This window comes from Bacillus sp. 5w2 (assembly GCF_054353775.1).
The window spans coordinates 57,672-173,014 of the sequence record NZ_JBTIWT010000006.1; the positions used below are offsets into that span (position 1 = coordinate 57,672).

At 35.4% G+C, this 115,343-nt stretch carries 100 protein-coding genes and 1 pseudogene (2 of these 101 cut by a window edge); 32 read left to right on the plus strand and 69 right to left on the minus strand.

From position 1 onward, the window contains the following. The 8 genes from rbsB to ACXY7N_RS13395 all read right to left on the minus strand — a co-directional run. Positions 1 to 88, minus strand: the 5' portion of a protein-coding gene (gene rbsB, locus ACXY7N_RS13360; RefSeq protein WP_016089289.1) for a ribose ABC transporter substrate-binding protein RbsB. 839 nt of this gene lie to the left of the window's left edge; the window shows 88 of its 927 coding nt (coding positions 1-88); it begins with the start codon at positions 86 to 88; its stop codon lies off the left edge, out of view. A 14-nt stretch (positions 89 to 102) separates the two neighbouring features. After that, positions 103 to 1,038 carry an ABC transporter permease subunit gene (locus ACXY7N_RS13365; RefSeq protein WP_001074641.1) on the minus strand — a complete coding sequence of 312 codons (936 nt, stop codon included), beginning with the start codon at positions 1,036 to 1,038 and terminating at the stop codon, positions 103 to 105. Positions 1,039 to 1,040: 2 nt separating this feature from the next. Continuing rightward, positions 1,041 to 2,525, minus strand: coding sequence for a ribose ABC transporter ATP-binding protein RbsA (gene rbsA / locus ACXY7N_RS13370; RefSeq protein ID WP_488592431.1), 1,485 nt, complete (start codon positions 2,523 to 2,525; stop codon positions 1,041 to 1,043). An 18-nt stretch (positions 2,526 to 2,543) separates the two neighbouring features. After that, positions 2,544 to 2,939, minus strand: coding sequence for a D-ribose pyranase (gene rbsD, locus ACXY7N_RS13375; RefSeq protein WP_016089292.1), 396 nt, complete (start codon positions 2,937 to 2,939; stop codon positions 2,544 to 2,546). Then, positions 2,936 to 3,832 (minus strand): ribokinase, encoded by an 897-nt coding sequence (gene rbsK, locus ACXY7N_RS13380; RefSeq protein WP_016133622.1) that lies wholly within the window; start codon positions 3,830 to 3,832, stop codon positions 2,936 to 2,938. Before rbsK ends, rbsD begins: the two co-directional genes overlap by 4 nt. Before the next feature lie 13 nt (positions 3,833 to 3,845). Continuing rightward, positions 3,846 to 4,817 carry a ribose operon transcriptional repressor RbsR gene (rbsR, locus tag ACXY7N_RS13385; protein ID WP_016133621.1) on the minus strand — a complete coding sequence of 324 codons (972 nt, stop codon included), beginning with the start codon at positions 4,815 to 4,817 and terminating at the stop codon, positions 3,846 to 3,848. 139 nt (positions 4,818 to 4,956) lie between these two features. After that, the gene (locus ACXY7N_RS13390) at positions 4,957 to 6,570 is read right to left on the minus strand and encodes an MDR family MFS transporter (RefSeq protein ID WP_016089295.1); all 1,614 of its coding nucleotides are present in this window, start codon (positions 6,568 to 6,570) and stop codon (positions 4,957 to 4,959) included. Between the two features lie 19 nt (positions 6,571 to 6,589). After that, positions 6,590 to 7,048: a MarR family winged helix-turn-helix transcriptional regulator gene (locus ACXY7N_RS13395; protein ID WP_016089296.1), complete on the minus strand. Its 459-nt coding sequence runs from the start codon at positions 7,046 to 7,048 to the stop codon at positions 6,590 to 6,592. 271 nt (positions 7,049 to 7,319) lie between these two features. Here ACXY7N_RS13395 and glpT point away from each other — a divergent pair, with 271 nt between their 5' ends. The 6 genes from glpT to opp4A all read left to right on the plus strand — a co-directional run bounded on the left by glpT (position 7,320) and on the right by opp4A (position 14,580). After that, the gene (glpT, locus tag ACXY7N_RS13400) at positions 7,320 to 8,669 is read left to right on the plus strand and encodes a glycerol-3-phosphate transporter (RefSeq protein ID WP_016089297.1); all 1,350 of its coding nucleotides are present in this window, start codon (positions 7,320 to 7,322) and stop codon (positions 8,667 to 8,669) included. A gap of 283 nt (positions 8,670 to 8,952) precedes the next feature. Further along, positions 8,953 to 9,972 (plus strand): ABC transporter ATP-binding protein, encoded by a 1,020-nt coding sequence (locus ACXY7N_RS13405; RefSeq protein ID WP_016089298.1) that lies wholly within the window; start codon positions 8,953 to 8,955, stop codon positions 9,970 to 9,972. Further along, positions 9,959 to 10,885 carry an ABC transporter ATP-binding protein gene (locus ACXY7N_RS13410; RefSeq protein WP_098986089.1) on the plus strand — a complete coding sequence of 309 codons (927 nt, stop codon included), beginning with the start codon at positions 9,959 to 9,961 and terminating at the stop codon, positions 10,883 to 10,885. Before ACXY7N_RS13405 ends, ACXY7N_RS13410 begins: the two co-directional genes overlap by 14 nt. Positions 10,886 to 10,899: 14 nt before the next feature. Further along, positions 10,900 to 11,868, plus strand: a complete 969-nt coding sequence (opp4B, locus tag ACXY7N_RS13415) for an oligopeptide ABC transporter permease (protein WP_098264666.1) — start codon at positions 10,900 to 10,902, stop codon at positions 11,866 to 11,868. A gap of 18 nt (positions 11,869 to 11,886) precedes the next feature. Next, positions 11,887 to 12,792: an ABC transporter permease gene (locus ACXY7N_RS13420; protein ID WP_367888300.1), complete on the plus strand. Its 906-nt coding sequence runs from the start codon at positions 11,887 to 11,889 to the stop codon at positions 12,790 to 12,792. Positions 12,793 to 12,804: 12 nt separating this feature from the next. Then, positions 12,805 to 14,580 carry an oligopeptide ABC transporter substrate-binding protein gene (gene opp4A / locus ACXY7N_RS13425; protein WP_367888301.1) on the plus strand — a complete coding sequence of 592 codons (1,776 nt, stop codon included), beginning with the start codon at positions 12,805 to 12,807 and terminating at the stop codon, positions 14,578 to 14,580. A gap of 100 nt (positions 14,581 to 14,680) precedes the next feature. On the opposite strand, the gene ACXY7N_RS13430 is transcribed toward opp4A, so the two are convergent. From ACXY7N_RS13430 to ACXY7N_RS13445, 4 genes are all read right to left on the minus strand, one after another. Continuing rightward, positions 14,681 to 14,806: a DUF4027 family protein gene (locus ACXY7N_RS13430; protein ID WP_082181333.1), complete on the minus strand. Its 126-nt coding sequence runs from the start codon at positions 14,804 to 14,806 to the stop codon at positions 14,681 to 14,683. Between the two features lie 199 nt (positions 14,807 to 15,005). Beyond that, positions 15,006 to 15,428: a universal stress protein gene (locus tag ACXY7N_RS13435; RefSeq protein WP_000277996.1), complete on the minus strand. Its 423-nt coding sequence runs from the start codon at positions 15,426 to 15,428 to the stop codon at positions 15,006 to 15,008. Between the two features lie 65 nt (positions 15,429 to 15,493). Then, positions 15,494 to 16,945, minus strand: a complete 1,452-nt coding sequence (locus ACXY7N_RS13440) for a SulP family inorganic anion transporter (RefSeq protein ID WP_098485835.1) — start codon at positions 16,943 to 16,945, stop codon at positions 15,494 to 15,496. Positions 16,946 to 17,253: 308 nt separating this feature from the next. Then, a complete protein-coding gene (locus tag ACXY7N_RS13445; RefSeq protein WP_367888302.1) occupies positions 17,254 to 18,507 on the minus strand; it encodes a cell wall-binding repeat-containing protein in 1,254 nt (417 codons plus the stop codon). A 174-nt stretch (positions 18,508 to 18,681) separates the two neighbouring features. Between ACXY7N_RS13445 and ACXY7N_RS13450 the strand changes: the two genes are divergently transcribed. Continuing rightward, on the plus strand, positions 18,682 to 19,359 hold the full coding sequence (locus ACXY7N_RS13450) for a response regulator transcription factor (protein WP_016133616.1): 678 nt from the start codon (positions 18,682 to 18,684) through the stop codon (positions 19,357 to 19,359). A gap of 11 nt (positions 19,360 to 19,370) precedes the next feature. Further along, positions 19,371 to 20,741 (plus strand): sensor histidine kinase, encoded by a 1,371-nt coding sequence (locus ACXY7N_RS13455; RefSeq protein WP_488592432.1) that lies wholly within the window; start codon positions 19,371 to 19,373, stop codon positions 20,739 to 20,741. A gap of 222 nt (positions 20,742 to 20,963) precedes the next feature. On the opposite strand, the gene ACXY7N_RS13460 is transcribed toward ACXY7N_RS13455, so the two are convergent. Further along, positions 20,964 to 21,386 (minus strand): bacteriocin immunity protein, encoded by a 423-nt coding sequence (locus ACXY7N_RS13460; RefSeq protein ID WP_001032608.1) that lies wholly within the window; start codon positions 21,384 to 21,386, stop codon positions 20,964 to 20,966. A gap of 213 nt (positions 21,387 to 21,599) precedes the next feature. Next, a complete protein-coding gene (locus tag ACXY7N_RS13465) occupies positions 21,600 to 22,121 on the minus strand; it encodes a dihydrofolate reductase family protein (protein WP_016133614.1) in 522 nt (173 codons plus the stop codon). A gap of 105 nt (positions 22,122 to 22,226) precedes the next feature. Between ACXY7N_RS13465 and ACXY7N_RS13470 the strand changes: the two genes are divergently transcribed. After that, positions 22,227 to 23,180, plus strand: coding sequence for a helix-turn-helix transcriptional regulator (locus tag ACXY7N_RS13470; protein ID WP_488592433.1), 954 nt, complete (start codon positions 22,227 to 22,229; stop codon positions 23,178 to 23,180). A gap of 28 nt (positions 23,181 to 23,208) precedes the next feature. Here the strand turns inward: ACXY7N_RS13470 and ACXY7N_RS13475 are convergent, their stop codons facing one another. The 16 genes from ACXY7N_RS13475 to ACXY7N_RS13550 form a co-directional block, all read right to left on the minus strand. Then, a complete protein-coding gene (locus tag ACXY7N_RS13475) occupies positions 23,209 to 24,645 on the minus strand; it encodes an anti-sigma factor (RefSeq protein WP_488592434.1) in 1,437 nt (478 codons plus the stop codon). Continuing rightward, on the minus strand, positions 24,611 to 25,168 hold the full coding sequence (locus ACXY7N_RS13480) for an RNA polymerase sigma factor (protein WP_488592435.1): 558 nt from the start codon (positions 25,166 to 25,168) through the stop codon (positions 24,611 to 24,613). The genes ACXY7N_RS13475 and ACXY7N_RS13480 overlap by 35 nt, the downstream gene beginning before the upstream one ends. Before the next feature lie 179 nt (positions 25,169 to 25,347). Next, complete coding sequence (locus ACXY7N_RS13485) at positions 25,348 to 25,782, minus strand: HIT family protein (protein ID WP_488592436.1); 435 nt, start codon at positions 25,780 to 25,782, stop codon at positions 25,348 to 25,350. A 62-nt stretch (positions 25,783 to 25,844) separates the two neighbouring features. Then, positions 25,845 to 26,222, minus strand: coding sequence for an OsmC family protein (locus ACXY7N_RS13490; protein ID WP_016133609.1), 378 nt, complete (start codon positions 26,220 to 26,222; stop codon positions 25,845 to 25,847). Further along, the gene (locus ACXY7N_RS13495; protein WP_001187117.1) at positions 26,197 to 27,624 is read right to left on the minus strand and encodes an amino acid permease; all 1,428 of its coding nucleotides are present in this window, start codon (positions 27,622 to 27,624) and stop codon (positions 26,197 to 26,199) included. Before ACXY7N_RS13495 ends, ACXY7N_RS13490 begins: the two co-directional genes overlap by 26 nt. 204 nt (positions 27,625 to 27,828) lie before the next feature. Further along, positions 27,829 to 28,473 carry an amino acid ABC transporter permease gene (locus ACXY7N_RS13500; protein ID WP_000345969.1) on the minus strand — a complete coding sequence of 215 codons (645 nt, stop codon included), beginning with the start codon at positions 28,471 to 28,473 and terminating at the stop codon, positions 27,829 to 27,831. After that, the gene (locus ACXY7N_RS13505) at positions 28,474 to 29,130 is read right to left on the minus strand and encodes an amino acid ABC transporter permease (RefSeq protein ID WP_016133608.1); all 657 of its coding nucleotides are present in this window, start codon (positions 29,128 to 29,130) and stop codon (positions 28,474 to 28,476) included. 100 nt (positions 29,131 to 29,230) lie between these two features. Further along, positions 29,231 to 30,061: a glutamine ABC transporter substrate-binding protein GlnH gene (gene glnH / locus ACXY7N_RS13510; RefSeq protein ID WP_098646234.1), complete on the minus strand. Its 831-nt coding sequence runs from the start codon at positions 30,059 to 30,061 to the stop codon at positions 29,231 to 29,233. Between the two features lie 12 nt (positions 30,062 to 30,073). Further along, the gene (locus ACXY7N_RS13515; RefSeq protein ID WP_148667147.1) at positions 30,074 to 30,802 is read right to left on the minus strand and encodes an amino acid ABC transporter ATP-binding protein; all 729 of its coding nucleotides are present in this window, start codon (positions 30,800 to 30,802) and stop codon (positions 30,074 to 30,076) included. Positions 30,803 to 30,939: 137 nt separating this feature from the next. Continuing rightward, a complete protein-coding gene (locus ACXY7N_RS13520) occupies positions 30,940 to 32,400 on the minus strand; it encodes an alanine/glycine:cation symporter family protein (RefSeq protein ID WP_088083224.1) in 1,461 nt (486 codons plus the stop codon). Between the two features lie 159 nt (positions 32,401 to 32,559). After that, the gene (locus ACXY7N_RS13525) at positions 32,560 to 33,531 is read right to left on the minus strand and encodes a phosphotransferase enzyme family protein (RefSeq protein ID WP_098800034.1); all 972 of its coding nucleotides are present in this window, start codon (positions 33,529 to 33,531) and stop codon (positions 32,560 to 32,562) included. Between the two features lie 23 nt (positions 33,532 to 33,554). Further along, positions 33,555 to 34,241 (minus strand): CPBP family intramembrane glutamic endopeptidase, encoded by a 687-nt coding sequence (locus ACXY7N_RS13530; RefSeq protein ID WP_098986094.1) that lies wholly within the window; start codon positions 34,239 to 34,241, stop codon positions 33,555 to 33,557. 197 nt (positions 34,242 to 34,438) lie between these two features. Further along, positions 34,439 to 35,038: a TasA family protein gene (locus ACXY7N_RS13535; protein ID WP_098986095.1), complete on the minus strand. Its 600-nt coding sequence runs from the start codon at positions 35,036 to 35,038 to the stop codon at positions 34,439 to 34,441. A gap of 258 nt (positions 35,039 to 35,296) precedes the next feature. Then, positions 35,297 to 39,538 (minus strand): S8 family serine peptidase, encoded by a 4,242-nt coding sequence (locus ACXY7N_RS13540; protein WP_488592437.1) that lies wholly within the window; start codon positions 39,536 to 39,538, stop codon positions 35,297 to 35,299. A gap of 403 nt (positions 39,539 to 39,941) precedes the next feature. After that, positions 39,942 to 40,583 (minus strand): response regulator, encoded by a 642-nt coding sequence (locus ACXY7N_RS13545; protein ID WP_016089324.1) that lies wholly within the window; start codon positions 40,581 to 40,583, stop codon positions 39,942 to 39,944. Position 40,584: 1 nt separating this feature from the next. Continuing rightward, on the minus strand, positions 40,585 to 42,417 hold the full coding sequence (locus tag ACXY7N_RS13550) for a GAF domain-containing sensor histidine kinase (protein ID WP_098485845.1): 1,833 nt from the start codon (positions 42,415 to 42,417) through the stop codon (positions 40,585 to 40,587). Positions 42,418 to 42,769: 352 nt separating this feature from the next. On the opposite strand from ACXY7N_RS13550, the gene gerKA reads away from it, so the two are divergent. The 3 genes from gerKA to ACXY7N_RS13565 are packed head-to-tail and all read left to right on the plus strand — an operon-like array spanning position 42,770 to position 46,464. After that, positions 42,770 to 44,272, plus strand: coding sequence for a spore germination protein GerKA (gene gerKA / locus ACXY7N_RS13555; protein ID WP_098485846.1), 1,503 nt, complete (start codon positions 42,770 to 42,772; stop codon positions 44,270 to 44,272). Then, positions 44,253 to 45,359 carry a GerAB/ArcD/ProY family transporter gene (locus ACXY7N_RS13560; RefSeq protein WP_016089327.1) on the plus strand — a complete coding sequence of 369 codons (1,107 nt, stop codon included), beginning with the start codon at positions 44,253 to 44,255 and terminating at the stop codon, positions 45,357 to 45,359. The genes gerKA and ACXY7N_RS13560 overlap by 20 nt, the downstream gene beginning before the upstream one ends. Further along, complete coding sequence (locus ACXY7N_RS13565) at positions 45,340 to 46,464, plus strand: Ger(x)C family spore germination protein (protein ID WP_016089328.1); 1,125 nt, start codon at positions 45,340 to 45,342, stop codon at positions 46,462 to 46,464. Before ACXY7N_RS13560 ends, ACXY7N_RS13565 begins: the two co-directional genes overlap by 20 nt. 32 nt (positions 46,465 to 46,496) lie before the next feature. Here ACXY7N_RS13565 and treC read toward each other — a convergent pair whose 3' ends face one another. The 3 genes from treC to treR form a co-directional block, all read right to left on the minus strand. Next, a complete protein-coding gene (gene treC, locus ACXY7N_RS13570) occupies positions 46,497 to 48,158 on the minus strand; it encodes an alpha,alpha-phosphotrehalase (protein WP_016089329.1) in 1,662 nt (553 codons plus the stop codon). Positions 48,159 to 48,171: 13 nt separating this feature from the next. Then, complete coding sequence (treP, locus tag ACXY7N_RS13575) at positions 48,172 to 49,599, minus strand: PTS system trehalose-specific EIIBC component (RefSeq protein ID WP_016089330.1); 1,428 nt, start codon at positions 49,597 to 49,599, stop codon at positions 48,172 to 48,174. Positions 49,600 to 49,739: 140 nt separating this feature from the next. Next, the gene (treR, locus tag ACXY7N_RS13580) at positions 49,740 to 50,450 is read right to left on the minus strand and encodes a trehalose operon repressor (protein WP_000987247.1); all 711 of its coding nucleotides are present in this window, start codon (positions 50,448 to 50,450) and stop codon (positions 49,740 to 49,742) included. Positions 50,451 to 50,896: 446 nt separating this feature from the next. On the opposite strand from treR, the gene ACXY7N_RS13585 reads away from it, so the two are divergent. Then, the gene (locus ACXY7N_RS13585) at positions 50,897 to 52,294 is read left to right on the plus strand and encodes an amino acid permease (RefSeq protein WP_016089331.1); all 1,398 of its coding nucleotides are present in this window, start codon (positions 50,897 to 50,899) and stop codon (positions 52,292 to 52,294) included. A 31-nt stretch (positions 52,295 to 52,325) separates the two neighbouring features. Here ACXY7N_RS13585 and ACXY7N_RS13590 read toward each other — a convergent pair whose 3' ends face one another. From ACXY7N_RS13590 to ACXY7N_RS13600, 3 genes are all read right to left on the minus strand, one after another. Continuing rightward, on the minus strand, positions 52,326 to 54,029 hold the full coding sequence (locus ACXY7N_RS13590) for a putative bifunctional diguanylate cyclase/phosphodiesterase (protein ID WP_000893355.1): 1,704 nt from the start codon (positions 54,027 to 54,029) through the stop codon (positions 52,326 to 52,328). A gap of 495 nt (positions 54,030 to 54,524) precedes the next feature. Continuing rightward, positions 54,525 to 54,875 carry a cobalt transporter gene (locus ACXY7N_RS13595; RefSeq protein WP_189644933.1) on the minus strand — a complete coding sequence of 117 codons (351 nt, stop codon included), beginning with the start codon at positions 54,873 to 54,875 and terminating at the stop codon, positions 54,525 to 54,527. A gap of 9 nt (positions 54,876 to 54,884) precedes the next feature. Next, complete coding sequence (locus ACXY7N_RS13600; protein ID WP_016089334.1) at positions 54,885 to 55,103, minus strand: hypothetical protein; 219 nt, start codon at positions 55,101 to 55,103, stop codon at positions 54,885 to 54,887. 183 nt (positions 55,104 to 55,286) lie between these two features. On the opposite strand from ACXY7N_RS13600, the gene ACXY7N_RS13605 reads away from it, so the two are divergent. From ACXY7N_RS13605 to ACXY7N_RS13615, 3 genes are all read left to right on the plus strand, one after another. Further along, positions 55,287 to 56,816, plus strand: a complete 1,530-nt coding sequence (locus tag ACXY7N_RS13605) for a cardiolipin synthase (RefSeq protein WP_488592438.1) — start codon at positions 55,287 to 55,289, stop codon at positions 56,814 to 56,816. Positions 56,817 to 56,943: 127 nt separating this feature from the next. Next, positions 56,944 to 57,837 carry an ATP-binding protein gene (locus ACXY7N_RS13610; RefSeq protein ID WP_016089336.1) on the plus strand — a complete coding sequence of 298 codons (894 nt, stop codon included), beginning with the start codon at positions 56,944 to 56,946 and terminating at the stop codon, positions 57,835 to 57,837. A 3-nt stretch (positions 57,838 to 57,840) separates the two neighbouring features. After that, complete coding sequence (locus ACXY7N_RS13615) at positions 57,841 to 59,724, plus strand: vWA domain-containing protein (RefSeq protein WP_098800039.1); 1,884 nt, start codon at positions 57,841 to 57,843, stop codon at positions 59,722 to 59,724. A 38-nt stretch (positions 59,725 to 59,762) separates the two neighbouring features. On the opposite strand, the gene ACXY7N_RS13620 is transcribed toward ACXY7N_RS13615, so the two are convergent. The 4 genes from ACXY7N_RS13620 to ACXY7N_RS13635 form a co-directional block, all read right to left on the minus strand. Then, positions 59,763 to 60,185, minus strand: a complete 423-nt coding sequence (locus tag ACXY7N_RS13620) for an NUDIX hydrolase (RefSeq protein WP_016089338.1) — start codon at positions 60,183 to 60,185, stop codon at positions 59,763 to 59,765. Beyond that, complete coding sequence (pyrE, locus tag ACXY7N_RS13625; protein WP_488592439.1) at positions 60,172 to 60,714, minus strand: orotate phosphoribosyltransferase; 543 nt, start codon at positions 60,712 to 60,714, stop codon at positions 60,172 to 60,174. The genes ACXY7N_RS13620 and pyrE overlap by 14 nt, the downstream gene beginning before the upstream one ends. A 111-nt stretch (positions 60,715 to 60,825) precedes the next feature. Further along, a complete protein-coding gene (locus ACXY7N_RS13630) occupies positions 60,826 to 61,791 on the minus strand; it encodes an L-threonine 3-dehydrogenase (RefSeq protein WP_016089340.1) in 966 nt (321 codons plus the stop codon). 44 nt (positions 61,792 to 61,835) lie between these two features. Beyond that, entirely contained in the window at positions 61,836 to 63,026 is a 1,191-nt protein-coding gene (locus ACXY7N_RS13635; RefSeq protein WP_000095914.1) for a glycine C-acetyltransferase, read from the minus strand. Between the two features lie 213 nt (positions 63,027 to 63,239). Between ACXY7N_RS13635 and ACXY7N_RS13640 the strand changes: the two genes are divergently transcribed. Next, positions 63,240 to 63,971, plus strand: a complete 732-nt coding sequence (locus tag ACXY7N_RS13640; RefSeq protein WP_098986101.1) for a class I SAM-dependent methyltransferase — start codon at positions 63,240 to 63,242, stop codon at positions 63,969 to 63,971. Between the two features lie 31 nt (positions 63,972 to 64,002). Here the strand turns inward: ACXY7N_RS13640 and ACXY7N_RS13645 are convergent, their stop codons facing one another. From ACXY7N_RS13645 to ACXY7N_RS13655, 3 genes are read right to left on the minus strand one after another with little or no spacing between them, the layout of a single operon-like run. Beyond that, positions 64,003 to 64,824, minus strand: coding sequence for an ABC transporter ATP-binding protein (locus tag ACXY7N_RS13645; protein ID WP_488592440.1), 822 nt, complete (start codon positions 64,822 to 64,824; stop codon positions 64,003 to 64,005). A gap of 12 nt (positions 64,825 to 64,836) precedes the next feature. Beyond that, positions 64,837 to 65,895, minus strand: coding sequence for a FecCD family ABC transporter permease (locus tag ACXY7N_RS13650; protein WP_098986102.1), 1,059 nt, complete (start codon positions 65,893 to 65,895; stop codon positions 64,837 to 64,839). After that, positions 65,892 to 66,896 (minus strand): FecCD family ABC transporter permease, encoded by a 1,005-nt coding sequence (locus ACXY7N_RS13655; RefSeq protein ID WP_016089343.1) that lies wholly within the window; start codon positions 66,894 to 66,896, stop codon positions 65,892 to 65,894. Before ACXY7N_RS13655 ends, ACXY7N_RS13650 begins: the two co-directional genes overlap by 4 nt. A 162-nt stretch (positions 66,897 to 67,058) precedes the next feature. Here ACXY7N_RS13655 and ACXY7N_RS13660 point away from each other — a divergent pair, with 162 nt between their 5' ends. After that, positions 67,059 to 68,024, plus strand: a complete 966-nt coding sequence (locus ACXY7N_RS13660) for an ABC transporter substrate-binding protein (protein ID WP_016133589.1) — start codon at positions 67,059 to 67,061, stop codon at positions 68,022 to 68,024. A gap of 381 nt (positions 68,025 to 68,405) precedes the next feature. Further along, positions 68,406 to 69,755, plus strand: a complete 1,350-nt coding sequence (locus tag ACXY7N_RS13665) for a peptide MFS transporter (RefSeq protein WP_000338305.1) — start codon at positions 68,406 to 68,408, stop codon at positions 69,753 to 69,755. Positions 69,756 to 69,793: 38 nt separating this feature from the next. Here the strand turns inward: ACXY7N_RS13665 and ACXY7N_RS13670 are convergent, their stop codons facing one another. Together ACXY7N_RS13670 and ACXY7N_RS13675 are read right to left on the minus strand one after the other, a co-directional pair. Beyond that, positions 69,794 to 69,973, minus strand: coding sequence for an acid-soluble spore protein H (locus tag ACXY7N_RS13670; protein ID WP_016089345.1), 180 nt, complete (start codon positions 69,971 to 69,973; stop codon positions 69,794 to 69,796). Positions 69,974 to 70,164: 191 nt separating this feature from the next. Then, entirely contained in the window at positions 70,165 to 70,452 is a 288-nt protein-coding gene (locus tag ACXY7N_RS13675; protein ID WP_016089346.1) for an ArsR/SmtB family transcription factor, read from the minus strand. Between the two features lie 796 nt (positions 70,453 to 71,248). On the opposite strand from ACXY7N_RS13675, the gene ACXY7N_RS13680 reads away from it, so the two are divergent. Beyond that, positions 71,249 to 72,868, plus strand: coding sequence for an L-lactate permease (locus ACXY7N_RS13680; protein ID WP_016089347.1), 1,620 nt, complete (start codon positions 71,249 to 71,251; stop codon positions 72,866 to 72,868). A 40-nt stretch (positions 72,869 to 72,908) separates the two neighbouring features. Here the strand turns inward: ACXY7N_RS13680 and aspA are convergent, their stop codons facing one another. From aspA to gloA2, 3 genes are all read right to left on the minus strand, one after another. After that, positions 72,909 to 74,342 carry an aspartate ammonia-lyase gene (aspA, locus tag ACXY7N_RS13685; RefSeq protein WP_016137016.1) on the minus strand — a complete coding sequence of 478 codons (1,434 nt, stop codon included), beginning with the start codon at positions 74,340 to 74,342 and terminating at the stop codon, positions 72,909 to 72,911. Between the two features lie 172 nt (positions 74,343 to 74,514). Beyond that, positions 74,515 to 75,813, minus strand: coding sequence for a hemolysin family protein (locus tag ACXY7N_RS13690; protein ID WP_016089349.1), 1,299 nt, complete (start codon positions 75,811 to 75,813; stop codon positions 74,515 to 74,517). 107 nt (positions 75,814 to 75,920) lie between these two features. Next, positions 75,921 to 76,307: an SMU1112c/YaeR family gloxylase I-like metalloprotein gene (gene gloA2 / locus ACXY7N_RS13695; protein WP_016089350.1), complete on the minus strand. Its 387-nt coding sequence runs from the start codon at positions 76,305 to 76,307 to the stop codon at positions 75,921 to 75,923. A gap of 91 nt (positions 76,308 to 76,398) precedes the next feature. Between gloA2 and ACXY7N_RS13700 the strand changes: the two genes are divergently transcribed. The 3 genes from ACXY7N_RS13700 to ACXY7N_RS13710 all read left to right on the plus strand — a co-directional run bounded on the left by ACXY7N_RS13700 (position 76,399) and on the right by ACXY7N_RS13710 (position 80,423). Further along, complete coding sequence (locus ACXY7N_RS13700) at positions 76,399 to 77,577, plus strand: NupC/NupG family nucleoside CNT transporter (protein WP_016089351.1); 1,179 nt, start codon at positions 76,399 to 76,401, stop codon at positions 77,575 to 77,577. Between the two features lie 332 nt (positions 77,578 to 77,909). Then, positions 77,910 to 78,926, plus strand: coding sequence for an LCP family protein (locus ACXY7N_RS13705; protein ID WP_016089352.1), 1,017 nt, complete (start codon positions 77,910 to 77,912; stop codon positions 78,924 to 78,926). A 234-nt stretch (positions 78,927 to 79,160) separates the two neighbouring features. Next, complete coding sequence (locus ACXY7N_RS13710; RefSeq protein WP_016133586.1) at positions 79,161 to 80,423, plus strand: VanW family protein; 1,263 nt, start codon at positions 79,161 to 79,163, stop codon at positions 80,421 to 80,423. Positions 80,424 to 80,459: 36 nt separating this feature from the next. Here the strand turns inward: ACXY7N_RS13710 and ACXY7N_RS13715 are convergent, their stop codons facing one another. After that, positions 80,460 to 80,732 carry a hypothetical protein gene (locus ACXY7N_RS13715; RefSeq protein WP_016089354.1) on the minus strand — a complete coding sequence of 91 codons (273 nt, stop codon included), beginning with the start codon at positions 80,730 to 80,732 and terminating at the stop codon, positions 80,460 to 80,462. Between the two features lie 15 nt (positions 80,733 to 80,747). Further along, positions 80,748 to 81,266, minus strand: coding sequence for an RNase A-like domain-containing lipoprotein (locus ACXY7N_RS13720; RefSeq protein ID WP_488592441.1), 519 nt, complete (start codon positions 81,264 to 81,266; stop codon positions 80,748 to 80,750). 399 nt (positions 81,267 to 81,665) lie between these two features. On the opposite strand from ACXY7N_RS13720, the gene ACXY7N_RS13725 reads away from it, so the two are divergent. Next, positions 81,666 to 82,214, plus strand: coding sequence for a TVP38/TMEM64 family protein (locus ACXY7N_RS13725; RefSeq protein ID WP_016089356.1), 549 nt, complete (start codon positions 81,666 to 81,668; stop codon positions 82,212 to 82,214). A gap of 63 nt (positions 82,215 to 82,277) precedes the next feature. Here ACXY7N_RS13725 and ACXY7N_RS13730 read toward each other — a convergent pair whose 3' ends face one another. The 3 genes from ACXY7N_RS13730 to ACXY7N_RS13740 all read right to left on the minus strand — a co-directional run bounded on the left by ACXY7N_RS13730 (position 82,278) and on the right by ACXY7N_RS13740 (position 85,547). After that, on the minus strand, positions 82,278 to 83,978 hold the full coding sequence (locus ACXY7N_RS13730) for a M4 family metallopeptidase (RefSeq protein WP_016089357.1): 1,701 nt from the start codon (positions 83,976 to 83,978) through the stop codon (positions 82,278 to 82,280). Between the two features lie 167 nt (positions 83,979 to 84,145). Then, positions 84,146 to 84,274 carry an NprX family peptide pheromone gene (locus ACXY7N_RS13735; protein WP_016089358.1) on the minus strand — a complete coding sequence of 43 codons (129 nt, stop codon included), beginning with the start codon at positions 84,272 to 84,274 and terminating at the stop codon, positions 84,146 to 84,148. 1 nt (position 84,275) lies between these two features. After that, positions 84,276 to 85,547, minus strand: coding sequence for a tetratricopeptide repeat protein (locus ACXY7N_RS13740; RefSeq protein WP_016089359.1), 1,272 nt, complete (start codon positions 85,545 to 85,547; stop codon positions 84,276 to 84,278). 199 nt (positions 85,548 to 85,746) lie between these two features. Here ACXY7N_RS13740 and ACXY7N_RS13745 point away from each other — a divergent pair, with 199 nt between their 5' ends. After that, positions 85,747 to 87,210 (plus strand): nicotinate phosphoribosyltransferase, encoded by a 1,464-nt coding sequence (locus ACXY7N_RS13745; RefSeq protein ID WP_488592442.1) that lies wholly within the window; start codon positions 85,747 to 85,749, stop codon positions 87,208 to 87,210. A gap of 351 nt (positions 87,211 to 87,561) precedes the next feature. Here the strand turns inward: ACXY7N_RS13745 and ACXY7N_RS13750 are convergent, their stop codons facing one another. The 7 genes from ACXY7N_RS13750 to fdhF all read right to left on the minus strand — a co-directional run bounded on the left by ACXY7N_RS13750 (position 87,562) and on the right by fdhF (position 99,067). After that, positions 87,562 to 89,928, minus strand: a complete 2,367-nt coding sequence (locus tag ACXY7N_RS13750) for a heavy metal translocating P-type ATPase (RefSeq protein ID WP_016089361.1) — start codon at positions 89,926 to 89,928, stop codon at positions 87,562 to 87,564. Between the two features lie 23 nt (positions 89,929 to 89,951). Then, entirely contained in the window at positions 89,952 to 90,329 is a 378-nt protein-coding gene (locus ACXY7N_RS13755) for an ArsR/SmtB family transcription factor (RefSeq protein WP_000290207.1), read from the minus strand. Between the two features lie 256 nt (positions 90,330 to 90,585). After that, complete coding sequence (locus ACXY7N_RS13760; RefSeq protein WP_001284886.1) at positions 90,586 to 92,001, minus strand: amino acid permease; 1,416 nt, start codon at positions 91,999 to 92,001, stop codon at positions 90,586 to 90,588. Between the two features lie 103 nt (positions 92,002 to 92,104). Then, positions 92,105 to 93,238 (minus strand): alanine dehydrogenase, encoded by a 1,134-nt coding sequence (gene ald / locus ACXY7N_RS13765; RefSeq protein ID WP_001219749.1) that lies wholly within the window; start codon positions 93,236 to 93,238, stop codon positions 92,105 to 92,107. Positions 93,239 to 93,607: 369 nt separating this feature from the next. Beyond that, complete coding sequence (locus ACXY7N_RS13770; protein ID WP_016133583.1) at positions 93,608 to 95,479, minus strand: glycerophosphodiester phosphodiesterase; 1,872 nt, start codon at positions 95,477 to 95,479, stop codon at positions 93,608 to 93,610. A gap of 156 nt (positions 95,480 to 95,635) precedes the next feature. Further along, positions 95,636 to 96,118 carry a helical membrane plugin domain-containing protein gene (locus tag ACXY7N_RS13775; protein WP_001040528.1) on the minus strand — a complete coding sequence of 161 codons (483 nt, stop codon included), beginning with the start codon at positions 96,116 to 96,118 and terminating at the stop codon, positions 95,636 to 95,638. Positions 96,119 to 96,130: 12 nt separating this feature from the next. Further along, complete coding sequence (gene fdhF, locus ACXY7N_RS13780) at positions 96,131 to 99,067, minus strand: formate dehydrogenase subunit alpha (RefSeq protein ID WP_088083209.1); 2,937 nt, start codon at positions 99,065 to 99,067, stop codon at positions 96,131 to 96,133. Between the two features lie 301 nt (positions 99,068 to 99,368). On the opposite strand from fdhF, the gene fdhD reads away from it, so the two are divergent. Together fdhD and ACXY7N_RS13790 are read left to right on the plus strand one after the other, a co-directional pair. Further along, positions 99,369 to 100,175 (plus strand): formate dehydrogenase accessory sulfurtransferase FdhD, encoded by an 807-nt coding sequence (gene fdhD, locus ACXY7N_RS13785; protein ID WP_016133580.1) that lies wholly within the window; start codon positions 99,369 to 99,371, stop codon positions 100,173 to 100,175. A gap of 226 nt (positions 100,176 to 100,401) precedes the next feature. Next, positions 100,402 to 100,908: a GNAT family N-acetyltransferase gene (locus ACXY7N_RS13790; protein ID WP_016089365.1), complete on the plus strand. Its 507-nt coding sequence runs from the start codon at positions 100,402 to 100,404 to the stop codon at positions 100,906 to 100,908. Positions 100,909 to 101,305: 397 nt separating this feature from the next. Here ACXY7N_RS13790 and ACXY7N_RS13795 read toward each other — a convergent pair whose 3' ends face one another. Beyond that, complete coding sequence (locus tag ACXY7N_RS13795; RefSeq protein WP_001068388.1) at positions 101,306 to 101,428, minus strand: hypothetical protein; 123 nt, start codon at positions 101,426 to 101,428, stop codon at positions 101,306 to 101,308. 330 nt (positions 101,429 to 101,758) lie between these two features. Between ACXY7N_RS13795 and ACXY7N_RS13800 the strand changes: the two genes are divergently transcribed. From ACXY7N_RS13800 to ACXY7N_RS13810, 3 genes are all read left to right on the plus strand, one after another. Continuing rightward, entirely contained in the window at positions 101,759 to 102,430 is a 672-nt protein-coding gene (locus tag ACXY7N_RS13800; RefSeq protein WP_016133579.1) for a response regulator transcription factor, read from the plus strand. A 65-nt stretch (positions 102,431 to 102,495) separates the two neighbouring features. Beyond that, positions 102,496 to 103,959: a sensor histidine kinase gene (locus ACXY7N_RS13805; RefSeq protein WP_016089367.1), complete on the plus strand. Its 1,464-nt coding sequence runs from the start codon at positions 102,496 to 102,498 to the stop codon at positions 103,957 to 103,959. Positions 103,960 to 104,104: 145 nt separating this feature from the next. Continuing rightward, positions 104,105 to 104,617, plus strand: coding sequence for a GNAT family N-acetyltransferase (locus tag ACXY7N_RS13810; protein ID WP_000351216.1), 513 nt, complete (start codon positions 104,105 to 104,107; stop codon positions 104,615 to 104,617). Positions 104,618 to 104,650: 33 nt separating this feature from the next. Here ACXY7N_RS13810 and pdxR read toward each other — a convergent pair whose 3' ends face one another. Then, complete coding sequence (pdxR, locus tag ACXY7N_RS13815) at positions 104,651 to 106,051, minus strand: MocR-like pyridoxine biosynthesis transcription factor PdxR (RefSeq protein WP_016089368.1); 1,401 nt, start codon at positions 106,049 to 106,051, stop codon at positions 104,651 to 104,653. 120 nt (positions 106,052 to 106,171) lie between these two features. On the opposite strand from pdxR, the gene ACXY7N_RS13820 reads away from it, so the two are divergent. Together ACXY7N_RS13820 and ACXY7N_RS13825 are read left to right on the plus strand one after the other, a co-directional pair. Beyond that, positions 106,172 to 107,098, plus strand: coding sequence for a DMT family transporter (locus tag ACXY7N_RS13820; RefSeq protein WP_098485856.1), 927 nt, complete (start codon positions 106,172 to 106,174; stop codon positions 107,096 to 107,098). Between the two features lie 115 nt (positions 107,099 to 107,213). Beyond that, on the plus strand, positions 107,214 to 107,738 hold the full coding sequence (locus ACXY7N_RS13825; RefSeq protein ID WP_098485857.1) for a DUF4871 domain-containing protein: 525 nt from the start codon (positions 107,214 to 107,216) through the stop codon (positions 107,736 to 107,738). 170 nt (positions 107,739 to 107,908) lie between these two features. On the opposite strand, the gene ACXY7N_RS13830 is transcribed toward ACXY7N_RS13825, so the two are convergent. The 7 genes and pseudogenes from ACXY7N_RS13830 to ACXY7N_RS13860 all read right to left on the minus strand — a co-directional run. Further along, positions 107,909 to 109,108, minus strand: a complete 1,200-nt coding sequence (locus tag ACXY7N_RS13830; protein ID WP_016089371.1) for an NAD(P)-dependent malic enzyme — start codon at positions 109,106 to 109,108, stop codon at positions 107,909 to 107,911. A 59-nt stretch (positions 109,109 to 109,167) separates the two neighbouring features. Next, positions 109,168 to 110,514: a 2-hydroxycarboxylate transporter family protein gene (locus ACXY7N_RS13835; RefSeq protein WP_000512725.1), complete on the minus strand. Its 1,347-nt coding sequence runs from the start codon at positions 110,512 to 110,514 to the stop codon at positions 109,168 to 109,170. 122 nt (positions 110,515 to 110,636) lie between these two features. Continuing rightward, positions 110,637 to 111,344: a response regulator gene (locus tag ACXY7N_RS13840; protein ID WP_048567119.1), complete on the minus strand. Its 708-nt coding sequence runs from the start codon at positions 111,342 to 111,344 to the stop codon at positions 110,637 to 110,639. Next, on the minus strand, positions 111,341 to 112,945 hold the full coding sequence (locus ACXY7N_RS13845) for a sensor histidine kinase (RefSeq protein ID WP_016089373.1): 1,605 nt from the start codon (positions 112,943 to 112,945) through the stop codon (positions 111,341 to 111,343). Before ACXY7N_RS13845 ends, ACXY7N_RS13840 begins: the two co-directional genes overlap by 4 nt. A 78-nt stretch (positions 112,946 to 113,023) precedes the next feature. Continuing rightward, a complete protein-coding gene (locus tag ACXY7N_RS13850; protein ID WP_437435021.1) occupies positions 113,024 to 113,971 on the minus strand; it encodes a methyl-accepting chemotaxis protein in 948 nt (315 codons plus the stop codon). Further along, positions 113,963 to 115,006: pseudogene (locus ACXY7N_RS13855) on the minus strand (HAMP domain-containing protein); the annotation flags it as partial. The pseudogene ACXY7N_RS13855 and the gene ACXY7N_RS13850, both read right to left, overlap by 9 nt. Positions 115,007 to 115,245: 239 nt before the next feature. Continuing rightward, positions 115,246 to 115,343, minus strand: partial view of a C39 family peptidase gene (locus tag ACXY7N_RS13860; protein WP_016089375.1) — the end only. 652 nt of this gene lie beyond the right edge of the window; 98 of the gene's 750 nt are visible here — the last part of the coding sequence; its start codon lies off the right edge, out of view; its stop codon occupies positions 115,246 to 115,248.

Sequence of the window (115,343 nt, forward strand, 5' to 3'; positions counted from 1 at the left end):
AATCCTTTGCCCATTCTGGTGGTTCCATTGAACAACCAGCAGTAATGACCATAATACATGCAACGAGTATAAGTAACCATTTCTTCATGCATTGTCCCTCCATTATGCTTCTTTTCGACGATCAATTAATACAGCTAGTAAGATTACAAGTCCTTTTACAACTTGTTGGAAGAAAGAAGATACGCCTAATAAATTTAAACCATTATTTAGTACACCGATAATAAGTACACCGATGAATGTACCAACAATCCATCCTCTTCCCCCAGAAAGACTTGTTCCGCCTAATACAACTGCTGCAATTGCATCTAATTCGTAAGAAGTACCTGCAGTCGGCTGTGCAGAATCTAGTCGTGATGTTAAGACAATACCTGCAAGCGCTGCCAAAATTCCGGAAAGACCGTAAATCATTACTTTAATTCTCGTAACATTAATACCTGATAGTGCTGCTGCTTCTTCATTTCCACCAATTGCAAATGTACGGCGACCAAATGTCGTTTTCTTCAAAATAAAGTACAGTACTGCGAAAGCGATCATCATTGTAACAGCTGGTACCGGAATACCGAGAAAATAACCGCGACCAAACATTTGGAACATTAAATGATCCCCAAGACCAGTGATCGGACGTCCGTCCATATAAACAAGCGTCAACCCACGAAAAATAGTCATTGTTGCTAAAGTTGCAATAAATGGAGCTACTTTTCCCTTCGCTATGATGATACCGTTTACAATTCCCATTACAAGACCAGCTAATAATCCAACTGCCATCGCAAGGAACGGGTCCATGCCACTTGCCATCATTCCAGCAACAAGTGCACTTGATAATGCTAAAATAGAACCTACCGATAAGTCAATACCCCCTGTTAAAATTACAAAGGTCATTCCGAATGCAATAAGCGCATTAATCGATACTTGACGCAGTATATTAAATAAATTTGGAATTTCAATAAATGCTGGATTTAAAGCTGTAATTACTACAATAATTAATACTAGTCCAATTAAAGACCCAAGTTGTTGTAATACATTCCCCTTCTTAGCCATCCTTACTCTCCCCCTGTAGCTAGTGCCATAATAGACTCTTGTGATGCCTCATCTTTCTCTAAAATGCCGCCGACTTTTCCTTCATGAATAACAAGAACGCGATCACTCATCCCTAAAACTTCTGGAAGCTCAGATGATACCATAATAACGGCATCTCCTTGCTCAGTAAGCTTATTCATAATAGAGTAAATTTCTTTTTTCGCTCCAACATCAACACCCCTTGTTGGCTCATCTAAAATGAGTAGCTGCGGGTGGATACCTAACCATTTTGCAATAACTATCTTTTGCTGATTTCCACCAGAAAGAGATTTCACCGCTTGCTCTCCACTAGCTGCTTTCACATTAAGAAGTTTCATCATGTCCGCTGTAAACTGTTGTTCTAGTTCGTTACTTAAGACACTTCCCTTTGAAAGATTTTCTAAATTCGGTAAGGCTAAATTTTCTCGAATTGAGAAATCTAACACTAACCCTTCAGATTTTCTATCCTCTGTAATGAATGCTATTCTTTGTCTAATCGCATCTATCGGACTATCAATCTTTACTTCTTGTCCATTTATAAGAATTTGGCCAGAATCTAAAGGTTCGTATCCAAATATTGCTTTCATAATATCTGTACGGCCAGCTCCCATCAAACCAGCAACACCAAGGATTTCACCTTTTCTAACTTGAAACGAAACATTTTCAAACTTCCCTTTTTTCGTTCCGTTACGCATTTCAAAAATAACATCGCCAATTTGACTATTTCGTTCTGGGTAACGTTCACCAATGCTGCGCCCCACCATCATACTCACTACTTCATCAAACGATGTTTCTGGAATTAACCTCTTTCCTACGTATTCCCCATCACGTAAAATCGTAATAGCATCACATATTGAAAAAATTTCTTCCATTCGGTGTGAAATATAAACGAACGAAACGCCTTCTTTACGTAATTTATTAATAACAGTAAACAACGTTTCAATTTCACGATCTGTTAATGCAGCTGTAGGTTCATCCATAATAATAACGCTCGCGTTTGTCATTAGCGCTTTCGCAATTTCGATAATTTGCTGTTGTCCAACCGATAACTCTCCTGCCAACATCGCGCCTTTTACATGTAAACCTAACTCCGCTAGTTGCTGCTGCGCAATCGCGTTCATTTGACGCGTACGTAAAATACCTGTCTTCCCATACATTAACTCTTTACCGAGAAACATATTTTCAGCTACTGTTAAGTTCGATAATATGTTCAATTCTTGATGTATAAATGCAATACCGTACTCTTCAGCTTCTTTCGCATTTTTAAAAGTTCGTTCTTGTCCATCAATCTTGATTGTTCCACCATCTTTTTTGTATACACCTGTTAAAATCTTCATGAGCGTTGATTTACCCGCTCCATTTTCCCCCATCAATGCATGGACTTCCCCTGTTTCAATCATAAACTGTGCATTCTTCAAAACAGGATTGCCATTGAACGCCTTTGAAATATTTTTCATTTCAATACGCATTCCCATCACTTCCCTTTATTAAAAAATCACGCCTGCATGTAAAATTACATTGGCATAAGGCGTAGCCTCTCCTGTACGAATAATCGCCTTCGCTTTCTTCGTGTGCTCTTTAAATTGTTCATGCGATACATATTCAAATGCTGGTTCTATTAATTTCAGCTCGATCTCTTGATTTACTTCCGCATTATTATTAATGACTTCTTCTGCTAACGTTACTTTTTCAATTGCCATATCATCAGCTACCACTTGCAATACGTCTAAAAAGCTAGGTTTTCCAATCTCAACAGCTAAATCAATTCGTTTTACTCCGTCAGGAATTGGTAACCCGCAGTCTGCGATTACAATCGTATCTGTATGTCCAAGTGAAGCAAGGACTGATGCAATCTCACTGTTTAATACACCGTGCTTTTTCATCCGACAATCACCTGCACTTCACGTACTCTATCTCTCGTTGGCATACCGCCCTGTGCTCCAAGTTTCGTTACAGAAAGACCACCAGCAACATTCGCAAAACGAATTGCTTTTTGAAGTGTTTCTCCTTCAGAAAGCGCAACTGCTAATGCACCATTGAATGTATCACCAGCTCCAGTCGTATCTACTACATCAACAGCGATGCTAGGAACATGTACAATCTCCGTACCATTATGGAAACGAACACCTTTAGAACCTTCTGTCATCAATAGTTTATTTGGATATTTAGCCAATAAATCTTCAATTGGTGATATGAAATCATCTAATACGATGCGGCACTCATGTTCATTTGGTGTAATATAAGTTGCCTTTTCTAAAATATCTTCTGATAACACTTGTGCTGGCGCTGGATTTAACATAACTGGAATATTATGCTCCTCACAAATAGCCAATACATATTTTACTGTTTCAAGTGGAATCTCTAGTTGAAGAACAACCATATCTGCTTTTATAAGAAGATCTTTTGAACGATCTACAACCGACTCATTTACAAGAGCATTCGCCCCTTGCACGACAACAATACTGTTATCCTCTTCTGCTAAAACGATATGAGCAATTCCTGTCGCCGTATCTGTAACCGGTACCACATAGTCGATAAAAACGCGTTCGTTCTCTAAATTGTTCCTAACTACAGTTCCATAATTATCGTTTCCAACTGCTCCAACCATCGCTACATTTGCACCTAATCTAGCTGCCGCAACCGCTTGGTTGGCTCCTTTCCCTCCTGGAATTGTATGAAATGCTTCACCAATTACTGTTTCTCCTGCTTTCGGACGTTTTTTTGAAACAGCCACTAAGTCCATTGAAATGCTACCTACTACTGCAATATTTGGCATCTGTTTCATCTCCTTACTTCGTTGTATTTCGTTCTATAATTTCAATCGGTAAACGATAGTGTTTCTCTTCTAATGCGTTCCCTTCCATCTGCTCTAATAACAGCTCTGTTGCAATTTTCCCCATTTCATAAATTGGCTGTGCAACAGTTGTAATAGATGGATACATCATTTCTGTTAAAGAAATTCCATCGAATCCGATAATTTGTAAATCATCTGGAATAGAAATCCCCTTTTGAAGTGCAGCCTTTACAATACCTATTGCAATTAAATCATTCCCTGCAACAATTCCATCAATATGTGGGTATTCTTCTAATAATTCCACCGCTACACGCTCACTATTAGCTGGATCAAATGTACTCTCTGCAATCATATAAGAAAGATTATTTTTCGTAATAACGTCTACAAAACCTTCAAAACGTTCATTCGCTGTACTCACATCACGTGGTCCACGAATATGTGCAATATGTTTGCAACCTTTGTCTAATAATAACTTTGTAGCAGCCTGACTTCCCGCATAGTTATCTGCATATACAGTAGGAATACGCTCATTAAACATACGGTCAATCGCAACGACTGGTACTGACAAATTCATGTAATTAACACTATTTTGTGGATTTGTGGCTACAATAAATCCATCCACATTATTTTGCCTAAGTACATCAATATATTGCTTTTCTTTCTCTAAACTCTCATCAGAGTTACAAAGTACAACTGTGTATCCTTGCTTATGCGCAACATCTTCTACGGCACGTGCAACTTCTGGAAAGAATGGATTCACGATATTTGGAACAACTAAGCCAATTAAACGAGATTTTTTATTATACAGTGAACGCGCTACTGTACTAGGTTTATAATCTAGCATCTCAATCGCTCGTTCTACTTTCTTTAATGTATCTTCATGAACATATCCATTTTTATTTAACACTCTGGAAACGGTCGCAACAGATACTCCCGCTAATTTTGCAACGTCTTTAATCGTACTCATTCTCTTCCCTCTCCATTCCATGTAACCGTTTACAGAAAATAATATAACGTATTTCTAGAAATACGTCAATCATTTCTCACAAAAAAGCTTTTAAGGTTATACTCAAAAAAAAGCACCGCCATAAGGCGATGCTTTTTCATTACGAATATGATACCGTTTGTTCTTTTTCCTGTGCAGCAGGCTCTTCAGCGCCTTTTTTACGATCTGATAGTTTAATCTTCTGTAAGAAAATCGTAAAGATGGCACCCACTACTATGAATACTAATCCTGTTAAGAATACAGTATGAAGCGAGTCTACTAAAGAGTTTTTCAAAATTGGTACAATGCTGTTAGCGAATGCTTCTGGCATTTGTTTTAATGCCTCTGGACTAAATAACATCGAATATAAACCTTGTGGATCTGTATGAATCATATCTTTAAATTTTGTTACCATTTGTCCCGCTTCTTTCGGGAATGTATCTAATACAGGTACTAAATTCTTTGTTAATGTTGTACCTGAAGTATTATTCATGATTGATCCTAAAATTGTAATACCAAATGTTCCACCGATTTGACGGAAGAACTGACTTGATGATGTTACGACACCAAGATCTTTTTTCGGGAAGCTTTCTTGTAACGCTAATGTTAATGTTGGCATTACAAGACCCATTCCTAAACCGATAACCATCATATAAGAAGTAGCAGTTAGTTTAGTTGTGTGCATATCCATCGTTGTTAATAACCAGAATCCTCCAGCCATAATAAGCATTCCTGTAATAATTTGTGGTTTTACACCAACTTTTAATACAAGTTGCCCGCCGATAATACTCATCACAATCATTGTAATCATCATTGGCGTCATAATTGTACCTGATTCAGCAGCACTTACTCCTACAATTCCTTGCATGAAGAATGGTACGAACATAATAGCACCGAACATTCCAATACTCATAAAGAATCCAATCGCATTTAGTAATGTAAATGTGCGATTTTTAAAGAAATGCATCGGTAAAATTGGTTCTTCTGCTTTCGTCTCAACGATAATAAAGCTAACGATACCAATTACAGCTAATGCAAATAACCCGATAATTTGCCAAGAATCCCATGGGTAATCTTTTCCACCAAACGTTAATGCAAGTAATAAACTTACAACACCGAGAATCATCGTAAAGATTCCAGCGATATCAATTTTAATTGGTCCCGTTTGTTTATGTGATTTTAATCCCATTGCGATAAAGATTGTTGCTAAAATACCAACTGGTAAGTTAATGTAAAATACCCATCTCCAGTTCACTGCGTCTACAATCCAACCACCAACTTGTGGTCCAATTACAGAAGCAAGACCGTATAACGCACCAAAAATACCTTGCCATTTCGCACGTTCTTTTCCCGTGAACATGTCTCCAATAATAATCATAGCCATTGGCATCATAATACCGCCACCAAGACCTTGAATACCACGGAAAATGATTAATTCTGTCATACCATTTGCCATACCACATAACGCCGAACCAACCATAAAGATAACTAGCCCTGTTATATATACGTTACGACGACCAAGTAAATCCGCTAATTTACCTGCAATTGGTACAACTGTCGTTGATGTTAACATATAAGCTGTTGTTAACCACGTCATTAAGCTTAATCCGCCTAGTTCACCGACGATACGCGGCATTGCTGTACCAACAATTGTTCCATCTAATGCAGCAAATAGCATCGCGATTATTAAACCGATTAACAGCAACTTTCTATTTATATTTTCTTGTTGCTCCATGTAATCTCCTCAATTCCTCTTAGTTATTCTCTTTTTTCTCTTGTGTCCCGCAAATAATTGTTTCTAACTTCTCAAAAAGACGTAATAAATCTTCTCTTTCTTGTAACTCTAAGTGTGAAAAATATTTTGCAATATGCTCATTACGAGCAGTCATTGCCTCTTCTACTCTAGCTTTCCCCTTTTTTGTTAACTCAATGACGACAACACGACGGTCATCTTTGTCGTGATAGCGTTCTACAAGCTCTTGATCAATTAGACGATCGATCATCACTGTAATTGCACTAGGCTTTACATACATCTTTTTTGCTAATTTTGTCGCTCTTGAAGCTCCATAATGATCTAAAATCTTTAAAATATAAAACTGTGGTGGTGTAAGTCCTGTTGCTTGCATTTGTTCTAATAACTCTGTCTGCATTTTCTTTCCAATCGAAAAGGCAAGAGCTTGAATTTTATCGATATGCGTCATATCATTTGGCATGTTATCCACCTCTTATTTAAACAATAAAATATTTAACGTATTTAAATATTAATCCCGCGAACAAAATCCGTCAACACTTTTTATTTATAAAAACGTTTACATTTTTGTCACAAAGTTGTATAATTTTCGTCGAAGTTAATATTGACAGTCACGGAGAATCGGAGTACAAGGCTATGAATCATAAAAAAGGGAACTTTTTTATATTTCATGGCCTTTTTATATTCTTCTGAACCACAACACTTCGAATTAATTAGGGGAGGATTTTCATTTTATGTTTTTCACACAATTATTTAAACCTGCGCCCCACGCGGAACGCTTACCAGCTGATCGCGTTGATAGCGAATACCGTAAACTACGTTTACAAGTATTCTTAGGTATCTTCATCGGGTATGCAGGTTACTACTTTGTTCGAAAAAACTTTTCACTAGCAATGCCATACTTAATCGAACAAGGCTTTAGTAAAGGAGAACTTGGGGTTATCCTTTCAGCAGTATCTATCGCTTACGGATTAAGTAAATTTCTTATGGGTATCGTATCCGACCGTTGTAATCCTCGCTACTTTTTAGCAGCTGGGCTATTTTTATCAGGTATCATTAATATTATTTTCGGCTCATTTTCTTTCATTACAACGAGCATCATACTTATGTTTGTCCTTCAGTTTTTAAATGGATGGGTACAAGGTATGGGCTGGCCTCCTTGTGGCCGTACGATGGTTCACTGGTTCTCTATTAGTGAACGTGGTACAAAAATGTCTATTTGGAACGTCGCTCATAACGTCGGCGGCGCACTTATGCCTTCACTCGTTACATTAGGCCTATATTTCTTTGCAAATGACTGGAAGAGTATTTTTTACTTCCCAGGTATTCTTTCAATTTTAGTTGGTATTTATGTGTTAATTACGATGAGAGATACACCTCAATCTTGCGGATTACCTTCTATAGAGGAACATACTGGGGAATATCCATCAGATGAAAAAGTAAAAGATCGAGAACGTGAACTTTCAGTAAAAGAAATTTTATTTACATACGTACTAAACAATAAATTTTTATGGTACATCGCTATTGCGAACGTTTTCGTTTATTTCGTACGTTACGGCGTTGTAGACTGGGCTCCTACTTATTTAGTAGAGGAAAAAAGTTTTACTCATAGTAGCTCTCGCACAGCTTACGCTTTATATGAATGGGCTGGTATTCCAGGTACACTTCTTTGCGGATGGATGAGTGATAAACTGTTTAAAGGGCGCCGCGCACCTGCTGGTATTTTATTTATGGTCGGTGTATTCATTGCCGTTCTCGTTTATTGGCTAAATCCTGCCGGTCACCCAATTATTGATAGTATCGCACTTGTTTCCATTGGATTTTTAATTTATGGGCCCGTTATGTTAATCGGCCTACACGCACTAGACTTAGCACCGAAAAAAGCTGCTGGAACTGCAGCTGGTTTAACTGGGTTCTTTGGTTACCTAGGTGGCGCTACTTTTGCTAGCGCAGCTATGGGCTTTATTGTAGATGCATTTGGATGGGATGGCGGATTCATTTTACTCCTTGCTTCTTGTGTGCTCGCAATGTTCTTCCTTGCCCTTACTTTAAACACAGGATCTGCAAAACAAAAACAAGCTTAAGTACTAATATTATTCTTATCAAAAAAAGAGAGACTGTTCTTTCCAGAACACCTCTCTTTTTTCTACATATAAATCTTTTTTCTTACAAAAGATTTATTCTCCTCTTTTTATATGTTAGCGTTTTCAACTAACTTCAATCCCCTATATAACAGCATTCAATCTCTGTATAAAAAGATTTTTGAATATTTTCTCAACTTATGCTTGTCAAACATTGTCAATTTATATTAAAATAACAACAACATACAAAATATTTAGTCTTTTCAGAAAAGATGGAGGGATAGCCATGAAGAATCCACTTCTTCGCATTGAAAACTTACAGACTTCCTTTCGCATACAAGATCACTATCATGCAGCAGTTGATAATGTTTCGTTAACTGTCCATGAAAATGAAATTGTCGCGATAGTTGGTGAATCGGGTTGCGGAAAAAGTGCACTTGCCCTTTCTATTATGCGACTGCATAATGAAGCAAATACAAAATTACAAGGGCAGCTTAACTATAGAGATAAGGATTTACTAACTATGTCGACCGCAGAAATGAATAAAGTACGCGGATCAAACATCGGTATGATTTTCCAAGAACCTCTTACAGCACTCGATCCTCTTATGACAGTTGGAAAACAAATCGAAGAAAACTTAGACTACCACACAAGCCTTTCAAAAGCAGAAAAGAAAGAACGCACCTTAGAACTACTCCATCAAGTTGGTATTCCAAAACCAGAACTTACATATAAACAATACCCACATGAATTATCTGGCGGAATGAGACAAAGAATTGTTATCGCAATTGCAATTGCTTGTAACCCAGCACTCATTATTGCGGATGAGCCAACAACGGCACTTGACGTAACCATCCAAGCACAAATTTTAGACTTACTAAAGTCTATTCAAGAACAAACAAAAATGGGCATCATTTTAATTACACATGATTTAAGTGTTGTTGCAGAAACAGCTGATCGTATCGTCGTTATGTACGCTGGACAAGTTGTAGAGACAGGAAAAGTTGAAGAGATTTTTAACAACCCTCTTCATCCATATACTCGTTCTCTATTAAACTCAATTCCATCTGCATATGCTGAAAAAGAAAAATTACATGTAATTCAAGGCGTGGTTCCTTCATTAGCGAAGCTTCCTCGTACAGGCTGCCGCTTCCAAGCTAGAATTCCATGGATTAGACCTGATCAACACGAGGAAAATCCAATTTTACATGAAGTAAAACCAGACCATTGGGTACGTTGCACTTGCTACAAGCATTTCAACTTCCAAGATAAGAAAGGAGATGACGTAACTCATGGCACTGCTTAAAGTAGAAGATTTAAAAGTACATTTCCCAATTAAAGGTGGTTTCTTCGGCCGCACATTAGATTACGTGCGTGCTGTCGATGGTGTAAGTTTTGAATTACAACCGGGTGAAACATACGGGATCGTTGGTGAGTCAGGAAGTGGCAAATCAACAACGGGTAAAGCAATTATGCATTTAACGAAAGCAACAGAGGGTAGCATTCATTTTAATAATAGAGATTTAACAAAGTTAAGTCGCTCTGAGCTACGTGAACAAAGAAAAGATATTCAAATGATTTTCCAAGATCCGTATTCATCATTAAATCCGAAGAAACGTGTTCTCGACATTATTGCTGAGCCACTTCGAAATTTTGAGAAACTCTCACCTGATGAAGAACGTAGAGCAGTTCAAGAATATCTTGATAAAGTTGGTCTAAATCCAGAGTCAATTTATAAATATCCACATGAATTTTCCGGTGGGCAAAGGCAGCGGATTGGTATTGCACGCGCTCTTACATTAAAACCGAAGCTTATTATTGCTGATGAGCCAGTATCTGCGCTTGACGTCTCTGTACAGGCACAAGTATTAAACTTCTTGCAAGATTTACAAGCTGAGCTCGGACTAACATACTTATTCATTAGTCATGATTTAGGTGTCATTCGTCATATGTGTGACCGCATCGGTGTTATGTACCGCGGACGAATTGTCGAAGAAGCAACTAGTACAGAAATTTATAATAATCCGCAACATATTTATACGAAACGCCTAATATCAGCCATTCCTGATATTCGTCCTGAAAACAGAGAACAACAACGTAAGCTCCGTCAACAAGTAAGCTCTGAGTATGAGAAATCATACGAAAATTATTTCAATGAAAACGGTCGGGCTTATGACTTAAAAGCAATCTCGCCAACGCACCGGGTGGCATTACCATAAGGGAGTGATAAAACATGTGGAAGTTTATATTACGGAGATTTTTAGTAATGATCCCGCAATTATTCGTGTTAAGTGTACTTGTCTTTCTACTAGCTAAAGCAATGCCAGGCGATGCCTTAACTGGCAGAGCAGTAAATAATCCGAAAGCAGATCCAAAGGTCATTGAAGAGCAACGCGAAAAATTAGGTTTAAATGATCCCGTTACAACACAATATGTTCGCTGGGTTAAAAATGCTGTGCAAGGTGACTTCGGTATTTCCTATGCACATAAAATGAAAGTAACTGATTTAATCGGTGAACGCCTTGGAAATACAATTTGGTTAGCAATTCTTGTCCTTGTTCTTACTTACGTGATTGCAATTCCACTCGGTGTCATAAGTGGACGTTGGACTGATACATGGGCAGATCGGCTCATTACACTCTATAACTATTTAGGACTTGCTACACCACTATTTATATTTGCATTAATCATGCTCTTCCTATTTGGATTTAAACTTGCAATATTCCCAACCGGTGGTAGCGTAGATCCTCAAGTTGCAACAGGTACATTCGCTTACTATTTAAGTAAATTGAATCACATGATATTACCAGCCTTATCTGGCGCATTAATTGCAACAGTGGGTACAATCCAATATTTACGAAGTGAAATTATCGATACGAAACATAAAGATTTTGTACGCACAGTAAAAGCAAAAGGTGTTCCAGAATCAAAGGTTTATTCTAGACATATTTTACGTAATTCATTCTTACCAATCGCAGCGTTCTTAGGATACGAAATTACAAGCGTGGTTGCAGGATCAATTTTTCTAGAAAGCATCTTTAGTTATCCTGGTATTGGTCAATTATTTATGCAATCTATTTCTCAACGTGATTTTAGTGTCGTAACTGCACTCGTTTTATTTACTGGATTCGCAACGCTACTCGGGACTCTTCTTTCCGATATTATTCTAAGCATCGTTGATCCACGTATTCGTATTGATTAATGGAGGTGAGGAAACGTTATGTTAGCAAATCCCGAAAAACAAACTGAAGTCGTTCATTACGAAAAAAGTCCTTCTGGCTTTTCTGTCATGTGGCGTGAATTTCGTAAAGATAAATTAGCAATGTTTTCACTTTTCTTGTTGGCAATCATACTGATAGCCGTTTATACAACATCTTTCATTATGAAGCAGGAGGATATTGTAAAAGTTGATTTATTTTCTATCTACTCCCCACCATCTGGTGAACATTGGTTAGGAACAGATTACGGTGGTAGAGATATTTTTGGACAACTTATTATTGGAACAAGAAATTCATTTACGATTGGACTTGTAATCACTATCCTCTCATGTTTGATTGGTCTTTCTATCGGACTAATCGCTGGTTACTTTGGTGGAGCTGTTGATAACATCATTATGCGTATTATTGATTTCAAACTTATTTTACCTTTCCTAATGCTTGTTATCGTACTTATCACAATTGTTCCGGTCTTTAATGTTACTGTATTTATTTTGATCATGAGTATCTTCTTATGGACAGGAAAGGCCAGGTTAATTCGTTCCAAAGTATTAACCGAAAAGGAATTGGACTATGTATCTGCATCAAAAACATTAGGTACACCAAACTGGAAGATTATGATGTTTCAAGTGCTACCTAACTTAAGCTCTATTATTATCGTAAGCGTTACATTAAACCTTGCTGGAAACATCGGTATTGAATCTGGTCTAACTTTCTTAGGATTTGGTCTACCTGAGAGTACACCGAGCCTTGGAACACTTGTTAGTTATGCAACAAATCCTGATGTTCTACAAGAAAAATGGTGGATCTGGTTACCTGCATCACTCATGATTTTAGTGTTGATGCTGTGTATAAATTTTATCGGTCAAGCGCTACGTCGCTCAGCTGATGCGAGACAAAGAAAAGGTTAAGGGGTGGAGACAATGACAAACAAACCAAAGTTTTTTAAAGTATTAAGTACACTTGCAGTTTCAACATTACTACTTTCAGCGTGTGGGGGCAGTGGAGGTAGTGAAAAAACGAGCAGCACAAAAAAGGTAGACACAAGCAAATTTAATGAAACTGTTAAAAATGATAAAAAAGAAATTAAAGACGGCTCATTGACATATGGGCTTGTTTCTAACACACCATTTGAAGGACTTTTGAACTTTGCTGTATATGAAGGTGATCCTGACAACCAAGTTATTACTTTCTTTGATGAAGGATTATTAGACAACGACAAAAACTGGGAATACAATAACGAAGGTGCTGCTACGTATGAAATATCAGCAGATAAAAAAACAATTACATTAAAAATTAAAGATAACGTAAAATGGCATGATGGAAACCCTGTAACGGCTGAAGATTTAGAGTATTCTTACCTCGTGATTGGAAGCAAGCTATATGCTGGATCTCGCTATGATACTCAAATGCAAATGATTGAAGGAATGACTGATTATCACGATGGAAAAGCAGATAAAATTTCTGGTGTAAAAGTAATTGATCAAAAAACAATTTCATTTACATTTAAAGAGCCAAATCCTTCTGTGAAAACTGGACTTTGGACATATCCTCTTCATAAAAAATACTTAGCAGATGTGCCGATTGATAAATTAGCAGAATCTGATAAAATCCGTAAAAACCCAATTGGTTTTGGACCATTTAAAGTTAAGAAAATCGTTCCTGGAGAATCTGTTGAATTTGAACGTTTCGATGATTATTGGGGTGGAAAACCAAAACTTAAAAATGTAGTCTTAAAAGTTGTGAATCCATCTATCGTTAATGCTTCATTGAAAAATGGTGACATTGATATCGCAGAAGTAAGTGCAGATCAATATCCGAACGTAAGTAAATTAAAGAATGCACAACTAGTTGGAAGAACAGATTTATACTACAGCTACATCGGCTTTAAATTTGGACACATGGATAAAGAAAAACGTGAAATGGTAATGGATAAAGATACATTCAAAGATGTTCGTTTACGTCAAGCGATGGCTTATGCAATTGATCGAAAAGAAATCGGTGAAAAACTATATCACGGTTTACGTTATCCAGCTAACTCACCAATCTCACCAGCTTCACCTAAGTTCCACAATAATAAAGTAGGTGCTTATGATAAAGATGTTGAGAAAGCGAAAAAATTGTTAGACGAAGCTGGATATAAAGATAAAAACGGTGATGGTTTCCGTGAAGACCCTAATGGTAAAGAAGTTAAACTTAACTTCTTATCAATGAGTGGTAGTGATGTAAGTGAACCACTTGCAAAATTCTTTATTCAATCTTGGAAAGAAATTGGCATTAAAGTTGAACTTCTTGACGGTCGCTTACATGAATTTAACTCCTTCTATGATAAGCTGAAAAAAGATGATCCTGCAGTCGATCTATATGCTGGTGCTTTCGGTACTGGTTCTGACCCAGATCCATCTGGCCTTTGGGGACCTGATGCAAGCTTTAACTACCAAAGATGGTCAAATCCTAAAAATACTGAGTTATTAAAAGAAGGTCTTTCTCCAAAAGCTGCTGACGATAAATATCGTACAGAAGTATATGATAAATGGCAAAAACTAATCCATGATGAAGTACCAATGATTCCACTTCATTATAAGTTCGATCTAAAGGGTATCAATAACCGCGTAAAAGATTATAAATATACACCGGAAGATCAATATAAATGGGCTAAAGTTAGCGTAACAAGCGATAAAGCAGAAACAGAGAAATAAGAAAATAGCTCCTGGCACTGAGATATATGCCGGGAGCTATTTTTTATTTATAATCCTTCTCTTGCTATTTATAACAACCAATTCCTTCCCTACTCTAAGATTAAAAGATTTGATGAATCATCTTTATTACAACAGCTAACGTAACAGATGCCGCAAATCCCCCTAAACAAATTAAGCTTACCCCTTGACTATATGATAAATTTTGAAATGATTTCATTGCTTCCATCCTCCCTATCTCCCCTTTGATACTCTTATTTTACCAATGGGAAAAATTTCATAACATCGATTTTTCTGACAACAAACTTACAAATTTGTAAGTTAATATTTTTTAAAACTTATATATCTAGTATGCCCACCCACTCTCCCTTTATACGGCAAAAAAGACCCCGAATTATATCAAGGTCTTAGTTACGTTCTATTTCGTTTTACTTTATTATCATCACCGGACATTTCACACGCTTTGCTATTTTATGACTGACACTACCAAGCACCATTTCTTGTAATGTATTTAATCCTCTGCTTCCAGCAATAACAAGATCTATATCTCCTGTATTCACATACTGAACAATCGTATCTCCAGGATCTCCATGTAATATCGTAATTTTATAAGAAATGTTCTCTTTCTTTAATAAACCTTCAATCTCTTTTAATTTATCTTTTCGACTAGCCGATATTGTTTCTAAATCTGTTTGGCCTTGTATAATATCTGATTTTGCCGTTCTATTATCTACTACGTACACAACTTCAACATTTGTTTCTTCGCTACATTTCGCAATATATGTTGCATGTTCCGCTGCTCGAAGTGCATGTTCAGAACCGTCACATGCTAATATAATTTGTTTGTACATATGCTGAATCCCCTTTTCGTTATCCTACTCGTATTATATAATAAAGCCCCCTAAAAAGGAGGCTTCTAACTTGCAATTCTTTTATTATAAGTAGCTAAATTTGAAATAATTTTCGAGCTTCGTTCATTTAATCCCGTTATACTTACTTTCGCGCCACTTTGTTCATACTTCATGATAACTTTATCAATTGCAGCTACTGCTGAATCATCCCATACGTGTGCGTGAGTAAAATTCAACTCAATTTCTTTTACATCTTCCTCAAATGTAAAATTATTTATAAAATCCGCCATAGATGCAAAGAAAAGTTGACCATGAATTTCGTATATTTTCTTATTTTCAATATATAAATGTTTCACGTGAATCTTTGCCATATTGAATGCAAATAAAACCGCACTACTTACTGTTCCGATAATTACACCTAATGCTAAATTATGTGTAATTAAGACAATCACAACTGTTACGATCATAACAAATGCGTTTCCTTTCGGTACTTTATGAATCGTTGTTACAGAGTTCCAATCAAATGTTCCGATTGAAACCATAATCATAACTGCAACTAAAGCTGCCATCGGAATATGAACAACATAATCACCTAAAACGAATAGTAATACGATTAAAAACCCGCCCGCTACAAATGTTGATAATCGTCCGCGTCCACCTGATTTAATATTAATAACAGATTGACCAATCATTGCACATCCTGCCATTCCTCCGAAGAATCCAGCGACAATGTTTGCAATACCTTGACCGCGTGCTTCTTTATGTTTATTACTTTCCGTATGCGTCATATCATCTAAAACTGAAGCTGTTAATAATGACTCTAATAAACCGATAATTGCAAGCATAACTGCATACGGTAAAATAATTCCTAATGTCTCAAGTGTAAAAGGCACGTCAGGAATGCTAAAGAACGGTAATTCTTTCGGCAGGCTTCCCATATCTCCTACTGTTTTCAACTGTAATCCGCTCATAAGTGCAATACTTGTCACAATAATAATGGAAATAAGTGTAGACGGGACAGCCGTCGTAATACGTGGAAATACATATATAATTACAAGTCCTAATGCGACAAGTGCATACATTTGCCAAGTTGCATTTTTAAAATGTGGCAATTGCGCTGTAAAAACTAAAATTCCAAGTGAATTTAAAAAACCACTCATAACAGATTTCGGAACAAACTTCATAAATGAGCTCAGTTTGAACACACCAAAAATAATTTGGACAATACCTGTTAATATTGTTGTAGCAAATAAATATTGCAAACCGTGATCTTTAACAAGCGTTACCATTAGTAATGCCATCGCACCTGTTGCAGCTGAAATCATCCCAGTTCTTCCGCCAACAAATGAAATGGTAACTGCAATACAGAAGGCTGCGTATAACCCAACGGTCGGATCCACACCTGCAATAACAGAGAAAGCAATCGCTTCAGGGATTAACGCTAAAGCAACAACAATTCCTGATAGTACGTCCCCTCTCACATTGGAGAACCAATCATTTTTTATCGTTTGAAACAAAATACCACTCCTCTACTCTTTTATCCCGCTATTTGCCGGGCAGTAAGACCCCCACCTCAAAATTCAGCGGAAGCAAAGAAGTTAGGTGGGGATCAACTGCCCATAAAAGCCCGATTGGTTCAACTAATAATCAGTGGGGGATGAACAAAACCCCCACTGATTAAAGTTTCACTTTATCATTTAATTTTCTCCATAAGAAAATCTAAGCCGACTGCACGAAGGCTATTATATAACGAGTAGAGGATTTTGCGCTATGTAAAAGTTTCCTAAAAAAAGACGCTACCTTCATAGCGTCTTTTCTCATTTCATTAATGTCCACCGTGCCCTTGGCCACTTTCCTGAACAATCTCTAACCTCTCATCCAATATACCTTGTGTTTCAAATGAAATATCACTCGTACTTCCTAATAAGAAGCCGTGGTTATATGGTCCCAGCGTTGGGTCATCTTTAAACTTCGGCTGAATACTAGCAAGGAATTCATACACTGGTTGTGAAGCTTTCCCTTCTTCTAACAATACAACAGGTGCGTGTTTACCCATATGTGAAAATGGTGCCCCTGCAACTGCTAAGTCTGGTGTTTTGCTTGAAACAAATGATAAACCGTGACCTGGTTTTGTAAACCCCCATCCAAATTTTGTTTTTTCATCTTTAAATTTCGCAAATGCAATAGAATTCTCTACTGGAGTCTCTCCACTAATACGCGTTACTTTCCCGTATTTACTTAACTCTTTTTCTACTTCTTTTGAAACGATTTTTTCTGGTCCTAGTAAATATATATTTGCTTTATCTTTTCTCATCTTTAATGCCACTATCGTCGCTTCTGGCACTTTATTTTTTTCTGTATAGAGTAATGGTTCTGGCATATGAGAAATCCAGTTTACAGCCGGTGTTGTATATAAACGCCCTTCTTCTTCCGATGAACCGATAATAACACTATTTGGATAACTTCCTGTTATATCGGCATATTCTTTATCCACATCTTTAGCAAATGTAGCTGGATCCGTTTCTTTTATTTGCTTTACTTGATAATCTTTTAATTGCTCAAGGATTGATGCACTTACATCCCCCATCACCATAATTTGTGTTCCATCTTTCGTTCCGAGCGGATTTAATCGTTTTATTTCTTTTAACGTCATTTCGGGTACCTTTTCTTTTTCTATAAATAAAATCGGCCCGTTATTCGGATGGTGAATAAGATCCGCACTTGCAATACCTAATTGCCACTCGTTTACTGGTACTAAAATAACAGCGCCTGGCTGATTCTCTTTATGCGTTGCTGGCCATATCGTTTGCGAAGTTAATACTGCCATTTGCATAGGGTCATTTGTATTTAATCTCGTTACATTTTTTAAACTCGTCGTTAATACATCATTCGATGCCCCCTTATTCATTTCTTTCGGTGCACTTACCTCCTGCTTCATTTTCATTTTCATTTCCTTTTGCTCTGTTTTCTTCTCTTCTTTAGATTCATGATTTTTATGATCTGTGTTCGTTTGCCCACACGCCGCAAGACCAGCCGCCGCAATTATTGTTATCCCTAAAATTCGGGTCATCTTTTTCACTATACCGCCTCCGTATGAATCGTTTTCGAGCCAATATGATTACCTAAATTAGAATTTCACCTTTACAATAACAAGCAATTCTGAAGAAATTATGCAGATGCATTATAATCTGCACCATTTCTTCATGATTTTGACTTACAATTTAAATAATAACTACAAATGCGGAGGTACTCTATGGTCGATATACTACTCGTAGATGATGAGCCGAGAATGCTTGAATTATTAACACTTTATCTTACTCCAATCGGATACAACTGCGTATGTGCAGTATCCGGTGAAGAAGCTATTTCACATATAGAAAATCGAAACTTCAAGTTTGTTTTACTTGATATTATGATGCCAAAGATGGACGGATGGGAAACGTGCAAAAGAATTCGATCATTTAGTAACGTTCCTATCATTATGGTAACTGCTCGTGATCAAACGGTAGATGTCATCCAAGGATTAAAACTTGGCGCAGATGATTACGTGACGAAACCGTTCCATGAAGAGGAGCTTTTCGCAAGAATTGAAGCTGTTTTAAGGCGAACGAATCAACACGCACAAATCCAATATCACGGCATTTTATGGGATGAGGCAAAGCATTTCGCTTCTGTCCATAATGAAGAACTTCTTCTCACTCCAATCGAATTCTCTTTACTCGGATTATTTTTACGTCATGTGAACTACGTATTAAGCCGCGATCAGCTCATTGAACGAATTTGGGGATTAAATACAAATACAGAAGATAGAACAGTCGATTCACATATTCGTAATTTGCGTGATAAATTACGAAAAGTAAATTTTCCTATTGATCATCATTTAAAAACTGTTTACGGAGTCGGGTATCGATGGATTGATACTCTAGATTAAGGAGCAAAACGATGAAGCGAATATCTATTCAACTCGGATTTTATTTTTTAATTGTTACACTTTTAATCGAAAGTGTTCTATTTGTCTTGCTTTATTATAGCCTTGTCAGCAATAGAGTAAATGAAGAAATGACAGCTTTATTAAAGCGCGGAAATAGTCACCGAGATGTCCTTGAAAAGTATTTTGATAAGCAAACAATCTCCCATGTTGCCCTAATGGAATCCGAAGCTGAAACCACTGTTGTTATTACAAATGCAAATAAGGATGTACTAGCTAAATCCAATGAAATAAATACTACTATAAAAAAGCATATTGAAAAGATGCAAACACGGACAGATCATGAGGGAGCAATTATAGAGAATCATTGGAAAACATCTAATTATATATGTACAATTAGCCCAATTATAGTGGCAGGAAAAACAGAAGGCTACGTATATATGTTTCTCGGAACGGAATCAATCGAGGAAATGGTTAACGGGCTAACAAGACAATTCATTATTGCTGGAGTCATTACTTTTCTATTAACAGCCATCACCATCTTTCTATTATCACGGTTGTTAACAAAACCATTGTTACACATGAAACATGCCACTGAAAAAATGAGTAAAGGCGACTTATCTGTTTCATTAACAACTACTCGAAATGATGAAATCGGTGAACTAGCATCATCAATTCAAACGCTCGCAAATGATTTACATTATATGAAAACAGAGCGAAGTGAATTTCTAGCAAGTGTTGCTCACGAATTACGAACACCGTTAACATACGTAAGAGGTTATGCTGACATTGCTTTAAAAGAAACCACATCTCCTGAGCAACGTTTGCGATATTTATCTATTATAAAAGATGAGTCTGATTACATTACAAACTTAGTTCAAGATTTATTTTCACTTGCACAAATAGAACAACATAACTTCTCTATTCAAGTAAAAGAAGTACATTTACACACCTTCCTTACTCGCATAGCCAAAAAAGTAAACGCCATGTATAAAGAAAGACATATTAAAGTTTCCTTCTTTTGTCCTCCTACACTGGTAGTAAGCTTAGATGAGCAGCGATTTGAACAAGTTATAGTGAACATTTTAAATAACGCTTATAGACATTCAAACGAACATTCTCATATAAACATTTCTGTTACAGAAGAAAATAAACGTATTTCCATTACAATTGAAGATGAAGGTGAAGGTATTCCGCCTGAAGACCTCCCTCACATTTTCGACCGCTTTTATCGAGTTGATAAAGCTAGATCACGCGCTACAGGGGGAACTGGTTTAGGACTATCTATCGTGAAAGAAATTGTAGAACTACACGGCGGGAATATTACTGTAACGAGCGAAGTCGATCATGGGTCTTGTTTTATCATTTCATTATCATCTATATAGAAATACAACTATCATTAATTAACCTATAAAATTACATCATAATTGACATATGAAAACGCCCAGAGCAGAAAAAACTCTGAGCGTCTTTTATTGTCTTATTAAATTAAATTCTCCTTTAACTTAAATAAAATTAAAGACAAAACTTAAATAAATTTCTAAACATATTCATTTCACACTCTTTATTCTAAAAAGAATCTTTAATTCTACTTAAAGTAACACACTTTATATTTGTAATGGTTTATAAGCCAATGCTTTATCTATAATTTCTCTGGCAGTTAATTCTTCATCACTCCAGAAAATATAATCACTTATTTTAGGGTCAATAACAGACGATTTAACCATGTCCAACCAAATTGCCAGCTCCCATTCTTCTCCTTCTGTATCCATAAGTTTTTGAACCAAGGTAACTAACTCTTCTCTATTTAACTCTCCTAACTTTATATTTTTATGATTAATAGCTCTTTTTACAATGTATTCTGCACCGTAGTCAGCAAAAAATAATTCTTTTGCACGTGGATAAGGAACACTCTTTTCAAATACAGTCAGTTTATGTTCAAAATCTTCTCCAAAATCTTGTAGCTCTTGAATTTCTAAAACTAATTTTAATAGTTTCTTTTCATCCAATTCCTCACTCCCTTTATTCAAGACAACCACCTCAGTAATCTAATTACATTTCTTCATAATTTCCATATTCATTTCAACATAAAATTACAATTTCCCTTTTGAATTATCGAAATTAATATGTTATCTGTTATCCCTTATGTTAATTGATATGTTAAAGACATATAAATATTGATATAACTAGGAAGAAGAATAGACCAAATCAGATGTGATTTGGTCTATTCATTGGTAGGTTATTCACTTTACCTCATAATATAAATTTACAAATTGCCCAAAACGTTTCGTATCCGTCAAAGTTAAATTAATTTCTGGATTCTTTTCTTTAAATAATGGAACACCAGAGCCTAATATATGCGGTGTAATCGTAACAACATATTCATCAATTAGATTATTCTTAAAGAATTCTCTCAGTAGCTCTCCTCCACCAACCATCCATATTTTAGATCCTTCTTGTGCTTTTAACCTTTTTGTAAACTCCACTACATCTTCATTTACAAACTCTACGTTTCTGTCTGAACCTTTTTCTGAACGAGAAAAAACATAACATGTTTTATCTAAGTACGGGAATGTTTCCGTATGCTCTACTACATAATCGTACGTTTTCTTTCCCATAATTATTGTATCAATCGTTTCGTACATTTCTGTATAACCGTTATCTCCCTCTCCTTCCGTTTCCATTAACCACTCTAAATCATCATTTTCTTTCGCAATATATCCATCTAAGCTCGCCGCAATAAATAAAACTATTTCACGTGACATATTTTTTCCTCCTTATATCTCATCTTGATAACATATGATGTAAACAATATACTAACAATAAAACATGACACTTTATGTCATGTTAAAAAGAAAAAGGTGATACATTTGTCAAAAGCTAAACGCTTATTAGATATTCTTATATTTGCTTCTGCCAAAAAGACATTTACAGCTCAAGAAATAGCTGATGAATTTAATATTTCCGTTCGTACGGTTCATAGATACATTTTAGATTTAAGTGATATGGGATTACCCATTTATGCTGAACAAGGTCGTAATGGAGGATATAAAGTATTAACAAATAGGGTCATTCCACCTATCTTATTTACGGAAGACGAAGCGGTCTCCATCTTTTTTGCCTTTCAATCTTTAAGCTACTACCGAGACCTGCCTTTTAATACAGAGATCAATTCTGTTACACATAAACTGTATAGCTCTCTACAAGATGATGCGAAAGCGAAAGTTGATAAAATACGATCTTATATCGCTTTTTGGAATCCAAAGAGAACAATTGATACACCCCTTTTAAACGAAGTGCTAACCGCCGCTATTGAAAATAAAGATTTACACTTTCAATACGAATCTAAATCGGGGATAAAAACAAAACATGTTCACCCTATCGGTGTATATGCGCATGACGGGCTATGGTACTTACCATCCTACGACTTTAGTAGAAAAAAAATATTACTGTATCGCGTCGACCGCATTCTCTCTATATTATCCACAGAAGAAAATGAAGATACATTCATGAATTTAGAAGAGTGGTTTATCTCTAACTCTAACGTAGTACACAGTCCTACTCAGTTACATGTTTTACTGACAACAGAAGGTGTACGCCAATGTAAAAGCGTTCCTTACCTTGAAGAGCTCGTTGTAATAAACGAAGACGGGACAGGATATATACATTCAACAATTGATAAAGGTGAAATTAATTTTATTACGCCTTTATTTTATAGACTTGGAAAAGATGCACGAGTTTTAGAGCCAAAAGAATTGATAGATAGTTTACGTATACGTGCGAAAGAAGTTTTACATATGTATGAAGACGAAAAAAGCTGCTAGATATAAGCAGCTTTTTGTTTATTTGTTCCTATTGTTTTGACTGTTGACGAATATCAATCCACCAACGATATGACGCATTCATATTTTCAGTACTTCCATTCCCTCTGTAATGGAAAGCATCCAAAAAGATTGAATCTAACTTGTCCTCATCTACAAAATAACCTAGGTTAACCTTTACCGTTTGTCCCGGTCGGATACTACCAATATTATAAAAGCTTTTCCCGTCTCCGTGAGGTTCTAAATAATCAACTTCTCCCGTCATAATACGCGTTGCTTCCATTCCCTCTTCTTTAGCGTATTTCCATGCATTCCCTTCAAATTTAAGCTGCTTTATGGATGGATGCATATAGATTTCTTCTGTCGCCTGTTTACCAATATTTCTCACTGTAGTTGTCAAGTAGACAAATTTAACATTAACTAATTGCGAATCTACTAATGTATCAATTGAATCTTTACCATTCCCTAATTTATATACATCCCGTCTGTACGATAGCAGTTTTCCCGTCTGATCTAAAGCCTTCTTCTTGCTTAATATCCCTAGGCCAAGTTCATTAAAGTTCTCTTGTTTAAAATCTTTAATCGAATCAAAAACTTCAACTTTTTCTATCACATATTCAATTTGGCTGTTATCCATAGATATCGTTACTGGAACCTTTTGCCCTATATGAAATAGTCGTTTGCTATCTTTTTTCAAAGGAATCACTTTAGGTTTTTTAGGTTCATCTGCTTGGCTAAAATACTTTTTATCATAATTTGATATATGTGATGCCTTTTCTTTTGACGTGGGCTCAAGTGAAATATTCCCTAAGACATCTATCATTTGTTCTTCATTTATATCTGATCCAATAAAGCTTTCTAACATAATCCCTTCTTTCTCAAAAAAGAGAAAAACCTTCCTATCAAACATTACATTGTTGTTTCCAGTTTCTTTATGAACAATTACTGCTTTCTTGCCACCTATCTCTTTTTCTTTGTAGCTTTTTGAATATAAAGTTTGAAAGTCCGCATTTTCCCCTACTCTCCAAAGACTAAATGAAAAGCCTCCATTTGCGTCGTTATCTTTAAATGAATATTTCATAGCACTGTCATCAATTGCTTCCATATTTTCTGGCAATTTACCAATCTTCAACTTATACCACTTGTCACTCTTTTTCGAGTCATTGTTTGTTACTGAAACATTTACTTCGTAATTTTGTTTTTGGACAATCATATTATAGACTTTCACTGCCCCAAAAACGGTTGTCGGCATGCCAATCAATAAGCAAGCAGCAGCGATTAACATACGATGTTTTTTACGCTTTTTCTGCGGTTGTCCATCTTTCAGCTTCATTTCCTCCATAAACAATTTCTTTTTGTGCATATATGTATGTGAAAATTCATGCTGTTCTTCGAGTTTATCAAAATCATCTAAAGCAATTTTTTCAGCAAGTTCATATATTTCTTTGGAGTTCTTTGAATTCGTCATGTTGTATACCTCCTATCATATTTTGAACTCGTTTTCGAGCGCGTTCAAACTGCTTACGGACATTGGCCTCCGTTATCCCCATGACACCTGAAATTTCTTGATACGTTAAGTTATAGAAGACTTTGTACTTAAACACCTGTCTGTTCGATTCATTTAACTCTTTTAGCAATGTATCAATTTGAACCTCAGACATTTTACGTTTTTCCCACTCTTCAATATTTTCATCTACTGCTTCTGTTGATTCTCTTTCATATTCTTCTAAGAATGTTTCATGTCGTTTATTTTTCCGATAACTATCAATCGCCTTGTTTTTCGCGACCCTCAAAATGTAGCGTTTAAGCTCTTCAGTGCTCAAGCTATGGAGCTTTTCCAAGTTCTTATAAAGAGTAATAAACGTCTCTTGAACCGCATCTTCAGCCTGCTGAATATTATTTAAAATAGAATAAGCCACATAATAAATTTTTTGTTCGTACAACTCATATAGCTCTTCCATCTTTTCATAATCGTTATTTATAACTTTCATATAATTCCTCCTCTCACTCTATATAACGAATGAGCGCTATACTTTGTGACACTGCAAAATCTTTTTATATATAAAACTTAATAATAGAATATAAAAAATCCCAATTTCTCTATTGTAACTGAGAAATTGGGATTTTTTATATTAGAATTTTCCTGATTATTCCATTAAGAACATCCCTCTTACGCCTTTTCAGTAAGCAGCATTTGCTCTATCGCTTCTTTTAACAAATGCTTTGTCTCTTCCAAGTTATAATTCTTCTTTTCTCCTAGCTGTACCGTATAAAACTCAGCAAACGAGCGCTCTTTATATCTTGGTACGACATGCATATGGTAATGTGTTAACTCGTTAAAGATTCCACCATTTTGGCAAATTGTAATTCCGTCAGGTTTATATAATGCCTTAATCGATTTTGCAATCAGCTTAGAAGCATCCATAATGGATTTTGCCACAACATCATCTAATTCGTCTACTTCTACAACATGTTGCTTTGGCACAATTAAAGTATGTCCTGGATAGAAAGGTTCATGATCTAAAAAACATGTTACATAGTCATCTTCATATATTTTATATATAATTTCTTCTTCGTTGGCTAATTTACACCCTAAACATTCCATCATATTTCCCCCTTTATTAAAAACATAAAAACGTGAGAGCCGTATTCTCACGTTTTTATGTTTCATTTTATTAGTTCAATTGTTTCCGTAACCTTTATACTATCTTTTACAGATTGAACAATCGTACAATTTTTCACTGCAAGTTGCAGCGCCTTGTCCAACTGCTCTTCTGTAATGTTTTGTGCTTTGATTTTATAGTGCAAATGAACACTTTCAACTGGTTTTGATACAGCTTCACTTCTACCAATTTCAGTCTCAATTGTAAACGTATCGTATGGAATACGTTTCTTTTCTAAAATTGTTCGGAAGACAATTGCACTACATCCTGCGATAGAAGAAATGAGTAATTGTAACGGTGAATACCCGTTTTCTTTTCCAATCGCTAATTGACCATACGATAAATCTGCTTCTATATCATCGTGTTTGATTGTTAGTTTCATTTGTTTTTTCCATCTCCACTTTCATCGGTTTCTTCCGTTTCTTACTCATATAATAATATATATAGCAGAAAATGATAAATGGAATACCACAGTATAACGCCATTCTTTGTTCAGGAATAAACGCTAAACTAATAACAACGATGCTATTTGTAATTAAAGCTAAAATTGGAACAATCGGGTATAGTGGTGTTCTATACTTTAAGTCCTCTAACTTTCCTCCGCCTTTTATATACTGACTTCTAAAGCGAAGTTGCGATAAAGCAATAATGATCCAACTTGAAACAGCCGATAAACCAGCTATCGATAATAAGTACATGTATACTGTATCTTCTGCAAGGAAACTTGTGAATAGAGATAATCCAGCTACCGCAATCGTTACGACTAACGCTGTAATTGGAATACCACGCTTATTTACTTTTTGGAAAGATGTTGGTGCCATTCCTTCATTTGCAAGTGACCATAATATACGAGTTGCCGCATATAAGCCTGAATTCGCTACAGATAGTAACGCTGTAATAATAACGAAGTTCATAATATCAGCTGCGTATGGAATACCGATTTTATCAAATACAACTACAAATGGACTTTCAATTACCCCTGCTTCTTTCCAAGAAATTAATCCTACTAAAATCGTCATTGTTAAAATGAAGAATAACATAATGCGCCATACTGTATTACGGATCGCACGTGGAATTGTTTTTTCTGGATTTTCACTTTCTCCCGCTGCAATCCCGATTAACTCTGTTCCTTGGAACGAGAAGTTAACTGTAATCATTGTAAGTAATACGGCAGCTAGTCCATTCGGGAATAACCCGCCATCGCTTACAAAGTTAGAGAAAAGAGGTGCTGCTTCTTTTCCATCGTATGGTAAAAACCCTAATAATGCACTACCACCAAGAACAACAAACGCAAGAATTGTAACTACTTTAATACTAGAGAACCAAAACTCTAATTCAGCATAACTCTTCGCTGAGATAGCGTTTGAAGCATATAAAATAACGCCGAATACGAGACACCATACCCAAACATCAACATTTGGAAACCATCTTTTCATCATTAAACCGATTGACGTTAACTCTAAACCTACTGTCACTGCCCAGCCAAGCCAATATAGCCAGCCGATCATAAAGCCCGTTCCTGGTCCAATAAACTTCGTCGCATACTTTTGGAAAGATCCTGAAACTGGCATTGCTACCGTTAACTCTCCAAGACAAAGCATTGTTAAATACATAATAAATCCGCCCACTAAATATGAAAGGATGGCTCCCCCTGGTCCAGCCTGATTAATGGTGTAACCTGAACCTAAGAAAAAACCAGTCCCGATTACACCACCTAGTGCGATCATAAATAAATGTCTACTCTTCATCGTACGATGTAATTTCTCATTCGTTGGTTGCTGCATCTAAATCCTCCCCCTACCGATACCCCTATATCTTGTTAAAATTTTCTGATAATAAAAATATACACGAAAGCGATTACAATTTCTATATAAAATTAAAACTTTTCTGATAAAATAATATAAAAAATCTAATTATTGCAAGATTTAGATTCTATTTAGAGGAAAATAAGGAGAAACAAGGAAAAACCCTTACATATATTGTAAGAGTCAACGAAGTTCTAATCTTCTCGATAAAATTGATAAACTATAATTTACGATAAAGTACATACAAGCTACTACTATAAACGTTGGAATCGTATAATTTACATTCTGTCCGCTAATAATTTGGGCATTATGCATAAGCTCTGGCAGTGATATAACAACTGCTAATGATGTATCTTTCAGCAATGAAATAAACTGACTGACAAGCGGCGGGACCATTCTTCTTAATGCTTGTGGTAAAATAATATGCCACAACGCTTGAACATACGTTAATCCTGAAGATCTTGCGGCCTCAATCTGTCCTTTTTCAATAGATAATAAACCACTTCGAACAATTTCAGATATCATCGCTGCTTCAAATATTGTTAAAGCAACAATTACGGCCGTTATAATTTCTAATTTCAAGCCTGCTTCTGGAAGTGCAAAATACGTGAAAAATATAATTAAAAGTAGTGGTAAGTTTCGAATCACTTCAACGATAATCCCTAATATTTGTGAGACGACAGGTATTTTCATGTAGCGCAATATCCCTATTACACTACCAATAATAAAACTAAGTACAATCGCGACGAGCGCTACCTCTAACGTTATAAGCAATCCTTTTAATAAAAATAGAATATGATCACCTGTTATGGCTCCCTTAAAATCCATTTACACCGCCTCCTTTGCCAAGCGTTTTTCTAAATAACGCACTAGCATACTGAGCGGAATTGTTACTATTAAATAAAACATCCCGACAAATATATACACGTCGAACGTAACAAATGTCTTCGTTGAAATTAAATCTCCTTGATACATCAAATCGGTACCAGCGATAATTCCGAGTATGGAAGAGTTTTTTACTAAATTGAGAAATTGATTTCCTAGAGGAGGAATTACGATTTTCATCGCTTGAGGTAAGACAACATAATACATCGCCTGTACATACGTTAACCCTGAAGACCGTGCTGCTTCCATTTGTCCTTTCGCGACTGATAAAATCCCTGCCCGAATGACTTCCGCAATAAAAGCTGCAGTATACACAGTAAGCGTAACTGTTCCTGCTACAAAACCATTTAAAGTGATTCCTATTACAGGTAAAGCGAAATAGAATATAAATGCAATTAATACGAGTGGAATATTTCTTACAAACTCCACAAAAGCTGATCCTATCCAATTTAAAATACGAATAGGTGCAATACGCATTACAGCCAAAATTAAGCCTAAAATAAAGCTTCCTATTAATGCAATTACACTAGACATAACTGTATATTTAAAGCCTTCTAAATACATATCAATGTTATTCGTTAATATAGAAAAATCAGGCACATATTCTACCCTCTTTCTTTACAAGAAGAGGATGAGCATCCCTCATCCTCTCACTCTTACTATTCACTAGGAATAAAAACCCACTAATTAAAGTTTCACTTTACTTCTCCTGTTTTTGACCAATCCATTTTTCATACAATTTATCGTATTCCCCATTCGCTTTCATATCTTTTAGTAAGCTATTAATCTCTTTCGTCAAATCATCCGCACCTTTTTGCACCGCAATTCCGTACGGTTCATCCGTGAAAATTTTCCCTACAACTTCATAATTTGAATCTTGCTTTGCCATTCCGTAAAGAATTGCGTTATCTGTCGTTAAAACATCACCTTTACCCGCTTTTAACGCTGTAAATGCCTCACTATAATTTTCAAATTCTAATACAGTCGCTTCTGGTGACTTTTGACGAATGTTATTTGTAGATGTTGAGCCTTTTACAGCTAATACTTTCACACCTTGTTTTATATCATCAATACTCTTAATATTGCTTCCTTTTTTCACAAGTAACGATTGCCCTGCTTTAAAATATACATCTGAGAAATCAACCTCTTTTTTACGTTCTTCCGTAATTGTCATCGTCGCGATAATTGCATCAATGTCACCATTTTTTAGTAGTGGTATACGCGTTTTAGACGTTACTTCTTTTAATTCTAGTTTCTTTTCATCTCCGAGAATTTTTTTCGCAAGTGCCTTCGCGATATCAACATCGAATCCTTCTACCTGCCCTGTTGAAGGGTTTTTCAATCCGAATAAATTCGTATCATTCTTCACCCCAACTACTAATTTCCCGCGCTTTTTAATTTGCTCTATGGCCCCGCCTTGCTTCGTATTCGTTTCTTTCGCTTCATCTTTTTTACTGCCACATCCAGCAACGATAAGTACGAATAAACATGAAAATACGATTAAGGTAAATAACTTTTTCATTTTAAGCATGAAATTCCTCCTCTAATGATTTAACACTCGGCTTAAAAATAAACGTGCTCTTTCTTGTTCAGGATTCGCAAAAAATTGCGCCGGTGTTGTATCCTCAATAATCTTGCCATCATCCATAAATAAAATCCGATCTGCTACTTCTCGCGCAAATCCCATCTCATGTGTGACAACAACCATCGTCATCCCTTCTTTAGCTAGCGTTTTCATAACATCCAGTACTTCCCCGATCATCTCCGGGTCAAGAGCAGACGTAGGCTCATCGAATAGCATAATTTCCGGCTGCATCGCGAGTCCTCTAGCAATCGCTACCCTTTGCTGTTGTCCGCCGGATAATTGATGCGGATATACACTAGCCTTCTCTGGAATCCCTACTTTCTCTAAATAAAACATTGCGGTTTTCTCCGCTTCTTCTTTTGAAACTTTATTTACTTTAATAGGCGCTAGTGTAATATTTTGAAGAACCGTTTTATGTGGATATAAATAAAAATGCTGAAAAACCATCCCGATATTTCGGCGTAATTCATTCATATCCGTTTTGGCATTGTGTACATCCGTATTTTGTACAATTAACTCTCCATCTGTAATTGTCTCTAATTGATTTATACACCGAAGCAACGTGCTTTTTCCTGATCCGGAAGGCCCAACAACTACTACCACTTCACCTTTTTTCACTTGCACATTAATATCTTTTAAAACTTGAAAGTTGCCATAATATTTATTTACATTACGAAATTCTATCAACATACTCCCCCCTCCCTCTAACAAAGCATGTACATTCTTTTTATATTCAAAAATAGGCAAAAAAATAACTACCTGCCTCATTTTGCCCATAAAAAAAAGCAAGGGGATTTCCCCTTTGCTTTTTCATTTCTATTCCATTAAGATACTTCTTCTTTCTTATCTTTTCCGTATTCATGCTCCCAGAAATCAGCATTTTTAATTCCTAATGGCCCTGGATCGAATACTGGATCTTTTCCTTCTTTTTTCTGCTTTTCATAATCCTTTAATGCAACTAATGCAGGTTTTTGTAATAATAAAATCGCAATGATATTTACCCATGCCATAATTCCTACACCGATATCACCTAAAGCCCAAGCTGTTGCTGCTGTTTTTATACAGCCGTAGAATACAGCTCCTAAAAATACAAATTTTAGTACCATAGACAGCCAAGGACGGTCTTTATCACGATTTAAGTACGCGATATTCGTTTCTGCAATGTAGTAATACGCCATAATTGTTGTAAATGCAAAGAATAGTAACGAGATTGCAACGAAACCGTTTCCAAATCCAGGGAAAACAGATTCTACCGCTGCCTGTGTATATCCCGGTCCTGGCTGAGCACCATTTAATTTATTTACGATAAAGCTTTTTCCGCTTGCATCAAATACGTTATACATGCCTGTAATAATCATCATAAATGCTGTTGCTGAACAAACAAATAATGTATCAATGTAAACGGAAAATGCTTGTACTAAACCTTGTTTAGCTGGATGTGATACTTCCGCAGCAGCTGCTGCATGTGGTCCAGTTCCTTGCCCTGCTTCATTGGAATAAATACCACGTTTTACTCCCCAAGAAATTGCTAAACCGATAATACCACCGAAAGCCGCTTCTAATGCAAAAGCACTCCTTATAATTAGCATAAATGCTTCTGGCAACTTTTCAATATTCATAGCAACAATAACGCAAGCTACTAAAATATAACCAACTGCCATAAACGGTACGACAACTTGTGCAACGTTAACGATTCGCTTTACGCCACCGAAGATGATAATAGCTAATACAACAACTAATAAAGCCCCTGATACGGTAGTGTTAATTCCAAAAGCTGTTTCTAAACTTACGGCAATACTATTTGCTTGCACACCTGGCAATAAAAGCCCCGTTGCAATAATTGTCGCTGCAACGAATACTAATGCATACCATTTCACACCTAAACCTTTTTCAATGTAATAAGCAGGTCCACCACGAAACTGTCCTTGATGTTTCGTTTTATATATTTGCGCGAGTGTTGATTCCACATAAGCTGATCCTGCTCCTAAAAAGGCTACTGCCCACATCCAAAATACAGCTCCTGGTCCACCGAATGCAACCGCTGTTGCTACCCCAGCTATATTCCCTGTCCCAACGCGTCCTGATAACGAAAGTGCTAACGCTTGGAATGAAGAAACACCAGCCTCTGATTTTTCTCCTTGAAATGTCAGCTTCACCATTTCTCCTACATGCCTTACTTGTAAAAACCTCGTTCGAATGGAAAAATATAACCCTACTCCTAAACATAAATAAACAAGTGCTGGACTCCAAACAATATTATTTATCCAATTTACGATAGCTTCCAATATTCCCCCTCCTTCTTTATAAAGAATATTCTGAATATATATAAAATTATAAGTGTATACCGAATCTATAACAATATTATTTTAATAAAACAAACATATTTTTGTATAAAAAAACAAAGTATATATTTATTTTATATACTTTGTTTTGAACAAAATGTATTATATATTCACAATTGCTTCTTTGCTTATAATTCTTTCATATAATTCTTCCGATAATTTCCGGAAGTTATCTGGCATATCTTTCCCCTTAAACTTCTTTTGAAGTGTACCGTATAAACCAACATCACGTAGACGTAAGAACAATGGTAACGATTCATACCAACTATCCGCTAGTCTGTGCTCATACTCATAGCCTTTTCGTAACACTTGTAGCTGTTTACGAGCAAAATTTGTCTTCTCTTCCGCTGTCCACGGTGTAAATAGAACAGAGTAATAGAGAACCATCGCTAAATCATGTATAAAGTAATTATAAGCCGCATCATCAAAATCAAAGATTGTTAGCTCTTTACCATCATAATGAAAATTACCTGGATGGATATCACCGTGCATAAGGCCGAACGTTTCTCTTTCAATGGGAAGAGCCTTTATTTCATCCATTAATACTGCTGCAACCTTTTTCACTTGATCATCTTCTAATTCATTAACAATTCCACTTTCATCTTCTTCCCACGTATCACGATAGTCTGTTGTAGGATAGTTCATTGTTAGGCGATGCAGTTGGCCAATCGCCTTTCCCCATGCTTCAAAGTAAGCATCTCCCCAATAAGGCGATCCTTCCCCTTTTACTTGCTCACCTTTTGCATATGTAAATAAAGAAGCGAAAAAGAAAGTTTCATCCTCTGCTCTAATTTCTTCTACAAGATTTTGAGACGCTGAATAAAGAGGCCCTGCTACCTTTGCCCCATTCTCCGCAACATATCGTAAAAAATCTAATTCAGCTTCGACTTCTTTTTTTGAACGATGAGAAGAATGGGTTAAACGCAATACGTAATCTTCACCACGATCACCCTTCGCCTTAAAAATATAATTTTCAAAATCTCCAAGCGGCTTCTCTTCCACTGTTACATAAAATGCCTTTGCTGCTCTTGCTAAAATCTCTTTTGTAAAAACTCGTTCTACAGCTATTTCCATATATATCCCTCCTATATATCTTCTTAATTCGACATAAATGTTAAAAGTACTGCTATGAAATTGAATAGTGCGTGGGCAATCATAGCTGATAAAATAGAATTTGTTTTCTCATATAACCATGCAAATACTACCCCACTCAAAAAGTTCACCGGTAATGTGTTATATGTGGGAATATGGACAACGGTAAATATGACAGAACTTATAAACATACCGCCCCACATGCCATACCTATCACGAAAAAATGTATAAAAAACACCTCGATATAAAATCTCTTCATAGATCGGTGATATAATGGCCGCTCCAATTACCGCGATACAGAATGAATATATTGATTTATCATTTTGGACCGCCTCCGTCTTACTGTTTTCAAAGGAAATACCCATTTTCTCCATTATCACTAATACAGCAACACTAGCTACAAGTAAGAAAATAACCGCTCCAACTGTCCATAAAAGATTTTTCCATGAAAGCTTCCTAATTCCAATATCTTTCCACGAGAGTTTATACCTTTTTATACAAAAAAGATAAACTACAGTAGTAAATATCACTGCCATTATAAATCCCATTAATACCCCAGCATATAATGAGTTACCTATTATTTTTAAAGCATAGTCATAAAAAAGAGATTCAACAGTTACTGGAACAATAATAAATACAAACATAAATAAATATAAGATTTCTTTCCATCCCCACATATACCTCAAAGTCATCTATACCATCCCCTATATCCTATTTTCTATAGTATAAAAGATGACGTAACGTAACTTTCAAGCTTATTTTTCTAAACAGCCCAAGCATAATTTTCTCACAAAAAGAAAAAGGTTGATTCACTAAATCAACCTTTACACTATTAAAAGTTCTATTCATTAATTCTTCATCAATTGATTCTCGTATATAACATTTATTTTTATTTCTCTTCACCTTTTGTCTGCATTGAATTGAAAGTCCAATTTAATTTTAATGAATCTCCTTGAAATACATTTTGCTCTTCATCGTTATCTACAAATGTGAACATTACATAAAAAGTATCATCATCACCAGGAGCAAGTCCATTTCCTTCTCGATCTACAACACCTTTTTGTACAAGATTAGGAATACTTCCGTTTTGCGTAGCTACCTTTAATTCAGATAATGTAGTAGACCAAATTGGAACTTGATTTTTATCCAAATTCCACAAGAAATCAACTCGGATATGATCACCAAAATCAGCATTTCCATTATCTCCTTTTGCATCGATTACACTGTAATCTGTCAGGAGTTTCACATCTCCTATTGCTAAGGTTCCTTTGTTAATTAATTGAAAACCGCGCTCCATTTCATCACCTGGTTTCAGATTGTCGACATTAATAACAACTTCAGGATTCACACTCAAATCTAAAGTACCCGCTGCAAACGTGTTTTGTGATACTTCCTTATCACTAAAATACGCATATGTTCCCCCACCAATTAAAGATAAGCCCAGCGCTGCAGTTATGACACCCATACCAAGTTTTTTCTTCATACCCATTTCACAAGTCCCCCTATTTTTAAAGTTCAAACTACAAACCTTATTTCCATCCCACAAACAATAATCATTAAGCAACTACCTTGTCCCATAACGAAAGAAAACTAACTTTAAACTAGTTACTTCTTGTGCCCAAACAACTATTACTTTTAAAATGACCGGTAATATTACCATGAATCATTACCGGTCATTCGTTAGCCAATCTCATTTCATTTACTATTCATTGCCTGATTACTTTATTTACCCTAGAAGTTTGTCCACTTATTTTTTGGGTTCTAAACCGATAGATCGTAAGATTTTATCTAACGTCACTGGCCCTACATTTTCTTTCGGTTTCTGATTTCCTTTGGCATCTAGACCCTTTTTCAAGAAGTTTTTCTCAATAAAACGAATATCCGTTTCATCTACAACACCATCTTGATTTATATCTCCATCTTTTACAGATACTTTTCCTTTTCCATATGACAGAGCTGCTATTCTAGCATCTTGAATATCCACCATTTTATCGCCGTTTACATCACCTGCAAGGTTATCATCCATGTCAGCTCTAAAGTTTTGTCCCACTAATTCTCCATCCTGCATTTTCCCTATTTTTGTTGTTAATTTACTATTTAAATGACCTGGCATTTCTACGAAGATATCATATTCTTTATCGCTTACTGGAACACTATGAATCTCAAATTGCCCATTTTCATTAATCGTTCCTGTATATTTCTTTCCATCCTTGCCAACTGCGTACACTTTTGCTCCTAGTTTTGTATAGTCTTTCTTACCTAAATACCCCTCTTCATTTAAGAAAGCTTCCGGACCAATATAACCTGTAACCGTTGAATGTTTCGAAACAATAGCAAAAGATTTATCTTTAAACACAGGAATCTCAGTGCCTTCTGATGCACCAGCTTTTGTATAAGAGAACTTATCTGCTGCAAATGCAGTTAAATCATTAAAGTATTCATCGCTCGTCATCTCGAATGTAACATCTAAAAATGGTGTGTCTCCATCTAATCCTTTAAATTCTTTTCCTTCCAATGACGCGCCAACTTTCACCTTGTTTTCCCAAGCTCCTTCTTCACTTACCTTCGGATCTTCTAATTTAAGGTTCAGTCCATGTTGTTTTACATATTCCGTAAGTGCTGGATTTGGTTTCACATCTGTAAATTTAAAGAACTGCTTGTAATAAGGAATTTCAAATGTACCTGACATAAGCTGTTTTACATTATTGAGATTCAAAGTTAAAGTAATTTTCTCTCCTAATTTGATTTTATCTTTGTCATAACTTGGAACAGCGTATTCTGTCCCTTCTTTTACAAAGACATAATCTTTATATCCAGTTGCCATATTCCCTGCAGTGGCAAGGTCATATCCAAATAATTTTAAATTTAACGGCTCATTTATTTCCTCTGGAAGTACTCCAAATTTAAAATCACCATTTGCTTGAATTGTATTTAACCAACCTGATGGGAAGGCTGAGTTTTGATAATATACGATTTGATTCGCTTTTTGATCATACTGCAAGCCTTTTGCCTTTAATGTATCTACTGTAGAATCATAAATATTACCATGCACCCATAATGCACGTTGGCCGTCTTCTTCTTTAAACATGGAATCATTGACTTCGTGTATACCAGGTTGTACATCCTTAAATTTCATTTCAGGTATTACATTATCAATGATAATGCTATCGCCTTTTGTATACGATTTTCCTTCTTTATCATATCCAACGAAGTCCAATTCGTAATCTCCATCAGGCAACATAACAGTTTTATCCCCAATTGGGTGAGCTGGATCCCCTGTGAATGGAAATACATACCCTCCCATACCAGAAAACATCATATATTCAACATTCGGTGTTAGACTACTTGCATTAAGTGTACCAACGACTCCTAATGCCTTCCCTGTCTTTCGGTCCTTCACAACTGCATCAATAGTTTCAAGAGGGCTATTTAATTTAAATGCCAACGGCGAACTTGGTCTTTCCATAAATGGATGGAATTTAGATGTATCTGTTGCCATTGCATCTCTCAGTAAATCTACAGACGCAATCCCTTTTTCTGTGAATTTAACTGCAAATGGTACTTGATATACTTCTTTTTCATTGTTTTTATTTGAAATATGAATATATCCCTCATATCTACCAAATTCAGCGTTTTCTGGAATGATAATTTCAGGGCTAATTTCCTCTGATGTACCAGGAGCTACTTTAATAGAATCTGGTACGTTTAGCTTCACACCATTCTTTGCTGCATCTTGTACCCCTACACTTGTAGGTGAAAATTCTACCTCTAATTTAAATTCTTTCCCATCTGTTTTACTGCTGTTCTTAATTGAGACTTTTCGACTATCTTTAATAGGCCCATTTTCAATTTGATTTTTATACCCAAACGCAATAGAACCTGTTTTTTCTTCAATTTCTACTTCTTCATCATCTACAACATTTGATGTTTTATCGATAACCTCGATAGATGTATCTGCATGAACTGCACGATATGCATCAATTCGTCCTGAGCCCACCTCAAATACAGAACGCTCTTCTTTTAGGTCAACTGCGGTATTCATAAGTGCTTCTTTTACTTCAAATGGACTATAGTTTGGATGTTCTTGTAAAATAAGTGCCGCTACTCCTGCAGTATGAGGAGTTGCCATAGATGTACCTGACATACGTCCATACGCTACCGGATAATTTTCTCCATCTTTTGGATCATTAATATATTCAGGAACAGTTGAGAAAATAGACACACCTGGTGCTACAATATCCGGCTTAATATCATCTGTCTTAGTTGCAGGACCACGGGAGCTGAAATCAGCTAAGTGATCTCCCTCTGTTTTTATATTACTAAGTTCTCCAAATGCTAACGACACATCTCCATGTACAGCTTTTGCTTGCAATTTCTCACCATCTACTTTTGTTAAGCGGAACGATGGAATAGATGAAGTACTTTCCCCAAGATAACTTGTAATTTCTCCATCTACATTGTTGTATACAATTACCGCCTTTGCGCCTGCTTCCTTAGCATTTTTAATTTTTTCATCAAATGTAAGCTCACCGCGTTGAATAAGAGCTAACTTTCCTTTTACATCTTTCCCTGTAAAATCATCTGTTTTCCCAAGCCCTGCATATACAACCGATAAGGATTGCCCTTTCAAATCTTCAATCTTATCAGTAAAGCCTTTTCCAAGTAGCATCATTTTATCTACATGTACATCACCTGCATCGGCGGAAAACGTTGGGATAGTCATTGCAGCGTCACTTGCTCCAACTGTAATTGGAAGTGCTGCTGCACTAGGTGATCCAATGGTACCTTCTCCCGGACCACTATTACCTGCTGCTACTACTGTAACAACACCAGCTAACATCGCATTGTTCACTGCGACAGAGGTAGGATATAAAGGATCATTAATAGATGCTCCTAGTGATAAATTGATAACATCCATATCGTCTTTCACTGCTTTATCAATTGCAGCAAGAATACCGCTTGTTTGTCCACTTCCATATGGACCTAATACGCGATATGAATATAAATCTACATCTGGAGCAACGCCCTTCACTGCATAATCCACACTATTCTGTTTGTCTGCAGCAATTGTCCCAGCTACATGCGTACCATGGGATGTATAATATGCACTTCCATCATAAATCTCAGGATATCCCCCAGAATTTTGCCAATCCTTATACGTTGTCTCCATTGGATCAGCATCATTATTAACAAAGTCCCATCCTTTTATTGAGTTTGGATCTATTTTGCTTGGATCCTCACCTTGTTTTGCACGATATCCTTTATATGCATCTTTCAAATCCGGGTGGTTGTAATCAATACCGGTGTCCAGTACACCTACCTTAATTCCTTTACCTGTTATTTTTTCATCGTGCAGCTTGTCCACACCAATTTGTGGTACACTATCTGCCATTTTTGGTTCAACAGCAGTCTTAGCTGTGTCTTTCGGTAAATCAATTTTAACCTCATGATCTTCCCATACGCGCTTAACGATACCAGTACGAACTAAGTCTTCAATCATATTCGCTGGTAAAGAAATCGCTACACCATTAAAAGCATTCTTATATTCTCTTGTTATTTTTGCAGATTTTAAATTTGTCCCTTTCTCTTTATTCTTTTGAAGCTGTTCAAGCTCTGCTTTAAATCCTTTATGTGATGCCTCTACCTTTTGTTCCGCATTTGAAAGAGCTACCTTTTTCCCTTTAGCCGCTTGTTTTAATACCTCAATTTTGCTAGGTGCTTGCTTAAATTCTATAATCACATTCACATTATTAGGACTTGCTGTATTGATACCTGGCGAAATAACAAAACCTGGTTTAGTATCTAACGTTTTTAAGGCATTACGTTGTTCCTTTGTAAGGCCTTTTAAGATAGCATTTGCATCATCAATTCCAGTTAAAGTAGACGTATTTACCTCTTCCGCTAATACGTTATATGGAATTCCTTGAGACAATAACATTCCAACTGTTAACGTTCCAATAAGAATCTTTCCAAATTTCCCTCGTTTCATATTGCATCTCCCCATTATTAATATTATTTTTTGAAACAAATTGATTCTTACATTCCTACTTAGCATTGGAAACTCTATCAATCTTAATCTTTTGTATCATGAAAGATTTCCAACACTACTACCATCCCCATGCCTCATATAGCTACTCACTCACTTTACTCTTTCTATAGGAGCCCCCCATCATGTATTTTCAACAAAAGATTTTCATGAAATGAATTATTAATAGGATTAAAATGTAATTCTATTTTTATTGTTACACATTTTGATTATTCCGAAAATTAACCAAAAGGAGTATCTTTTCTCTAAGGATTCTATGCCTACATAGTACAAAAGAACTATCTTGTCCTTTATTCTTTGTGATACAGAATAAAGCAACACGATAGTTCTTTGATAGATTTCTTATTTAATCTAGCGGAACCAATTGATTTCGAACTGCATAAATCACTGCTTGCGATCGACTTTTCACATTTAGTTTTTTAAAAATTTTATTGATGTGAATTTTAACTGTTTTATCACTAATATATAGAACTTCAGCAATTTCTTTATTACTAAGCCCTTTTACTAATTCAAAAAGAATTTCCTTTTCACGTTCCGTCAGTTCATTTTCATTTGATTCTACTTTCATTTTTTGCTGATGATATGTAATCAATTTTTTAGTCATACGTGGATGAATAACTGAATCGCCTCGATATAACATTCGAATTGCTGCTACTACCTGCTCCGATGATGAATCCTTCAATAAATAACCATCAGCACCGGCCTGAAGTGCATCCATTAAATACTCATCATGCTCATACATTGTAAACACAAGTACTCGGCAATTCGGATATTTTTTTTTCACTAACTCTGTAGCTTCAATTCCATTTTTCCCTGGAAGATTAATATCCATCAAAATACAATCTGGTCCGCATTCTTCGAATTTCCCCAATACTTCATCCCCAGAGCTAGCTTCTCCAACCACTTTCATATCAGATTCATCCTCTAGTATGCTCCGAATTGCGTCCCGTAAAAAAGCATGATCATCTACTACTAATATTTTAATCATTTTACGCACCCCTTGTTTGTGAATCTGGAATTAACAGTGTAATTTCTGTCCCTTTTCCTACAGAACTATCAATCTGTAAAGTAGCCCCTAGTTGGTCAGCTTGTTCATTCATATGTAATATACCATAATGTGGCTCATTCTTCGTTTTAACCATAGACTCAAATAGTGAAAAGCCAACTCCATTATCCTTAACCCTTAAAAGCACGTGTTCACTTTGATAGCTGAGTAAAACATCAGTCTTTTCTGCTTGTGCATGTTTTACGATGTTTTGCAAACTCTCTTGTAATGTATCAAAAATAACTCTTTCTTTTGAAAAACTAAGCGCACGTGCATGACCTCTTTCATGATATGTAATATCTAGTTCATATTCTTGTTTTAAAGATTTTATTTTACTTGCTATCGCCTGCTTAAGCCCTAATTGTTGTGTCGGATATGGTTTTAAAGCATAAATAGAATAGCGAACTTCTCCTAGGCTCCCTCTTAAATCTTTTATACTTTTCTCTACTACTTGCTGCATATCTATTGGTTTATCACGGTATTTTTTCTGCGCGGATTCTAGCTGGAATATCACCCCAGCTAATGTTTGTGCAATACCATCGTGAATTTCTCGTGCGATTCTATTTCTTTCTTCTAAGATCATTCTTTTTTCCTGCTCAGAAATCAATATCCTTGTTTTAACAACGTTAGCTAATTGGTTAGAAAATGTAGCTAACGACTGTACATCTTCCGGAAAGAAACCCGCATTTCTACTTTTCCCTGCAACAAACATTCCGACTAATTCACCATTTACTATAAGAGGAAAATATACAAGTGAGCGTATAACACTATCAAATATTTCATCTCCAGGAGCTGTACCAATTTTCCAATCATTAAATACAAGATTTTTAGAAAGTTCCTCAAAAGCCCTGAACTTTTCTGAATCATCAGATATATCAGAGCGCACTTTCCCATCTTTTAATAGAATATTCCAGTTCCCATCATCTTTTGTCCATATTACATATGCTTGTATGCCAAAAAAACCTTTAAGTGCTTGTTTAATATGTTTCAAGTTTCCTCCGGTTAATCCTCGACTAATTTCGGTCGTAATAAGAAATAACTCATATAATCGTTCTTTCTCCATCCTTATCCGTACAGAAAAAGAACTAATAACGGAAGTTGCTACAAGTGGAAAAAAGAAAAACAGTACTGTAATCTCGTTTACCTCCACACTATATGTACCAATTAATACGTGCATCAGTGCCGCATAAGAGAAACCAAAAGTTTCGCAAAGAAATACCGTTACAGTTTTTTTATACCACTGATAGATTGAATATGGCTGCGGAAGGAGTATCATTAACAAATCGTAAAAACGATTGTTGAAAAAACCAAAAAACACGCAAAATAATAACAAAGATATTAAATTTCCATACAGAACTGATATATCTATCTCGTTAATTAATAAGGACATACATTTGTTTGAAAACCATTCGGCCAAGATCAAACTAAGTGCATGCTGAGTACTATTAAATAACATTCTTTGTATCGGTGAACGACGATGCAGGTGAATAATTAGCGTTATGAGTACAATAGCAACAATAGTTATATGAATTCCAAACTGCCAACTCATAGCATAAATGATCGGAAAGGTAAGCGAGCTAGTCCCTCTCCAAAATCTTACAGGAAAATACTCTGCAATCCCCATAAATAGTAACAACAATATTAGTATTGTTGGATGAGAAGGGATTTTAATTTCAAGTAAAGATATAGTTATAGTAACCAAACCAAGTAAAGAAATAAAATAAAGATAAGTACTAGCAATCTTTTCTCTCATAAAGATAGAATTTACCTCCTTCAAAACAACCCCTTCTTTCTTTATAAAACTTCATTTTCTCTATTATCCAATAAAAAACCGGCACTGGCAAAATGGAAGAACCTCCACTAGCCAATCACCGGCTGTGTACTGTACCTAAAAAGGCAAGACACAATACTAGTATTATAAATCGCTTTTCTTAAATTTCCTATTCATCGAATGATGTAATTATGCATACCGCTAGGTTTACCCCCTTATAGTACAAAAGATATATATTAATATCGCAAATATATACGTTCTTTCCATCCCCCCTACTTTTCTAAATAATCCAAGCATAATTTCCTCAAAAAAAACAAAAATTAACAGAAATAATTTCAATGTAAAGGAGATGGAAAGTATGGCCGAACAGAAGAGCTCACAACAAGATAATAACAAAAAGCATATGTTCCCATCACTTCCGGAGAACATTAATTACATTGAAAATAAACTTTCTCATTCTGATGATATAAAAAAATTAGATCTCCCTTTTCAAAATGGAAAAGGAACAATCTTATATATCGAATCTTTAGCCGACCCAAATTTAATTCATCAATTAGCTCTTGAGCCTTTATTAACTCGGTCAGATTTGTCTTTAGATAAAGCTTTTGCCACATTAAATATGAAAAAAGAAACAAATTTAAATTATGGTGTGCAGCTTTTATTACAAGGTAAATCTTTATATTTTCATGAACACGTCGACAGTTTTTGTATTTTCGAAACAGCTCTATCTTTAAAGAGAGATATAACAGAACCTGATAATGAAGGGATTGTCCGTGGACCGCATACTGGTTTAGTAGAAGATTTAGCAACCAATTTAGCTTCTATTCGTAAACTCATAAAAAGTCCACATGTCGTCGTTAAATATTTCACACTCGGTGAAGAAATGCATACGAAAGTGGCCATTGCTTATATGCAAAACATAGCTAATGACGATCTAGTTACAGAAGTAAAAAGAAGGTTAGAAACGATTAAGACAGATGCACTTATGCCTCCAGGATATATACAAGAATTTATAGAGGATACGTCTTTCTCACCCTTTCCGCAACAATTAAATACAGAGCGTCCAGATAGAGTCGCAGCAAATTTAATGGAAGGACGAGTTGCTATTTTATCTGATGGAGATCCAACTGCACTTATCGTTCCTGTTACGTTATTTGCTTTCTATCAATCACCAGATGATTATAATAACCGCTGGATTGTCGGTTCTTTCATCCGAATGATTCGCTTAGTCAGTTTCTTGATTGCCTTTCTCTTGCCCGCTATATATATCGCAACAGTTGCTTTTCATCCTGATGTGTTGCCGCTCGAACTTGTTTATACGATTAAAGCTTCATTAGAAAAAGTGCCACTTCCTCCTATTTTTGAAGCTCTCTTAATGGAATTAATCTTTGAATTATTACGGGAAGCTGGTATTCGCTTGCCAAGCCGAGTTGGACAAACAATCGGTATTGTAGGTGGTTTAGTAATTGGTGATGCAATTGTAAAAGCCGGTCTCGTTTCTTATACAATGATTATCGTTGTAGCTTTAACTGCAATCTCATCTTTTCTTGTTCCATCAAATGATATGAGTTCCGCAGTTCGGATTCTTCGTTTTCCGTTAATGCTCCTTGCTGCCATATTCGGTTATGTAGGAATATCATTCGGTCTCATTATAACTTTCGTTCATTTATGCCAGTTACATTCATTTCATACCCCATATCTTTCTCCTGTCGCTCCGATGCGGATAAAAGATATGAAAGACTCTTTTGTACGACTACCAATTTGGTCGTTTTGGGAACGACCACATGATTCAAAACCGAAAAAAATGCAACGACAACATGTAACGAGAGAGGATGAGAACGGTGACAAACACGCAAAGTAAAATTTCACTTGTTCAATTTACCTTTTTCGTTATTCAATGCCAAATCGGAGTTGGTATACTTTCTCTACCAAACCGTCTTCACCCAATAGCGAAAGGTGGCGGATGGATTTCTGCTCTCATCGCTGGTCTTGCAATTCAACTTATTATTTTACTTATGTGGCTTTTCTTAAAACGATTTCCTGATGCAGATATGTATGAAAGTATTTGTATACTATTTGGGAATAAGTTTGGAAAACTATTAGGTTTTGCTTATGTTTTTTATTTTACCCTTATCGGTATGACGGTTATGTTAAATGCTTGTAATGTCATTAAAGTTTGGATATTACAAGCAACTCCTTGGTATGCCACCCTCATGCTATTTACAATAGCTTGTTGTTACATAGCTTATAATACGTTCAAAGTCATCGTACGGTTTTACGTCATGGCTTCTATTCTCATTTTACCAATGACTCTTTTAATTGCCCTAGGGCTTACACGAGCTGATTTTTCTTACATTTTTCCAATTACAGAAGCCGGATGGTGGAATATTATTCAAGCATCAAAAGAAACCATTACAGCTATGTATGGTTTTGAGATTATTCTTATCGCTTTCCCAAAAGTAAACGGGAGTTCTGTGGCAAAACTGAAAGCAATTTCTATCGCTAATGGATTTGTAACTCTTTTTTATACTTTTACTGTTTGGATTTGCTTTATCGTATTTAGCCCAAAACAAGTTGAGCTTATTCCAGAGCCAGTTGCTTACTTATTACGCTCCTTACATATCGGGATTATAGACCGAACTGATTTACTATTCATACCAATATGGATGATAACAGTTGTCGCTTCTATTGCTAGTTATTATTATGCTGCTTCAATCGGAATTGGACATATATTCAACCTCGCTAATTATAAAAAAGCTGTTCCAATCGTTGGTATTATTGCCTTTAGCGTAGCCCTATTTATAGATACACCTGAAGAATTAAAAGTAATTGCAACTTTCACTGATAAGTTCACCTATATTTTCATCGTTGTCCTCCCTCTTTTATTTCTACTTTATTCAGTAATAAGAAAGAAGAAAGGAGAACAGTATGTTCAAAAAAAGAGTTAAATTACTTTTTATATTATGTACTAGTTCCCTCCTTTCTGGCTGTTGGGATCAAGAACCATTAAGAGAAGCAAGATTAGCTTATAGTATTGGATATGATATTACAGAAGAGAATAAACTTCAGCAAACACTTGAAATCGTAAAAAGTTCCAGTAGCGAGCAGTCTTCGTTTGCGAATGAAGTACATTCTGCAATCGGACTTAACATAAGGGATTCAAGCGATGCCCTAAAAAAAAATGTAACTGGAAACATTCGATATTTTAAATATGGCGTTCAATTATTAGGAACAAAAATTCAAAAAAAAGGTATACTTCCCTATTTAGATGTCAGCTTTCGGGACCCAACAAATCCAACTGCTTTAGTAAAACTTATTTCAGTAGATGGTGACACATCCGAGATACTCAAAAAAAAGAAAGTAGGGAATTTACTGATTGGAGATTTCCTAAAGAAGAAAGTGAGAAGCTTAGAAGATATGAGTGTGTTTCCAAAAGAAACTTTAGAAACAGCTGCTACAAAAATGTTAGATCCGGGTAAAGATTTCACCCTTCCTTCTATAAAAATAAAAGGAACAGAGGTTATTACAAATGGATTAGCTTTATTTAATAAAGACAAATTAACTGGACATCTCCCCCTGAAACAAGCTGTTTTATTCGTGTTATTAACCGGAAAAATGGGAACAAGTGCCCGTATAACCCAAAAACTTACTAGCGATGAATCAGAGAAGACATCTGATTATTTAACAATGGAAGTTAGTAATCGAAAGTTAAAACGAGACTTACAAATAACGACAGATAAAAAAGGAAATGTATATGCTCACATTAAGCTTCAACTAAAAGTTATAGCCCTTGAGGCTCCAAGAGATAATATTTACAAAATGGAAGAAAGGAAAAAATTAAACGAAAAATTATCTAAACAACTTACAAAAGAAGCAAAACAAATAACGAACAGGTTACAAAAAGCAAATTGTGATGCTTTCGGTATCGGCAGACACCTTATCGCATATCATCCTGAGTTATGGAAGAAAAAAAATTGGAATAAAGATTATGCAAAAGTAAAATTCAAACCTGAAGTAGAAGTAAACATTTTGTATAGTGGTGTCTTAAAATAAAAGGTTGTATGCCACGCGGGCATACAACCTTTTTATTTCGTATATCGATAGACAATTGATTCATATGGTCTTAAGTTCAGTTTTGTAATATCCTTGCTGAAATCTTTATAATTCGACAGTAGTATTTCTTGTTTCATTCCACCTAATGGAACATGAGCTGGTACAGCATACGTTATTTCTTCTCCGTAGAAGTTATTGATAACAAGTAGTACTTCATTCTCTACAGTACGTGTATATGCCCAAATCTTAGGATGATTTCCATCTAAAATAGCATATTCCCCTTCTGTAATTACATCATACGTTTTTCTAAGTTCTATTAACTTTTTATAATGATAAAATACAGACTCTTTATCTTCTAATGCCTTCTCTACGTTTATTTCTGTAAAGTTTTCAGCCACTGAAATCCAAGGTGTACTTGTTGTAAAACCACTGTTCACCTTTTCATTCCACTGCATCGGAGTACGAGAGTTGTCACGAGATTTTTGTTTTAAAATCCCTATAATCTCTTCTTTTGATAATCCTTCTTCTCGCTTTATATCGTATATATTTAACGATTCCACATCGCGATATTGCTCAATGGACTCGAATTTAGGATTCGTCATACCGATTTCTTCGCCTTGATAAATGTAAGGAGTTCCTTGCAACATATGCATAGCAGTCGCTAACATTTTCGCAGATTCATTTCGGTACTTTCTATCATCACCAAAGCGTGACACTATGCGAGGTTGGTCATGATTACACCAGAATAACGCATTCCATCCTCGACCCTTTTGCATTTCAATTTGCCAATTAGACATAATCTCTTTTAATTTAATGAAATCAAAATTAGCTTGCGTCCACTTATCTCCATTCGGATAATCTACTTTTAAATGATGGAAACTAAACGTCATACTTAATTCATTACGCTCAGGGTTTGAATATTTGATACAATTATCAATTGTCGTAGATGACATTTCTCCAACTGTAATTACATCTTTCCCTTCAAAAACATTTCGGTTCATCTCTTGTAAATATTCATGAACGCGCGGGCCATCTGTATAATATTTACGCCCATCACTTGTCGCCGTACTTCCGTCATCATTTAAGAACTGTTGATCTTTTGAAATTAAATTAATAACATCTAATCGGAATCCAGTTACCCCTTTATCAAGCCAAAAACGCATCATATCATATACTTCTTCACGAAGTTTTTCATTTTCCCAATTTAAATCAGCTTGTGTTTCATCAAATAAATGTAAATAATATTGCTCTGTCTTCTCATCATATTTCCAAGCAGACCCGCCAAACTTAGATTGCCAATTATTTTTTTCATCACGCCAAATATAGTAATTACGATATGGACTATTTTTATCTTCCTTCGCTTCTTTAAACCACTTATGCTCCGTCGAACTATGATTGACAACGATATCAAGCATAATTTCAATATTACGTGCCTTTGCTTCTTCTAAAAGCTCTTCAAACTCTTCCATCGTTCCGTAAGATGGATCAATGCTGTAGTAATCACTTACATCGTATCCATTATCATTTTGTGGTGATTGGTATATCGGTGTTAACCAAATATAATCTACTCCGAGTTCTTTTAAGTAATCTAGTTTCTCTGTAACCCCTTTTATATCACCGGTTTCTTTATTGTAATAGCTATTAAAGCTCTTCGGATAAATTTGATAAACTACACTTTTATGCCAATCCTTCATGTTTAACTTCCTCCTACTTCTGTTTTACTCGTTTTGCAAATAACCATGTTAACGTAAATGGGATTACAACTGCGATAATCATTCCTACAATAAATATTGGAATCGATTTCGGAATGATAGAAATAAATGCTGGTAATCCACCAATTCCGATAGCAGGTGCTAATACACCATTTAACGTAATGAATATCGCTGCCACAGCCGATCCTATAATCGCTGCATAGAACGGGAATTTATTTCGTAAGTTTACACCAAACATAGCTGGCTCTGTAATACCGAAATATGCTGAAATTGCTGATGTCGATGCCATACTTTTATCATTTTGATTTTTAGAAATCCAGAACATCGCAAGTGCCGCACTACCTTGCGCAATGTTAGAAAGAGCAATCATTGGCCAAATGAATGTACCACCGTGCTGTGCAATTAATTGTAAGTCAATTGCAATAAACATATGATGCATACCTGTAATTACGAGCGGTGCATATAATGCTCCAAACAATACCGCTCCAACTACTGGTACTGTTTCATATATACCTACTAATCCAACTGTTAATAAATCTCCAATATGACGTGTAACCGGACCAATAATCCCTAATGCTAACACACCTGTTACGACAATCGTTGTAATTGGTACAACTAATAATTGAATTGCATTTGGCACATGTTTCTTTAAGAAAATTTCCACTTTACTTAATACAAATGCTGCTACTAAAACCGGTAAGATTTGACCTTGATACCCTACCTTTTCAATTTGAAATAATCCTAAAATATCGAAGTACTCAATCTTTTGTCCCTCTAAACCAGTCGCGGCTTTTCCATAATCCCACGCGTTTAATAAGGCCGGATGAACAAGCATTAATCCCATAACGATCCCTAATATCGGACTACCACCAAAACGCTTCGTTGCTGACCAACCGACAAGTGCTGGTAAGAATACGAATGCTGTATTCGCCATCATATTAATTAAATCCCAAAGCCCACCTAAGTTTGGATACACATCTAATAAATTTTTACCTTCAAAAAATAAGTCCTTTGCCCCTAATAGATTATTAATCCCCATTAGTAAACCAGCTGTTACGATCGCTGGTAATATCGGCATAAATACATCTGAAAATACTTTTACAAACTTTTGAGCTGGATTTAACTTTTGGTTTCCAGAGTCTTTCACGTCAGCTACTGTCGCTTCCTTCATACCTGCAAGCGTTATCAATTCAGCGTATACACGATCTACGTCCCCAGGGCCAATTACAACTTGAAATATCCCAGCGTTATGAAACGCTCCTTTCACTAATGAAACAGACTGTAATTTATCATTATCTATTTTACTTTCATCTTTTAAAGCGATACGGAGCCTCGTTACACAGTGCGCAGCTTGTTCAATATTGTCTTTCCCACCAATATACTGCAACACTTCCTCTGCTGTTTTACGATAGTCTTTCCCCATATTCCCGTCCCTCTTTTCTTTATTTGATACCGTTTACAATTACATATTAACTCGTATATATAAGTTAGTCAACACTCGTATATACGAGTTTGTGATTTTTTTATAAAAAAAGAGATGAAACGTTATTTCGTTCCATCTCCTTATTTTCTCCGCGCCACATCCGAAAAATGAAAAATATCTAAGCGGTGGCGTGATTCTGTATATTCGAACTGACTTCCATCATAGAAATGCGTAAAGTTTTTCACAACAACAACATAGTCTGTTCCATTTAAATCTAAATACTTTCTATCGTCCTCTGTACATGGCTGCACTTCAATTACCCTTTGTGAGTAACTAATATGAAGCCCTAGTTCTTTCTCAATGTATTTATAAATGGACTCCGCTGCAATTTCACTCGTTAATCCAGGAATATATTCCGATACAAAATGATTGATATCCAAAATTACTTTTTCTCCATCAATATTTCGTACGCGCTTAATATGATCTATTTCTGTTTTCTCTTTCACATTTAATAGCTTTGCAACCTCTTTTGTCGCTTTTACTTTCTCTATTTCCACGACTTTTGTAATACAATGGCGTCCTAAACGTTCATTTTCTTCTTGGAAACTTACAATACCACCAAAGTTGAATTCAATGTTTTTTCGCTTTAAAACAAAAACACCTTTTCCATGTATTTTTTGAACATATCCACGCTCTTGCAATAAATCTACTGCTTTTCTGACCGTACCTCGACTTGCTTCATATTGCTTCATTAATTCTGTTTCTGATGGGATTTTGCACCCCTCTTTTAATTGTTTATTATCAATAGACTTACTGATTTCTGTATAAATTTGTTCATACTTACTCATCATCTACAATAGCCCCTTGTCACCTTCTAATTCTATATGTATTATACCATGCTACACTCTTCTGCCAATCTCTCACTTATTTTCCAGTATAGGAAAAATACAGGTAAATATTTAATCTCTAAAACGTATTTTTATAAAAATTTTTATATTTTTCTTTTCATTCAAAAAAACATGTAGTATACTAACTTCAAAATCAGAGGAGAAAGGGAGCAAAGAACTATGCTTACTTATACAACTGTAGTTACATTTGCACAAAAACATCATCATCATACGTAACCCTTGAAACCTAGCGGAAAAATTACGCGTAGGTACAAGGGTTATTCCCGTTGTACCTACGTGAGGCAAAGAGCCATGTAGGTATTTTTTATCTACATGGCTCTTTTTTTATTGCCAAAAAGCTAGTAAAAAATGATGTTTAAGCAAAACTTACTACAAAGGAGTTAACAAAAATGGAAACGAAAAAATGGGGATTATGGATTTTAACAGCTTTTGTGATCGGAAATATGGTTGGCGGTGGCGTATTTATGCTCCCATCAAATTTAGCACAAGTATCAGGTCCAATGGGTTCTACACTCGCATGGAGTATTACAGGTCTTGGCGTATTTATGATTGCACTCGTATTTGGAAATTTAGCAATTCGGAAACCAGAATTAAAAGCAGGACCACAAAGTTACGCTCAAGCGATGTTTCCTTCAAAAAAAGCAGGGAAAGTTGCAGGATATAGTATGGCATGGGGATATTGGGCTGCGAACTGGGCTGCAACGGCATCTGTTATTATTTCCTTTGCTGGATATTTATCAACATTCTTTCCAGTTTTACAAAGTAAGCAAATTCTCTTTTCACTCAACGGATTTTCACTAGAACTCGGAAAAGGACTAACTTTCCTCGTATGTAGCCTTATGCTATGGGGAATTCAATATATTCTTTCTCAAAATATTGATCGAGCTGGAAATATGAATCTTCTTGCTACCATTGCAAAAATTATCGGATTTACAATGTTTATTGTAATCACATTATTCATTTTCAATGCCTCTAATTTTGGAGACGGTCAAACATTTATGAATGAGGCAGGACAATCAATTTCGTTAGGTGGACAAATCAATTCAGCTGCTATCGCAACACTTTGGGCATTTATCGGTATTGAATCTGCTGTAATGCTTTCTAACCGTGCTAAATCTCAGCGCGATGTAAAAAAAGCTACCATTTTTGGATTAATTATCGCTCTTCTTATTTACATGTCAATTACTTTACTTACAATGGGAGCTCTTCCACAAGATGCTTTAAAAGAGTCTCAAAAACCATTAGTAGACGCATTAAATTTAGCAATTGGCAATAAAGGTGCCTATATCATGGCTTTACTTGCACTTGTATCTTTATTTGGATCTACCGTTGGCTGGATCGTTGTTAGTTCAGAAGTACCTTACCAGGCAGCCAAGAATGGACTTTTCCCTAAGTTTTTCGCGAAAACAAATAAAAAAGGTAGTCCTTCAAAATCATTATTTATTACAAATGTGATGACGCAAATTTTCTTATTCTCAACGATTTCTGGCACTGTGTCAGAAGCCTATAATTTCGCTATCGTTGTAGCAACATTAGCTTATTTAATCCCATATCTTGTTTCCACGCTGTACCAATTCAAATTGGTTATTACAGGAGAAACGTATGATATAATGCCTGGCTCTCGAATAAAGGATGGAATCATTACTACACTAGCATTTGTCTACTCTATTTGGGTTATCAAAACAGGAACTGCTGATTTAAAAACGTTCTTCTTAGGAATCGGATTGTTTGTATTAGGTCTTATTCTTTATCCAGTATTAATGAAAGACTCAAAAAAAATGAATTAAAAAAAGAGAAGCTACTGGCTTCTCTTTTTTATTAAAAATCTGTAATTAACTTTTCTTTTAACTCTCCTATAGATAAAGGTCTCGCATAATAAAATCCTTGTACGTAATCACAGCCCATAGATTGTAATAAACTTTCTTGCTCTACTGTTTCTACCCCTTCAGCAACTACTGCTAAATTTAAGCTATGGGCAATTTCAATAACAGATTTTACAATCGTTCGCTCTGGCTGTGCGTGATCATAATGAAATTCACGAATAAAGTTACGATCAATTTTCACTATATCCAGTGGCAGTTGCTTTAAATAGTATAAGGAAGAATAACCCGTTCCAAAGTCATCTAAAGCAATTAAAATACCCATATTTCTTAATTCTTGTAATGTAGCAATAATATAATCAAAATGGCGAACAGCGATACTTTCCGTTACTTCCAAAATTAAACGATTCGGTGGAAAGCCAGTTCTCCTTAAAATGCTACGTACAGATAAAATAAAACGCTTTTGCATTAATTGTTGTATGGATAAATTAACAGATAACCTTAGTCCTTCTTCGTAATCTGGCAATGTTTTAAACAAGCGACATGACTTTTCTAATACCCAGTCTCCTAATTTTATAATAAGTCCAGATTCTTCAGCTACTGGAATAAATTCGCCTGGCGAAATAGGCCCTTCTTCTGTCGAACAACGTGCTAAAGCTTCAATACCAGTATATTTCTTCGTTTTCAAATCAATAATAGGCTGCAGTACCACATCTAATTCTTCATCACGAATTGCCTTTTGCAAAGCGAATTCAATTTTCATTCTACGATTTATTTTCGCACGTAACTCATCTGTAAAGAAACACGCGGCATTTCTACCTTGTTCTTTCGCACTGTACATGGCTAAATCCGAATTTTTCAATAGTGTTTCTACATCTTGTCCGTCTTGCGGATATGAGCACAGTCCTAGACTAGCTGAAATGTATACTTCATGACCTTCAAGCATGAATGGTGCCTGAAAGCATGACAACACAGATGTCGCTAACTGCCTCATCTCATCTTGTGTATGATTTTTTGTTAACAGCACAAATTCGTCGCCACCCAGCCTAGCCAGAACATCTTTCTCTCCTAGCACATAATGCAACCGTGAAGCAACTTCGCTTAAAAGTAGATCTCCTATCATATGACCTAGCGTATCGTTTACTAATTTAAAACGATCCAAATCAAAGTAAATCATACCAAATTCTTTTTTGTCTGCAATCATCTCGTTTACAGTCGTTATTAACTGCAATCGGTTCGGTAAACTCGTTAAAGCATCATGATACGCAAGCTCCCTATAACGACTTTCGCTTACCCGCAACCTCCGTTCTGCTTCTTTCCTACTACTAATATCATTTCGGATCGCAATAAATTGATATGGCTCTCCTTTTTCATTTAAAAATGGAACAATTGTTGTTTTAACCCAATAATATGTACCATCTTTTGCTTGATTTCGAATCTCACCTCTCCATACTTTTCCGCTCAAAATGCGCTTCCATAGAATTTGAAAAAATGTTTTCGGGTGATATCCTGAATTTAAAATACGGTGATCTTTCCCTATTAACTCTTCTCGTGTATATTTGGAGATTTCACAAAACTTATCATTTACATATGTAATAAGACCCTTTCGGTCTGTAATCGCAACAATTGAAGACTCATCTAATGCTAACTTTAAATCTCGCAATGAAGAGTCATATAATGCATGACCTCTTTGTTCTAGCATGCGCATCTCTCCTTGCTTCCTATCTGACTAAAACACAACTTGTTTCTCTTCATAGAAATAGAGATATTTCATTTCTTAATAATAGCTATTTGCATTCATCATATTTTGAAATATGCCGATTAAAATAACATAATATTATTTGTAATAAAAAGCAATATAATACCGTTTCAATTATAAATAGTAGTTTCTTATCGCTATATTGATCTTACTTTATTATACCTTATTCATTCTCTTACATTCCTTTATAACTAGCTCTATACAACCACTGTTTCCTATTAATCCCGCTCACATCTAACCCTCTTTACTTTACTAGCGAAATAGAAGTTCGAGCACACTATACAACTATTCACGGATAATAATATAAAAATTAAAATTAGTATATACGTTTCCGAATTACAATAATAAAATATTAACATATTTACACCTTTATTTTGGAAATATTTTATAAATAATTACTTTATTAAACTAAAAAAAGAGGAAAGCCTCTTTTTTAGTTTAATACGGATATGATATTTGCTGATAACCCGGATATGGCGTTGGGTATGGTGCCGGATATGTTACTGGGTACGGTGCTGGATAGTAGCCTCCACTTGCTGCACCCGTTAATGCGCCAGCCGTAAGCCCACCTAACACACCTCCAGCAAAACTTCCAGGAAAGAATCCACCGCCCCATGAGCCGCCACCCCAGCCCCATCCGCCTCCGTGATGGTGGTGATGATCATAGTGATTATGCCCTCCATGGTGGTGATGTCCACCGTTATGGTTGTGCCCCCCATGAGGATGATGATTACGATAATACAATCCGTTATTTTCTATATAATTCATATTTTCCCTCTCCTTTTCCATCTTCTCATCTTAATAGGTATTGTATGAATAATACGGATCTTGTTGGTAACCTGTATAATAAGAATAATCCGAGTAATACGGATAACCATATCCGCCATAACCAAACCCAGGGCTGAGTAATGCACCTGCTACAAAACCTGGGAAGAAACCTCCACCAAAAAATGGTGTATGTCCAAAACCACCATGAAAACCTCCGTGACCGAAACCACCAATTGGACGACCATACATTTTATCCATCCTCCTTTTCTCTTTAAAAACGTAACAATACACTGTATGTAGGACAAATGCGGAAAGTATGGGGATATACCTACATTTTGTAAAAAATAGAAAACACTTTATAATAAAAATGTCACAGTACATCTGCTATTTAGGAAGTCTATATTGAAGAAAGATTAGAGGAATTATATAGAAATGAAGAAACCTATCGTCCAATTACTATTAATATTTACAATTGTATCTATCGTTCTTTTCCTATTAAATACATCGTATATTTCGTTATATACATTTGTCGGCGTTCTCTGGTCCATCACAATTGTAGGAATTTCATTTGTTATTTTTATCGAAAATAGGTCTCCTCAAAGTACCTTAGCGTGGTTTTTAGTATTAGCACTTCTTCCCGTTATAGGTGTGCTTTTATACTCTATTTTCGGGCGTAGCCGTTGGAGAAGAAAAAAGCATCTTCATCGTTCAGAAGAACAAAGAAAATTATTCCGTGAAATATTAGAAGGAAGGCGACTAGAGTTATCACTCAAGGTCCCATTAAGTGAACGCTCTGCCCATTTAACAGAAGTCGTACAAAAATTTGGAGGCGGGCCTGCTGCAGATAGAACAACTACAAAGCTTTTAACAAACGGAGATCAAACATTCTCAGAAATTTTACAAGCTATCGAGCAAGCAAAACATCACATACATATTCAATACTATATTTATAAATCTGATGCGATTGGTACAAAAGTTCGGGATGTGTTAATAAAAAAAGCAAAAGCTGGTGTTATTGTCCGCTTCCTTTATGATGGATTAGGAAGTAATACGCTAAGAAGACGCTTTTTAAAACCTATGAAAGAAGCTGGGATTGAAATTGTTGAATTTGACCCTATTTTTTCAGCTTGGTTACTTGAAACAGTTAATTATCGGAACCACCGTAAAATCGTCATTGTAGATGGAGAAATTGGTTTTACTGGGGGACTCAACGTCGGTGATGAATATCTTGGCCGTTCAAAAAAATTTCCCGTTTGGCGTGATAGTCATTTAAAAATAGAAGGAAAAGCGTTATATAAATTACAAGCAATCTTTCTAGAAGATTGGCTCTATGCCTCTAGCGGGTTGAATACTTATTCTTGGGATCAATTTATGAATAGACAATACTTCCCAGGTAAAGAAATTTCAAGTGCAGAAGGTGCTGTTCAAATTGTAGCAAGTGGACCAAGCTCAGATGATAAAAGTATTCGTAATACCTTACTAGCTGTTATGGCATCTGCCAAAAAATCTATTTGGATCGCTACACCATACTTTATTCCAGATCAAGAAACTTTAACATTATTACGTTTAAGTGCAATATCTGGCATAGATGTACGCATTTTATATCCTGGTAAGAGTGACAGTATTATTAGCGATCAAGCATCTCAATCCTATTTCACTCCACTTTTAAAAGCTGGTGCTTCTATTTACAGTTATAAAGATGGATTTATGCACGCAAAAATTGTACTCGTTGACGATAAAATTGCAACCATTGGAACAGCAAATATGGATGTACGAAGCTTTGAATTGAATTACGAAATTATTAGTGTATTGTATGAATCTGAAACAGTTCATGATATTAAACATGATTTTGAAGAAGACTTTAAGCATTCCACTGAAATTAAATGGAACTCTTTCCAAAAAAGAAGTATAAAAAAACGAATATTGGAGTCTTTTATGCGACTCATTTCTCCTTTACTATAAGCAATCAATGTACTATTGATTGCTTTTTCTTTTATATTTGTCCTCTCTCCTTTTCTTTGCATACCATATTAAAACAAGTTATCATAAGGTATATTACTTTATGAAAATAATGTTAGGTGGGAAATACATGTTAGAACAATTTCATATACATGCTGATTTAAAACAGCAGCTTTCTACAATTCACGAAAAGAATAAGCAAGAAGCTGGTGAAAATGCACATTTAATTGGAAAGAAAATATATAAAGCATCTGATAACAGCATTATTGAAGATGCCATTACAGCACTTCTTCTTGGCAAAAATATTCTATTAAAAGGACCGACTGGTAGTGGTAAAACGGTACTAGCGGAAACTCTTTCTTCTTTATTCCAAAAGCCAATGCATAGCATTAACTGTTCTGTTGACCTAGATGTAGAAGGTATTTTAGGATACAACACACTACAAACGAAAGAAGGCGCATCTGAAGTTACATTCGTTAACGGTCCTCTTATGAAAGCTATGAAGAACGGCCATTTCCTATATATTGATGAAATCAATATGGCAAAACCTGAAACGTTACCACTTCTTCACGGCGCATTAGATTACCGTAAAATGATTACAAACCCGTTTACACAAGAAGTTGTATACGGTGATGATGAATATCGTGTAATCGCTGCAATTAATGAAGGCTACGTTGGTACAAGTGAACTAAACGAAGCGTTAAAAAACCGTTTTGTTATTATTGAAGTTCCGTACATTCAAGGTGATACATTAAAAGAACTATTATTAGCTGAATCAAAATTAAAAGATACTGCGACAATTGAAAAGTTCGTTGCATTTGCAAGCGACCTTATGCCTTTAGCTCGTGATGGACGTGTAAGTGAAGAGGCAGCAAGTATTCGTGGTATTATCGACGCATGTGATTTAGGCGTATATATTCCTGTTATGCGCGCAATTGAACGTAGCATTATCGCAAAATTAAACGATGAAACAGAACAAATGACTGTCCGTGAATTAGCAGAAAGTTATTTCTTTGAGGGATAATTCATGAGACAAATTTTTAGTGACAAAAAAATTGATGCGTCGCTGTTTCTACAAATGGAAAACTTAATGTATGCTCTTCTAAAAGAAGACGATGCCTACCTTGAGTATGGCTTTAAAGCATACTACGACGAAATTGAAAAAAAGGTTGTCATTAGTCACTTTTGGGATGATCGAAAAGAAGAGGATACAGTAATCGGATTAAAAAGCGAAGTGTTTTTAAAAGCACTTGGTAATAAACATTACTCGGACATGACTTTAATTCGTTCTTATGCGATTGAATTACAAGAATCACCCTTAAAAAAGTTTTTAACACAATTATTTGTTCTATTAGAAGATTTACGTGTTGAGGAAATCGTAAAAAACTTACGCCCTGGCACAAAGCATGTTTTTAAAAGAAGAAAAGAAATGTATCGCAATTACTTCGGCTCACAAAATGAAATCAATCGCGTTCGTAACTATCACGGTGACCGTCTATTTTGTCTCTGCTATCTTTCATTAACGAGCGATAAATATGAAATGTTTAATAATGAATATTTCGAGCAAATTGAAGCAATTTTGCATGAAACATTCCAAGCTCGTAATACGGAAGATATTATGTATATCGTTGAAAAAATTCGCTATCGTTTAGAAGGACTTCTTGAAAGTGATATGCTTAATAATTATTTCGGACATGCTCCGCTTTATTTATCTGTCATTGCAGACGAAAAGAATTGTCGCGTCGAAGATTTAGCAAATGATGATACGCAACTCATAGATGACGATGAAAATAAAAACAAAATGGATGAAAGTTTCTCCACATGGCATCGTGAAAATAAAAATAACGAAAACGAGAACTTTTTACGCTTTGAATTAGAAAGCGGAACAAAAACAAACATGATGGGCGATACTGCTCGTGAATCAGAAGATGGCGACCAAGCACTTGGTTCTGTACAAGGTACTTCTCAAAAGAGTACACAATCCAACTTTGATGGCGCTGATACAGAGGAAGCAAGAGCTTCACACGCTTCTAGTCAAAACGACGGTGCATACGGTAAGTATAATGTAGGTGCTTCTCATACATTTAAAGAAGCTCGCAAAGCAAATACCGATGAGAAAAAGGATTACCAAGCTATCAAATCAGTCGTTAATAAAGATGTAAAAGAATTAAAGAAAATTATCGAAAAAACGATTGAAAATAAAACGAATGCAAATAGTGATAAATATTACGGAAGACTTCGTAAGAAATTCCTTCGTATTTATACAGAAAAGCAGCCACGCATGTTTTATAAAAAAGGGCAAGAATCACAAGAACTCGACGTTGCATTCCAATTGTTAGTGGACTGCTCTGGTTCTATGTATAACAAAATGGAAGAAACGAAAAAGAGTGTGGTCCTATTCCATGAAGCATTGAAATCTTTAAAAATCCCGCACGCTATTAGCGGATTTTGGGAAGATGCATCTAGTGCTAAACCTGAAGATAAGCCGAACGTTATCCATGAAGTTGTGACATATAAAAACTCAACGTTACCAAACGTTGGTCCCGAAATTATGCAGCTTCGCGAAGAAGAAGATAATCGCGACGGATATATTATTCGTATCGTTTCTGAAAAGCTTGCAAAAAGACCAGAAAAGCATAAATTCTTACTTGTCTTTACAGACGGTGAGCCTTCTGCGCTGGACTATCAACAAGACGGTATTTTAGATACGCATGAAGCTGTCAAACTTGCTCGTAAAAGTGGTATGGAAGTAATCGGAATCTTCATCGAAGAAGGCGAAGCGAAAGAAGCAACTTATCAATTAATGAAAAACATTTATAACCATCACTTCTTAGTTGCAAATCACGCTGAAGATTTACGTCTGAAGATTAAACCACTATTGAAAAAGTTATTACTAAAGACGATTGAATAGAAAAACAGGAGCCTTATCGCTCCTGTTTTTTCTTTCATTCACTTTGTTTCTGGTTGAAACTTGTATGGAATGGCAACTTCTAGTAATGACTCAAATCCTCCATCGTAGAATGGGAATCGTTCATTTGCGATTGTTCGATCCACCCACTCTATTGCGGAAATTTCATCCTCATCTTCTGCAATAAGTTCACCTGTTACTACATTTGCTCGGAATGTAAAAAGTAGCGCATGATTCCCTGATTCTTCAAAGAATTTTTCATTGATCGCAACAAGTCCACCTGCCACAGCAGTTAAACCTGTCTCTTCTTTTACTTCTCTTACTAGAGCTTCCTCTAACGTTTCACCCTTTTCAACAGCCCCTCCTGGCAATGACCAAACGTTTTGTTCTATATTATGTACCATTAATATTTTATCTGTTTCTTCATCATGTATTAGTGCATATACGACGTCAACTCTTTGCATGTTGCTTTTCTCCTTCAATTAACTCATCCATTATAAATAAGGAATGTAGCTGTAAGCCATCTTCTAATAGGTTTTCTCTTCCCTCTTTCGTTCGTTCAATCACACCTAAAACATGATGTACTTTCGCACCTAGTTCTCTTAAATCTTTCGTACTTAATAATATTTGACCACCTGTCGTGATAACATCTTCAATAATACAAACATTCTTCCCAGTAATATCAACACCCTCTGCCAACTTACATGTGCCATACTTCTTCGCTTCTTTCCTTACAAATACAGCTGGTAGACCTGTTTGTAAAGATAATGCTGTTGCTACTGGAATTCCGCCCATCTCTAAACCTGCGAGTACTTCTGTCTCAGGAGGAATGAGCTCTTTCAATTGTTTAGCAATTGCTAATAACAGTACTGGATTAGATTCAAATAAGTACTTATCAAAGTATTGATTTGATACTTGTCCTGATCGAAGCTTACATGTTCCCGCTAAACGTGACGTATTATAAATTTCCTTTGCTAACTCCCATTTCTCCATTGTATCTCTCCCCTTTATGCACAAATTAACCCATTCTATCACATTTGTAATTATTTGTATATTCCCGAATTACAAATAAAAGGGTCGATTCATAAGAATCGACCCTTCCTATTAATTCATCACTAACTCAGCTGTGAACTTTTTTTTTAACTTAGCCAACATGTCCGTTGTCATTTTGTCTAAATCGTATTCTGCTTTAAAGCCCCACTCTTTCATTGCTGCTGTTGCATCAATAGAGTTTGGCCAGCTATCAGCAATTGTTTGACGAGCAGGATCTACAGCGTAATCCATTGTAAACGTCGGAATGTGTTTACGAATTGATGCTGCGATTTGCTCTGGCTCAAAGCTCATTGCTGTAATATTGAACGCGTTTCTATGCACAAGTTTACTTGGATCAGCTTCCATTAATGAAATGATCGCTTGTAAAGCATCTGGCATATACATCATATCCATGTATGTTCCTTCTGCAATGTATGAGGTGTATGCGCCTTTTTTAATCGCCTCATAATAAATTTCAACTGCATAGTCAGTTGTTCCGCCTCCTGGAGGAGCTACGTAAGAAATTAAACCTGGGAAACGTACACCGCGCGTATCAACGCCAAACTTTTGATGATAATAATCACATAGTAATTCTCCTGCTACTTTGTTTACCCCATACATCGTAGTAGGACGCTGAATTGTATCTTGTGGCGTATTATCTTTCGGCGTTGATGGACCGAATGCACCGATAGAACTTGGCGTGAAAAACTTACAGTTTAATTCACGAGCTGCTTCTAATGCATTTACAAGTCCGCCCATATTTAAATTCCAAGCAAATAACGGATTTTTTTCTGCTGTTGCTGAAAGTAAAGCTGCTAAATGAATAATTGTATCTACTTCATTACGCTTTGCGATATCATGTAGTTTTTGTCCATCTGTTACATCTAACGTTTCAAATGGACCAGACGTTACTACTTCACTATCTGTTTCACGAATATCTGTTGCAATAACATTTGATGCGCCGTATACATCACGAAGTTTCATTACTAGTTCAGAACCAATCTGCCCTAAAGAACCGGTTACTAGAATTTTTTTCATTTTCCCCACTCCTCATTTGCAAGCTATTCAAAAGATGTCGTTACTTAAATGATGCCCATTTCTTTCCCTACTTTTTCATACTTACGAATTGCTTCATCTAACATTTCTTTCGTATGAGCTGCTGTAGGCATATTACGAACGCGTCCTGTTCCTTTAGCTACAGTTGGGAACACGATAGATTTTGCATATACGCCTTCTTCATTTAGACGTTTACTAAATTCTTGTGTTAGTACTTCGTCCCCAATAATACAAGGGGTAATTGGCGTTTCACTTTCTCCGATGTTAAAGCCAAGTTCTTTTAACCCTTGTTTTAAATAGCGACCATTTTCCCATAGACGATCGTGCAACTCTGTGCTTTCCATTAAGATTTCAATTGATCTCATGCAAGCTGCTGCATCCGCTGGTGTTAATGCTGTAGAGAATAAGAATGGACGTGAACGAACTTTTAACCAGTCAATTAAGTTTTGTTTCCCTGCTACATATCCACCAATTACCCCAATTGCTTTTGATAATGTACCAATTTGGAAATCAACTTTATCAGACAGACCGAAGTGCTTTACAGTTCCTGCACCTTTTCCAAGTACACCTGAACCGTGTGCATCATCTACGTATGTCATTAAATCTAATTCTTCTGCAATCTCAACAATTTCTGGTAGTTTTGCAACATCTCCATCCATTGAAAAGACACCGTCTGTAATTACCATTAATTTATTGTAAAGACCTGATTCTTTCGCCGCGATTGCTTTTTGGCGTAAATCTTCCATATCAGAATGTTTATAAACGATAATTTTCGCTCTTGATAGACGACTACCATCGATAATAGAAGCATGGTTTAATTCGTCTGAAAGAATCGCATCATTTTTATCCATAACGGCTGAAATCGCTGCCATATTACAGTTAAATCCTGATTGGTAAGCAATTGCTGCTTCTGTATGTTTAAACTTTGCAATTGTTTCTTCTAATTTAATATGCAAATCTAAAGTACCGTTAATTGTACGAACAGCTCCTGCTCCAACGCCGTACTTATGAATAGCACCAATTGCTGCTTCTTGCAAACGGCTATCTGTTGCTAATCCAAGATAGTTGTTTGAAGATAAGTTAATATATTCTTTTCCGCCAATTGTAATGATCGGTCCATTTGAACTCTCAAGCGGATCAATTACGTTATAAAGCCCCTTTGATTTTAAATCCTCTAAATTTTCTTCTAAAAATTTTGCAAGTGTTTTACTAGACATCGTGAAGCCTCCCATCGTTCATGTAAGCGAATTATTGTCTTAATAGTTCTAATAATCCCTCTACTAGCTTAACACGTTTTCAGAATTTATTATAGAAAAATAGTTTAAAGTAACCGCTTACAATTCTAGATTATATATGATTCATTACAAGAAATCTATCATTTACTTTTCATATTTGGTAGAATAAAAAAAATATTTAAGGGGGCTTCAATCATGGCATTTACTGAATCTGATGCATATAATAACGAAGCATTTTTTAAACAATATATGAAACGAAGATACCGAGAAAATAGCCCAAATGAATCACTTGAAAAACCAGCCTTCTTTCAACTCATTGGTGATGTGAAAGGAAAGGAAATCCTTGATTTAGGCTGCGGTGACGCAAAATTTGGCAAGGAATTATTAGAAAAAGACTGCCGCTCTTACACCGGTATTGAAGGCTCCGAACTTATGTATGAAAAAGCTAAAAAACAACTAGAAAATAAAAATGGGATCGTCCATTTTTTAAACCTCAAAGACTACACATACCCTCCTGCTACTTTTGATTTAGTAACATCTAGACTCGCCTTACATTATATTGAACATCTTCCTATCATTTTTCAAAATGTGTACGAAACTTTAAAAACAAATGGAACCTTTACTTTTAGCGTTCAACACCCTGTTATTACCTCTTCATTTGAAAGCTTGCAAACGAGCGGAAAAAGAACGAGTTGGCTCATCGATGATTATTTTAAAATGGGAAAACGCGTTGAACCTTGGATTGATCAAGAAGTTATTAAATATCATCGTACAACGGAAGAATATTTTACATTATTACAACAAGCTGGATTTACGATTACAAATATAAAAGAAGCTACACCAAATCAAACTTATTTTCAGAGCGAAGAAGAATATGAACGACGTTTACGTATTCCCCTCTTCCTACTATTCTCTTGCGAAAAATAAAAAAGACGATGATGATTCATCGTCTTTTTTATTATCTCATTGCCTGAGTAACCTCTTTACGTACACGTCTTCCTTTTCCGTGCGGAATACAAAGTGGCGTCCCAAATAACGGATCCGTACTAATTTGACATTCCATTCGGAATACATCACGTACTAGCTTCTCATCCACTACTTCTTCTGGCTTACCTTGTGCATATATTTGTTTATCTTGAATGGCTACAATATTGTCTGCATAACGGCATGCTAAATTTAAATCGTGTAATACCATAACAATTGTTCTTTGTTCTGTTTCATTCAATTCGAATAATAAATCTAGCACTTCAATTTGGTGAGTCATATCTAAATATGTAGTAGGCTCATCCAGTAAAATAATATCTGTATCTTGTGCAAGCGTCATTGCAATCCAAGCACGTTGACGTTGTCCACCTGAAAGAGCATGCACATCACGCTCAGCAAATTCTGTCATACCTGTTGCCGCAAGGGCTTTTTGTACCATTTCCTCATCTTTTTCTGACCATTGCTTCAGCCATGTTTGATATGGATAGCGTCCTTGTTTTACAAGTTGCAATACTGTAAGCCCTTCTGGTGCTTGTGGTCCTTGCGGTAAAATTGCCATTTGACGAGCGATTTGCTTCGTTTGCATACTTTGAATGGCTTGATTATCTAACAAAATGTCACCAGTTGTTGGTTTTAATAATCTAGCTAGTGAACGTAATAAAGTTGATTTCCCACAACCGTTAGAACCGATAAAGATTGTAATTTCGCCTTTTGGAATTTCTAAATTCAACTCATCAATAATAATTGTTTCACCATAAGACAACGTCAAACGTTTCGTCTCCAATGCTTTTTGCATATTCATCTCCCTTTATGAATTCCGACTTTTATAAAGTAAATAAATAAAATAAGGTGCACCAATTGCTGATGTAAATACTCCTGCTGGAATTTCAAGTGGCGTGAAAACTGTACGCCCAATTAAATCTGCAGCAAGTACTAAAATTGCACCAACGATTGCCGCCACTGGGAGTAATGCACCGTATAAAGAACCAATTAGTCTTCGTGAAATATGAGGTGCCATTAAACCGACAAATCCAATTCCTCCGGCAAAGGCAACTGCTCCACCAATTAAAGCTGTACTAAGTAATAACATGAATACGCGTGACTTCGTTAAAGGAACACCAAGTCCTACCGCAATATCATCCCCTAGCTCTTGCGCATTTAAATGTCTAGCAGCTATAAATGATATTACCGTTAAAATGATAACCCACGGCGCAAGTACCATAACATTTTGCCATGAAGAACCGTACACAGTACCTGTAATCCATACATTCGCTTGACTTGCTTGATAAATTGGTGCTAACAACATAAACAAAGTCGTTGCCGCTTTCGTTAACGCCCAAAACCCAACGCCAATTAAAACAAGACTAATTGGTGATAATCCATCATTTCTCCATGCAAATAAATATACAAAAAGCGCTACAATCGTTGCCCCAACAAAGGCTGCGAGCGGCATATAATGAATGCTTACGGTTAGCGCATTATTTTTATCGCTAAATATAGCTAAAAATAAGACAACTGCAACACTTGCACCACCTGTAATCCCGATAATATCAGGAGAAGCAAGTGGATTTCGAACGAGACCTTGTAAAATACATCCTGCTACAGCAAGTGCAATTCCTACAAGGATGGCAATTAAAATACGCGGCATACGAAACTTATTTACAACCATATTTGACATCGCATCGCCATTTCCAGTGATCGCTTGCCATACATCATAAGGAGCAATTTTCATGTCTCCCATACCTGCACTCGCAAAAAATAATCCTATTAAAACAACTAATAAACTGAATAAGACGAGACAAGCTCGTTTATACATTAAAAACGAGAGCACGCCTTTTCCTATACGAAACGGAATATACTTCTTCATTTGCTAAGCCCTCTCTTACGTGCAATATAAATAAAGAATGGAGCCCCGATAAATGCTGTCATAACCCCTACTGGTACTTCTTGTGGCATAATGACATATCTTGCTGCTATATCAGCCAAGATTAATAATATTGCCCCTAATAATCCGCTATACGGCACTCTCCATCTGTGGTCGACTCCAACAAGAAATCTAGCAAAGTGCGGAGTAACAATTCCTATAAACCCAATGGGACCAGCAACCGCAACTGAACCACCAGACAGCAGTACAATAATAAGTAACACGAATGATTTCATTAAAATTGTTCGTTGTCCAAGTCCTTTCGCAACATCTTCCCCCATCATTAACGTATTTACTTTCCCCGCCATCATAAGAGATGCAATCCAGCCTATTAATAAATACGGGAATACAGATTGTAAAATTTCTAACTTTCTCCCTTGCACAGATCCGGCAAGCCAAAATAATACTTCTTCAAGCGCCTTTTCATTTAAAACAAGTAACCCTTGTGTTAATGATGAAAACAAAGCACTAATTGCTACACCTGCTAATGTTAACTTAAGAGGCGTTGTCCCTTCTTTTCCTAAAGAACTAGAAGCGAATACAAGGATTGCAGCAACTGCTGCCCCTAAGAAAGCAATCCAGGTAAAAGCTGACAATGATGTAACAGAAAAAACCACAATTGCTACAACTATGAAGAAAGCAGCACCTGAATTTAATCCAATAAAATCTGGAGAAGCAAGTGGATTCTTCGTTAAAGTTTGCATAAGACAACCTGCAATGGCTAAACTAGCACCAACACTTGCTGCAATTAATGCCCTTGGTAGACGCACATTTTGAATAATAATATGTTCATTGGAACCATTAAAATGAAAAAAAGCATCCAAAGCTAATTTCCAACTCGTATTTGTATATCCAAAAATAATACTTCCCCAAATACAAGTAATGACTGCAATGATCCCAACAATTAATCCAATCCATTTTGCTCGATTTGTTTTTAATAACATGCAGCGTTTCCCCTTCAATGTATAATGATACGTTGTAAGTGTATTTCAACTTAATTCTCATTGTCAACGGAAATGAGAATTATTTTCATTGACAATTGGACTATGAAGTATTAATATCATGCTTGCTATTGAAAAAACTTCTCAGTATGTAGGGGGTACATAATGAAATTTATGCAAAAGAAATCGTTTACAGTATTTGTATTTTTACTAGCCTTTTCACTACTTTTAAGTGCTTGTGGAAAATCAAATACGAAAGAAGAATCAAAAGAAGATACAAAAAAAGAAATGATTACGGTTGAACATGCAATGGGTAAAACAGAAGTTCCTGCTAATCCAAAACGTGTAGTTATTTTAACAAACGAAGGAACTGAAGCTTTACTTGAACTAGGTGTGAAACCAGTTGGGGCTGTAAAATCTTGGACTGGTGATCCATGGTATCCACATATTAAAGATAAAATGAAAGATGTAAAAGTTGTTGGTGATGAAGGACAAGTGAACGTGGAAACAATCGCTTCTTTAAAACCAGACTTAATTATCGGTAACAAAATGCGTCACGAAAAAGTGTACGAGCAACTAAAAGCAATTGCGCCTACTGTGTTCTCTGAAACGCTACGTGGTGAATGGAAAGATAACTTCAAATTTTATGCAAAAGCATTGAATAAAGAAAAAGAAGGTCAAAAGGTTTTAGCTGATTACGAATCACGTATGAAAGATTTAAAAGGCAAACTTGGAGATAAAGTAAACCAAGAAATTTCTATGGTGCGCTTTATGCCTGGTGATGTTCGTATTTATCACGGTGATACATTCTCTGGTGTTATTTTAAAAGAACTTGGATTTAAACGTCCTGGTGATCAAAATAAAGATGACTTTGCAGAGCGTAACGTATCTAAAGAACGTATTTCTGCCATGGATGGTGACGTATTATTCTACTTCACATTCGATAAAGGAAACGAGAAAAAAGGCTCTGAATTAGAAAAAGAATATATCAATGATCCGCTATTTAAAAACTTAAATGCAGTGAAAAATGGTAAAGCATACAAAGTTGACGACGTTATTTGGAATACAGCTGGTGGTGTAATGGCTGCTAACCTACTATTAGATGATATCGAAAAACGCTTTGTTAAATAATATTTCCCTAACCAGCTCCCCTTCTATGGAGCTGGTTATTTTTCAATTCACTTAAATGTCACATTATTTCATTTTGTATTTTTATTCCCAATATGTTATATTATAAAAGTAAATAGAATATATTTTCTCTATATCAGAATAAATATTTTAATCTAAATTTTCTGATTAATCACTATTTTATTTTCTTTTAGAATTCAATTATTACATTTGAAAACGCTTATCATCTCGTTTTCAGGGCAAAATACAGTAACGGTCGAAGTAAAATAGAACTTTTTTAGAAATTTTCTTTCTATTTCCATATAATTCTATTGACTTCTAAATATTTTGTAAATTAAAATGATTACATAAATATCCGTTATACAGGATTAGGGGGAAACAAAAATGGATGCAGCTTTAAAATTAGACAAAGCTGGAGAGCAACAATCACCAAAAAAACATCCACCAGGGTTATACTTGTTGTTCTTTACAGAGGCATGGGAAAGATTTAGTTATTACGGAATGCGTGGCTTATTAGTTCTTTATTTAACAACGAGCTTAGTAAGCGGCGGTTTAGGATTTGATAAAGCAGTTGCAGTACAAATTTACGGTATTTTCACAATGCTTGTATATTTCACACCTATTATTGGTGGCTGGTTAACTGACCATTTCATTACGAAGCGACACGCCATTACTATTGGTGGTATCATCATGGCAATTGGTAACTTTGTACTATTTTCAATGAATACGAAAACTGGACTATTTTTAGGATTAGGATTATTAGTTATCGGTAACGGATTCTTCAAACCAAATATTTCGACTTTACTAGGTCAATTATATAGCGACAACGATTCTCGTCGTGATAGTGCTTTCACTATCTTCTACATGGGAATTAACTTAGGAGCTCTTATCGCTCCATTCATTTGCGGTTACTTCACAGATTACAAATATGGATTCTTAACAGCTTGTATCGGTATGATCATTGGACAGGTTGCTTTTAATTTCTTAGCACCTCGTTACTTAGGAACAATTGGTACAACTGTTGTAGGTAAAAAGTCTAAAGAAAAAACTGCAAAAGTAATTGAAAAAAAACCTTTAACAACACAAGAGAAAAAACGTACAGCTGCAATTTTAATTTTAACTTGTTTCGTTGTATTCTTCTGGGCAGGCTTTGAACAAGCTGGTAGTTCTTTAACACTTTACACAGATAAGTTCGTAGATCGTACAATTGGTGGATTTACAATTCCAACACCTTGGTTCCAATCTGTAAACCCACTATTCATTATCTTGCTAGCATTACCTGTTTCAGCTTTATGGATTAAGCTTTCAAAAACAAAAAATGGTGATTTAAAAATCCCAACAAAAATGGCACTAGGTATGATTTTACTAGGTATTGGATACTTAGTTCTAACTTTAGCTGTTTTAAAAACTGGTAGTGATGAAGGTAACATTACAATGAAGGCAAACTTACTATTCATTGTATTCACTTACATGTTCCACACAATCGGTGAATTATTCTTATCACCAATCGGATTATCTATGGTTAGTGCAATCGCTCCTGTTAAATTAGCTTCTTTATTAATGGGTGTATGGTTAGCTGGTACTGGATGTGCAAACTTCTTAGCAGGACAATTAGCTGCTTTCACTCAATCTTTAGGATATTTAGAAGTATTCGCAAGCATCGGTGTTATCGTAATTGTACTAGGATTAGTACTTCTTATGTTCTCTAAGAAAATTGCACATATGATGGAATAACAAAAAAGACGCTTCTACAAGTAGAAGCGTCTTTTCTATTACTTCTCCTCTAAAGCATTCACGCTCACGTGAACGCTTTCTCCAGGATTAGATACATCATACACTTGAGCAACCCCACTCTGCTCGTCACAGCTCTCAATCCATACAGGTACGCCCTCATATGTAACGTCAATTCTACTTGAAGAAGATAAGATTTGTTTCACACGTTTTACATCCATACTACTATTCCTCCTTTTACTTACTACACTCCTTTCTATCTTTTCTTTTCCCTTTAGAATATATTCCATACAGCAGCATGTTTATTGATAGCCTTTTCTTCCTTACGTGCTAATCTTTACTCTCTTGTTATCTTTCTGACAAATAAAAAAAGACGTATATTCCACACGTCCTTTTCCATAATATTCAAATTTTAAGAAAATAATGTTTTTACAACTTCGCTTACTTTATCATTATGAATTTGATAATACACTTCTAATCCTCGTCTTTCAAAGCGCACTACTTTATTTTGTTTTAATTTCGTTAAATGTTGCGAAACCGTTGATTGTGGAATTTCTAATACTTCCTGTAATTGTGTTACGTTACAAGTTCCACGTTTCATTAGTTCCATTACTAGACGTAGACGCAACGGGTGCGCTAACGCTCTTAACATTTGTACATCTTCTTCTGAAATACGACATTCGAATTGATTTTGGCTCATAAAGTTCCCCTCATTTTCGTTTTTATTTTCTTTTTATTTATTTATATATCTGTTCTTATATTTCCTGTTACGACATAACTTTATCAACTTATAAAGCCGAAATTTTTTTCCATCTTAACCAGCAAAGAACTCAGGAAAAAATCCCTGCTGATTTTGAATATTATACTATATGATATAACGAAAAAGCAAAACAACGGACTGCAAATACTTTGCTTGCAAACGTTGTTTTATCAAGCTTTTTGTTATATTTTCACCTCATTGAAACGTGCGGTAATGATATCGTAAAATACCATCTATAATTGATAACCTTTCGTAAAGTAGTTGGAGCATATTTAACCTCTTTGTTACACTAAAAGGAATTTTCAGTAAAAAGATTCAATGTAATATTAAAAATTGACTTATTGTTTTTTTAATTAGTATTGTAATCACTTGGACTGTTATTCGAGACCTCTTATTAAATATACATGATTCCCCTTTCCAACTAGATCAAATGGGATAAGCATGTCACACCTATCAAATCTTAAGTATTCCAACACCCTATATACTCGATACCAAGGCATCAGCTAATAAAAAGAATATGTAAATAATTTATACAATGCACTCAAATACACTTGAGTGCGCTTTTTGTCTACTTTATGAACAAAGTATTTCTTTTAACACTATTATGGAATAATTATACTTTTTTACGTTGACAATAGTGTTGAAGGAGAATATACTAAGCATGTAAGTTGATTGTGAATTATTTCACAAATAATGTGAATTTCTTCACATAAAATAGATAGGAGTTGTCATTATTATGAGTACTTGGACACAAATTTATGACCCATTAAACAATATTTGGTTATCTGCACTCATCGCAGCACTACCAATTTTCTGCTTCATCATTTGTTTAATGGGACTGAAAATGAAAAGTTATATCGCTGGTCTTTACAGTGTGATTGTCGCTATTATTCTTGCTATATTTGTTTATAAAATGCCAGCAACAGTAGCTGTAGCATCTGCCGGATTCGGTGTTTTATCTGGGTTTTATCCAATTTGTACTATCGTTATCGCAGCGATTTTCCTTTACAAATTAACTGTTAAAACAGAGCAATTCAACATCATTCGTGATAGTATTTCAAGCATTACAAATGATCAACGTTTACAAGTATTATTAATCGCTTATTCTTTCGGTGCTTTCTTAGAAGGCGCAGCTGGGCTAGGGGTTCCAGTTGCTATTACAGCTGCATTACTTGTAGGTATGGGCTTTAACCCATTAAAAGCAGCAGGTATTTGTTTAGTAGCTAACATCGCTGGTGGTGCTATGGGTGCTATGGGTATCCCAGTTACAGTACCAGCACAATTAACTGAGCTAGACGCATTAACTATCGGTCGTCAAACTGTTCTTATTTTACCATTCATTAGTATTGTTTTACCTTTCTTACTTGTTTCAATGGTCGATGGAATTAAAGGTATTAAAGAAACTTGGCAAGGTATTCTTGTAAGTGGTGTTTCTTTCGCAATTACTCAGTTCCTTGTAACTTACTTCTTAGGTGCAGAACTTACTAATATTTTCGCAGCCGTTGTAAGTATGGTTTCTCTTGCATTATTCTTACGTGTTTGGCAGCCAAAATCTTCTTCTAAAGAAGAAAAACAAGAAAAACAAGAATCTCATACATTCAATCAAATTTTATATGCATGGTCTCCATTTGTATTCTTAACTGCATTCGTAACAATCTTTAATTTAAAACCAATTAAAGCTTTATTTGCTCCGGATGGTGCACTAGCAAACTTAGTTTTTAACATTCAGTTCCCTGGTCTTCATAATGCTGTTATGAAAACTACACCAATTACAAAAGCAGATACACCTTTCGCAGCTGTTTTCAAATTCGATGTATTTTCATCTACAACTACTGCAATCGTATTAGCAATTATCGTTTCACTTATCGTGTACCGCGTAAAAGGTAAAATGGTTAAAGAATTAATAGTTGAAACAATGAAAGAACTAAAAGCTCCAGTATATACAATCTGTAGCGTTATCGCTTTAGCTTACGTAGAGAACTACTCTGGTATGTCATCTACACTTGGACTTGCATTCTCTTCTACTGGTAATGCATTCCCAGTTCTTTCTCCAATCTTAGGATGGATTGGCGTATTCATTACAGGATCAGTAGTATCAAGTGGTTCATTATTTGCACCGCTTCAAGCAGTAACTGCAGATCAATTAAACATCGTTCCTTCTACTCTTGTTGCATTAAACGTAGTAGGTGGTACAATGGCAAAAATGGTTTCACCACAATCTGTAGCAGTTGCTTGTGCAGCAGTTGGACTAGTTGGTAAAGAATCTGCCCTATTTAAAACAGCGATGAAATACAGTTTAATCTTCTTAGCTATTATTAGCTTACTTCAATTAAATGCTGTATTTAATATCTTTTAAAAATAAAACACCGATCCAAATGGATCGGTGTTTTTTCAAATTACATCTTCTTATTCTTTAATAAAGAAGCACCAGCAATTTCCGGATGCGTCATTTCAAATGGATCTAAAATAATATCCAATTCTTCTTCTGTCAGTACACCATGTTCTAAGCATAACTCCCTAACAGATTTTCCTGTTTCAATTGCTTCACGTGCAATACGAGATGCTGCTTCATAACCAATATGAGGGTTAACTGCTGTAATAATTCCAACACTTTTCTCAACATATTGCTTCAGCAATTCTTCATTTGCCGTAATTCCTTTAATACAATATTCACGGAATACACGGAATCCGTTATTCATAATACTAATAGATTGAATTAAATTAAATACGAGTACAGGCTCCATTACGTTTAACTCTAATTGTCCTGCTTCTGATGCTAAGCAAATTGTATGATCATTACCAATTACTTGGAAAGCAACTTGATTGATTACTTCTGCCATAACAGGATTTACTTTACCTGGCATAATAGATGAACCTGGTTGACGAGCTGGTAATTGAATTTCCGCCAATCCAACACGTGGACCAGATGCCATAATACGAAGGTCATTCGCAATTTTAGACATATTCATCATACATACTTTTAATGCTGCAGATACTTCTGTGTATGCATCTGTGTTTTGCGTTGCATCAACTAAATGTTCTGCACCAACAAGTGGAAATCCGCTAAATGTTCGCAAGTGTTTAACCACTTGTTCAATGTACGTAGGGTTTGCATTTAATCCCGTACCAACAGCCGTCGCCCCCATGTTCACTTCATATAAATGTTGGCGAGACTGTTTAATTCTTTTTATATCACGCGCAAGCACACGGCTATACGCTTCAAATTCTTGTCCAAGACGAATCGGAACAGCATCTTGTAAATGTGTACGCCCCATTTTAATAACGTGGTCGAACTCTTTGGCTTTTTCACGGAAAGCAGAATGAAGTTCTTCCATTGTAATAAGAAGTTCTTCCAACATCATAAGAGTTGCGATATGAATTCCCGTTGGAAACGCATCATTCGTTGATTGAGCCATGTTCACATGCGTGTTTGGGCTAATTTTCGCATACTCACCTTTTTCATATCCCATACGTTCTAACGCTCGATTAGCGATTACTTCATTTGTATTCATATTAATAGAAGTTCCAGCACCGCCTTGGATTGGATCCACGATAAATTGATCATGGAATTTTCCATCAACAATTTCCTGCGCTGCCTCTGCAATTTCATGTCCAATATCTTTAGCTAAGTAACCAGTATCCATATTTGCAAGTGCCGCCGCTTTTTTCACAATTGCCATTGCCGTAATGAGTGACGGATGAATGCGATATCCTGTAATCGGGAAGTTTTCTACAGCACGTAATGTTTGTACACCATAATACGCTACACTCGGTACTTCCTTCTCACCTAAAAAATCTTTTTCTATACGTATATCCTTCGTTGCTATCATTTTCATCACCTATACTTTTCATTCTAAATCCTTATCTAAAAAATTCGCCCTCTAAAAATACGAGTATCATTCAGAAGAATTTTTCAGTATCCACCTTCACTATATAGCACCTTTTTTGAAAGCGCAAACATTTATTTTTCTATATATACCTTTTATAAATATTTATAGAAAATCATCCTTCTACCTTCTTTATTTCCACTCGTTTAATTTGATGCATATCCTTTTCAAGAACTTTAAAAGAAAAGCCGTGTTTTTCAATAATATCTCCTTCAGCAACGATTTGCTTTTGTACCATAATCCAGCCACCAATTGTATCTACATCATCAGCGATTAAGTGTATGCCAAATAAATCATTCACTTCACTAATAAGCACTTTTCCCTCTACGATTTTACACCCCTCACTTATATGCTCTATAGGCGGGTGTTCATCTTCATCGTATTCATCTCGGATTTCTCCAACAATTTCTTCTAAAATATCTTCTAGTGTAACAATCCCCGCTGTACCACCATATTCATCATATAATACTGCTAATGGGATTCGTTTTCTTTGCATTTGTAATAACAAATCATGAATGGGGATATTTTCTAACACTTCAATAACTGGCCTTGTATATGGCGTAATCGAGCACTCCTCATCTCGATTACCATCCATATAACGAATAAATAAATCCTTTACATTAACCATCCCAATGATTTCATCTTTATCCTCACCAAATACAGGATACCTCGTATATTTTTCTTGTGCGATTATTTTAATATGTGTTTCAAATGGTTCGTCCTCATATAAACCTACAACTTCCGTACGAGGTACCATAATTTCCTTTGCGACTCTATTATCAAATTCAAAAATATTATTTACATATTTAAATTCCCTTTGATTAATCTCCCCGCTCTCATAACTCTCAGATAAGATTAATCGTAATTCTTCCTCCGAATGAGCTACTTCATGTTCAGAAGCGGGATGTAATCCGAATAACCCTGTTACAAGCCTTGCAGAACCATTTAAAGCCCAAATAAACGGATACATTACTCGGTAAAAGTAAATAAGTGGCTTCGATAACAATAAACTAACTTGCTCTGCTCTTTGTATAGCAAACGTCTTCGGAGCAAGTTCACCAATGACAACATGTAAAAATGTAATCACTGCAAAGGCAATAATAAACGAAACTGTACTGGAAATTGCAGGAGATAAATGTAATTTTAAAAACAACGGTTCAAGTAAATGCTTAATGGTCGGCTCTCCTAGCCACCCAAGCCCTAAAGCAGTAATTGTAATACCTAACTGACATGCTGATAAATACTCATCTAAATTCGAAGTTACTTTTTTAGCTGCCAATGCTCCTCGTCGTTTTTCACTAACGAGTTGATCAATACGACTGCTACGCACCTTAATAATTGCAAATTCAACAGCTACAAAAAAACCTGTTAATGCAATAAGGATGGCTACCATCAGTAATTTTAAAATATCCACATATGCCCTTTAGCTTTCTTAGCTAAAGTTACACCTCCTTTAAAAAAGAAGTTTCACTTTAGTTTCTTCATTTACGCAAAAGCAACCCTATATAAAATTCACCAATTTCAAACCTCATACAATTCTAAAGGTAGGCCGTCAGGGTCTTGGAAAAAGACGAATTTTTTTCCGGTTATTTCATCCATACGTATCGATTCAGTCTCAACACCACATTGATTTAAATGTTTCACAGCTTCTTCTATATTTGTAACAGCAAATGCTAAATGTCTAAGTCCAGCAGCTTCTGGGAAACTTGGACGCTTAGGCGGACTTGGAAATGAAAATAATTCAATTTGATACTCTTCTCCTACACATAAATCTAATTTATAAGAATCTCGCTCTGCTCTGTATACTTCATTTATCACTTTAAAACCTAATATCCTAGTATAAAAATCCTTTGATGTTTCATAATTCGAACAAATAATTGCAACGTGGTGCACTCTACATATATTCATGTTCTCTCTATTCCTTTCTTTACCAAAGATGCATATTCTCCCTTGAAATGAAAAACATATATAGCAGAATATCTTTTTTAGGGGGCTTACTATGAAATTTATTACTTTTTTCGTCGGACTTATCGTTGTTTTCTTCCTTGCTTATATTGCTAGCAACAATAAGAAACATATTAAATTTAAACCAATTTTCATCATGCTTATTATACAGTTGATTTTAACCTATTTATTATTAAATACAGAAATCGGCCTCATACTTATTCGGTTCATTTCCAGTCTGTTTACAAAGCTACTCGAGTATGCTGCTGATGGTATAAACTTCGTATTTGGCGGTCTTGCCAATAAAGGTGAAATGTCATTTTTCCTTACTGTCTTATTACCAATTGTCTTCATTTCCGTCTTAATTGGTATACTACAACATTTCAAAATACTTCCATTTTTTATTCATTGGATCGGTTACTTCCTTAGCAAAATAAATGGTCTTGGGAAATTAGAATCTTACAACGCTATCGCATCTGCCATCGTCGGCCAATCAGAAGTTTTTATTACGGTAAAAAAACAATTAGCTCAAATTCCAAAGCACCGTCTTTATACACTTTGTGCATCTGCCATGTCAACCGTATCTATGTCTATCGTAGGTGCCTATATGACAATGATTGAACCTAAATATGTAGTAACCGCACTCGTTCTCAATTTATTTAGTGGTTTTATTATCGTACTCATCATTAACCCTTACGACGTGAAAGATGAAGAAGATATTTTAGAAATTAAAGGCGAAAAGCAAAGCTTTTTTGAAATGCTCGGCGAATACATTCTTGATGGTTTTCGTGTAGCCATTGTTGTTGGCGCTATGCTCATCGGATTCGTCGCATTAATGAGCTGCATTAATGACCTATTCCTTATTATATTCGGCATTACTTTCCAGCAATTAATCGGCTACGTATTCGCGCCTGTTGCATTCCTTATCGGTGTACCAAGTTCTGAAATTGTCACAGCTGGTAGCATTATGGCAACGAAGCTTGTAACGAATGAATTTGTAGCAATGATGGACCTTAGTAAAATTTCTAATAGCCTTTCTCCCCGTACAGTTGGTATTATTTCTGTTTTCCTCGTTTCTTTTGCCAATTTTTCTTCTATCGGCATTATTTCAGGTGCGGTAAAAGGGTTAAACGAAGAACAAGGAAACGTTGTTGCAAGGTTTGGTCTTAAATTACTATATGGAGCTACTCTCGTTAGCATTTTATCTGCAATTATCGTAAGCATTATGTTGTAATTAGGTAAAATTTTATCATTTTCTTATCCCTATCTTTTGTATACAATAACGAATAGATGTCTTATAAAGTGAAACTTTAATCAGAGGGGGGATTTCCCCCTCTGATTATTAGTTGAACCAATCGGGTCTTTACGGGCAGTTATCTCCCACCTAACTTCCTTGCATTCGCTGGACCTTGAGGTGGGAGTTTTACTGCCCGTTAATACGGGATAAATAATCAAGACATCTATTTTTTATACATGTACAATCGCTTTTATTTAGCGTACAATGTTTTCTATGTGTTTGAATACGCTTCTAGATGTATACACTTTGATAGTTTTAAAGGAGAAAAAATGATGAAATCCGATATGAACAAAGATACCCGAGCCAAAAAAGGGCGCCCAAAGAAAAAACGCCTACTTTGGTTCCTTCTTATTCCATTACTGATTATAGCACTTGGAGCAGGAGGCTACTCCTTCCATATATACAGTAAAGCAAAATCTGTTTTAAGTAACGCCTATTCTGAACTAGGACGCGGAGATAAATCCAGCAAACGTGAAAAAGCCGTTAAACCTATGACTGACAACATTTCCGTACTTATTATGGGTGTTGATGAAAGTGATATTAGGGACAAGAATTACGGAAAAGCAACTCGTACGGATGCGCTATTACTTGCAACAATTAATAAAAACGATAAATCTGTTAAGCTTGTCAGTATTCCACGTGACTCACGTGTCTATATTAAATCACGTGATAAATACGATAAAATTACACACGCGCACGTATTCGGTGGTGTGGACAGCACGATTGATACCGTAGAGAACTTTTTAGATGTTCCAGTTGATTACTATGTAAAATTCAACTTTAAATCATTTATCAAAATAGTTGATTCCCTTGGTGGTATTACTGTCGACGTTCCGGTTGAGTTCACAGAACAAAATAGTAAAGACGAAGCAGGTGCAATTCATCTGAAAAAAGGACGTCAACATTTAAATGGAGAAGAGGCATTAGCACTAGCTAGAACTCGTCATATCGATAGTGATTATATGCGCGGTCAACGACAACAGCTTGTTTTAGAAGCTATTGCTGAAAAAGCACTATCTCTTAATTCCATTAATAAAATCGGTGGCCTATTAGACGCTGTCGATAAAGACTTAAAAACAAACTTAACTTTTGATGATATGATGACCATTGCTAAAAATTCAATGGATTCAGATTTAAAAATGGAGAAAATGCAAGTAGAAGGTACTGATAAATATATAGGTGGTATTTATTATTACGTTCCAAACGAAAAAAGCGTCAATAATATTTCGACAACACTACAAGAACATCTCGGTGTTACGAATAAAAATGAACATAAAAAATTATAATAAAAAGGCTGCTAGATCTTTCTAGACAGCCTTTTTATTATAATTTTCAACATATTTCTCGTACATATTGTGACAAAAAGAGACAATTATTACAGCAGTGTAACGTTTTTTATGAAAACATTACACACATAGTGAAAATAATAGTATACTAGTACGTACATAATGTTATTTTCATCATTTTTATACAAAAAATGTAATACATATATTTATACAAAAATTCCTGGGGGGAAATAAATGAAGCTAAGTAAAATACTGATCGGTTCTGCAATTGCTGGAGGCATATTACTTTGTGTAGGCGGTGTTGGTGGATATCAATATGTATCCACATTAAATAATCAATTAGATACTACTGCATTACCACATACTACATTTGAAGGTATTTCTCTCGATGGAAAAAATAAAACAGATATTCAAGCCATAATTAATCAAAAAATAACTGAATTAGATCAAAAATCTCTTACCTACATATTCCAAAATGATAAACAAACTTACACATGGAAAGATTTAGGAATGAATTATAAAGAGAAAGATATTGTCGACAAAATCTTTAAAGAACAAGAAGGAAACGCAATAAATCGTTACAAAATGCGGAAGCAAGCTGAAAACGGTGAATTAAAACGTGACTATAAATTAACACCTCAATTAAATACAACTGCTTATGAAAGCTTTATGAAAGATAAATATAATGAAACATTAAAAAATCCCGTTAATGCAGAATTAAGTGTTGAAGGCTCTACAGTAAATATTAGCCAAAGTCAAAATGGAGAAAAAATTGATAAAGGAAAGTTAACTGATTTAACGAAGCAGGCCATTACTTCTGGCACATCAGACGTTACATTACCAGTTACACTATTAAAACCTGAACGATCTACAGAAGATATACAAAAAATGGGGATTAAAGAAGTAATCGCTGAATACTCGACCCCAATGGCTGGTCGTAACGGGAATCAATCCTTTAACGTAAATAAGTCAGCTAATACTTTAAGTGGAGTTATTGTCGCACCTGATGAAACATTTAGTTTTAATGGCCGCGTTGGCGTAACGGATGCTGCACATGGCTATAAATCCGCAGCCGTATATTCACAAGGTAAAGTTATACAAAGTGCTGGCGGAGGCGTTTGCCAAGTTAGTAGTACTTTATATAGCGCCGCTTTAAGGGCAGATCTAGGAATTGTTTCTCGAAGTAATCATTCTATGCCTGTAAATTATTTACCACTTGGTCAAGATGCAGCAGTAGCAGATTATGGTCCAGATTTAAAATTTAAAAACAATACAGGCAATCATATTTATATTCAAGCATTTTCAAATGGAGGTAGTATTACTACACGCATTTTCGGTACAAATACTGGTAAAAACGTTGAAGTTTCTTCTCAAGTAATTAGTAGGACTAATGATAAAATAACAGCAGTTACGTATAAAAAAGTAACACAAAACGGTGAAGTAGTATCTAATGGACAAATTTCAAAAAGCGTATATAAAAGCGCTCCAACGCAATGAGGTACTATCAAACCAACAAAAAAAGGCGTGATCTACTCACGCCTTTTTCTTTTGCACTAATAATAAAAAGGTTGCAAGATGGTCTTTCGTTTCTTCTAAAGACCACATACGATTTCCTTGCTTCGCAGCTAATACGCACGCCTCTTCCCAAGCATCCTTTTTCTTCATATATAATAATTCATCGCGTAATTTTAAAACAATCTCTTCGTCTTCTTGCTCTATAAATTCTTCCATCACGCCTACTATTTCATCTTCATGGATACTTAACGTACAATACGATTTGAGAAAATATTGTAATGTCGTATACATATTTACTCCCCCTTCTTATTTATCAGATGGATAAGAAGTAATGATCTTATATCCTAAATCTCCTGACTTATCTCTCGCTAAAACAGTAACAGTTTTTACTAGCTTGTCTTTTACATTCATATTTTTCTTTATTACCGTTTTTCCAACCGGGAATGAATGAGTTGTATTTAATACGAGACGAGCTTCTTTAGAATTTTTTAACCAATCTTGAATTTGCTTATCATGCTGCTTCAAACTATCTTTTACAGCTTTCGTCGCTGTTTCCTTATCATAGTATGTACTTGCCGCTGATACTTTATCTGTCTTCAAACGATTCTTTAAATCCTCTTCTGATTTGCCCACATGTCTTTCAATCGTGTGACCATTTTTAGGTGGTCCTTCCATTTCATCTAAAATATTATCACTAATTTTTTCTACCGATGTCGATTGATTCCCTGTTTGTTTCTCTGTTTTTTGTTCTTTTCCTGCACATCCACTTAAGATCAGCATTAATGCCAATAAACTAGCCAAGAAAAGACTGCTTATTCGTTTCATCATATCACCTCTTTCATGATTATTATCGTAACTTCACTAAAAGTCAATTTCACACAGAAAAAACATACACATTTTTTAAATTCCTCATCTATTTTGCCATATTACCACCCTAGTTTCATCAAACCACTATTTTCGACCTCCCCATAAATATACCCCTATGTTTTTGTGATTATTTCCCGAGTTGAATACCCCGTAAAAACAACAAACAAAACCTTTAAATACAAGGTTTATTTAGTGTTTTTAAAACATGTAAAATATACCCCTACTTTTACATACCTAATACCCTTATAAGGTATGTAGATGGTGTCCCGTCAACGTTTTCCTACATTATGTAAATTTGCACTTGCCTACACAATGGAAATATGGTGTAATGCAAAAAAAGATAAAGGATTTTAAACAATGGCTGAAACAATTCAAAACTTCTTAACAGACTATTATTCAATCGCAATTCCACTTAGTATCTTAATCAACATCATCATCAGTCTTTTAGGTTTTATCCCTAGTATTTTTTTGACCGCCATTAACATACAGCTCTTTGGCGTAGTAAACGGCACAATCATTTCGATTGTAGGTGAGGCCTTAGGGGCTATTATCTCGTTTTATATTTATCGTATAGGCCTTCAAAAGTTCACTCACGATCAAGTAAATAAGCATCCTAAGGTAGAACGTCTTCTTTACGTAGAAGGTAGAGAGGCCTTTCTACTCGTCCTATCTTTTCGCTTTATTCCATTCATTCCGTCCAGTATTGTGACTTTATTTGCGGCTCTAGGCAAAATGTCATTACTATCCTTCAGTATTGCCAGTACAATAGGTAAAATACCGTCCTTATTGATTGAAGTATATTCTGCATACCATGTTATAAACGGTACAAATGAAGCAAAGTGGATTGTAACAATCGCAGGTTGTATCGGATTGTATTATTTGTGGAAAAAATGGAGAAAAAAATAAAGAAGGAGCCTATGCTCCTTCTTTATTTTTGAGGTATTTTATTAATAGCTATCTCTTAAATCCTTAATTTATACCAACAGCACTAAATGATTGCTTAACTGCTGCTACTTCAGCAGAATTCGCACCATATAAATCAGCTGCAGCTTGTACTGCACCAGCACGAGCTTGGCTAAATGTAGTAGATTGCGTGAAATATTGTGTGTTTGCACGGTAATAAATTGCACCTAGCTTATCTTTACCGATACCAGTTACAGTTACACCAGAATGCGTACCGCCATTTGCTAATAAATAAGCTTGTTTGTTAATAATACCACTGTTTGTATGAACTCCACCATTATCACTTGAACCAGTGTAACGCTTAGAATAATGGTCTGGGTCACCATACTTCGCTGGATCACTCATAGAACGAAGCGCATCTCCTGCTTTACCAGGTGTGTAAATATCTTCACCAATCTCCCAATCTGGGTTACGGTTATCATAGAATTCTACTAAAGTACCAAAGATATCAGAAATTGCTTCATTTAGCGCTCCTGATTCATTTTGATAAATTAGATCCGAGCTATTTTCCGTAACAGCATGCGTTAATTCGTGACCAATTACATCAATTCCACCAGATAATGATGTAAATGTTACACCATCACCATCTCCGTATACCATTTGTGAGCCATTCCAGAACGCATTATTATACTTACTTCCGTAATGAACTGTCGATTTTAACGGAGCTCCTGCATCATTAATAGAGTTTCTATTAAATGTAGCTTTATAATAATCATATGTTCTACCTGCATAGTAATGAGCATCTACTGCCGCTGCATCATACGCTGCATTGAAAACATTATCTGCATCTGCCCATAATGTTCCTGGTAATGTTGAGCGGTTTTTCGCATCATATGTGAAAATCGTTGCTCCGCGCGTATTATCTTGCAAGTAGTAAGATGAGCCAGATAACGTTGTATTAAGCGACTTTGTATCTCCTAATACACCTTTACCAGTTCCTACTTTATTTGTTCCTGTTACAGGTTTTACAACCGCCTTTGCTTCCTGTTTAGGAGCATCTTGCTTAACTGGCGACTTATCCTCATTTGCTACATGATCAAGTTTATTATATTTATTTAATACTTTACCGCTGTCTGCTTCAATGAAATAGTAGTAGTTTCCTGGACTTGGCTCTAAGAAGTTCAGATTTACAACGTATGCATATGTTGTTTCTTCACCGTTTTGATATACATATAAGTCCGCTTTTGGTTCTACCTCATATTTAGGTGTAACACCTAAATCTTGCTGCGCGATTTCAATTGCTTTTGCGCCTTCAATCTTATTTTTATTTTTCAACTTTTCTTTTTTGTCTAAATCAGGTGCAACTGTTCCAGACAACACTTTTAAAGAACCATCTTTACTTACGTGAGCTACCTGAGTAGAACCCCATACAGGTACCCCTTCGTATACTTGTTGCATACGTACTACTGTTGCATCAGTTACAGCATCTTTCTTCACTTGTTTCACTTTGAAAGAATCTTGCGCACTCTTTTCCCCTAACTTATAATCACCTTTTGCTGCGTTTAAGTAATCAAACACAACAGATTCTGCTTTCTTACCAGTCGCTCCAGTTAAATCACCAGAAATAAACTCAGGTGACTGCACCGTCTCATTGTACTTCTTCGTAGAGAGCACATTTTTAGAATCCGCAAACGCAGAGCCTGTCCCTCCAAACGTTGTAACTGCCATTCCTGTTGCTAACACTAACGCTAAACTTTTCTTTTTCATGAACCTTCCCCCTAATAAATTATTTTTTTGAAAAAGAGTAGTTTCATATTAGCATTATGTTTTCACTATTAATATACTAAAAATTCAAATAATTATTTTCTCAAGTTTTGTAGAATTTTGAAGAACAAATATTGAAAAACCCCTTTCCGATTGGAAAGGGGTTTTTATTACGAATTTACCACTTCAACTACTTTTTCTCCTTGACCATAGATATCCGATGTCCAAGCATATTGCGGTTCCAATACCACTAATACAGCTACCAAAGCCAAAGCACCAATAATTATTTTCTTCTTCATACTATTTTCCTCCCTTTTCTTCTAATAAATTAATTGCCAATTTATAATAATTATTACTTTCCCTAAACTCTAATAATTCTTCGTGATATCCTGCTAGTTCTAAATACACCATTTTTAATTCCTTTTTATTCTCTTCGCCTCTAAAAAATGGGATTGCCTCAACTTCTAAAAACTTTTTATAAACATCTTTAGTTTCAAAATATTTATGCTTAAGCATTAAAAGTATATATAGCATACTTTTATACTTTTCATCCCTCTTCGCGATATCTATCCCTTTACCAATCCAATCTTTCGCTTCTTCAAATTCTTTTAATTCAATACACTGTAAAGCGATCTCATACACTGCATCAATATAATTTAAATCCTCTTCCTTCTTGTACTTTAAGCATTGCAAATAATAATCTTTAGCTTTTGCGTAATCTTTTAAGTTATAGTACAAGAAGCCTAGATTATTTAAAGCAATAGCTGTTATGCTTTCTTTATCGGCAAAAGAATTTGCTTCCCTCAAAATATTATTATAAATAGATAGCGCTTCATTATATTGTTTTTTTTGTATATAACTCAACGCAATAAGTAACTGGCAATTTATCACATAACGGAACTTATATTCATTCTTAAATCCTTCCATTGCTACATTAGCAAAATGTAAAGTCATATGTTCAACTTCCAATTCATTATAAACAAGAGCTAAATTGAAATATATTCCATTCTCATGATACCCTTGTTCCTTTGCCATTACTTCTGTTCGAGCCAAATACTCCAATGCTCTCTTATATCTATGTTGTAAAAAATAATATAACCCTTTGCTATACGTATATAATAATTTCTGAAATGGTGAATACTTTTTGTACATCTTCTTTAAACTCTCTAACTCTTCTTCGACAGCAGAAAAATCCCTTTTCATAATTAAATACCGCGTATAAAGTAACTTATAATAATTTATAATTTCAAAATCCAAAACATGCTTCATTTCACCTTGTAATTCTTCATATATGCGTTCTACTTGTTGCTTGTCCAAATGAACGAGTGCATTCAACCATTCATCCAACTTCCCCTTCACATCTTCTTCTACATCTCTCAAATCCGTCACGGCAATTTCTAACCTTGTGCAGAGCAATTGTAGAATTTCTTCTGATGCTTCGATCTTTCCATTTTCGATTTTACTTAAGTATGAGACAGAACAAATGCCCTGACATAATTCTTCTTGTGTCATTTTTTGCTGTAGCCGTTTGTAAAAGACTTGTTTGCCTATTTTTTCTAATGTTTGTTGCATTGTCCTCCTCCATTCTCATTACCCCCATTACTCTAATAATACATAAAATCTAGAGAAATATAAATTGATAAATGTAAATTTTCTAAAAAATATGCAATATTTCATTTTTTTCTCTCTTGACTCCACTTTCATATCCATTCTTTGCTACGAGCGGTGAAAAATTGGTATACTATAACCAAATTATGGAGGTGTTTTCGCGATGACTTATTATAAAGACGATAGCTATGCCTTACATACAGATTTATATCAAATTAATATGGCTTATACATATTGGAAAGATGGTATTCATAATCGCCGCTCGGTGTTTGATTTATACTTTCGAAAACTTCCATTTGAGAACGGTTACGCTGTGTTTGCTGGTCTTGAAAAAATTGTAGAGTACATAGAAAACTTCAGCTTTACCGAAAGCGATATCGCTTATTTAGCAGAGTTACAATTTGAAGAAGAATTCCTTCATTATTTACAAAATATGAAATTCACTGGGACGATTCGTAGTATGCAAGAAGGTGAAGTTGTATTTAATAACGAACCTTTATTACGTGTTGATGCACCGCTCGGCGAAGCACAAATTATTGAAACTGCCCTGTTAAACATTGTGAATTACCAAACATTAATCGCAACAAAAGCAGCTCGTATGAAGCACGCTGCAAATAATGATGAACTTTTAGAGTTTGGTACAAGACGTGCCCATGAGTTCGATGCAGCTCTTTGGGGCACACGCGCTGCCTTTATTGGTGGGTTTTCGTCTACGAGTAACGTTCGTGCTGGCAAGCGCTTTGGCATTCCTGTAGCTGGCACTCATGCTCACTCTTTCGTTCAAGCATATCGTGATGAATATGTCGCGTTTAAGAAATACGCTGAAACTCATAAAAAATGTGTCTTTCTCGTTGATACATATGACACATTAAAATCTGGTGTTCCAAATGCAATTCGTGTTGCAAAAGAATTTGGAAATCGTATCGATTTTTATGGCATTCGCCTCGATAGTGGTGATATGGCTTATTTATCTAAAAAGGCCAGAAAACTATTAGATGAAGCTGGGTTTACAAATACAAAAATTATTGCTTCTAGCGATTTAGATGAATACACAATTATGCACTTGAAATCTCAAGGCGCAAAAATTGATGTATGGGGCGTTGGAACAAAATTGATTACATCATTTGAGCAGCCAGCTTTAGGGGCTGTCTATAAACTAGTAGCGATTGAAGATACTGATGGGAAGTTAAATGATACGATTAAAATTTCATCTAACCCTGAGAAAATTACCACTCCAGGACTTAAACGAATTTATCGTATTATCAATCGCGTTAACGATCATGCAGAAGGCGATTATATTGCATTAGATTCTGAAGAACCAGGAAAAGAAGAACGATTAAAAATGTTCCATCCCGTTCACACTTATATAAGTAAATTCGTAACAAACTTTGAAGCTCGTGAACTGCATAAAGATATTTTTGTTAACGGTGAAAGAACATACGAGCTACCAAGCATATTAGATATCCAAAAATATAATGAACAAAGTCTCGCACTATTTTGGGAAGAATATATGAGAACTTTAAATCCCGAAGAGTACCCTGTCGATTTAAGTCAAGAATGTTGGGATCATAAAATGAATTACATTCAAACTGTTCGAGAACAAGTTGAAAAAAATATACAAAAATAAAGTGAAACTTTAATCAGTGGGGGTTTTCTTCATCCCCACTGATTATTAGTTGAACCAATCGGACTTTTATGGGCAGTTGATCCCCCACCTAACTTCTTTGCTTTCGCTGAATTTGGAGAGGGGGTCTTACTGCCCATTAAAGCGAGATAAAACAGAGAAGCTTCTCCTTCTCTGTTTTTTCAATACTATATGTATCTTTGTGAAAAATATATTAAAATAGTAAGGTAAATGTTTTTTATTTGTAAATTTTAATATTAAGTTATTTATTCACAAAATAATATTTGTTATTATTTTATTGAGTCAATTTCAACAAAATAACCTAAAAAAGAGGACGCAATTGCGTCCTCTTTTTTATAAATCTTTCACTCGTAGTACACGCATTGCATTTAACACTGCAAGTAGTGTCACACCAACATCTGAGAAGACAGCTTCCCACATTGTTGCAATACCAAAGGCACCAAGTAATAAAACTAATCCTTTTACCCCTAATGCAAAGATGATATTTTGCCATACAATGCGTCGTGTGCGTTTTGCAATGTTTAAGGCTGTTGCAATTTTTGAAGGCTCATCAGTCATAATAACGATATCAGCCGCTTCAATTGCTGCATCTGATCCTAAGCCACCCATCGCAATACCAACGTCTGCACGCGCTAATACTGGTGTATCGTTAATACCGTCACCAACGAAGGCAACTTTTTCTTTTCCGTTCTTCGCCGCATCAATTTTTTCAATCTCTTCTACTTTTTGTTGCGGTAATAGTTCTGCGTGAACTTCATCTAAACCTAACTGTTTACCAACAGCTTCACCAACTGATTTTGCATCACCAGTTAACATCACTGTCTTCTTAATACCTAGTTCTTTTAATTTTTGAATTGCTTGTTTTGAATCTTCTTTTACCTCATCAGAGATAACAATATAACCTGCATATTTCCCATCTACAGCAACGTGAACTAATGTACCTACTGTTTCTGGTTGCTTAAATGTAATGTTTTCTTTTCTCATTAATTTAGCATTACCTGCAAAAATTTCTTTTCCTTGTACTTTTACGACTGTACCGTGACCAGAAATTTCGTTATAGTCATCGATTACTTTTTCATCAATCGATTTTCCATATGCATTTCGAATAGATTGTGCAATTGGATGGTTAGAATACACTTCAGCAAATGCTGCATACTCTAACAGCTCTTCATTCGTAATACCTTCGCTTGATTCCATTTTTGTAACTTTGAAGACACCTTTTGTTAGTGTTCCTGTTTTATCAAAAACGATATATTTCACATCATTTAAAGCTTCTAAATAGTTACTTCCTTTTACTAATACACCACTTTTAGATGCACCACCGATACCACCAAAGAATCCGAGAGGAATGGATACAACTAGCGCACATGGACAAGAGATTACTAAGAATACTAAAGCTCTATAAATCCATTCTGAGAATGTAGCTCCTTCTAAAATAAGTGGTGGAACAAACGCCATAATCGCCGCTGTAATAACTACAACAGGAGTATAGTAACGCGCAAATTTCGTAATAAAGTTTTCTGTTGGCGCTTTTTTGCTACTTGCATTTTGAACTAAATCTAAAATTTTTGATACAGTAGATTCACCAAACTCTTTTGTAACTTCAATTGTTAATACACCATTTTGATTTACAAAACCACTTAATACATCATTTCCAACTTCAACTTCACGTGGTACAGATTCACCAGTCAATGCTGAAGTATCTACCATTGATGTTCCTTCAACTACTTTTCCATCTAACGGTACTTTCTCACCAGGCTTCACGATAATATAATCGCCGATTTGTACATCTTCTGGTGCTACTTGTTTCGTTTCATTTCCAACCTTTACATTCGCGTAATCAGGACGAATATCCATTAATGAAGTAATTGATTTTCGGGAGCGATTTACCGCAATACTTTGGAATAGTTCCCCTACTTGATAAAATAACATTACCGCAACAGCTTCTGAATATTGTTGAATTGCGAAAGCCCCTACAGTTGCAATTGCCATTAAGAAGTTCTCATCGAACACTTGGCCGCGAGTTATGTTTCTTACCGCTCTCCAAACGATATCTCCGCCTATTAATACATACGCAAGGACGAATAACGGAATTGTTATCATTTGTGGTAAGCCAGCTAATGCAGCGATTGCTGTCAAAATTCCGCCGACCACTAATCGTCCTATCATCTTTTTCACATTTGCTTCCCCATGGTCGTGACTATGTCCATGGTCATGGCCACCCTTTTCTTCACGAACAACTTTCACATCTGGCTCTAACTTTTGAACAACATTTGTTATATCTGCTACAGTCGCTTCTAATTCTCTTTTATTCGCAACTTCTACTCGTAATTTCTTTGATACGAAATCAACAGTTGCCGCTGAAACAGTCGGCATTCCCTTAACTTTATTTTCAATCTTCATTGCACAATTTGCGCAATCTAAACCTTCTAATATAAACACTTCTTTTGCTACTTTTGTGTTTTTTTCTTCTTGCACTTTAATGTGCGGTTCTAATTTTGTAACGAGTTGTTTTGCTTCTGTAACAACTTCGCTTGCTTTATTTTGTTCTGTTTCTAAAACCATTGTTTTTGTCGCAAAATTTACAGAGCAAGAATTTACTCCTTCTATATTTCCAACACCTTTTTCAATTTTCATTGCGCAGTTCGCACAATCTAGACCTTCTAACATCAATTTCTTTTTCACTAATGCTTCAGCCATCGTTCTCCCTCCTCGCGTTCTTTTTATTCTTCCTCGTTTACGTGTTCAAACGCTTGCTCGAAGATATGAATTACGTGCTGGTCAGCTAACGAATAATAAACGACCTTTCCTTCTTTACGATTCTTTACAAGTTTCGCTTGCTTTAACACACGAAGCTGATGTGAAATAGATGATTGTGTCATTCCTAATAAATACGCTAAATCACAAACACACATTTCAGCTTCAAATAATGCATGTAATATTCTCGTACGTGTACGATCACCTAATACTTTAAATAATTCCGCTACTTTACTTAAACTTTCATCAGTTGGAATTGTTTGTTTTACTTGATCAACAACTTCTTCATGAATTATCGTTTGAGAACATGTCTCTTGTGGTGTTTCTACTTTATTTACAGCCATTATAGCTCACCTCTTCATTTGAACATATGAACAATCATTCATATATCTTATACTCTTATTATATGAGCGTCTATTCATATGTGTCAATGAAATCTCATACATTTTTTCGAACATTTTGTTCACATTTTAATAAGACGTACACATATTTTCCGCATCCATTACATTCTCATACGAAAAAAGGATATACATTTTGCACAAAAGAAAAAAGCCTTGCGCGTTCCCTAGACGCACAAGGCTTACTATACTTATATCCCTTTTAATTAGCTTGTTCTAAATTATCCTGCGAACTTCCATCGTCTTTTAAATGACTATGTTTTTTCGAATAAACAAAGTATACAACTACTCCGATTGCTAACCAAACACCGAAGTATATCCATGTTTTTAATGGTAGGTTTACCATTAAGAATAGACAACATGCAACTGAAATAATCGGCAAGATTGGTACAAGTGGTACCATAAATCCACGTTGTAATTTCGGATGCGTTTTACGAAGAATGATAACAGTTACACCAACCATGGCGAATGTTAATAAAGCTCCAATATTCGCTAAATTTGACAATTCTTTTAAATCGATAAATCCAGCAATTAAAGCACTACCAATTCCTGTTAACCAAACTGAAAATGTTGGCGCTTCAGTCTTCTTGTTAATTTTCGCGAAAGATTTTGGTAATAAACCGTCACGACTCATAGCGAAGAATACGCGTGTCGTAGCATAGATGTACGCGAAAATTACAGCCATAATACCAATTACAGCTCCAATAGCAATTACACCAGCCACTTTATCTTGTCCTACAACTTCAAGTACATAAGCCATAGCTTCAGGTACATCTAATTCCTTGTAAGAAACCATACCTGTCATAACAAGACAAACTACAACATAAATGATTGTACAAATAACTAACGAAGCAATAATACCAATCGGTAGATCACGTTGCGGATTTTTTACTTCTTCAGCAGAAGTTGCTAATGCATCAAATCCTAAGAAAGCGAAGAATACTGCTGCTCCTCCGGCAAAGACTCCACTTAAGCCATATGGTGCAAATGGTATCCAGTTTTCTGGTTTCACGTAGAATACACCAACAGCAATGAATAAAACAACAATACCAATTTTAATTAATACCATTATGTTATTCACACGCTTACTTTCTTTCGTACCTCGTGATAATAACCAAGTTATTACTAACGTAACGATAACTGCCGGTAAGTTTACCATACCACCTTGCGCTGGAATCGTTAACAACGCTTTTGGAATTTCAAGTCCCAATCCACTCACTAAGTTATGGAAATAACCAGTCCATCCACCAGCTACTGCGGCAGTTGTTACAACATATACGGATAGTAATGTCCATCCCATTAAATGAGCTACAAACTCACCAATTGTTGCATATGAGTATGTGTACACACTACCTGAAACAGGAAGTGTAGAAGCGACCTCTGCGTAACATAATGCTGCAAATCCACAAACAATCGCTGCTATCATGAATGAAAAAATAACTGCTGGACCAGCATCTCTTGCTGCTACTAATCCTGTTAATACTAGAACTCCTGTACCGATTATCGCACCAATCCCTAGCATTGTTAGGTCGAATGCCCCTAGCGTTTTCGTTAAAGTTTTACTTTTACTTTCCCCTAACAATTGCGTAACGGATTTCTTTTTAAATAGGTTGGCCACGATGTATGCCCCCTTTTGCCAAGAAGAGCTAAGAGATCTTCACTCTTAGCTCTTATCATGTTGGTTTATATATTGTTCGATTTTGTTTTGTATAATGCTTCTATTAGCAAGATACTGTTTCTGCTTCTAATAATTCTTTAGCACCTTTGTACTCTACACCGTGAGCTTCTGCAACTGCTTCGAATGTTACATAGCCATCTAATGTGTTAATACCTTTTAGTAATGCAGAGTTGCCTAGGCAAGCTTCTTTGTAGCCTTTGTTAGCAATTTGTACTGCATATGGTACTGTTACGTTTGTTAATGCAAGAGTTGATGTACGTGGAACCGCACCTGGCATGTTTGCAACTGCATAATGAACAACGCCGTGTTTTTCGTAAGTTGGGTTATCATGAGTTGTAATACGGTCAGTTGTTTCGAAAATACCACCTTGGTCAATCGCGATATCTACAACTACAGAACCTGGTTCCATTGATTGAATCATTTCTTCTGTTACAAGTTTTGGCGCTTTTGCACCTGGGATTAATACTGCACCGATTACAAGATCAGACTCTTTTACAGCTTCTGCAATATTGTAAGGATTAGACATTAAAGTTTTTACTTGGTTTCCGAAAATGTCATCTAATTGACGAAGACGTTCTGCACTTAAGTCGATGATTGTTACATCCGCACCTAGTCCAACTGCAATTTTAGCAGCATTTGTACCAGCTTGTCCACCACCGATGATTGTTACTTTACCACGTTTAACCCCTGGAACACCTGCAAGTAAGATACCTTTACCGCCTTTGTTTTTCTCAAGGAATTGTGCACCAATTTGTGCAGCCATACGACCAGCTACTTCACTCATAGGTGCAAGTAATGGTAGAGAACGGTTTTCTAATTGTACTGTTTCGTATGCAATCGCAACAACTTTCTTCTCAATTAACGCTTTTGTTAATTCTGGTTCTGGAGCTAAGTGTAAGTATGTGAATAAGATTAAACCTTCGCTGAAGTGTTTGTATTCGCTTTCAACCGGTTCCTTAACTTTCATAACCATTTCCATGTTCCAAGCTTCTTCAGCTGTGTCAACAATTTTTGCTCCCGCTTCAACATACTGCGCATCTGTGAAACCAGATCCTAAACCTGCACCCTTTTGAATGAATACTTCGTGATTGTTACGAATTAAATGTACAACACCTGCTGGTGTCATTGCCACACGGTTTTCGTTGTTTTTAATTTCTGCTGGTACCCCAATACGCATAATGAAATGCCCCCTTATAATTAACAGAAAAAAGAAAGTCTTTTTTCTTTTTGTAATAATTAATAACTTATGTCCTTATTCTAGCATAACTTAAAAGTTATGAAAACGCTAACATACTATTTTTTTAAAGTTTATATATTTAGAATAGTGTAAATATATAAAACATTGATTCTATTAGCATCTTCGTTCCATTTCATTATCTATCACTCTATTTTTATTATACTCCTTCAAAATAAGTAGTAATCATTTATTATTTGACAATAATGTAACGATGTAAGAAACCCTAATGATGCCGTATACATATACAGTGATTACTTCGCACAATACTTTAGAGATATATTCTTTTTATAAAAAAACAGCTGCTGACATTTAGCCAGCAGCTGGGTAACTTATAAATAATTTGGAAAATAAATCATCTGTTGTTTCAGTAATTTTATCAAACAGATCGCTTTCTTCCTCTTCTTGCTCTTTTAACATCTTAATTGTTTCGCGTGCATCTTCCGGATAATCGGTAATGATACCATCTACGTTTAACTTATAATATCCCTTTAAACTTTCCATATCATTTACCGTCCATACGTAAATTGGTTTGTTTAACTTCCTTGCTTCTTTTACTAATTTCTTATTTAGCATGTATTCTTCCGCTACATAAAAATCAGCCTTCACATTCTTTAAGTGAGCTCTACTTGCATACAATATATATCCTACTTTTATATTTGGATTTGCACGCTTAAACTCTTTTATAAGCGGGTAGTGTAACGTTTGAATGACACATTGCTTCTCAAATTCATTATCTTTAATCGTTTTTAATACTTTGTTTACAAAATCTTTTTCGCCCCCATGAAGTTTGACTTCAATATTGAGTTTAATTTTGTCCTTTGAGAGCTTAATGATTTCATCAAGCGTACTTATTTGTCCTGAAAGTCCATCTTGACTAAGAGTAAGCTGCCTTAACTCATCCATCGTTAAATCTGACACATGCACATTAGCATTTGCAAGGCGTTTTAACTTCAAATCATGTATAACCGCTAATTCACCGTCTTTTGTTTGTAATACATCTATTTCAGCGTAATCTGCTTTTGCATCAATAGCACCTTGCACAGCTTCTTTCGTATTTTCTACCCCTTTTGAAATATATCCACGGTGTGCCATAATAATTGGTTCTTTATATGAATTTGAAATAAACGTTACAATGAAGGCGACGACCATTCCTGCAGTAATAATCCCTACAATGTATACGCCAATAAATTTCCAACGGTGTTTTTGGAAGAAACATTTATCTGCTTTCGTTTTTGAATAGTCTAATCCTTCTTCTAATAAAACATCTTCAATCGGAACCTTTTGTAAATACAATCGTGTGATCGCCATAATATAAAACGGTGTCACGATAAAACTAAATAAATACAATGTACTCGTTAAAAATACAGACATTGTTGATTCAGCTAATAATGCAAATGTTCCTTTCGGATTTGTAAATTCATAGACACCCCATAGACACAATAAATATATTCCTAAAAATATGACATACACAATTCCTATTGAAATAAAAAATCCTACTAAAAAGAATAGTACTTTAAAAAAGCTTTCTTTCACTAACTTTGCACTTTTACGCGCTGCTGTGCGAAACGGCTTTTGCTCTAAAACGACAATAGGTAAAACAAAGATCCAGCGAAGATTCAAATACGCAATTACAGCAAAGAACGTATAATAACCAACTTGTCCCATCGTTGTCTTAAACAGTTCTCCTGTAATAAAATTAGGAATTTGAATTTGCGGTATTAATGCTGTTTCATATCCCATATTTAAAAGAGGTAACAATACGACAGCATATAAAATAAATCCTGGTAAGCAATATGTGAAAAGAGTAGGTAAATACGTTACGGTTTTATATAAAATCGGACGTAATTTCACCTTTTGTCTTTTATGAGCGAAATATGAAATAATAATAAGCACCGCAAATTCCGTAAAGATAAGAAACAGTGCTAACAAGGACAAAATTACAATTGCTAAAATGCCGTATGGCGTTTTTAAAAACGCTAATAATTCATCATTCGTCGCATTTGCATAACCACCAAAATACAATAACTTATTAAAAATGATCCCAAATAGCGGGACAAATACAATCGCTGCTAATAATTTATAAGCAAGTTGAAAGGTTAATACATTCCAAAAAGCAAATTTAACTGTTTGAAAGGAATGTCTCATTACTCCTGGTATAGATAGTCTTTTACGGTGTTGCATATATTCCTCCACATTCTAAAACGGTATTTGAGATGGATTCCACATTTCCAGTTCTAATCCATCTTTTTAATAATAATATATTCCGCTTAACATGAACACTCTTATACATACAATGAAAAAAGTGATGGCTACTTCCCATCACTTCTTTCATCTGCTCTATTTTTTCTCTAGTCCTTGCCCAAATGCTTTCAAGAAACTAAAACCAAACGTAATAGCTCTGTTAATGTCTGGATCTTTTAATACTTTAAAGAAATCCATTACCTTCGTTTTTTTACCACTCTTTAATTCATCTGTTGCAAATTGTAATCCAGTAACTAAACTTGATGTAATTTGCTTTGTTACTTCTGGATCAACTGAGGATAATGCTTCCCCCGCACCCATCATATTGTTAAGTGCATTTTTAACTGGTTCACGATTTAATTGCTCCACAGCGATTTTTGAAACATCTTCCTTCGCAGCAAGTAAACTAATCGCCGCATCTAAAATACCAGCCTTCTGCAACTGTGCTAGAAGCTGCATCGTTTCTTCTACTGCTTCACGATTATTAGATAGCTCATTTAGAAGTTCATCTGCTACTTGCTGTTTCTGTTCTTCCTCTGTTACAACTTTCTTTTTAATTAACGTAATTTCTTTCGCCACTATCTCCGCCCCCTAGTCCACAAGTGATACGTATTGTTTTCTTTGCCACTTTTGCTCGATTTCAACACCATTTTGCGGATTACGCTTTTTATCTCGCGGGTTTGAAGATGGTAACGGACGATTTCCTTTTTCACGTAATACACGCATTTTCACCATCGTTTGTTTATATGCTGGTGTACACGTATAAAGGTCTGTTGCCGTCCCAGTTAAAATGTTGATTGCCTCTTCATTTACTGTTGCATGCATTGGTAAATATAACTCTTTCCCCGTTACACGATCAGTAATAAGCGCTTGTACTTTAATTTTTCCAAATGGTGATGCTAATTCCACAAGACCACCATCTTTCACATTGCGCTCTATAGCAAGTTCTGGTGAAATTTCAACGAATACTTCAGATACTTTAGATAAAATACCAGCCGACTTATTCGTCATATTCCCTTCATGGAAATGTTCTAACATGCGTCCATTATTTAAAAGTAAATCATACTCATCTGGTGCTACAACTGGCGGTACCCATTCATCTAATGATAAACGAGCAAGTTTATCTGGGAAGTTAAATCCGTCTACATATAATAGCGGTGTATCGCTACCATCATGACTACCCCAACATAAACTATTCCATCCTTCTAGACGGTCGTACGTTGCTTGAGAGTATAACGGTGCAAGTGATGCGATTTCGTCCATGATCTCACTTGGACTTTCGTAATTCCAATCCCCGCCCAGTGCACGAGCAACTTTTTGTAAAATCCACCAGTCTGGCTTGGAATCACCAAGCGGTTTCAACACTTCATATAATCTTTGAATACGGCGTTCTGTATTCGTAAACGTTCCTTCTTTTTCTAAGCTTGGTGCCGCTGGTAAAATAACATCAGCAAAACGAGCTGTTTTTGATAAGAACATATCTTGAACAACGAGGAAGTCTAAATTCGCTAAAATATGTTGCACATGGTTCGCATTTGAATCGACTAAAGCCATTTCTTCACCCATGACATACATACCACGTAGTTTTCCTTCTTCTGCCGCAAGTAACATTGCGATATTATTTAATCCTGGTGCTTTCGGAATAGTTGTACCATATGCTTTTTCAAACTTAGCACGAAGCGTATCATCTGATACTGCTTGATAACCTGGAAGCCAGTTTGGTAATGTTGCCATATCACAAGCACCTTGTACGTTATTATGTCCTCGTAATGGGTATGCACCTGCACCAGGACGACGATAGTTACCCGTAACAAGTAGTAAATTTGAAATTGCTGCTGATGTCGTACTCCCTCCTGTATTTTGAGTTACACCCATTCCCCAAAGTATACAAGTACCATCTGCTTCATATACCATACGAGCCATTTCTTTCAGATTTTCTTTCGAAATCCCTGTAATTTTCTCTGTATAGTCCAGCGTATATTTTTCTACCATTTTGCTATATTCATCAAAATTCTTTACGTTTTCAGCTATGAACTTTTTATCATGCCAATCTTGATCAATAATATATTTTGTAATACCAGCAAGCCATACGTAATCCGTTCCTTGGCTCGGATGAATAAATAAATCCGCACGCTCTGCCATTTCATGTTTACGAAGGTCTGCTACAATCAGTTTTTGCTCGTGTAATTTATGAGCACGTTTTACTCTCGTAGCAAGTACAGGATGTCCTTCTGTTGGATTCGCACCAACGATAATAACAAGACCTGCTTCAGCTATATCTTTCACTGTTCCAGCATCCCCACCCATACCGACAGTTTTAAATAAACCGTCTGTCGCTGGAGATTGACAGTAACGAGAACAATTGTCCACATTATTCGTGCCATATATTTGTCGAGCTAGTTTTTGCATAAGATAGTTTTCTTCATTCGTTACTTTCGAAGAAGAAATAAATCCAAATGCATCGCTGCCGTATTCAGATTTAATATGCTGCATATTAGATGCAACAACTTCAAGAGCCTCTTCCCAAGTGGCTTCAACAAACATATCTCCTTGACGAATTAATGGCTTTGTAATACGATCTTCACTATTTACAAAGTCCCATCCAAATTTACCTTTTACACATGTGGAAATGCCATTAACTGGTGCATCTGAAACAGGTTGCACTTTTAATATATGGCGATCTTTCGTCCATACTTCGAATGAACAACCGACACCACAAAATGTACAAACAGTTTTTGTTTTATTAACTTTCGTCTTACGCATTGCAGCCTCTACTTCTGAAACCGCTAAAATACTACTATATCCAGGCTCTACATCCTTTACAAAATCAATCATTGGATCTAACACATCTGGTTTTAATCCTGTCATGAATCCAGCTTCACCTAGCATTGTTTTTTCCATTAACGCATTACACGGACATACTGTTACACACTGCCCACAACTCACACAAGATGAGTCATTTATACTTACACCATTGTCCCATATAACACGCGGACGATCTAAGCTCCAGTCTATCGATATAGTTTCATTAACCTGTAAGTTTTGACATACTTCTACACACTGTCCACAAGCAATACATTGATTTGGATCATATCGATAAAACGGATGTGACATATCCACTTCACAAGCACTTACTTTCGGCTCATACGGATATTTCTGCTCTTCAATTCCCATCATATGTACTGTATTATGGACTTTACAGTTACCGTTATTGTTATCACATACGGTACAATACAATAAGTGGTTTTCTAATATTCGGTCCATCGCCTCAGTCTGCGCCTCTTTTGCACGCTGTGACTGTCTTTCGATATGCATACCGTTCTCGAGCTTCGTTGAACAAGCACGCATTAACTTCCCATCTACTTCTACAATACACGTATCACAAGTTTGAATTGGATCTACTTCTGGTACATGACAAATTTGAGGATGTTCCAAATTACTCTCATTAAATAATTGTAGTATTGTCTTTTCACCTGATGCTGAAAATTCTTCACCATCTACGGTTACACGGACTGTCTGTTCTGCCATAGTTTCCCCTCTCCTTACAACCAACTGTACAATACAATTATGAATCCGTTTTCAAAATCGCATTACTGTACATATTTTTGAAACGCTCTGCCCAAATACTTTTCTTATGAAGTCGATTCTAGATGTTATAAGGTATAACTACGAAAGCTTGAAAATATCACTATTCTACAGTTCTATTATATCGTACATATACAATAATAACCAAAATAATCTGAGATCTTCTTGCTAATAGGTGTTTTTTATTTTCCCATTGTTTTATGATAAATATGGGAGAGAAATACAAATAAAAGGGGAATTTAATATGGGGCCAACGCAAGAAACTTCTACAATTGTACGCTATCAATCTGGTACATTTTCAAAACAACTTGATGAGATTGTTACAGAAACTCCTATTACTATTAAATTAAATGGTGAAGAATATGTAACAGTCGTATGCACACCAAATTATATTGAGGATATGGTAATTGGTTTTTTAATTTCTGAAGGAATTATTTCTTCCTATAAAGATGTCGAAGAACTATGGGTTCAAAAAGATAACGGAATTGTCCATGTAACATCATCAAAAGTAAATCCACTCTATCAAACTTTATATAATAAACGATACATCACTTCTTGCTGTGGAAAAGGTAGACAAGGTTTTATTTTCGTAAACGACGCAGCAAAAGCAAAAGATTTACATGATATACATGTAAAAATTACTCCTGAAGAATGCTTTTACTTAATGAATACTTTACAACAATCTTCCACTACCTTTCGCCAAACCGGCGGTGTTCACAATACCGCCCTATGTGATCGAAACAATATCCTCCTATCAAGAATGGATATTGGAAGACATAATGCATTAGATAAAATATACGGTCATTGTTTGCGCAACGATATATCTGTTAAAGGAAAAATCATCGCATTTAGCGGGCGTATTTCATCCGAAATTTTACTCAAAGTCTCAAAAATCGGATGTGAAATTGTTCTATCTAAATCCGCTCCAACAAAACTAGCATTGCAACTCGCTCACGATTTAGGCATTACAGTCGTAGGGTTTATTAGAAATGAATCCTGCAATATTTACACACATCCACATCGAATTGATGGTTATCAATCGGATAACTAAAATAACTCCTCGATCGAGGAGTTATTTTAGTTATAAAAATGTAATATATTAAACGCTTGAATAGTTAATAAAGTTAATATATAATTTCATTACATATTAAAAAACCAAACATTGTAGCATATATCTTTTCATTCTTTTACAAATTAAAAGAGACTGCTAACAAAACGCATACACAATCTTATAAAAGTAATGGATTTATTTGAAATCCACCAGGGAGGTTACAACGATGGAAATTCGCTTATTAACAACAGAGGACGCAGAAATATATTTAAAAGTTTGTATGGAAGGTTTAACGAAGAACCCGGAAGCTTTTAGCTCTTCTTATGAAGATGTTCTTAAACATGAAGATCCTGTAGCTGCTATGGCAAAACGATTAAGCAATCCGGATAAGTATACTCTAGGTGCCTTCAAAGATAACGAGTTAATTGGTATCGCTACTTTAGAAACAAAACCTTTTATTAAACAAGAACATAAAGCAAAAATCGGTTCCGTTTTTGTTTCCCCAAAAGCGCGTGGCCTTGGAGCAGGACGAGCTCTAATTAAATCAATTATTGAAAATGCCGATACATTACATGTAGAACAACTTATGCTTGATGTTGTAGTTGGTAACGCTGGTGCCAAAAAATTATATGAATCATTAGGTTTCCAAACTTACGGCGTACAAGAACGTTCATTAAAACATAACGGTCAATACTGGGACGAGGAACATATGGTTCTGTTCTTAAATGATTAATACTTCAATATAAAGTGAAACTTTACTCAGTGGGGGATTTTCCCAAAAGCATCTTTTTATTAAAAAAGGTGCTTTTTTCATTACAACAATGTAATCTTCATGTCACCTTTATCGATCGTACCAAACCTTTCCATTCATTATACTAAAAATATAAAGTAAAACTTTACTCAGTGAGGAAATCCATCCTTAACTGATCATGAAATGAACGTATAGCATTCAATTGATATGTAGAGGAGAATGTGACATGAAACAAAACAAACGAGCTATGCTTTTAATATTTACTACAGCAATTGTAACTTCTGGGTTAGCAATTTTACCTTGGTTTATTATATAGAACGATTCCCCTAATAATGAAAAAAGCTTATTGCTCCTTAAGAAGCAATAAGCTTTTTTTATATTATAAAATCCCCAAAATTTTATTTACACAACTTATAATAATAACCATAGATACGGCAATGCACATGACAACCGTATTACGATCTTGCTTTTCTTTTTTTGAAATTTCTTCTTTTGGATTCATGTGTATGGTCTCCTTTTAAAAAAAGTGTGAGATAGGAAATTTTTCTTATCCGATGCGAGGTGAATACGAAAACCCTCTCTATCTCACATACACAATAGAATGGAATTGTCATTTTATAAATAAAATGACATGACGTTATGTCGCAACATAGGGTATTTTGTGTCGCTACGTTTTCTATTATAAAAAATAGTTGTGCAAAACTAGTGCATTTTTTATGTCAATTACTCTGAGCGAAAAAATAACTCTTCCACTCAATCACATAAAAAGAGTTTTTTATTCTTTTCATGTAAACTATACAAGTAGAATGAACAGTTTGGGGTGCACAAGATTATGGTAAAAATTTTATTAGTAGACGATGAAGAACGCATGTTACGATTATTAGATCTGTTCTTAAGTCCTCGTGGCTATTTTTGTATGAAAGCTACCTCTGGCCTTGAAGCACTAAAGTTAATAGAACAAAAAGACTTCGATATTATTTTGTTAGATGTTATGATGCCGAATATGGATGGATGGGATGCTTGCTATCAAATTCGTCAAATTTCCAACGTTCCAATTATTATGCTAACAGCCCGCAATCAAAGTTACGATATGGTGAAAGGTCTCACTATGGGCGCAGATGACTATATTACAAAACCATTTGATGAGCATGTATTAGTCGCAAGAATCGAAGCTATATTACGTCGTACAAAGAAAGATGGATTTGTCAGCTTCAATGGTATTGAGTGGGATAAAACAAAACATACTGTCACAGTTCATGATGAAAAAATCTCCCTGACACCTATCGAGTTTTCGTTACTTGGACTATTTTTACAAAATACAAACCGTGCTTATAGCCGAGATGATTTAATCGAAAAAATTTGGGGTTATGAAACAGACATTGAATATAGAACAATCGATTCACATATTCGTAATATCCGCGATAAATTACGCAAAAAAGGATTTCCTGTTGAAGATTACTTAGAAACTGTCTATAAAGTCGGATATAAATGGAAAAGTGAATAATTACTTCGGTCAGTGGACAATAGTATACCACTGACCCTTTATATGAAATAAGGTATGGTGAGAAAATGAGTAAACTTTCACTTAAAGTTGGGACATACTTTTTAATATTAGCTTTATGTATTGAAACAATTGCTTTTGTATCTTTTTACAAAAGCATTTCAACAATGCGCATTGAGGAAGAAACACTTGCTCTTTTAGAGAAAGGAAATCGCTATAGTAAAATTATTAAAAAACGCGCGAAGTGGGATGTATATTCTAAAGAAAAGAAACTCATGGAAAGCGCTGAACACAGTAAACGGCCTAAACGTGCTATGTACCCCGAGTTTGATATCAACACTGCGGCTGAACACTTAGTTGAATCAGAATTAATTGCTAACTCTGATATAGCTATCATTATAACGGACAATAACGGCAAAATTATTTCTACCTCAGAACCTGTAACAAAAGAAATGCAAAAACAACTTACTTGTAAAACAGAGACTATCCCAGAAGGTGGATTAATTAACGAAAAAAACTGGAAAAAATCAAAATTCATCTCAACAGTAAGCCCGCTGGAACTTCAAGGATTTCAAGGTAAGTTGTATATGTTATTAAAGACATCTTTCTTAGAAAATATGTTACTTAAACTCATGAATCAATTTCTTATCATTAGTGTTTTGACAATTATTTTAACGACTATTTCTGTCTTTGTTTTTTCTCGTGTTATTACAGAACCGCTTATAAAAATGAAGAGGGCAACAGAAAAAATGTCAAAATTAAATACACCAATTCAATTAGGTATTAAACGGAATGATGAACTTGGAAGTTTAGCAAAAACGATTGAAGATTTATCTAGTGAACTGACTTATATGAAAAAAGAACGCAATGAATTTCTCGCTAGTGTTGCCCATGAGCTATTAACTCCATTGACCTATATGAAAGGTTATGCGAAGGTAGCAAAGAGAGACTCTTTAACGAAAGAAGAGCGTGAAGAATACTTACAAATCATTGAGGATGAAACAGATAGTGTAACTGATCTCGTCCAAGATTTATTTATGCTAGTGCAATTAGAACAACATCAGTTTGTTATAAAAAAACAAAAAGTTATTCTTCAACCATTTTTAGAACGAATGGTTGAAAAAACAAAAACAACATTAACTAACAAACAAATGCAACTCCATGTATATTGCAAAGATGATTTAGAAGTTTGCATAGACGAAAGACGTATGGAACAAGTTATGTTAAATTTATTACACAATGCTTATCAACATTCGCCAGAAAACACATCTATTACGATACGTGTACTCGCGAAAACAGATTCTTTTACAATAAGTGTAGATGATGAAGGAGAAGGTATTCCCGAAGAAGATATCCCCCATATTTTTGATCGTTTTTATCGTGTTGATAAATCCAGAACGAGAGCTACTGGCGGAAAAGGTATCGGGTTAGCTGTTGCAAAAGAAATTGTAGAATTGCATAACGGTTCCATTCTAGTAACAAGCCAATTAGGAGCAGGAACAAACTTTATAATTGAGCTACCTTTTGAATAAGATGCGTGTGAAAACACCAGTAGTAGTAAACACTACTGGTGTTATTTTGTCATAAAATCAGCTCATATAAGCTAAGCTTTTGAAATTATTCTTATTTCAATATAAAATAAAGGTACATTTGTCAAAGATTTGGAGGGTGATACAATTGGATATCCATGTATTAACAAAAGACGAAGCTGAAATTTACTTAGAACTTCGTGTAGAAGGATTAAAGCAAAATCCTGAAGCTTTCAGCTCTTCTTATGAAGATATTATTAATAAAGAGTGTGCGATTGAATATAAAGCACAAAAATTAGCACAAGATGAAAACTATACGCTAGGTGCATTTAAAGATGGACAATTAATCGGGGTTGCAACACTGGAAACGAAACCATATGTAAAACAAGAACATAAAGCTAAAATCGGTTCTGTATATGTGTCTCCAAAAGCACGCGGACTTGGAGCAGGAAAAGCACTTATTAAAGAATGTCTTGAACTTGCTAAATCTTTAGAAGTAGAACAAGTTATGCTTGATGTTGTTGTTGGCAACGATGGAGCAAAAAAACTTTATGAATCATTAGGATTTAAAACATTCGGTGTACAAGAACGTTCATTAAAATATAACGGACAATATTGGGACGAAGAGCATATGGTCTTATTCTTAGATGAAAATAAATAACAAAAAACATCCTCTCTTATATGAGGATGTTTTTTACTTTCTTCTAAACCACGCTGTATTTAATAGTTGAATCGCTTTCGCAATTTCTTCTTCTGATAAAATCGCAAACCCAAGTAAAACTACATTTTCAGGTGCAGTACCATCTTTATAGTACGTAGAAACAGGATATATTTTAATACTATATTTTGCAGCTTCTTTAATTAGTTCTTCTTCTCGCATTCCATTATGCACTTTTAATAAAATGTGTAATCCCGAATCTTCCCCTATCACTTCAACACGATTAGAGAAATACTTCTCTATTTCAAAAACAAGTCGATCCCTCTTTTTCCGGTAGACGACACGCATTTTATGAATATGTTTTTCCCAATAGCCTTCATTTAAAAACCTTCTTATCACTTCTTGGTCCATCCTTGAAACACTTTGTGTATAAAATAAATATTGCTGTTGATACTTTTTAATTAATTTCTTCGGCAACACCATATAACTCATCCGTAGCGATGGCAATAATGCTTTAGATAGCGTCCCCATATAAATAACTTTCCCCTCTGTATCTAACCCTTGCAGCGCCGGTATAGGCTTTCCAGAATAGCGAAATTCACTATCATAATCATCTTCAATAATATACCTGCTCTCTTCTTTCTTTGCCCATTGTAAAAGCTGCATCCTTCTCGTAATAGGCATAATCATTCCATACGGAAACTGATGGGAAGGTGTAACAAATACAACATTCGCATTGCTATTTTCTAAATCTGCAATACAAATTCCATCTCTATCTAAAGATAACATTTGAACTCTTGCTTCTCCCTGTTCAAAAACAACCATCTTCCTATGATACCCTGGGTTTTCAACTGCATAATTGCTTCCCTTTAACAATTGAAACAATAGTTTCACTAATATTTGTGTTCCCGCTCCTAATACAATTTGACTAGCTGAACAACGCACACCTCTAGATTCATACAAATAATTCGTAATCTCTTCTCTTAAGCTCGCTTCCCCTTGAGGGTGTCCTAGAAAGAGAAGTTCGTTATTATGCGGCTGCCATACTTCATTTACAATTTTCCGATACATATTGAATGGAAAAGCATTTGTATCAATTCCTGTTTGTGTAAAGTCAAATTTATAACTCTTCTCCTGAAACGGTACTTCTTCTATTCTCTCTCCGCTATCCTCTACATGAACCATTTGCTCAATCTTGCATACAAAATAACCTTTTCTCGATATCGACTCAATATAACCTTCTGCAAGTAATTGTTCGTACGCTGCCTCTACTGTATTTTTACTTACTTGTAAATGTATCGCTAACTTTCGCTTAGCCGGTAATTTCGTAAAAGGGACAATCGTTCCATCTTTAATCTCTTTTTTTATATACTCATACAATTGCACATACAATGCTATTTTACTTTTCGTATTTAAATTAGGCGTTAATTCTAACATAATATCTGACCCCTTAATAAAACTAAAATCTGATACTTTTTACAGTGCCAGAAGTTATATATAATTCCTTTTATCATGTCACACATAAAAAATCAAATACTCGAGAGGAGATGCATGATCATGAACAAAAGTAGACGGATTGGACTCATTATGATTATTACAGGAGCTACCTTATGGGGATTATCTGGCCCGATGATTCAGTGGCTATTTCAACATACTAACGTATCATCAATTGATTTTTTAACAATTCGCTTGTTGCTTGCTGGAATATTTATTTTATTTTTCTTACTTATAAAGAAACAAAATATTTTTCAAATTTGGAAACACCCTAGATATGCTATACAACTTATTATTTTCTCTATTCTGGGCATGCTCGGTGCGCAATACGCCTTTATCGAAACGGTTCATATTAGTAACGCAGTCACAGCGACATTATTTCAATTTCTTGGTCCTGTTCTTATTACCATTTATGTCGCATTTGAACAACGAAAATTCCCTGCTTCTATGCAACTACTCTCAATTATAACTGCGCTAACAGGAACATACTTTATTATTACAAACGGTTCAATTGAAAATATCGTTTTATCGAAAGAAGCCATTATTTTTGGCCTATTAACAGCAATTGGATTTGCATTTTATACCCTTCATCCAGCTTCTCTTATTAAAGAATGCGGTACAACTGTAGTAATTGGCTGGGGGATGTTAATCGGTGGCATCGCCCTGCTTATTTGTAATCACTCGTTTGGATGGAATCAGCTTTCACAAACTTTTACACAAAAAACTTTTTCTATGCTTATTCTTATCATCATAAGTGGCACTCTTTCTTTCCTCCTTTATATCGGTAGTCTGAAATATTTAGCAGCTACAGAAACAAGCATTTTATCTAGCATTGAACCGCTAGTAGCTGCCATCGTTTCAATCGCTTGGCTAAATGAATCCTTTGGATCCTATCAATTATTAGGCGGCGTATGTATCGTTCTTTCGGTTATTTTCTTAACGATGCCGCAAAAAGAGAGAGAACCAACCTTTTCAACTGAGCAAATATAAAAAATGTCAAAAGAGGTCGTACAAAACTTACGACCTCTTTTAACGTTTTAAAGGAATTGTCCCGCCTTCTAGCAAATACAATTACACTAACAATAAAAATTAGGAGTGTGGCACCATGAAAAAAATCGGAACTATGCTACTTTTCTCCTTTCTCATTACTGGCTGTGCGCAAGTGCAACCCGATTCAAATGTACCTAAAAAAGAAATACTAGAAACGTCATCCTCTCAAATTAACGCACCTTCCTTTTTTCATCTTAGTGTTTTAAAAGATGTAAATTGGGAAGAAGCCCCATCCTTCGTAGAAGGAAAAATACCGTTAAAAGGTATCGAAGAAAAAATCGCAATGGCTGATAGCCCTATTATCGCAAATGAACAAAATGAAATAATGTGGTACTTTCTAGATCCTGAAATGCCAACAGGAAAATTATCTATTATTGCGCTAAAACAAGGATCTGTAACTCCAACACAAGTACTCTTTCAACAAGAAACTTCCAAACAAACTTGGACTGCTTCAAATACAATCGATTCTACTACAAGCGAACTCCCTCTCACTATGTCACTACCTTCATCTGGATTATGGGTATTAAATATATATGTGAATGAAAAATATTATGATCAGTTTGTAATTACTGCTGAGTAAGTTAATAAAACTAATATACTTCCTTGCACCCACTGAATTTTGAGCGGGAGTCTTACTGCCAGCAAATAGCGAGATGAATAGTGGAGGAACATCAATAATTCTACACTTCTTCATTATTTTAATTTCTTACCTCAAAAAAGCAGTGCCTTTTTAGGCACTGCTTTTAACTATTAATAACTTGGCATTTTCGTAATCTGTGCCACTCCTGAATCAATGGCTGCTTTTGCTACTGCTTCTGCAACACTCGGAACAACTCTTTTATCTAATGGATTCGGGATTACATAATTCGCATTACGTTCTTCGTCCGTAATGATGTTAGCGATCCCATATGCTGCCGCTAATTTCATCTCTTCTGTAATATCAGTCGCGCGCACATCTAACGCACCGCGGAATATTCCTGGGAACGCCAATACATTATTTACTTGATTCGCATAATCCGAGCGCCCGGTTCCTACTACAGCTGCCCCAGCCTCTAATGCATCCTCAGGGAAGATTTCTGGAACTGGATTCGCCATTGCAAACACAATTGCTTTCTCATTCATCGTCTGTACAAGTTCTTTCGTTAATACGTTAGGTGCAGATACACCGATAAAGATATCAGCCTGGTGAATCGCTTCTTTTAACGTTCCACGCACATGTTCTCGATTTGTCTTTTTTGAAACTTCAATTTGTGCTTCGTTCATCCATGCTTCACCTTCACAAACAATACCTTCTAAGCTAACTAACGTAATGTGCTTTGCACCAGCCTTTAATAATAATTTTCCAATTGCAATTCCTGCCGAACCCGCACCGTTAATAACAATTTTCACATTATCCACTTGTTTGCTAACAACTTTTAATGCATTAATAACAGCTGCTAAGACGACAATAGCTGTTCCATGTTGATCATCATGGAATACAGGAATATTCGTTTCTTCTTTTAATCTTTTTTCAATTTCAAAACAACGCGGTGCTGCAATATCTTCTAAATTGATTCCTGCAAACGTAGGCTCTAAATTTTTCACAAGGGTAACGATTTCATCCACATCCGTTGTTCCTAAACATAACGGGAAAGCATCTACATTCGCAAATTTTTTAAATAATATACTTTTCCCTTCCATAACAGGCATAGCCGCTTTCGGTCCAATGTTTCCTAAACCGAGTACCGCTGTTCCATCTGAGACAACTGCCACCATATTACCACGTGCTGTATAGTCATACACTGTTTCTTCATCCGCCGCAATTGCTTTACAGGACTCCGCTACACCTGGTGTATATGTCAGGCTTAAATCATCCGCTGAATTTACTTCTACCTTACTTGTAATCTCAATTTTCCCTACTAACTCTTTATGTAATAACAATGATCTTTCATTAATTTGATTTTCTAACATACTTATAATCTCCCCTTAATTTGACAAGCTAGCTATATGAATATAGCTAGCTTGTTTGATCATGAAAACATTTTTAATAAAATTGTCGCCGTTACAACCATTGCTGCCCCGCCTAAACGTGTTGAAATTTGCGCAAACGGCATTAATTCCATACGATTTGAAGCTGATAAAATAGCAACATCTCCAGTTCCACCTAAACCGCTATGACATCCAGTTACAATCGCTGATTCAACTGGATACATTTTCATCACTTTCCCTACAAGAAAACCTGACGCTACCATTGTAAGAACAACCGATGCACACACAACAACATATCCTACTGAAAGAACTGCTGCTACGTCTTTTAGCGGAATATATAGCAATCCTAGTCCAACCATTAACGGCCAAGTTAAATTCTTCGAAATAAATTTATATAAGTGGAATGCTCCTTGCTCCATTTTTGCTGGCATTAATTTAAAGTATTTCACAAGTGCTGCTGAGAAAATCATAATGATTGCCCCAGGAATACCGATGAACTTAGAAGCAAATCCTCCGAAGATGAAGAACGTACATGCAATTAATAAACCTGCTCCCATTAATGAAAAGTCAATTGGCTTCTCTGTATTTTGTTCTTTTAATAACTCTGCTTGATTGTCTGTTTTTACTAATACACCGTTACCACTAAGCTCCGGTTTCTTCTCACCTAAACGCTTCATATACCCTGCACTTACGATTGCGAACATATTTCCAATAATAGCTGCTGGAATAAGCTGTGATACAAACGTTGCTGATGATTCATTTAAAATATCACTATAAGCTAGCGATAATGGTAAAATCCCTTCCCCAATACCACCACTCACAATTGGTACGATGATGAAGAAGAATGTTTGCTTCATTTCAAATCCAAATAGTGAACCAACCAATAATCCTACTGCTACAGAAGCTAACGTCCCTACTACTAAAGGAATAAACATACGAACGAAACCTTGTACTAACACTTTACGGTTCATTCCTAAAATACTTCCGACTACTAAACAAGAAATATATAAATATAAAAAGTTCGATTTTTTCATTAACATAGTCGCAGCTTCCATTGAAGCTGGATTCATCCAGTTAAAAAATACAAGTAATGATGGAATAAATAACGAAAGTATTGCCGGACCGCCGATATTTTTTAAAATTGGAATTCTCATCCCAATGTCGCCTAAGAAAATACCCATGATCATAATAACTGCAAATCCACCAATCATATCTGCTGGCAATTTATTATATACAGATGCCCCATAAATAATAGCAGCCAATACTACATATAACGGTAAAGGTATAACACCGATTTTTACATTCATAATTTTAGAAGCGAAAGATTCTCTTTGTACTTCATTTCCTTCAGAAAATGATACCGCTTCCACATTCTTTTGAATTCCCATATGGCACCCCCTTGTTTTCTTAATAACAATATTAAAACGCTTTCAATAGTAAAAATAGTTTTTGTAAGTTTTGTAATTGATTTTGTAATTAAAAAAAGTATAAGCGACTTATAATAAGTCGCTTATACGTAAAACTCTATTTTATTTTGGTCAATACATCTTAATTTACTCACTGGTCTTCCTACATGTTGATACACCATTTCGTTTTCTAATACTCCAATGCTAGTCAAAAACATTACATATTTTCGAATAGAAACCCTTGAAACACCAACTAATTGCGCCATTTCCTCTGTTGTAAATGCTCGTCCATTCAGCGACTCGATCTTCTGCCAAATTAATTGCATCGTTTGCTTCGTTAATCCTTTCGGAAGCTCTTTAGTGACAGTAGGCTCTCTTTTTTCTTTTTGCAAAATTAACGAATCTAATTCCGATTGACTAATTTTTTTTTGTTCTTTCATGAAAGTAAGCTTTTCTCGATATATAGTTAACGCCTTTTTAAATCGTTCAAATGTAAATGGTTTAATTAAATAATCTACTACACCATATTGTAATGCTTTTTTAATGCTCCCCATATCATGTACAGCTGAAATCATCATAATATCGATCTCTTTTTCTTGGTTCCGAATATACATTAAAAGCTCAAATCCAGTCTCTTCAGGCATAAAAATATCAAGTAATACTAAATCTACTCGTGATTCCTCTAATACTTCTATCGCTTCTTTAACGGAGTTAACTGCTTGAACAAGTTCAAACCCTCCTACTTGCTCTAAATAATGCGTATTTAACATTGCTACCATCGGGTCATCTTCTACAATTAAAACTTTAATCATATTTGCCTCTCATCCCTACCTTTAGGTATTTCAATTGTTATCGTTGTTCCCTTTCCTACTAATGAATGCATATGAATTTCCCCATTTATTCGCTGTATACTTTCTTTTACAAGATACAAACCATAACCACGGTTATCTCCCTTTGTGGAATAACCTTTCGTAAATAATGCCCCTATTTCTTCTTCTGGTATACCTTTCCCCGTATCTTGTACTGTAATGATTAATGTATCCCCATATTGTATCTCAAGTTCAACTTGCTTCTTTTCACAATTCGTCACTGCCTCTAATGCATTATCAATTAAATTTCCGACAATCGTAATTAGTTCATGAATAATACTTTCATCATCTATTTCCGGCATGTAAGAATCTTCACTTATGATTAATTTTATATTTTTCTCTCTAGCATAGCTAAGTTTCCCAAGTAAAAAACCAGCAAATACTGGACTTTTTATTCTCTCCATAACCCCACCAATTTCATATTGATGCTCTGATACCATACCGCTTATATACTTCTGTAATTCTTCATACTGCTTCATGTGTGTAAGTCCTAATACGACATGCATTTTATTCATAAATTCATGCGATTGTGCCCGTAATGCTTCCGCATATAGTCTAATACCAGTTAATTCTTCTGCTAATTTTCTAACCTCTGTTTTATCACGAAATGTTGCAATTGCACCAACTATTTCTCCTTTTACATATAAAGGAACACGATTCGTCACAATCGTAATTCCATAAATATTTTGTTCTTCGTTTAATTGTACCTCTCCCGTTTGTAATACTTCTTTTATACGTGAATTAGGCATATACAACTCAACATCTTTACCGATAAAATCTTCTTCAAGTCCACTTTTCTTAAACAATCGTTTTGCCTCATTATTTATTAAAGTTACATTAGCTTCTTTATCTACAGCAATAATACCTTCCTTTACAGATTGTAGCATCGTATTTCTTTCTTCAAGAATTTTCGCTATCCTGTGAGGTTCAAGACCAAATAAACTTTTCTTTATATGTCTAGCTAATAATATTGCTCCTATAATTCCGACTAGTACTCCAACTCCGACACCAATGTAAATGATATATCTACTTTCCTTAACTCTCTCTTTTACATTATCTGCTGAAATACCAACTGCCACCGCTCCAAGTTGTTCACCTGTTTCAGAAAATACAGGTACAAACACTCGCATTGAAATACCTAAAGTTCCTTCTGCCAGCGATACATGTTCCTTTCCTTTCAATGCAGGCCCTTCATCTCCCCCAATAAAATGATGGCCTATTTTTTGAGGATTTGGATGTGATTTTCTTATTCCATTCATGTCCATAACTACAATAAATTGAACACCTGTGTTTTTTAATATTCTATTTGTATACGTTTGGATTGCAGAAGTATCTGCTTTCCCAATCAAACCATCGATTACAATTGAATCATTCGCCACAATGTGTGCAATTGTTTTTGCTTTCTCTGCTTGGCTATCCTCCGTCGTCCGTTCTACATTATGACTAATTAATATATCTGTCACAAGTAAAGAAAAAATTACAACTGTACAAACTAACAATGTAATCGTTTTCCATAAATTCCATAGTCTTTTTCTTTTTTTCATCCCGTTAATGACTCCCCTAATTGCTGAATAGAAAAATAAGTAAGGTGAAAATAATATCACCTTACTTATCTGCTGTTATTATACTTTAAATTTACTAGTCATGGCTTGTAGTTCTTCGGCCATCCCAGCTAAGTTTTGCGAAGCTGAACTAATTTCTTCCATTGAATTCACTTGTTCTTCTGTTGAAGCAGCAACACTTTGCATACTAGCTGTATTTTCTTCTGCAGCCGCTGCAATTTCATCAATAGCATTTGTCACTTCATTTGCATCTCCAGCAATTCTCTTCGTTGTTTCTACCATTTGATTAACTTGAGAAACAATATGTGTAGTAGAACTTAAAATTTCCGTAAAACTTGCTTTCGTTTTTGTTACAACATCAAGGCCTTGTTGAACTTCTCCATTCACATTATCCATCGCCTTAACAGTATGTTCAATATCCGCCTTAATTTCTGCAATTAAATTTGCAATCTCTCCAGATGATTCTCCTGATTGCTCCGCTAATTTTCTAACCTCATCAGCTACAATAGCAAACCCTCGGCCCTGTTCACCTGCTCTTGCCGCTTCAATAGCCGCATTTAAAGCTAATAAGTTCGTTTGAGTAGCGATGTTTTGAATCGCTTCAGAAATAGCTCCTACCTGCTTTGATTTCTCATCAAGAAGTTTAATAATAGCATCTGACTCGGATACCGATCTAGAAATAGACTGCATTTGTTTTGCTGTTTGTTCAACCAATTCTTCCCCTTCTTCAGCTCTTTCTCTCGCATGTAATGAGGAGATAGAAATTGATTCCGCGCTTCCAGTTACATCTTGAATTGCTGTATTTACTTGTTGTAATGTAGCCGCACCTTCTTCAACACCTTGACTTTGTGATTCAGCCCCACCTGATACTTGTTCCATTGCAATTGTAATTTGATCTGTCGCATCATTTGCTTGCTGTACGCTCGCTGTTAACTCTTCAGCCGATGCAGCGACATGCTCTGCTGAAAAACTAATTTGAGTAATCACATCTTGTAAAGAGGCAGACATTTCATTAAATGAATTCCCTAATTTCCCTATGTCATCCTTGGAATGGATTGTAATTTTCTCTGTCAAATCTCCCTTACTAATTTTATGTGCCGAGTCAGCTATTTTTCTTAATGGTCTTGTAATAGACTTTGTAATGAAATAAATCAATACACTACCACATACAATAGCGATAGCAATGACAATCAAAGTCTTATAAAACACTGGATTCGCAGCTTGAGTAATTTCTTCGTCGAACATAACTCCAACTACTTTCCATCCTGTTTTCTCATTTGTTGCAAAGATTAAATTCTTTTTATCACCTTGTTCTGTATAAGACACATTTCCTTGTTTTTCTTCATAAATTGGTTTAATCCACGGATCAGTAACTTTTGCACCTGGTTTTCTAGATGGATGACTAACAATTTGCTTATTTTGATCTAGAATAACTGCATAACCTTTTTCACCAATGTTAATCATTTTGGAAATTTTTAAGATGTTATCTAAATTTAAGTTAATTCCTATAACACCTTTACCATCTTTTACTTCTTTAGCAATTGTCACTACCATATTTTTAGTAGATGCTGATTGATATGGTGCAGTAACAATTACTTTCCCTTTATTTTCATGTGCTTCTTTATACCAAGATCTATCTGTTGGATTATACCCATCAGCCATTTGGATAAATGGTTCTCTTATAAACTTTCCCGTCTGTGTTCCAATATAAATACCTTCTACTTCTGGATGGAGTTTTATATATTGAGCTAACTTCGTTCTTACTATTTCTTCTTGTCCGTTTGGATATGTATCCTCTGTTAAGACGTCTGCAAAGTACGCCGCATCAACAAATTTCTCTTCTATATTTTGAGAAATAACAGTATTTAAAACAGAAATATTTTCCTTTGCTTTACCTGTAATTTGTTGTTCAAAATTTGTTTTGGCAGTTTGATATGAAACACCACCGATAATAAGTCCTGGTATAGTTAAAATAAGAAAAAATGAAATGATTAATTTTTTCTTGATACTCATACATTTAACCCAGTTAAATATTTTTTGCATAATAAGCCTCCTTTATGTAATGTGAATACTTGTGTAATTTTATACAATTAACATATATAAAACAATATATAATGATAACATGTAATTTTTTTGTCAATTATGCGTTTTTTCATATTCACTACTTCTAAAGATTTAATCATAAAAAATAAGAGAACTTCAGCTTATATAATAAGCTGAAGTTCTCTTATTTCTTAACAAAAACTCCCCTTACAATTCTTTACATCTATTTCTTTACTAATTCATTTAGAGCTTTTCACATAACTAATTGCCTGACTCCCCATTTGTACCCATGCCTCTTCAAAGTTTTCTCTTGGCACTTTTACATCTAGGCTATCCT

Bases quoted from the DNA above. Each gene is read 5' to 3' on its own strand.
- ACXY7N_RS13755 (WP_000290207.1), bottom strand. From the start codon at position 90,329: ATGGCTGTAAATAAAGTAGAAACACCACAAGAGACATGTTCTCAAACG.
- ACXY7N_RS13365 (WP_001074641.1), bottom strand. From the start codon at position 1,038: ATGGCTAAGAAGGGGAATGTATTACAACAACTTGGGTCTTTAATTGGA.
- ACXY7N_RS13475 (WP_488592434.1), bottom strand. From the start codon at position 24,645: ATGACGAATTCAAAGAACTCCAAAGAAATATATGAACTTGCTGAAAAA.
- ACXY7N_RS13820 (WP_098485856.1), top strand. From the start codon at position 106,172: ATGAACAAAAGTAGACGGATTGGACTCATTATGATTATTACAGGAGCT.
- ACXY7N_RS13490 (WP_016133609.1), bottom strand. From the start codon at position 26,222: ATGAAACTAACAATCAAACACGATGATATAGAAGCAGATTTATCGTAT.
- treC (WP_016089329.1), bottom strand. From the start codon at position 48,158: ATGAAGGATTGGCATAAAAGTGTAGTTTATCAAATTTATCCGAAGAGC.
- ACXY7N_RS13600 (WP_016089334.1), bottom strand. From the start codon at position 55,103: ATGTATGGTCGTCCAATTGGTGGTTTCGGTCACGGAGGTTTTCATGGT.
- ACXY7N_RS13450 (WP_016133616.1), top strand. From the start codon at position 18,682: ATGGTCGATATACTACTCGTAGATGATGAGCCGAGAATGCTTGAATTA.
- ACXY7N_RS13825 (WP_098485857.1), top strand. From the start codon at position 107,214: ATGAAAAAAATCGGAACTATGCTACTTTTCTCCTTTCTCATTACTGGC.
- glpT (WP_016089297.1), top strand. From the start codon at position 7,320: ATGTTTTTCACACAATTATTTAAACCTGCGCCCCACGCGGAACGCTTA.
- ACXY7N_RS13715 (WP_016089354.1), bottom strand. From the start codon at position 80,732: ATGTATACGACATTACAATATTTTCTCAAATCGTATTGTACGTTAAGT.
- ACXY7N_RS13655 (WP_016089343.1), bottom strand. From the start codon at position 66,896: ATGTTATTAAAAACAAATCGAGCAAAATGGATTGGATTAATTGTTGGG.
- ACXY7N_RS13720 (WP_488592441.1), bottom strand. From the start codon at position 81,266: ATGAAACGAATAAGCAGTCTTTTCTTGGCTAGTTTATTGGCATTAATG.
- ACXY7N_RS13635 (WP_000095914.1), bottom strand. From the start codon at position 63,026: ATGTCTAGTAAAACACTTGCAAAATTTTTAGAAGAAAATTTAGAGGAT.
- treP (WP_016089330.1), bottom strand. From the start codon at position 49,599: ATGGGGAAAGACTATCGTAAAACAGCAGAGGAAGTGTTGCAGTATATT.
- ACXY7N_RS13660 (WP_016133589.1), top strand. From the start codon at position 67,059: ATGAAATTTATGCAAAAGAAATCGTTTACAGTATTTGTATTTTTACTA.
- opp4A (WP_367888301.1), top strand. From the start codon at position 12,805: ATGACAAACAAACCAAAGTTTTTTAAAGTATTAAGTACACTTGCAGTT.
- ACXY7N_RS13525 (WP_098800034.1), bottom strand. From the start codon at position 33,531: ATGGAAATAGCTGTAGAACGAGTTTTTACAAAAGAGATTTTAGCAAGA.
- ACXY7N_RS13595 (WP_189644933.1), bottom strand. From the start codon at position 54,875: ATGGAAAAGGAGAGGGAAAATATGAATTATATAGAAAATAACGGATTG.
- ACXY7N_RS13830 (WP_016089371.1), bottom strand. From the start codon at position 109,108: ATGTTAGAAAATCAAATTAATGAAAGATCATTGTTATTACATAAAGAG.
- ACXY7N_RS13840 (WP_048567119.1), bottom strand. From the start codon at position 111,344: ATGATTAAAGTTTTAATTGTAGAAGATGACCCGATGGTAGCAATGTTA.
- ACXY7N_RS13795 (WP_001068388.1), bottom strand. From the start codon at position 101,428: ATGAATCCAAAAGAAGAAATTTCAAAAAAAGAAAAGCAAGATCGTAAT.
- ACXY7N_RS13405 (WP_016089298.1), top strand. From the start codon at position 8,953: ATGAAGAATCCACTTCTTCGCATTGAAAACTTACAGACTTCCTTTCGC.
- ACXY7N_RS13540 (WP_488592437.1), bottom strand. From the start codon at position 39,538: ATGAAACGAGGGAAATTTGGAAAGATTCTTATTGGAACGTTAACAGTT.
- ACXY7N_RS13740 (WP_016089359.1), bottom strand. From the start codon at position 85,547: ATGCAACAAACATTAGAAAAAATAGGCAAACAAGTCTTTTACAAACGG.
- ACXY7N_RS13590 (WP_000893355.1), bottom strand. From the start codon at position 54,029: ATGCTAGAACAAAGAGGTCATGCATTATATGACTCTTCATTGCGAGAT.
- ACXY7N_RS13500 (WP_000345969.1), bottom strand. From the start codon at position 28,473: ATGGATTTTAAGGGAGCCATAACAGGTGATCATATTCTATTTTTATTA.
- ACXY7N_RS13630 (WP_016089340.1), bottom strand. From the start codon at position 61,791: ATGAAAAAAATTCTAGTAACCGGTTCTTTAGGGCAGATTGGTTCTGAA.
- ACXY7N_RS13565 (WP_016089328.1), top strand. From the start codon at position 45,340: ATGTTCAAAAAAAGAGTTAAATTACTTTTTATATTATGTACTAGTTCC.
- ACXY7N_RS13535 (WP_098986095.1), bottom strand. From the start codon at position 35,038: ATGGGTATGAAGAAAAAACTTGGTATGGGTGTCATAACTGCAGCGCTG.
- ACXY7N_RS13420 (WP_367888300.1), top strand. From the start codon at position 11,887: ATGTTAGCAAATCCCGAAAAACAAACTGAAGTCGTTCATTACGAAAAA.
- ACXY7N_RS13390 (WP_016089295.1), bottom strand. From the start codon at position 6,570: ATGGAGCAACAAGAAAATATAAATAGAAAGTTGCTGTTAATCGGTTTA.
- fdhF (WP_088083209.1), bottom strand. From the start codon at position 99,067: ATGGCAGAACAGACAGTCCGTGTAACCGTAGATGGTGAAGAATTTTCA.
- opp4B (WP_098264666.1), top strand. From the start codon at position 10,900: ATGTGGAAGTTTATATTACGGAGATTTTTAGTAATGATCCCGCAATTA.
- ACXY7N_RS13670 (WP_016089345.1), bottom strand. From the start codon at position 69,973: ATGGATGTAAAACGTGTGAAACAAATCTTATCTTCTTCAAGTAGAATT.
- ACXY7N_RS13485 (WP_488592436.1), bottom strand. From the start codon at position 25,782: ATGGAATGTTTAGGGTGTAAATTAGCCAACGAAGAAGAAATTATATAT.
- ACXY7N_RS13465 (WP_016133614.1), bottom strand. From the start codon at position 22,121: ATGTCACGTGAAATAGTTTTATTTATTGCGGCGAGCTTAGATGGATAT.
- ACXY7N_RS13495 (WP_001187117.1), bottom strand. From the start codon at position 27,624: ATGCAGCAACCAACGAATGAGAAATTACATCGTACGATGAAGAGTAGA.
- ACXY7N_RS13850 (WP_437435021.1), bottom strand. From the start codon at position 113,971: ATGTCTGCCTCTTTACAAGATGTGATTACTCAAATTAGTTTTTCAGCA.
- ACXY7N_RS13745 (WP_488592442.1), top strand. From the start codon at position 85,747: ATGACTTATTATAAAGACGATAGCTATGCCTTACATACAGATTTATAT.
- ACXY7N_RS13845 (WP_016089373.1), bottom strand. From the start codon at position 112,945: ATGAAAAAAAGAAAAAGACTATGGAATTTATGGAAAACGATTACATTG.
- ACXY7N_RS13455 (WP_488592432.1), top strand. From the start codon at position 19,371: ATGAAGCGAATATCTATTCAACTCGGATTTTATTTTTTAATTGTTACA.
- gloA2 (WP_016089350.1), bottom strand. From the start codon at position 76,307: ATGAATATATGTAGAGTGCACCACGTTGCAATTATTTGTTCGAATTAT.
- ACXY7N_RS13620 (WP_016089338.1), bottom strand. From the start codon at position 60,185: ATGCAAAGAGTTGACGTCGTATATGCACTAATACATGATGAAGAAACA.
- rbsR (WP_016133621.1), bottom strand. From the start codon at position 4,817: ATGAGTACGATTAAAGACGTTGCAAAATTAGCGGGAGTATCTGTTGCG.
- ACXY7N_RS13675 (WP_016089346.1), bottom strand. From the start codon at position 70,452: ATGAGCCAAAATCAATTCGAATGTCGTATTTCAGAAGAAGATGTACAA.
- ACXY7N_RS13430 (WP_082181333.1), bottom strand. From the start codon at position 14,806: ATGGAAGCAATGAAATCATTTCAAAATTTATCATATAGTCAAGGGGTA.
- ACXY7N_RS13700 (WP_016089351.1), top strand. From the start codon at position 76,399: ATGAAATTTATTACTTTTTTCGTCGGACTTATCGTTGTTTTCTTCCTT.
- ACXY7N_RS13650 (WP_098986102.1), bottom strand. From the start codon at position 65,895: ATGAAGAAGTATATTCCGTTTCGTATAGGAAAAGGCGTGCTCTCGTTT.
- ACXY7N_RS13790 (WP_016089365.1), top strand. From the start codon at position 100,402: ATGGAAATTCGCTTATTAACAACAGAGGACGCAGAAATATATTTAAAA.
- ACXY7N_RS13750 (WP_016089361.1), bottom strand. From the start codon at position 89,928: ATGGCTGAAGCATTAGTGAAAAAGAAATTGATGTTAGAAGGTCTAGAT.
- ald (WP_001219749.1), bottom strand. From the start codon at position 93,238: ATGCGTATTGGGGTACCAGCAGAAATTAAAAACAACGAAAACCGTGTG.
- glnH (WP_098646234.1), bottom strand. From the start codon at position 30,061: ATGCTTAAAATGAAAAAGTTATTTACCTTAATCGTATTTTCATGTTTA.
- ACXY7N_RS13805 (WP_016089367.1), top strand. From the start codon at position 102,496: ATGAGTAAACTTTCACTTAAAGTTGGGACATACTTTTTAATATTAGCT.
- ACXY7N_RS13705 (WP_016089352.1), top strand. From the start codon at position 77,910: ATGATGAAATCCGATATGAACAAAGATACCCGAGCCAAAAAAGGGCGC.
- ACXY7N_RS13640 (WP_098986101.1), top strand. From the start codon at position 63,240: ATGGCATTTACTGAATCTGATGCATATAATAACGAAGCATTTTTTAAA.
- ACXY7N_RS13530 (WP_098986094.1), bottom strand. From the start codon at position 34,241: ATGACTTTGAGGTATATGTGGGGATGGAAAGAAATCTTATATTTATTT.
- ACXY7N_RS13645 (WP_488592440.1), bottom strand. From the start codon at position 64,824: ATGCAAAAAGCATTGGAGACGAAACGTTTGACGTTGTCTTATGGTGAA.
- ACXY7N_RS13435 (WP_000277996.1), bottom strand. From the start codon at position 15,428: ATGTACAAACAAATTATATTAGCATGTGACGGTTCTGAACATGCACTT.
- ACXY7N_RS13680 (WP_016089347.1), top strand. From the start codon at position 71,249: ATGAGTACTTGGACACAAATTTATGACCCATTAAACAATATTTGGTTA.
- rbsD (WP_016089292.1), bottom strand. From the start codon at position 2,939: ATGAAAAAGCACGGTGTATTAAACAGTGAGATTGCATCAGTCCTTGCT.
- ACXY7N_RS13800 (WP_016133579.1), top strand. From the start codon at position 101,759: ATGGTAAAAATTTTATTAGTAGACGATGAAGAACGCATGTTACGATTA.
- ACXY7N_RS13395 (WP_016089296.1), bottom strand. From the start codon at position 7,048: ATGCCAAATGATATGACGCATATCGATAAAATTCAAGCTCTTGCCTTT.
- ACXY7N_RS13605 (WP_488592438.1), top strand. From the start codon at position 55,287: ATGAAGAAACCTATCGTCCAATTACTATTAATATTTACAATTGTATCT.
- ACXY7N_RS13725 (WP_016089356.1), top strand. From the start codon at position 81,666: ATGGCTGAAACAATTCAAAACTTCTTAACAGACTATTATTCAATCGCA.
- rbsA (WP_488592431.1), bottom strand. From the start codon at position 2,525: ATGCGTATTGAAATGAAAAATATTTCAAAGGCGTTCAATGGCAATCCT.
- ACXY7N_RS13410 (WP_098986089.1), top strand. From the start codon at position 9,959: ATGGCACTGCTTAAAGTAGAAGATTTAAAAGTACATTTCCCAATTAAA.
- treR (WP_000987247.1), bottom strand. From the start codon at position 50,450: ATGATGAGTAAGTATGAACAAATTTATACAGAAATCAGTAAGTCTATT.
- ACXY7N_RS13770 (WP_016133583.1), bottom strand. From the start codon at position 95,479: ATGCAACACCGTAAAAGACTATCTATACCAGGAGTAATGAGACATTCC.
- ACXY7N_RS13545 (WP_016089324.1), bottom strand. From the start codon at position 40,583: ATGATTAAAATATTAGTAGTAGATGATCATGCTTTTTTACGGGACGCA.
- rbsK (WP_016133622.1), bottom strand. From the start codon at position 3,832: ATGCCAAATATTGCAGTAGTAGGTAGCATTTCAATGGACTTAGTGGCT.
- pdxR (WP_016089368.1), bottom strand. From the start codon at position 106,051: ATGTTAGAATTAACGCCTAATTTAAATACGAAAAGTAAAATAGCATTG.
- ACXY7N_RS13835 (WP_000512725.1), bottom strand. From the start codon at position 110,514: ATGGGAATTCAAAAGAATGTGGAAGCGGTATCATTTTCTGAAGGAAAT.
- fdhD (WP_016133580.1), top strand. From the start codon at position 99,369: ATGGGGCCAACGCAAGAAACTTCTACAATTGTACGCTATCAATCTGGT.
- ACXY7N_RS13480 (WP_488592435.1), bottom strand. From the start codon at position 25,168: ATGAAAGTTATAAATAACGATTATGAAAAGATGGAAGAGCTATATGAG.
- ACXY7N_RS13585 (WP_016089331.1), top strand. From the start codon at position 50,897: ATGGAAACGAAAAAATGGGGATTATGGATTTTAACAGCTTTTGTGATC.
- ACXY7N_RS13710 (WP_016133586.1), top strand. From the start codon at position 79,161: ATGAAGCTAAGTAAAATACTGATCGGTTCTGCAATTGCTGGAGGCATA.
- ACXY7N_RS13665 (WP_000338305.1), top strand. From the start codon at position 68,406: ATGGATGCAGCTTTAAAATTAGACAAAGCTGGAGAGCAACAATCACCA.
- aspA (WP_016137016.1), bottom strand. From the start codon at position 74,342: ATGATAGCAACGAAGGATATACGTATAGAAAAAGATTTTTTAGGTGAG.
- gerKA (WP_098485846.1), top strand. From the start codon at position 42,770: ATGGCCGAACAGAAGAGCTCACAACAAGATAATAACAAAAAGCATATG.
- ACXY7N_RS13610 (WP_016089336.1), top strand. From the start codon at position 56,944: ATGTTAGAACAATTTCATATACATGCTGATTTAAAACAGCAGCTTTCT.
- ACXY7N_RS13730 (WP_016089357.1), bottom strand. From the start codon at position 83,978: ATGAAAAAGAAAAGTTTAGCGTTAGTGTTAGCAACAGGAATGGCAGTT.
- ACXY7N_RS13735 (WP_016089358.1), bottom strand. From the start codon at position 84,274: ATGAAGAAGAAAATAATTATTGGTGCTTTGGCTTTGGTAGCTGTATTA.
- ACXY7N_RS13615 (WP_098800039.1), top strand. From the start codon at position 57,841: ATGAGACAAATTTTTAGTGACAAAAAAATTGATGCGTCGCTGTTTCTA.
- pyrE (WP_488592439.1), bottom strand. From the start codon at position 60,714: ATGGAGAAATGGGAGTTAGCAAAGGAAATTTATAATACGTCACGTTTA.